Source organism: Pedobacter westerhofensis (assembly GCF_900182595.1).
GTDB classification, from domain to species: Bacteria; Bacteroidota; Bacteroidia; order Sphingobacteriales; family Sphingobacteriaceae; genus Pedobacter; species Pedobacter westerhofensis.
Genome location: NZ_FXTN01000009.1, coordinates 230,686 through 327,357 on the forward strand (window position 1 = coordinate 230,686; position 96,672 = coordinate 327,357).

The following is a 96,672-nucleotide window of genomic DNA, read 5'->3' on the forward strand; positions in this document are numbered from 1 at the left end:
TAAAGGTCCGCGAAGTAACAGCAGACAAATTACCGCAAGTTCAGAAGGAACCAGGGGATAGGCGATGGCAAGATTGTGTTTATATTTAATGGAACGGCTGCTGCCGCCTGTTGCAGTGCTGATGAGGCCTTTGATCTTGAGCGCATTTAGCGTGATTGTAACAATTTCCTCGTCATAATTGACTACCGGATTTCTGGATGTTTTTTGGTTACAGGCATTTGTCAATGCAGAGATCGTCATCGGGTAATAGTCGGGCGTAGTCCTGCTTTTTTCCATCAGTGATCCTAAGACCCGTTGCTCTGCAGCATTCAATATCAATATAGAATCTTGATTTTCCATACCAGTAAATATATAGTTTGATACTTATTTAGCCAAATTGTGGATATTTTCCACAGTAAATCAGGTAATAAACATTTATAATATATTGAAAATCAATGAATTGTTATTTTATTTAACTGTGGCATCATTATGAGACAGTCATATATGAATTGAATAATTAATTAAAACGAGTCGGCTTAGAAACCTATCAAAGGCTTCAAGCTAAAATAAATAAAAACAAGCATTATGAAAAATTTCATTTTAACAGCAACAGTATTAGCATTCGCAGGTATATCAACAGTAAAAGCATCAGAAGTTAAAGCTCCGGCAGAAATAACTGTACAACAGGATAGCACTCAGAAAGTACCTGTTAAACTTGAAGAACTTCCTGCACCTGTGACAACCACCCTGAAAGCTGATGCTTACAAAGACTGGACACCAACGGCTGCATTTTTAGTAACCAATGCCGATAAAACTCAGTTTTACCACATCGATGTTAAGAAAGGTACTGAAGTTGCCTTCATTAAAATCAATAAAGATGGTGTTGTAGTTCAATAAGCGTCATTTCAATCATTTCATACTATACCATAGCCGGATTTATTCGGCTTTTTTGTGTTTAAAATGCTGTTTAGTTGTTAACATTTATTGTTGATAACAATTTCAATATTCTCATTGTCAGTATATTGTGATGTGTATAACTACTTTCGTCCGATTAATTAGCCGATAAAAAAATGATTAGCCCTGATGTGTCCCCTGAGACTGTTTAGAAAGCTGCCATTTTTCCACATATCCTGTTGGTAACTTGTTAACAGTTGGTAATTAAATGTCAAAATACGTTAGGAATTCAGCTGCTTCAACAGTTGGAAAGGAAAAATTCATGCAGCAGAATGGTGTCTCATAATTTTATCAACAAGTATTGTGAATAAGTTGTTAATATTAATACTTTCTGTTGAGGAGGATATCATGTTGATAGGTGTATTTCCGGAAAAACCTGTAAAGCAAAAACGCCGGTCCGGATGGACCAGCGTTTTTTGCCAGTGTGTGGTGTGTTGTTTATTTTAGTGACCGCGACCGCCTTTGTTATCCGGGCGATTGTCGTTTCCCTTACCATTGTTATGGCCGTTGTTTCCATTGTTAACCGGGGCATTGTGGCTTGCAGGATTATTATTTCTGGAAGGGGTGTTGTTTTTTACAGGAGTGTTACCTCTTCCGCCATTGTTCCTTGCGTTTACATATCTGGTGTCTTTGCTGTCCCTGATGTTACCTTGTTTTCCTTTGTAGCCTTTGTATTTGCTGTATTGAGTAACATGTGTCTGATGTGACAGGTAAGGTTTAGGCGTGTTCATCACAACTTTGTACGAATTGTACAAGTCAAATCCGCTGTAACGTGATGGCAGGCTGCTTCTCCAAACCCAGCTTCCATTATTGAGGTAAACATATTGTTTAGCCGGAACATTATAATAGGCATCTACATCTGGCAGGTAGTAGTAGTCTACATGATCGTAACCTGTTGGTCCCCATTGCGGTTGTGAACCGATATTGATATTTAAGCTCACCTGTGCTTTAGTATTGATGCTGCTTAACGAAGCTACTCCGAAGATGACAGCTAAAATTATTCTTTTCATTTTGTGTGTTTGTTAGTTGTATAGCCTATTCCAAACGATATGCCGAAACGTCCTTAAGGTCTGATTTAATCTGCCAATCCCAGGAATGTGCCGACGAACCTTCTGTTCACATCGCCGCAGGATTGATTTGTATCGACAGATAAAAGTGTCAGATAATGTTTTACAGATACATTTTTATAATTTAGAGCGATGATTGACGTAACCTGCGCACTGATTATAGGTCATAATGAGAAAATTTTGGTCGCCCAAAGAAGTTTGACTATGCGCCTGCCTTTAAAATGGGAGTTTCCGGGGGGCAAAGTTGAGCCGGGTGAAAGTCCGGAAGAATGTCTGCTTCGTGAGATTGCGGAAGAACTGGATGTTGTGGTAGAAATTATAAAACCAATGCTGCCCTGTGAACATGATGATGGTAAACAGGCAATACGCCTCATTCCATTTATATGTATTATTAAACGCGGAGAGATCAGGCTGGCGGAACATGCTGCATTTGTCTGGCTTAAGGCTGCGGAACTCCAGAGCCTGGATTGGGCTGCGGCAGATATCCCTGTAGTATGTCAATATCTGGAAGGCCTTTCGCCGCATTAAAATATCTGTTGTCTTAAAACTAATTGATCAAAGTCTTGTTCTTAGTAAAATCTTAATTATGAACTCTTTTTTCAAAACTATTATTGCAGGCTGGGGCGCCAAAAAATTAGGCGGTGGCTGTTTATCTACAATACTGATCTTTGTATTAATTTATGTAGCCCTGGGACAGTGCAGCAGATCACCACAGCGTGCAGCACAATTGTATAAACCAGCAAGCGTTATCGGAAGCAGGCATACAGGTTAAAAACCATTGCAGATTATACTTTCAGAGGATCTTAAATAAGAAACGGGGAACATCCAGGCGGATGATCCCCGTTATCTAAATTAACGCTCTCAGATATAAGACGCTGATATATTCAGTTTATTGTGTGCGGGTAATAAAAAAGTATAATTAGTTAGCGCGGAAAGAAGCAGCAGGTTTAGCCAGTTCATATTTGATCCAAAAATCGGAAGATTTGGTACCGCCGGAGCTTTCGCCGCCCATACCACCATGCATACCTCCGCCGTGTCTTCCGCCACCACCACCGCCGCCGGGAGGCATGCCTCCGCCGCCGCCCATTCCGCCAGCCATACCTCCGGATCTTCCATGTCCTGCTCCTTCTGGAGAACGTTTTGCCCCATCAGGACGTTCTGCTTTGTTGCCGGCGTTGATTTTGATGTTGTAAGCGATGGCTTTAACCTCATTTCCTTTTAATTCCAGGAGCGACAACGGGATTGACAGCTCACAGATATAGTCTCTTTGTTTACTAAAAGCCGCCGCAACCTCAATACCTTCCTTGTTGGGAATGGCAAGGCTGCCATCCGGAATTTTTTTGAATCCCGAAACTTGTATAACTGTGAGTCCCGGGGAATGTTCATGCTCGTCTGCATGGATCATTTAATGCTCCGCATGCTGCAGTGAATCATTCTGCCCTGCATGGGGCGGTGCTGGCTGCTGCATGCCGAGAAATTTAAGTTTTATGCCATCTTTCTTTTTTCCCAACGTGTTTATATTTAAAGTAAGCCCTCCCCTGAGTAATTTTCCTGTTGTTGCCGCGTCCAGGGATTCAATGATCAGATAAAGGTTCTGCTGGTCATTCGCGAGGGCAAATGCCAGTTGGGTAGGGGTGTTATAATTGTTTAAGGGTTCGTGCCATTCCGAAGAGTTTCCGTCTACCACAACGGGTTGTTGCATCCATAGGTTTACATCCTCGTCGGGATCGGTATTTTGCGCAAGCGCCTGTTGGGAAAAAAAAGCGGCAATGCCGACGCACAATAAGCTAAATATGGTTTTCTTGTTCATTTTGATATGGACGGAGACAATTCCGGATAACGCAAAATTATCTGATTAACCGCTGTATTATAATATTTTAACATTATTTAACGCATACTTTCACTGGCCTGTCTGTCTGCATTTTAATAAAAGCTATTTTCAGCTTTATTTGAATATCGCCTTGCATTAAGCTGGCGAAGGGGTTATATTTGATTAAACGATTTATATTCCTGAAATCACCAGAACGTTTTGATATGGAAGCCATAGACCTGCAAAAATTACATCTGTCTTTCTTCAGCGTAATTAATAATCTGGAGATGGAGTACAGCTTTTACTTCTGTCTCAGCTCCGTTCAGAAGGGCCTTGATCATATTGAAAGTATTTACGATCACTTCAAACTGGACCAGGAAACTTTAGAATTTAACTTTAAATTGAATAGCGACCTGCCCGATGCCATCAGGCAAGTCATCCTAAATACACACCAGCAGATCTTCTTTGGTGCTGAGGCCCTTCAAAACAGGTGAATTAACATCTGCATATCCGTTTTATTTTGTTAATAAATTGCGTTTAAATTTATAAATTTAGCCCGTAAAGCTTTTTTTATGAAATTACGCTCCTTCATCATTTCATTCATGCCCACCATCTCTGCGGCCAATTCAAATCCAAAGTTTCCAGCTGGGGCCAAGTGGTATGTCCACAGTGTTCAGGCTATTGTACCAGATAAAAAATGATACAAAAATTAATTTCTTCCTATAAAGAGTCATTTTCCGGATTAAGCCGCGAAACATGGGTGTTAAGCATTGTCATGTTTATCAACAGGTGCAGCAGTATGGCAGTGCCTTTTATGAGTTTGTATATGACCCAGTATCTGCACAGGCCAATGTCTGATGCCGGTCTCATCATTGCCTTATTTGGGGCAGGTTCACTTGTGGGTGCCACTGTTGGAGGAAAACTTACTGATGTTATAGGGTTTGGAGCTGTCCAAATCTATTCTTCAATTATTGGAGGGCTATTTTTTATACTGTACTCTACAATTACCCATTTTGAATTGCTTTGCCTGTGTACCTTGCTGATCAGCTTTTTCTCGGAAGCCTTTAAGCCTGCAAATTATGCGGCAATTACAGTTTATGCAGCTCCCGGAACAACAACACGTTCCTTTTCACTAAACAGGCTGGCCAATAATATGGGCTTTGCTATCGGCAGTGGTATCGGGGGGATCATTGCCTCATTCAGTTATCCTATGCTGTTTATTGTAGATGGGGGCGTAAGTGTGCTCGCTGGTATTGCGATCTTCTTTCTGCTTCCGGCGATGAAGACACTCCCTAAAACGGTTGCGGAAAAGATCAAGCAATCAGCTGTGATTAAGCCCTGGAAAGATGTGCTGTTTGTTAAATTCCTGCTACTTAATGTTTTGCTGACGATCTGTTTTTTTCTCCTGTTCAGGGTAGTCCCGCTTTTTTATAAGGAGGTTTGGCATATCGATGAATTCTGGATTGGCCTGATCCTGGGATCAAACGGATTGATTATTGCCCTTTTTGAAATGGTAATGATCAGCAGGATAGAGAACAAGCGATCGCCAATCCAGTATATTGTAATGGGCGTACTCATGATTGCCTTGTCCTATTGTATTTTATTGTTGCCCGGTATCATCCCGGTGGTGGCAGCAGTACTGGTTACCGTCACCTTTACAATCGGTGAAATGCTGGCTTTGCCTTTCATTAATACATTTGTGATGAGCCGGACTAATGACCATAACAGGGGACAGTACGCTGCGGGTTATACCATGAGCTGGTCAGTTTCTCAGGTTATAGGTCCCTCCGCCGGTTTCTATCTGGCAGAAATGTATGGCTACAACTGGCTATGGATCTGTCTCATTGTCCTGCTCCTGATCTGCGCCTGGGGTTTTAAGCTTCTGGGCCGTAATATGGACTAGATTTTGCTGTAAATTATCAGGTCAACTGAATTTAACAATTGCTCACAACCATAAAAAAAACAATATGAAACGTAATGCAACAGCCGTTTGGAATGGCACCATCAAAGAAGGAAAAGGTACTTTAACTACAGACAGTACTGTTTTAAATCAGACACAATATTCGTTCGCCAGCCGTTTTGCTGAGGGAGTAGGAACTAATCCTGAAGAACTAATGGCTGCTGCCCACGCAGGCTGTTTTACCATGAAACTGAGTCTTGACCTTACTGAAGCCGGATTTAACCCTACTTCACTGGAAACTAAAGCTACAATAACTTTAGATACAAATACCGGAACGATCACTACTTCCAACCTTGTGCTTAAAGCTAGTATTCCTGATATTACTGAAGAGCAGTTTAAGGAAATTACTGCTGGTGCCAAAGCAAACTGTCCGGTAAGTAAAGCTTACAACCTGGATATTACTTTAGATGCTACATTAGTTTAGTTCGAATAAAATAATAGATGCTATACTAGTTTAGTTCGAAAAAAATAAAGTATATCATGTTCCGTCCTGGCGTTCTTTTGCGTAGCAAATTACTGCAGATGAATATGATATACTTTATTTCTTTCCCTTAGAATGATCTCTCTAAATCTTAGCTAAAGATTTAAAAAATTACTGCATGGCAGCAATGTTCCGGATCACCTCATCAAGTTCGTTGGCACTGTTATTAATCATCAGGATGACTTCCTTAAGCTCAGGGGTAATATTCTCCATGGTTTCCAGCAAAATGCTTAATCCCATAATATTTGCCAGGGGCTTCCTTACTACGTGCGACTGTATATAATAGATTTGTGCGAGATTGTCCTGTGTTTTTGTTAAGGACTCTTTTGTATCTTTCAGTTCGCTGCTGTTGAGAATAAGCTCAGTGATATCATGTCCGATACAGAACATACCTGTGGGTACGTTATTGTCATCAAAGATAGCCTTGTATTCCCATTTGGTAGTTATATAACCGCCCTGGCCGTCATGCTTTCTGATAACTGCCGGAAATACCTGATCAGGATTCCCGAATGCCTTTTCAGAAACGGACTCACATATCTTTGTATCATCGGGGTGCATGGTAACAGAATAATGCTGCCCCACAAGATCACCATGAACATTGTGAAAAATCTTTTGATACCTTTTGTTCACATAGGAATAGTTACTGTCCATGCCTACGCTGATCAAATAATACATCGTAGAATCATCGAGTAACTTCTTTGTTTCTTCAAAATCTGGCATAAAATGAATTGAGATATAATTATTTGCTATCTGTAATACATATTTAACAGAAAAATGTTTGATGAGCAAAAATAGCAGGATGATTTAAAGCGTAAGATAATTACTCTTTGGGCTGATAGATGATATTTCTTACTACAAGGAAGACAACAAAGAGTGCCAGCATAATGATCATAATTTCGGGTGTCCCGACATTTACGCCGCCAACCATAAAGAGGAATATATTCATAGGTGTGTATTTAAATCAAAGGCAGATGAAGCCCTCAGGAGGTTAATATATCGATTTACCTGTAAAGCAGCTGGTATATTTTAATCTTTAACCAAACAATACGGGCTTTCATTCCTTTTTATGGTATAGATTTCTAAAAAAGTAAATTATGGACAGATTAGTAATAGAATCAATATTGGCCGATGTTGATGAAATATATTTATCAAACGACAGTGAAAATCAGGAATTAAACCCATCGATCATACTTGGTTTTAAAGCCGGCAATTCTGATCAGATCATCAATGCTTTTGAGGCGCTGAAAAATGTTACGCAGAACAAAAATGTGGAGCTGATTATTTGCAGGACACTTGTTTCAGGTATTTATGATCTTGAGATCAAAACAGAGGCATTGGATGAGCCTGTTCGAATATTGAACAAGGTTATTCCTGCTGAACTTCTGGCCAGGATTGAAGATCAGCTTCATCAGCGTAAAACGATCGTACTGGGCACGAATGTATCTGCGGAAGAGAACTGGATTACTGTAAATGAGGCCCAGGTGAAAGAATGCGCTGTAAAAGAGGGTTAGTGGTACCAGCTGGAATTACCGGTGGAAAATAAGATATAAAGCGGGGTTTGATTTCAGGTCATACCCTGCTGCATTTTAGGCCGGCGCTAATTTTGGGCATAAAAAAAGCCCCAAAGGAGCTTCTAAATGGGTTTTTAATTTCTAAAAAGAAAAATCATCATTCTGGCCTTTACCGCCGCCTTCATGGTTCTCAGAATATTCGTAGCGTTTTTCTACTACATCCTGATGTGTTTTGATATAATCCACCGTTTCATTTAAACCTTCAGCAAATTTTTCGAAATCTTCTTTGTAAAGAAAGATTTTATGCTTTACAAACACACCGTCTTCCAGTCTTTTCTTACTTTCAGTGAGGGTTAAATAATAGTCGCCTGAGCGAGTAGCTTTAACGTCGAAAAAATATGTTCTCTTACCGGCCCTTACTTTTTTAGAAAAAACCTCTTCTCTCTCTTTGTTGTCAAATTCTCCCATGTTTGGTATTACTGTTGGTTTTGGTTCGGGTAAATATAAACTATTAATCAGTAAAGATCAAAATAGAAATTAAAGAGATTTATTTTCTTCTTCCAATAACTGGTTTAAAAACATTTCTTCATAGATACCGTGAAGATTAAGCAATTCATCATGAGTACCTTGTTCAGCAATCCTGCCTTCTTCGAGCACGATGATCTTATCGGCTTTTCTGATTGTCGAAATCCTGTGCGCAATTAGAATACTTGTCTTTCCTTTCATGACATTGCCCAGGTTATTTAAGATCTCTTCCTCTGTCCTGGTATCCACGGCCGAAAGACAGTCATCAAAGATCAGTACCCTGGGCTCCTTTATCAATGCCCTTGCAATTGAAACCCTTTGTTTCTGGCCTCCTGACAGTGTAATTCCCCTTTCTCCCAGCATGGTGTCAAACTTTAGTTCAAAGTCCATAATATTATCATAGACCGCTGCATTTCTGGCTGCGGCTTCTATTTCTGCATCAGTAACTGTATCCAGGCCAAAGGCTATATTGTTCCTGATGTTATCTGAAAAGAGAAAAACTTCCTGCGGTACAAAACCTACCTGGTTCCGGTAAGAATTCAGGTTGATCAGCGGCAGTGGTTCACCATCTATAGAAATTGTGCCTGAGTCTGCATCATACATCCGCATAATCAGGTTGGCGAGCGTAGACTTGCCGGAGCCCGTGCGGCCAATTACTGCTACAAACTGTCCCGACTGAATGCTGAAGGAAATATCTTTCAGTGCTGCAATGCCTGTATCCTGATAAGTAAAACTAACGTTCTCAAAGCTGATATTGCCGCCAAAGTCCGGCAGGGCGATATTTCCGGAGCGGATATCAGGCTGGAGTTCCAGGAATTCATTGATCCTCTTTTGAGAGGCCGCAGCCCGTTGTATCAGGGTGGTTACCCAGCCCAGCATTGTCACGGGGAAAGTGAGCTGGTTTACATAAACGATAAATTCTGCAATATTGCCCGCAGTAATGGAGCCGTCAAGCACCTGTTCACCGCCGATATAAACAGTAAGGATCGTGCTCAGGCCAACAAGCAGCAGCATGGTAGGGTAGAAGAGTGCCTGCACACGGACAAGGCTCATTGCATTGGATTTGTAGCCATCGCTTTCGCGGGCAAAAATCTGTCTGGTATAATCTTCCCTTACATAGGATTTGATTACCCTGATGCCGGAAAAACGCTCCTGCACAAAACTGGACAGGCGCGATAACTGCTCCTGGATCTGCTCGCTTTTATGATTGATCTGGGTATTTACAAAATAGATGATGATAACCAGAACAGGCAGGGGAAGCAGGCAAAATGTGGCAAGCCTTGGATTTACCGAATACATAGAAGTAACGATCAGTACAAATAAGACTGCTGTATTGATGGCGTACATGATTGCTGGCCCTACATACATCCTTACCCTGTTAACATCCTCGGTAGCCCTGTTCATCAGGTCGCCCGTATTGTTCCTGCGATAAAAACCAAGGCTCAGCTCCTGATAGTGGGCATAGATCTCGTTTTTCATGTCGAACTCAATATGCCTGGACATCAGGATCAGCGTCTGCCGCATAAAGAAAAGGAATAAGCCACGCACCAGATAGAGCAGTAGCACCAGCGTGCCGAAGTAGAAAAGGCTGTAGCTAAAGATATCGTAAATGATCTGCTGTCTTTCAAAACCACTGAACAAGCCATAGATCTGGATGTTTTCTGTGATCAGGTTAAAGGCATGGCCGATCACCTGTGCGGGGATAACCCCAAAGATGTTGGAAATGATCACAAAAAACATCCCCGGAACGATCCACCATTTATATTTATAGAAGTATTTATTTAGAAAAATCAGGTGCTTCATGTTTGGGTAAAGTTAGCCAATTGAGGAGGATTTTTGAAAACTGTTTGGTTAAAACAATGTAATTAATCTTTTTTATCCTTAGTTTTGCGAACTGTTTGATAAACGAAATCATATGTCTGCTAAGAGTTCTGTGGTAACCTCAATTTTAGATCAGCTAAGCGCATTAGGGCATAAAAAAGTGGTCTATTGCAGTGATCCTGATACAGGTTTGAAAGCAATTATCGCGATCCACGACACTACACTTGGCCCTGCTCTTGGAGGCACGCGGATGTGGAATTATGCTACCGAAACTGAAGCACTGGAAGATGTGCTTCGCCTGTCCAGAAGTATGACGTATAAAGCAGCAATCACAGGTCTAAACCTGGGGGGAGGCAAAGCGGTGATCATCGGCGATTCAAGAAAAGGAAAGTCGGAGGCAATGATGCGCAGTTTTGGACGTTTTATTAAAAATCTTAACGGTGAGTTTATCACTGCCGAAGATGTAGGTACAACAACCAGGGACATGGAGTATATCAGCATGGAAACCAAATATGTAACAGGAGTTCCTGAATCGATCGGAGGGATGGGAGATCCTTCTCCAACGACTGCGAAAGGTATTTTTCTGGGGATGAAAGCCTGTGTAAAGGAGGTTTTTGGTACCGATACGCTGGCAGGCCGTTCTGTAGTTGTACAGGGTATAGGAAACGCCGGCGAGCATCTGGTAGAACTGCTGAGACAGGAGAATGTAGAAGTGTTTATCAGCGATATCAATGAAGACCGTTTACACCAGGTAGCACGCAAGTACAAGGCAAAACCTGTTGAGGCTGATAAGATTTTTGGTTTGGATGTTGATATTTACGCTCCCTGTGCCCTTGGCGCTACCGTCAATGACAAAACCATACCTAAAATGAAGTTTGCAATCATTGCAGGTTCAGCAAATAATCAGCTTGCAGATGAGCAAAAACATGGTCAGATGCTGCTGGAGAAGAACATCTTATTTGCGCCGGACTACCTGATCAATGCCGGCGGGCTCATCAACTGTTACTCTGAACTGACGGGTTACGGTAAAAAACGCACGATGCAGCTCACAGAAAATATCTATGATGCTACGCGCAATGTGATTAAAATGTCCAAGGCAGATAATATACCCACCATTCTGGCAGCAAACAGGATTGTTGAAAAAAGAATAAGCGATATAAAAAAAATAAAATCATCATTTTAATAACCGGTAAATTACCAACTCGTTCTTACATTCATGTTAAATAGAAGGCACTTAAGAATTAAAGCTCTGCAAAACATTTTTGCTTGGCAAATGACTGAAAAAAAGGATCTCAATTCTGCGAAAAAAGAATTGATGCTCAGTATTGATAATGTTTATGAAATGTATGTCAGAATGCTGGCACTGCTTTCTGAGATTACGGAGTATACTGAGATTGATGCAATTGAAAGAGCCAACAAGCACTTTCCTACAGCAGAAGACCTGAATCCCAACAAGAAGTTACTCACGAACAGGTTTATCGTTCTCCTGCAGCAAAACCCTGAGTTTAAGGCTGCAGTGAACAAATACCAGATCAACTGGCATGCCGATCCTGAGTTTATTAAAACCATCTACAACAAATTAAAATCAACTCCTGAATATACTGCTTATCTGAATGATGCAGATGACAGCCTGGAAGGATCAAAAGAGATTATCAAATTTATTTTCAGGAAAATCATTCTAAAAAGCCAGAATATTATCCAGGCTTTTGAGGATAAATTTATCAACTGGTCTGTAGACAAGGAAGTAATGCAGGGAATGGTGGCTAAAACGCTCAAAAACTTCACCTCAGAAGACGCGTTTAAGAATAAGCTTACCCCGATCAGTGCAGACTGGAAAGAGGATGGCAAGTTTGTGGAAGACCTGTTCGTTTACACACTGAAAAATAACAATGAGTACCAGGCGCTGATCGCAGAACGTACCAAAAACTGGGAATCTGAAAGGATTGCCTTAATGGATACGATCCTGATGAAAATGGCAATTTGTGAACTGATGAATTTCCCTTCTATTCCGGTGAAAGTAACTATAAACGAATACCTTGACCTGTCTAAAGATTACAGTACGCCGAAGAGTAATTCGTTTATTAACGGTATATTAGATAAAATTTTGAGCGACCTTAAACGTACCAACAGTATCAAAAAAGCAGGCCGCGGATTAATAGAAGAATAATATGAAGAAAATTTTTGTACTGGCGCTGGCTGCGGCAACGTTTGCAGCCTGTCAGCAATCAAAATCATCAGTAACTGCTGACAGCGCAGTTACTGCAACCAAAACTGAAGTTGTTGCACCTGAAAATGCGCCTGTAATCAGTTTTGAAAGTGGGATGTACAACTTTGGCAAAATCAGCCAGGGCGAAAAGGTAAATCATGAGTTCAAATTCAAAAACACTGGAAAGAGCCCGCTGATCATTACCAATGCTACAGCAACCTGCGGCTGTACAACTCCCGATATTCCAAAGGCACCTATCAAACCTGGCGATTCAGGAGTGATCAAAGTAGTTTTCAACAGTACCGGTAAAATGGGAATGCAGGATAAAATTGTTACCATCACTTCCAATGCCAACCCGGAAACAACTGAGGTGCACCTGATCGGTGAGGTACAGGAAATTGCTGCAAAATAATTAATACTCATACACACACAAACAAATATGACATCTACAGTAATTTTACAAGCAGCCGGCGGAAGCAGTATGTTAAGTACATTGGTTCCAATGGTGTTGATCATGGTAGTTTTTTACTTCTTTATGATCAGGCCACAGGTTAAAAAAGCAAAAGATCACAAGAAATTGGTTGCCGACCTGAAAAAAGGGGATAAGATCGTTACTACTGCTGGTATCCACGGTAAAATTGTTGACATGAACGAACTTACCTTCCTGATTGAAGTAGAAGGCGGTACAAAAATCCGTTTTGATAAAAGCGCTATTTCTCTGGATGCTACAAAGGCCTCAGGAGAACTGCCTAAAGCCTAATATATTAATTTACACCTGAAGCCGCTCCTTTCTTGGTGCGGCTTTTTTGTTTTATTAAATTTGTTTACTTTACAGCCATGCCTTTTATACGACTTACAAAAATAGAGCGAAAGCGCTTTTTGGTATTGATCACCTGTCTCTTACTGGCGATTGCAGGATGGCTGTTTCTGGCACTGAACAACAAGTACGTTTATACGGCCAAAACTGTGCTGGTATACAAAAACTTCCCCCAAAAAAAAGCTTTTCACCCGCTGCAGTCAGATACAGTAGACCTGCTGGTAGAGGGAACGGGATGGCAGCTGCTTTTTGCACGCCTGCGTGTAAGCCCCCCTTCCATCAACATCAGCCTCGATAAACTCAACAACAGAAATTATATTCTCTTCTCAGAGCAGCTGTACAGTGTGAACAGTCAGCTGGAAACTTCCCAGAAAATCATATCTGTACGTCCCGATACCTTATATTTTGATTTCTCTAAAAGAACGGTGAAAAGGGTTCCGGTCAAGCTGGTCTCGAAGCTCACTTTTGCCAGGCAGTTTGGTATCTCAGACGACATCGAGTTTACGCCCGATTATGTAACGGTATCAGGGCCGCAGGAGGAGCTGGAGAAAATCAGGGAATGGAAAACGGATACACTGAAACTGACTGATATACAACGTCCCTCTGTTTCAAGACTGGCGATGAAACCCAACCTGCAAAAAAATGTGAACATATTCCCTTCCACCATTGAGGTGAAACTGCCGGTAGATGAATTCACGGAAAAAACCCTGGAAATTCCCCTTAAGGTGCTCAATAACAGTGAATACTATAATGTGAAGCTGTATCCTAAGAAAGTAAAAATTACTTTTTTGGTGGCGCTGTCCAGCTATCAGCAGGTAAATGAAGATTTTATAGAAGCATCGGTTGATCTCAATGAATGGAAAATACAAAAACACCATCAGCTGAGTATTAAGCTGACGCGTTTTCCCGACTATTGCAGAAAGGTAAAACTTGTGCCGGAAAAGGTTGACTTTATTATTGAGAAGCAATGATGAAGATTGGCATTACCGGTGGCATAGGAAGTGGTAAAACCACGGTTTGCAGGATATTCGAGAATTTAGGTATCCCCGTGTTTTATGCTGATACCGTAGCCAAAGATATTATGGTTACTGATCCAGTATTAATCAGGGGCGTAAAAGATGCCTTTGGGGACGAGAGCTATGACGCTGCGGGAAAGCTCAATAACAAACATATTGCAGGGATCGTGTTTAATGACCATATCGCGTTGGCAAAACTGAATGCCCTGGTACATCCGGCCGTTTTCAGGGCTTTCGATCTGTGGATGGCGACAGTACCTTCCGCTGCGCCGTACGTCCTTAAAGAAGCAGCCCTATTGTTCGAAAGTGGTTCCAATCAGGCCTGCGATCAAACTGTACTGGTAACGGCACCTGTGCCAACCAGGTTAAAAAGGGTGACAGAACGGGATGGAGCTACCGAAGAACAGGTGCTGGCCAGGATGAACAAACAGCTGAACGACGAAGAGAAAATAAAAATGGCAGATTTCATCATCAGGAATGACGAAAGTCAGTCTGTAATACTCCAGGTGATGGAGTTGCACAATCGATTTACAAAAATAACTGAATAATGATATTAGATGATTTCCTGGTACCAACTAAAATTGGGCTGTTTTGCGCATATGGAGGTTTTTACCTGGATCCCAAAGAAATAGTGAAAGATGCAGTCATCTCACACGCACATGCTGACCACGCAATCACCGGCAATATTAACGTATACTGCACAGAGGCTACTTCTTTGTTCATGAAACAGCGCTATAAAAAATTTGCTGCCGGCGAATTTCATGTGTTTGCTTTTCAGCAGCCATTTACGCTAAATGAGGTAAAGATCAGTTTTGTACCGGCAGGGCATATGCTTGGCTCTGCATTGGTGCTGATGGAGTATAAAGGTATCAGGTATCTGTATACGGGCGACTATAAGCTGCAGCCTGATGCGACCTGCGAGCCTATTGAATTTGTAAAAGCCGATGTGCTCATCACCGAAACTACTTTCGCCAATCCTGATACCAGCCATCCTGATGCAGAAGAAGAAATCAGGAAGCTGAGCACTACACAGAGCAATATTATGCTGGGTGCCTATGCCCTGGGCAAGAGCCAGCGGCTAATTCGTTTAATCAGTGATCATTGTCCAGAAAAAAGGATACTTGTACACCATAGTATACTCCCGTTTGTTAAAGTGTATGAATCGCTGGGTGTGAATATGGGAAAATACGAAGTCTATGACCGCAAGGTAATGAAGGCCAATCCCGCCGGTATGATTTATCTGGTGCCGCCCCTGGTTTACCGCAGTTATATCAGGGCAATTAATGTGGTCAGGGTATTTGCAACGGGCTGGAAACATTTACAAAACAATAATGAGTTACAGTTGTATATATCTGATCATGTTGACTGGAAGGATATTATTTTAACCATCGAACAGGTGCAGCCATTGCAGGTTTGGACTACTCATGGTAGCGGGGTTCAATTGAAGGAACATTTTCAAAACATTTTGGATGTTAAATTGCTTAACTGATGGAAGAATTTACCGATTACTATTTTGATGTGACTGGTTTGATGGTTTTTACCGAAGCATATCACCTTAAAAGGGGATATTGTTGTAAAAATAAATGCAGACATTGTCCCTGGAAATATGGTAAGGTAAAAAATAGCAATAGTCAGAAGAAAAGTAATTGATAACCATTAGATAACTTATGTAATGTTGAAAGAAACCAAAGCTCCCCGTTATGAAAGCGCATATCATGAGGCCATTGTCAACGTATCCTACACACATAACTGGTGTAACGATAAAGTTAAGCAGGCAGTGTCGCCATACGATATTACTTCTCAGCAATTTAATGTATTGAGGATCCTGCGCGGGCAATTCCCTAATCCGTCAACAATTAACTTTGTCAAATCAAGAATGCTTGATAAAATGTGTGATGCTTCCAGGATTGTTGACCGTTTGGTACATAAAGACCTGGTCATTAAAAATGTCAGCAATTATGATAAGCGGGCTGTAGATATCCTGATCAATGATAAGGGGCTCAACCTGCTGAAAAAAATTGATAATGAAGTAAGCTTATCAGCCATTCTGTCGTCGAACATCACGCAGGAAGAAGCTGAACAATTGATTGTACTGCTGGATAAAGCCAGGGGGAAGTTTTAACTTCCCCTCTGCAGAAGGTTTGTAGTATATGTTGTTTAATGTCCTGAGAGATAAAATCCGGCCAGTGCGATGCTGATTCCCAGAAGAACAGCAATCATTTTTCTTTTTGATACTTTGTGGTCTACGCTGGACTCAAACAGGATAGTAGTAGAGATATGGAGGAATATTCCAATTACAATACCCATCATTTTATTGAAGTACAGTTCGATACCGCCAATACTTCCATTACTGATACCGTAACTGAACAGAAAGCCAAGCGGAGCCATCAGCGCAAAAATCAACAGGTAGAATGCGATTCCCTTAAATGTAAATTTGTTTTGCAGCAGGATGCTTGATAAGGCAAAGGCTGCAGGGATGTGGTGCAGTGCGATCCCGAAAATCAGGGCATTATGCTGGTCGGCTGCCAGTGGCATTCCTTCCAGAAATGCATGCAGGCATAAACTGATCATGATCCCATAGGGAAACGAATGTCCTTCGCCGTGCTTATGGATATGGCCATGTTCAACCCCTTCAGAAAACTGCTCTAAAAAAATCTGCAGCAGAAATCCTATCAATATATATATTCCAATTTCTGCGTGATCCGGGCCTCCGTAAGCATCGGGAATGAGGTGCAGGACTGTAATTGCAAATAAATAAGCTCCGCTAAAGGACAGGATCAGCTTAAGGAGCTGTGATTTGTCGCTTTTTACTAAAAATATAGACATGCCTCCTAAAAAAGCACAAAAGAAAAGTATAAGAAGTTTCCAGATTTCCATTATAATCCCGGTTGTAATTTTTTATAGAACACTGATACTACATAGCCTGCCGTAGTTCCCAGGACTGCTCCTGCAATTGTGTCCAGGGGATAATGTACGCCCACGTAGATTTGTGAAAAGGAAACCAGGAATGCCCAGAAAAGGCCGACAGGCAAAATTGGTTTCCATTTGGGATAAAATACCATGATCAGGAATATGGCAATCCCAAAATGATTAGTGGCATGCGCAGAAGGAAAGCTGTAACCACTGCCGCAGGGCACCCTTTGGATAATCTCACTGGCCAGATTAACATCATTGCAAGGGCGCAGCCGGGCAACAAATGGTTTGATCAGTCTGGCAGAGATGGTATCACCCAGGGCAAAAGTGAGCAGGAGGCCACCGATAATATACCAGCCTCTCTTTTTATATTCCTTAAAACAGAAGATGATAATAAAAAGATACAATGGCGACCAGAAAAACTTGTTCCTTACGAGAGGCATCAGCCAGTCAAAAAAGGCATTGGAAAGGCCCCTGTGGATTTTTAGAAAAAGGGCTATATCAAAATTATATAGGCTTTCTATCATAGTTTTGCACAAACAAAAATCAGTCTCTCAGATTTAATGGCATCATAAGGGTCAAGGTTGTAGCTGCCGAACGTTGCGGTGATCGATAAGCCACTTTTTGCGAACATGCGTTCAAAGTCGTCCAGTGTAAAAGCCTGTACTCTTTCCTCAAAGGCGTAGTGCTTGCTTTTATGTTCAAAATTTATATGCTTGATGATTTTTCCCTCAGACACAAACTTATGGATGTCAAAATCAATCCCTTCAACCGTCTTGGTTTCCCTTTGAGTAAGGTTCTTCAGGATCTTTTGTGTATTGAAATAATCGATTACCAGTTTTCCGTCATCTTTGATGCTCTTTCTGAAAGATTTTAAGGCATTCACATGCTCCTTCTCAGTTTCAAAATAACCGAAACTGGTGAAGAGGTTCATCGCGATATCATAATAATTGATATATCCCAGCTTGCGCATATCATGCACAAAAAAGTGCAGGTGTTTTTGCTCAAACTGTTTCGCATATTTGATGCTTTGCTCAGAAAGATCTATTCCGGTAACGTCAAATCCCTTCTTATTGAGGTATACCGCATGGCGGCCACGGCCGCAGGCAATATCAAGAATCCTGGAATGGAGCCGCGGTTTCAGGTATGCCGTTAAGTTATCTATGAGGAATTCGGCTTCTTCGTCGTTTCGCTGACTATATAAAATATGATAGTAGGGAGAATTAAACCAGTACTGAAACCATTTACGCTGCATAGGGGAATATTAATGAACGGCAAATATAGCAAACAGGTCAGATATTCAGTTCAATTCGTTTAATTGGTATTGATTCTTAATTTTCGTATTTTTGGAAAACAAAATTTACAACATTTGACACTCATAAAATCTATCTCCGGAATCAGGGGAACCATAGGTGGAATTGCCGGAAACGGCCTCACACCAATCGATATCGTGAAGTTTACCGCGGCCTATGGCTCGTGGGTAATCCGCAATACGGGTATAAAAAAAATTATCCTTGGACGTGACGCACGGATTTCTGGTGTCATGGTAAATAATCTGGTTACAGGAACTTTACAGGGATTGGGAATTGAGGTGATTGACCTTGGTTTATCCACTACGCCTACCGTAGAAATTGCGGTTCCTATGGAACAGGCAGGCGGTGGGATTATCCTTACCGCCAGTCATAATCCCAAGCAGTGGAATGCGCTTAAACTGCTCAATGAAAAGGGGGAGTTTATCAGCGATGCCAATGGTAAGGAAGTGCTGGATATGGCAGAGAAAGCTGATTTTGAGTTTGCCAGTGTCAATGATCTTGGTAGGGTGAAATATGATGACAGCTACCTTCAGAAACATATTGATGCGATCCTTGCACTGCCCCTGGTAGATGCAGAGCTGATCAGGAAAGCCGGATTTAAGGTAGTGATTGATTGTGTGAACTCCACCGGAGGGATCTTTATTCCGGCACTGCTGAAAGCGCTGGGCGTAACGGAGGTTTTTGAGTTGTACTGTGCGCCGGATGGCGAGTTTCCGCACAATCCGGAACCGTTGCCTGAAAACCTGACAGAGATATCCAAAGTTGTACAGCGTGAAAAGGCAGATTTGGGTATCGTAGTTGATCCCGATGTTGACCGTTTATGTTTTGTAGCTGAAGACGGCTCTATGTTTGGCGAAGAATATACCCTGGTTGCAGTAGCAGATTATGTATTGAAAAATACACCGGGCAATACGGTTTCCAATTTATCATCTACCCGTGCGCTGAAAGATGTAACCCTGAGGGCAGGCATGGAATACCATGCTGCGGCCGTGGGCGAAGTAAACGTAGTAAACCAGATGAAAGCAACTAACGCGATTATTGGAGGCGAAGGAAACGGCGGGATCATCTATCCTGAGCTGCATTACGGAAGAGACGCCCTGGTAGGGATTGCCCTGTTCCTTACACATCTTGCAAAGTTTGGCCAGTCGGTATCCCTGCTGAAAAGCAGTTATCCTAATTACCATATCTCTAAAAATAAGATTACCCTCACACCAGAAATGGATATTGATGCGTTATTAGTTAAGGTACAGGAGAAATATAAAAACCAGCCCAACAGCACCATTGATGGGTTAAAAATTGAATTTGATAATGAATGGGTGCATCTGCGCAGGTCTAATACAGAACCGATCATCCGCATCTACAGTGAAGCGGAGAATGAGACGGTAGCTGAAGGCCTGGCCAATAAAATTATCTCAGACATTAAAGAAATTTTAAAATTGAATTAACACAAATGGACAGAATCTATTTAGACAATGCTGCAACAACACCTCTTGATAAAGCGGTGATCGCTGAAATGGTTCATGTGATGGAAAACTTTTATGGTAATCCCTCCTCAATTCATGCGCAGGGCCGTGAGGTCCGCACATTGCTCGAAAAGGCCAGGAAAACTGTAGCCGGACTGTTAAATGCAGTGCCTGCAGAAATTTTCTTTACCTCTGGTGGTACTGAAGCTGATAACATGGCTATCCGCTGTGGTATCGCTGCATTCGGTATTAAACATGCTATAACGTCTAAGATTGAACACCATGCGGTAGAACATACCCTGCAGCAGTTATTAAAGGATGGGGTGATTGATCAGCTCAGCTTTGTGAATATTGATGAAAAGGGAAATGTAGATTATAATCACCTGGAAGAACTGTTAAAAGATCATTCGCGGTCGATGGTATCACTGATGCACGCCAACAATGAATTGGGCACGCTGAATGATGTGGAAAGGATAGGTGAGATCTGTGAAAAATATGATGCCATCTTCCATAGCGATACGGTGCAGACGATGGGCCATTATGTACACGATGTAAGAAAGCTGAAAGCCCACTTCATTGTTTGTGCCGGTCATAAACTGCACGGTCCAAAAGGGGTAGGGTTTATTTATATCAATCATAATGTAAAGATCAATCCCCTGATCTATGGCGGTGCACAGGAACGCAATATGCGTGGCGGTACAGAAAATATTTATGGAATAGCGGGACTGGCAAAAGCGCTTGAGCTTGCCTATTCCGGTATGCAGGAACACCAGGATTATGTACAGGGACTTAAAACCTATATGAAAGATAAACTGCTGGCAGAAGTTCCGGGAATTAGCTTTAACGGGGAGACTGACCCTGAAAAAAGCCTATACACTGTTTTAAGTGTATGTTTTCCTGAAATGGAAATGTCTGATATGCTATTGTTTAATCTGGATATCAACGGGGTGTCCGCCTCGGGCGGTAGTGCCTGTTCTTCGGGTTCGAATATCGGTTCACATGTGCTGACAGCCATCGGTGCAGATCCGAACAGGCCTTCAGTAAGGTTCTCTTTCAGTAAAAACAATACGAGGGAAGAGATCGACTATGTGGTAGAAAAGGTAAAGCAAATTGTAGAACAGAATGTAACTGTTTAATCACAGATCAAATTAAATGTTATTCTGATCGCCTGTCGGTAATTTATGATCGCCTGCCGGTTTGAATGGAAAGTCCTGAATTGATTGTCCCAAAATCCAGATACTTTTTAAGGGAATTAATTCAGGGCCTTTTTTGTGGCCCAATGATCAGATGCTTTAAAAGGTGTGGCCAAAGCGGGAGTATTTGTCTCCTAAATGCTATTCCATCAATTCTGACAGTTCAAACGCTGTTCAGGTTCCTGCTGAAATCGTTAATATACCCTGATCAGTTTTTTCTATGCAGTACTGATCTTTTCCTGTCACACTGATCTTTCTTCTGACACGCTGCTCTTTCTTCTGTCATGCTGATCTTTTCCTGTCACGCTGATTTCCTTCCCGGTACGATGATCTTTAATTACCTTCGAAGCTTATGAAATATCTTCCAATCAAAAATGACGCTGACCCACTTATATCTTTTGTAAAAGAACTGTATGAGGGTGCATTCCCACAGAAGGAGCGCCGCAAATGGGAATTGCTTGCCCGAATGATTGGTACCGTTCCGGAAATGCGCCTCCAGGTTATCATGGAAGATGAAAAACCGATTGGCTTTATGACTATCTGGAAACTGAAAGACTGGTGTTTCCTCGAACATTTCGCAATTTCCCCTGCTGAAAGGGGCAAAAAGCACGGTGAGCAGGTAATGCTGGATTTTATTAAAGACAGCAGGGTATTGCTGGAAGTAGAACCGCCTGTTTCTGAGGATGCTTCACGCAGGATAAATTTTTACAAACGTGCCGGGCTGGTGTGCCTGTCATTTCCCTACCTTCAGCCTTCTTACAAAAAGACGGGCAAACCATATGAAATGGTTCTGATGAGCAATGTACCTGATGCCGGAGAATCAGCATGTGCAGAAATTGTGAATCTGATTTTTGAAAAGGTATATGGCTCATCCAGGAGGGTATAATGAATTGTGACAAACAATTCTGTTTTTTTGCCTGTTGTTATATCAATCTACTTATTTTTTACTAAAAACCAAAGATTATGATTACTCCTGAAGAACACAACGAAGAAGAAGAAAACAAAAAAACTGTATATAAAGAAACAACTACTGATGAAGATGATGAGCTGAGCAATGGCGAAACTTCCTCAAATTCAGGATCGGGAACAACGGCGTTTTCGCACACACCTGAGAGAAAGAATAAACCACTGGGCTCGGGACATGAGCCGGGAGTTACTCCAGGAAGGGATTTTTAATCCTGGTCCTGAGTGCCCTGAGCATATTAGGTAATAATGCCAGTATCAGACTGGCATAAAACGGATCTCTGTATCAATGTTAACTGTCGCTTATCGCGCCGGAAAGCCTGGATACAGAGATCCGTTTTTTTGTGTCAGCCCTTTAGTGACGCTATAGCACACCAGTGTAGTGGTACGGAAATTTTTTTGTGTAAAAAGTATGGTATTAATTTGTGTGTTAATATATAGTCCGTTACATTAGGGGGCGTAATTCAGATTTTGAATCCAGCATTGCCAGGGTTGGCGTTTGCTAAAACGTTTTTAAACTGAATATGCGATTATCACTAATTAACAAATATATTATGATGAAACACTTCTTGTCAGTGTTACTTATCGCTGCCGCAGTGCCGGCTTTAGCGCAGAAAACAGATAAGATCAGTGATCCTGTAGAATGGATTAACCCTTTAATGGGAACTGCAAGTAAACCTGATCTGTCTAACGGGAATACCTATCCTGCCATTGCTCTTCCCTGGGGAATGAATTTCTGGACCCCACAAACAGGTAAAATGGGCGACGGATGGGCTTATACCTACGATGCTGATAAGATCCGCGGATTTAAACAAACCCATCAGCCTTCTCCATGGATGAACGATTACGGACAGTTTTCCGTGATGCCGGTAACCGGTAAAATGAGGTTTGCACAGGATGACAGGGCAAGCTGGTATTCACACAAGGCGGAAACAGTAAAACCTTATTACTATAGTGTATATCTGGCAGATGCCGACGTGACCACTGAGATCACTCCAACAGAACGCGCTGCCCAGTTTCGTTTTACGTTCCCTAAATCCGACAGTTCCTATGTAGTGGTAGATGCTTTCGATAAAGGATCCTATATCAAGGTAATCCCTAAAGAAAGAAAAATCATTGGCTATAGCACAAAGTATGCACGTGGTCCTTTGCCCAACTTTAAGAACTATTTTGTCATTTACTTTGATAAACCTTTTGTGTCTGCAAACACCTGGCATGGAAATACTATCGCACAGGATACCCTGGAACTGCAAAGCAACCACTCTGGTGCGATCATTGGTTTCAAGACAGCCAAAGGCGAGCAGGTGAACATGAAGGTAGCTTCATCATTCATCAGTGTTGAACAGGCGGACATCAGTCTGAAAAGAGAGCTGGCAAATGACAGCTTCGAAACTACCAAAGAAAAAGCAAAGGCAGTTTGGAACAAAACGCTGAGCAGAATAGCTGTGGAAGGTGGAACGGTTGATCAGACCCGTACATTTTACTCCAGCTTATACCGTACGCTTTTCTTTCCGAACAAGATGTATGAGATCAACGCCAGCAACAAGATTGTTCACTGGAGCCCTTATACAGGCAAAACACTGCCTGGCTATATGTTTGCTGGAACAGGGTTCTGGGATACATTCAGGGCGTTATATCCCTTCCTGAACCTAGTTTATCCTTCGATCAACAAAGAGATGCAGGAAGGCCTGATCAATGATTATAAAGAAGGTGGCTGGCTGCCGGAATGGAGCAGCCCGGGTTACGCCAATATCATGGTGGGCAACAACTCTGCCTCTGTAGTTGCAGATGCCTATATTAAAGGCCTTCGCGGTTATGACATCCAGAAATTATATGAAGCGCTGAAACACGGCGCCAATAATGAAGGCCCTATCGAGGCTGTGGGCAGGGCAGGGGTTAAATACTACAATGAACTGGGTTATGTACCTTTTGATGTAAAGATAAGTGAAAATGCTGCGCGTACTTTGGAGTACTCGTATGACGACTTTACGATCTATCAGCTGGGAAGGGCCTTGCACAAACCTGCCTCAGAAACTGCTGTCTATGCAAAGAGAGCACTGAACTATAAAAACCTTTTTGATCCTTCCACCACCCTGATGCGCGGAAAAAACAAGGATGGGTCGTTCCAGTCGCCCTTCAATCCCTTCAAATGGGGCGGTGCCTTTACAGAAGGTAACAGCTGGCACTATTCATGGTCGGTTTTCCAGGATATCGACGGATTGTCTAAATTGATGGGCGGGAAAGAGAAATTTGCAAGCAAACTGGACTCTGTGTTTTCTTTGCCTCCGGTATTTGACGATACAGAATATGGTGGTGTGATCCATGAGATCCGTGAGATGCAGATTGCCAACATGGGCCAGTATGCCCATGGAAACCAGCCGATACAACACATGATCTACCTGTACAACTATGCCGGACAACCATGGAAAGCGCAGTACTGGGTTAGAGAAGCGATGAACAGGTTGTACAAAGCTACCCCTGATGGATACTGCGGTGACGAAGATAACGGACAAACCTCGGCCTGGTACGTATTTTCGTCATTAGGCTTTTATCCTGTAACACCGGCTGTTGACCAGTATGTGCTTGGAGCACCACTTTTCAAGAAAGTAACTTTAAACCTCGAAAACGGAAAACAGGTGGTTATCAATGCACCGGCTAACAATGCGGATAACCGTTATATCCAGTCGATGAAATTTAACACCAAAGACTACCAGAAGAACTGGATCAGTCACTCAGAACTCTTAAAGGGTGCTACCTTAGACTTTGATATGTCTGCGCAGCCAAATAAAAACAGAGGTACTGCTGAGTCTGCATTCCCGTATTCACTATCTACAGACCCCACTGCAAAGTAATCGTCTTTAGGTTATTCTTAATTGCAAAAAAGATGATATGGTATTCAAGGCTGCCTGCTGCTTAATCGCAGCAGAAGGCCTTGAATACCATATCATCTTTTTTTTTGCAACAGATATTCCCTGGCATCCTCATCCGGGGATGAAGCAAAAGTTGCTCCTTAAGAACCAGAACTGTACCGGATCAAATTGGAATGCAGGGAGTTCAATTCATTCTCGCTGAACTCAAACTGCCTGATGCATGACAAGTAATACAATATTGCTATACATTATGACAATAATGATGAGTATAAAAAATGCATTGATCATGATGCGACATGCCCCGTATGAAAATCTCTGATGGGAGTTAGTACGAAATCGCCATAGCTTTTGTATGGGGATTTGACGATAGGATTTGTATGAGGGATTTAGCGGTAGCTTTTGTATCAGGGATCAGACAATAATTTTTGTATGCAAGATTCTGCGGTACCTTTTGCATGAGGGATCAGACAATAGACTTTGTATGCAAGATTTTGCGGTACCTTTTGTATGAGGGATCAGACAATAATTTTTGTATGCAAGATTTTGCGATACCTTTTGCATGAGGGATCAGACAATAGACTTTGTATGCAATATTTTGCGGTACCTTTTGTATGAGGGATCAGACAATAATTTTTGTATGCAAGATTTTGCGGTAGGTTTTGTATGAGTGATTGGACGATAGGTTTTAAATGATAGATTTTGCAGTAGGTTTGTGCAGGTGATAGTAAACTTTACAGGTTATGCATCATGCCCGGATCTCCCCCCTTGATATTGCGGTGGGTTTTGGCTGAGGGTTAAAGCGCCCTGCACTGGATAAACCTTTACGGAAAAAAAATGGGATACATGATATTCCGGCCTAGTCGTTCATTTGCGTAGCAAATTAATGCAGCCGGAATATCATGTATCCCATTTTTTTCCCCCCTCACAATTCCAGTGCTATCTCCCCAGACAACATCCCCCCGTAATATCTCTAATTTTTTACCATTTTCAGGAACGTAGCCAACTTCGCCTTCATTGCCCTTCTGTCTACGATAAAATCAAGGAAACCATGTTCCTGAACAAACTCAGCCGTCTGGAAACCTTTAGGCAGGTCTTTTTTAATTGTTTCTTTGATTACCCTTGGTCCGGCAAAGCCGATCAGTGCTCCCGGCTCAGCGATATTGATATCACCAAGCATGGCATATGAGGCAGTAACCCCACCTGTAGTAGGATCAGTCAGCAATGAAATGTAAGGGATCTTAGCCTGGCTTAAAAGTGCCAGTTTTGCGGATGTCTTAGCCATTTGCATTAAAGAAAATGCAGCTTCCATCATCCTTGCGCCACCGGATTTAGAGATCATCAGGAAAGGGATCTTATGTTTAATACTGTAATCGATAGACCTTGCGATCTTTTCGCCCACTACCGAACCCATAGAGCCACCAATAAAGTTAAAATCCATACAGGCAATCACCAGGTCTTCTCCATCAATCTTTCCTACACCTGCGCGTATGGCATCCCTTAAACCTGTTTTCGACATTGTATCCACCAGGCGTTCTGTATAAGGTTTGCTGTCAGTAAAGTTCAGCGGATCTCCCGAAGTCAGATTTCCAAACAGCTCTGTAAACTCATTGTTATCAAACAGTACCTGGAAATATTCTTTGGAACCTACTCTTAAATGATAGTCACAATAGTGGCATACATATTTATTTTCTATAAGGTCTGCGCTGTGTAATGCCTTTTTGCAATTAGGACACTTGTTCCATAAGCCATCCGGCGCTTCTTTTTTCTCTTCTGTCAGCGTGCTGATACCTTTTTTTTCTCTCTTAAACCAAGCCATGTTATTCGTTGAAAAATGCGATTACAAAGAAACGAAAAAAAATTAGAACAGTTTAGCCTAGATTAAGGTAAAATAATCGGGTATTGATTTGCCCGGCCTGATATTTTTCCTAACTTCGGCAGATATAAAATCTAATAACAATGAGTTTAAAAGGCTATAAAGGCGTAATTTACGGAGATGCCCTTCAAGAACTATTCGAACAGGCAAAAAAACATCAATTTGCATTACCTGCAGTTAATGTGACCGGTACAAATACGATCAATGCAGTTATGGAAACTGCTAAAGCGGTGAATTCACCAGTGATGATTCAATTATCTAATGGTGGCGCGCAATTTTATGCGGGAAAAACCTTAAATAATGACAACTTAAATGCATGTGTACTTGGTGCGGTATCAGCAGCAAAACATGTTCATTTATTAGCAGAGCATTATGGTGTTGCTGTAGTATTACATACAGACCACGCTGCTAAAAAATTATTGCCATGGATTGATGGTTTGTTAGAACACGGAGAGAAATTCTTTGCTGAAACAGGTAAACCATTATTTTCTTCGCACATGCTTGACCTTTCTGAAGAGTCAATCGAAGAAAACATGGAGATCTCTGCAAAATATTTAGCCCGTATGGCTAAAATGGGCATGACGATCGAAATCGAACTTGGTGTAACAGGTGGTGAAGAAGATGGCGTTGATAACAGCGATGTTGACAGCTCTAAATTATATACTCAACCTTCTGAAGTAGCTTATGCTTACGAAGAATTAAGTAAAGTGAGTGATAAATTTACAATTGCAGCAGCTTTTGGTAATGTTCATGGTGTGTATAAACCAGGCAACGTTAAACTGCAGCCCGTAATTTTGAAAAACTCACAGGACTTCGTTAAAGAAAAATTTGCCCTTACTGCGGAAAAACCTATCAACTTTGTATTCCACGGCGGATCAGGCTCTACTCAGGAAGAGATCAGAGAAGCAATTTCTTACGGTGCCATTAAAATGAACATTGATACAGATATGCAATGGGCATTATGGGAAGGTATCCTTGAGTATTACAAGAAAAACGAAGCCTATCTTCAGGGACAGATTGGAAATCCTGATGGAGAAGACAAGCCTAACAAGAAATTTTATGACCCTCGCGTATGGTTACGTAAAGGTGAAGAAACTTTTGTTGAGCGTTTAACTCAGGCTTTCGAAGATTTGAACTGCAAAAACGCAAGCGACAAATTAGCTTAATATAAGTTTAAGCATAGCTGAAGATGATTTAGCGCTTAAAAAATATTAGCGCTTTTCGGTTGATCCGGGAAGCGCTTTTTTTTTACCTTTATCAAAATGATAAATCGTAAAAGGCAAGGTACACAGCTTAAATTCAAGACAATGTTGTACTGTGTGCTGCTGATCTTAGTTAGCAGCTGTAAGGACCGGTCAACCGCCCATACCGCCTTTTATTTCTGGAAAACAGTATTCCAGTTAAAACCCGGAGAGAAAGAACTGCTTCGAAGTGCTGCAAATAACCGCCTGTATCTGCGTTTTTTTGATATCGTCTGGAACAAACAGGAACTGCAGGCCTTACCAAATGGAGTAATTGCGTTTAAAGAGTCAGTATCAGCTTTGTCCATTACCCCGGTTATTTACATCACCAACCAGTCGCTGCAGCAAACTGCTCCTTCAGGAATAGACAGCCTCGCCTTTAAAGCAAATCGCCTGCTTGTCCGTCTTGCGGCTGAAAATGGTATCGTGTACAAAGATATTCAGATAGACTGCGACTGGTCGGTAAGCACAAAGACAAGGTATTTTGCTTTCCTGCGCGCTTTTAAACGATATAACCGCAAAAAACTCGAAGCAACCATACGTCTGCACCAGGTTAAATATCCCGAACGTACAGGAGTACCACCTGTTGACAAAGGCCTGCTGATGTTTTACAATATGGGAAAGATATCTGCCGCTTTAAACGTAAGGAACTCTATCTATAACCCCGAGGATGCAGCAGCTTATATTGCTGCCCTGCCTCATTACCATTTACCTTTAGATGTGGCATTGCCCGCATTTTCATGGGCTATCCAAATCAGGGCAGATAAGGTAGTGCAATCCTATGCGAAGATCAGCCTCGCAGAACTGTCAAACCCGCAAAACTTTGAACAAATATCCTCCGGCAGCCTGTCTGTCCCAGCCTTTACAGCCCTTAAAAGTTTCTATCTGAAAGGGGTATATGTAAAAACGGGGGATGTGTTCAAGTTTGAAGGAACAGATCACGAAATTCTTGCCGCGGCCGCAAAACAGGTTTCGGCATACCTGGCACCGCTCAACAACCGAACTGTCATTTATTATGAAATCTCATCAGTCAATTTATTACCTCTATATGCAAAAGATATCAAAGAAATTTCTGCTCATTTTTAGCCTGGCAGTGATCAGTGCTGCTGGTGTAGTCTGGGCATGTGGCGGTGGCGACTGGGACGAGTCTGAATATTCTAACTTCAGTCCCGAAGCTTTTGTAGACCACCAGTACTCGCCCTTTTTTTATAACAGCTGGCAAAGCTATTACGGCAGCGATTTCAATGATGACAGCAATACCCGCTATAACCAGCAGGTGGCTGATGAATGGAATGTTTACCTGGACAGTAAGATAAGGCAAAAAGATCTCCATACTTTACTGTTTAAATCATCCTATGCAGAAATAGATTCGTCATACCGCTATTTTAAAGGTGATCTGAAAATTTTACCCGACAGTTTATCCTCTCTCAAATCATCGGGCCTGACCAAAAAACAGAGGAGTACATTTTTCGAATACCTACTGCTGGCGAAGAAATGTGAGCAGTTTGCCGTATCAAACCAGACTTACTACTGGGACGAGAAGGTAACCTTTGTTAGCCCCGAACCTGAAGTTAATGTATCGCTGTTGAAAGCATTTAAGAAAAGCCATGATCCCTTTATCAGGCAGCGGTACTGGTTCCAGCTGATCCGTTATGCTTATTTTGAAGAACTGCCTGCCCTCAATGCCGACAGCAGTGCGGGGCCGGACCAGAGCGGCCTGGTTACGCTGTTTAACAAGTATCAGAAGAGCTTTCCCAAAAACAGTATGTACTACCGCGCATTGGGATATCTGGCAGGGCATTATTACAAACGCCAGGATTTTGCCAGGGCAAACTACCTCTACAGTCTGTGCTATAACTTTTCCTCCGAAATGAAAATCCCAAGTAAGTGGAGCTTCCATCCGCAGGATGAAAAAGACTGGGAAGAAAGTTTAATGCTGGCAAAAAACAAAGAAGAGAAAATCACGCTCTGGCATATGATGGGAATTGTGCAGGATGAAAACAGGGCCATAGAAAATATATATGCGCTTGATCCGAAATCAGAGAAACTGGACCTTTTGCTGAGCAGGCTGATCAACCAGATCGAGGCTCCTAATGCTGAAGTGTACAGGGACAGCACAACACAGATAAAAATAACCAAAGAGGACATTGCCCTGGTTGACCGTATTGCCCTTAAGGGCGACATCAAAAAACCTTATTACTGGAACATGGCCGCCGGATACCTGCATGTATTGACAGGAGATGTGGCCGCTGCAGGCAAATTTTACAGACAGGCAAAACAGCAGCTCCCTGCAAACAACCGCCTGGCCGAAGCCCAGTACAGATTGCTGAACTGGAACCTGTACCTCTCCGGCCTGAAGAAAATAGATTCAGAAACAGAAACCGAAATGGTGCCGGATCTTAACTGGCTTGCTGACCTGCGTGATCAGAAGGATACGCTGGCCAATCTAAGGTACCAGCGCGCCCTCTCAGAAAGTATTAATTTGCTGAGCCGCCTGTATAAAAAGCAGGGACAACTGCTCAAATCTGAATGTTTCCAAACCAGCACCGCATTTTATGTAAAGAATGAAAACATTGACGCGATGAAGTCACTGCTGGGCAAAACTAATCAAACTCCTTTTGAAAAAGCGATGCTGCGGTATTATCCTTATGATCCGGGCGATCTGTACTACCACCAGGGCTTAATGCTGGTGTACCAGGAAAAAACTGATGCAGCTATAGCCCTTTGGGAGAAATCCGGAGAAAATGCCACATTTGACTTACTGGCCAATCCCTTTAACGGCAGGATCAACGACTGTCACGACTGTGATTTTGAGGCGCTGCAAACCAAAAAGTATACGGCACTGGACGTCCTGAAAACGATCAAAGCCATAAAAGCTGAAATCGCTGCCGGGAAAAACCTTTATACCAATAATTTGCTGCTGGGTAATGTGTATTATAACATCACACATTATGGCAATGCCAGGGTATTTTATCAAACCGCAATCACCGGTTCAGATGCCACATCACCAATGGATATCCCGCTCGAATTCAGGTCGCGCTTTACCTCATCGGCCATCGCCGAAAAATATTACCTGCGGGCGCGTTCAGCGGCTAAAACCGCCACACAGCAAGCGCGCTGCACCTTCATGGCTGCTAAATGCGAGCGGAATGATATTTACAATGAAACCTTTAACGACCCGGCCAATGAGAAGAAATACTACTGGGATATCGATTTTACTACTGCCTATGCTACACGTTATTTTGCCGACTTATATACGCGGTACCGCAACACGGCATTTTACCGGGAAGTAATACAGGAGTGCGGCTATTTTAAAAGTTATGTTAACGGACAATAGTTTCACGTATTTAACATTTGTCAGGACTGTTTAATCCATTTTAATGTTCAACTTTACGTGATAACACATAAGTCATGGAAGCAACAGTCGGCAAGAAAAATCTATTTGAAAAATTTTCAAATGCAGCTACAAAATTTACGGGGAGTTCCACAGCATTTGTGATTGCCCTGTTAACGGTGATCATCTGGGCTGTTACCGGTCCGCTCTTTCATTATTCAGAAACCTGGCAGCTGGTGATCAATACAGGAACTACAATCATCACATTCCTGATGGTATTCCTGATCCAGAAAGCACAGAATAAAGATGGTAAGGCCATCCAGCTGAAACTGAATGAATTGATTGCTGCCCATGAACGCGCAAGCAACAGAATGGTGGATATTGAAGACCTTACAGAAAAGGATCTGGACCAGTTGCATAAATTCTACGTTACATTGGCAGAACTTGCCAAACAAGAAACCGATATTCATTGTTCTCATTCCATAGATGCCGCCGAGGAAGTAAATGAGTATAAATCCAGGCATCTGCGTAAGCCTAAACCAAATAAAGAACACAATGGAAATACTGCAGGTAAATAAGATCAGGACCAAAGAAGAGCTTGAAAGCGCTTTTGCTGTCCGCAGAAAAGTCTTTGTAGAAGAGCAGGGAGTTCCCGCAGAACTGGAACTGGAAAATGAAGATGTTTCCGTACACTTTCTGGCTTTACTGGACAACCAGCCCTGTGGTGCCTGCCGTTATCGTAAAACCGATAAGGGCTATAAATTAGAACGTTTTGCCGTATTAAAAGAGTTCCGTAACAAGCGGGTAGGGCTCGCTATGGTTGCTGCTGTCCTGGATGATATCCCGGATGATGATCAGCCCATCTATTTAAACGCACAGAGCGATGCCGTGGGCCTGTATACCAAGTTCGGCTTTGCCATCGAGGGCGAGCAGTTTGAAGAAGCTGGTATTCAGCATTTCAGAATGGTAAAGAAATAATCAGATATTGAATACGGTGGTAGAAAGCGCTAAAGCTTCCTGCAGTTTAGCGAGATTAAGCTCTAGGTTTTCTCCCTGTTGTTGAAGGTAATTAATTACGTCCTCAGTGGCCATATTTCCTGTTAGGTCGTCCTTTGCCATCGGACAGCCGCCAAATCCCCTCAGCGCGCTGTCAAATCGCTTACAGCCGCTTTGATAAGCAGCTTCAATTTTTTCTATCCGGCTTTCCGGCGTACTGTGCAAATGAAGGCCAATCTCAGTTTCAGGGAAGCTGCGCATAAGCAAAGGCAGTAGTTGCTTTATCTGTGGAGGCGTGGATACACCTATGGTATCCGAAAGGGATAGGATTTTAGTGCCTTTCTCTACTAGTCTTCCCGCCCAGTCCTCAACGATTGCGGCATTATATTCATCCCCATAAGGATTTCCAAATCCCATAGAAAGATAAACCACTGCAGTTTTTCCATGCTTTTCACAAAGCTCCAGCATCTGCTCAACGGTTGTTAAAGACTCCAGGATACCGGAATTGGTGTTACGCCGCTGGAAGGTCTCAGACACAGAAAATGGAAAACCTATGTAACTGATCTCCGGGCAGGCCATCGCTTCATCTGCGCCTCTTAGATTGGCCACAATGGCCAGTAGCTTTGTAGCTGAGTAGCCAAGATCAAGCTGTGCAAGCACTTCTTTGGTATCCCTCAGTTGAGGAATCGCTTTTGGTGATACAAAGCTCCCGAAATCAATTGTATCAAAGCCTGTCTGCAAAAGCAGGTTGATATATTGTGCTTTGAGCGCTGTAGGAATGAACTCATGTATTCCCTGCATGGCATCTCTCGGGCATTCAATTAACTTCATAGCGCATCTGGTTAGGCTGCCAATTTAAACCAAAAATATGGGAATAAAAAAGCGCTTTAATAAAAATGCCCCCAGAAAGTGTCTAACTTTTTGGGGGCATTGCATTTTCAGGGAAACCCTGTCAGTATGATAAATATCTTAGCTCAATTTTGGTTTTTTTTGTCCCAGGTCGATTACGATAGGAGTAGAGATACACAGTGACGAGTACGTACCGATGATACGTCCGATCAGCAATGCAAAGATAAATCCGCGGATGCTTTCTCCACCAAAGATGAAGATCACCAGCAACACGAAGAATACAGTTAATGAGGTCAGGATGGTCCTGCTCAGCGTACTGTTCAGTGCGAAATTGATCAGTGTATTGCGTTCTTCACCGTAAAGATCATCTTTACCTGCTTCTGCAAGTTTCTCACGGATACGGTCAAATACTACAACAGTTTCTGTCATCGTGTAAGACATAACCGTTAGGATCGCCGCGATAAAGTCTTGACCGATCTCCAGAGAGAAAGGCAATACGCCATCAAGGATCGTATAGAATGATAATACAAGTAATACGTCATGGAACAATGCGATAACCGCACCTAAACCATAGTTCAGTTTCTTAAACCTTACGATGATATAGATAAACATGACCAGGCATGAGAACAGGATTGCTCCGTAAGCGCTGTACACTAAATCACTTGCGATGATCGGTCCAACTTTCTGGTTACTCTCAATGCTGTATTTTACACCTGTCGTAGCCAAACCACCTCTTAGTGCATCTTCAACCAGTTTATCAGCACCAGCGTCCTGATCAGTGATATGATAAGTAGTAGTGATTTTTAAGTCCTGGTTGTTACCAGCAGTTTTAACCTGCAGCTCTTCATTTTTAAAGCTTGGGGCTAGTTTAGCTTTCACATCTTCAGTATCCATTCCTTTATCGAAATGAACAATGTAAGTACGTCCGCCTTTAAAGTCGATACCCAACCTTAAACCACCGTTTTTGAAGTAGAAAACAATACCTAAAACAATGATGATCGAAGAGATCGTATAATAAAGCTTTCTGCGTCCAACAAAGTTGAAAGCGATATTTTTGAAAGCGTGGATTGTTGCTTTGTTACCAAAAGTAATGTTTGCGTTTTTGTTCAGTAGAGATTCAAACACCAAACGTGAGATCAGAACCGCACAGAAAAGTGATGACAGGATACCGATACAAAGTGTAGTTGCAAAACCTTGAACAGGTCCGCTACCAAAAACGTAAAGAATAATACCCAGGATCAAGATGGTAACGTTTGAGTCGATGATCGAAGGCATTGCATGTTTAAAACCTTCAGAGATCGAAGCAGCTGTGCTCTTACCGTGATTAAGTTCTTCCCTTACACGTTCAAAGATCAGGATGTTTGCATCCACTGATAAACCAATTACCAGAACGATACCGGCGATACCAGGTAAAGTCAGTACAGCTCCCAGTGAAACCAGGATACCCATAATGAAGAACAAGTTAATCACCAATGCAAGGTTAGCTACCCATCCGGCTTTGTTGTAATACAGCGCCATAAAGATCAGGATCACAACAAAGGCAAGTACAAATGAAAGCAAACCGTTGTCGATTGCAGCCTGTCCTAATGAAGGGCCAACTACAAACTCTCCAACAATACGTGCCGGAGCCGGTAATTTACCTGCTTTTAAAATATTCGCTAAATCCTGTGTTTCGTTTACTGTGAAATTACCTGTGATTGAAGAGATACCGTTAGGGATTTCATTCTGCACAGTAGGGGCAGAGTAAACTGCGTTGTCCAGAACAATTGCAATCGCTTTTTTATTGTTTGCATCGGCCGAAGCTTCAGCAGTAATTTTTTTCCATTTCTGAGCACCTTCGCCAGTCATGTACATGGTCACCTCAGGTTTACCTTTCTGATCGTAATCATGACGGGCATCGCTAATGGCTTCGCCACCTAAATCTGGTTTTCCATCAGGGTTGATAGATTTGATCGCATACATTTCGAAAACCTTGGTACCATCCATTGGCCTAACGCTCCACATGAATTTCATGCTTTGCGGAATGATCGCTGCAACTTCAGGTGTGCGGAAGTAAGCATTTACTTTGGCTGTATCTTTTTGTGCTACCCATCCAACAGTTGCACCCGGACGTAAAGCAGGCTGTCCGTTTTCGCCCTGGTAAGTAGGAATATTTAAAACAGCAAACAGCGGGTTGGTTTTTGCAAGTTCTTTAGTTTTCAGATCCAGAGAATCTTTACCGGTAGATTTTTTTGCAAGGTTAGCAAGAGCGCTTCCTTTTTTTGCTGAGGTATCTGCAGCCGCTGCAGTTGCAGTGGTATCTTTTACTACTGTAGCCAGTGTTTTGTTGATATTCTCCATGATAGAGTAAACCTCTTCATTTTGATATACCTGCCAGAACTGTAATTCTGCAGAACCTTGCAATAATTTATGGACCCTTTCTTTGTCCTGCACACCCGGCATCTCAATCAGGATACGGTTGGTACCTTCCTGTTTCTGCATGTTCGGGCTCACTACACCAAATCCGTCGATACGGCTTCTGATGATGATGAACGAACGGTCGATTGCGCTGGCAGCTTCTTTTTGTAAGTATGTTTTTACTTCAGCATTGCTGGCACTGGCCTTCAGCTGTTGCGCGTTATCCTGGTTAGAGAAAAAATCTGCAAGTTTTACATTAGGGCTGTTTTTTTCAAAGTCATTTACAAACAGGGAAATGAAATCTTTGCCACCTGCATTCAGCTGCGTTTGTGCGCTGGAGAGTGCTTTGTTGAAATTGGCATCATCAGTGTTGTTCGCTAAAGATTTTACCAGTTCACCTAACGAGATTTCCATCGTTACGTTCATACCGCCTTTAAGGTCGAGACCCAGGTTGATTTCTTTTCCTTTGCAGAACTGATAGTCAAATCCTAAAACAGGATAAACAGGTACAGCCGACATGGAGTCTAAATAAGCTTTTTCTTTAACCAGGTCACCTTTGGCATACGCTTTAGCGTCTTTTTCTACCTTCGATGTTACGAGATTGAACGAGAGTGAATACACACAGACAATACCTAATAGTATTGCCATAAATTTAATGAAACCTTTACCTTGCATTTTTTGTTTGTAATTATTTGTCTATGCTGTATTATTTTTCAACAAGTCGGCAAATCTAATTAATTTTTTAATTAATAGTCAGCCTTCTATAATATTTATTGAGGATAGTGAACTATTTACGGAGAAGGGTTGAAAATGTATAAGCCCAGGCATTTTTTTCATCCGGTTCAAAACTGATTTTATCAGTTTCTTCCCAGAAACGAGTATCTATAGGAGGAAAAAAGGTGTCTGCCTCAAAATTTCCTTTCACTACTGTCAGGTAAATTTTATCAGTGATGCCCATTGCCATTTTGTAGATTTCGGCACCTCCTACAATAAAGACCTCTTCATTTTCCTCACAGAGGGCGATTGCCGCATCGAGGTCGGTTACTACTTCTGCCCCTGGTATTTCCAGCGAGGCGTTGCGGCTAATGACAATATTCCTGCGGTTGGGCAGCGGCTTTCCTACAGAGTCGAAAGTCTTGCGCCCCATGATCACGGTATGCCCGCTGGTCGTGTCTTTAAAATGTTTGAGGTCTGCCGGCAGTCGCCATAACAACTGATTGTTTTTTCCGATGGCATGGTTTTCTGCGATCGCTACCATGATAGAAATGATCATACGGCAACTGCAGCTTTTATGTGCGGATGAGGTTCGTAACCTTTCAGATTGAAATCTTCGAACTTGAAACTGAAGATATCTTTTACTTCGGGATTGATTTCCATTACGGGCAGCGGTTTGGCATCCCTGCTCAATTGCAGCTTTGCCTGTTCAATATGGTTATTATATAAATGTGCGTCGCCCAGCGTATGAATAAAATCGCCATACTGCAGTCCGCATACCTGCGCAACCATCATAGTGAGCAAAGCATATGATGCGATATTGAAAGGTACGCCCAGGAAAATATCGGCACTGCGCTGATACAGCTGACAGCTTAATTTGCCATCGGCAACATAGAACTGAAAAAATGCATGGCATGGAGGTAAGGCCATGCTGTCAATTTCCGCGACATTCCATGCAGATACAATGATCCTTCGTGAATCGGGATTTTTCTTTATGGTATCGATGATCTTGCTGATCTGATCGATATGTCCGCCGTCAGGTGTCGGCCATGAGCGCCATTGCGAACCATAAACAGGTCCGAGGTTCCCATCTTCATCGGCCCATTCGTCCCAGATCTTTACATTGTTATCTTTTAAGTATTTAATATTTGTCTCACCACTCAGAAACCAGATCAGTTCATGAATGATTGATTTGAGGTGTAGTTTCTTAGTGGTTACCATAGGGAAGCCTTCCTGCAGGTTGAAACGCATCTGATAGCCGAAAACGCTGATGGTCCCTGTTCCTGTCCGGTCGTGTTTCTGTGCACCAGTATCCAGCACGTGCTGCATTAAATCCAGATATTGTTTCATGTATCGATATAACTTATTTGAACCATGTCCAGTGCATGATTCTGTTAGAGACATTGCTTAAGTTACAAAACTACTTATATTTTTTATTACTATAGTAATAATTACAGGCATCATGCGGGATCAAATCTTTAAGTTTGTGTCTTCAATCTTTAAAAATATACAATGCTTGCATTCGCGAATGCCAAGATCAACCTTGGCTTAAATGTAATCGAAAAAAGATCCGACGGTTATCATACGCTGGAAACGGTTTTTTATCCTGTAAAGATTTATGATACCATAGAAATCACCGATGCGGACACAACCTTCTGCGAGATCAGGGGCGTAGCTATACCCGGAGATAGCAAAGACAATCTGTGCCTGCAGGCCTACAATTTGCTGAAAAAAGATTTCGGCCTGCCTCCGCAACAGATTACGCTGTTTAAAAATATTCCGGTAGGCGCCGGACTTGGCGGTGGATCAGCTGATGCGGCCTTTCTGATCAAACTGGTTAACGATAAGTTCAAACTGGAATTGTCTGTAAATGCAATGGAAGACTATGCGCGGCTGCTTGGTGCGGACTGCGCATTTTTCATCGGTAACAAGCCGGTATATGCGACAGACCGCGGCGACCGGTTTGAGCCGCTGGATATTGATTTGTCTTCCTGGAATATGGTACTGGTGAAACCGCCGGTGCATGTATCTACCGCAGATGCTTTCAGAGGATTAAAGCCTGCCAGTCCTGCTGTCAATGTAAGAGAGCTGATGAGCCTGCCGCCTGATCAATGGAAAGAGGTAATGAAGAACGATTTTGAAGAAACAATATTCCGCAAATATCCCGAAATTGCGCAGCTGAAGGCCGATCTTTATCATGCGGGTGCAACATTCGCTTTGATGAGTGGCAGCGGTTCAAGTGTTTTTGCGATATTTGATCATCCGGTAACCCTTCCCGGATTAGAACAAACCAACAGGGTATTTTACGACATTTAAAACCATGGAAATTAACTTAGCAAGAAAAAATAAAAAATTTCATTTTGAGGCAGTAAACACAGAAGGGCAAACCGTAGGGATTGATGCAAATCCATCTATTGGCGGCGAGGGCAAAGGTTTCAGGCCAATGGAAATGTTGCTGGTTGGTTTGGGCGGCTGCAGTGCGATTGACATGATCAATATGTTAACCAAACAGAAAGAACCGCTGGATGATGTGAAAATCAAAATCACTGCTACCCGTAAGGACGATGAGATCCCGGCGATCTTTGATGTGATCAATATCCACTTTGACATGTTTGGCGCGCTGAGTGTTCAGAAAGTTGAAAGAGCACTGGATCTTACTTTTGACAAGTACTGTTCTGTGTCAAATATTATCGGCCGTTCAGCTGAGATTAAGTTCTCTTATGAAATTCATGCCTGAGATACTAACTGATATACTCTCTGTCTTCTTCGCTCAAACCATCTTTGGGTTCTGAGTTAAACTTATCCTGGTCTGCCGGCCTGTCGTCATAAGTACTGATGACAGTTCTCGGTTTGGCTGCCATGTAACCCAGGATGAATCCGATAAAAGTACACACACCTACTACAACCAGTTTTGAAATCTGTCCTTTGGTGACGATAAAGTCAAATTCAACAGCATCTGTATTGATCATTAAAAAAACAGTGATCAAAATAGTGAAAATGATGATAAAGATGGTTTTGGTGCGCATAATTTTAGAATGTGTAGTTTAACATGACTTCAAATATAGGATTCTGATTGTATTCCTGATTCACAAACACAATTCTTGTGCCTACATCCAGTACCGGCGAATAACGCAGGATATTCATATTGCTGTGGAGTTCAAATCCGTAAGTTTTTGGCTGTGACAGTTTAGTGCCCTGGCCGATGTTTTCATAGTGACAGAATACACCGCCCCTGACGTTTGTGATGTAGGCAAGCGGGCCGATCTCTGCATCAGGAAAGGCAATCGGGAAACGGTAGTTTAACAGCAGGGTGTTTCTAAGTTTATCTTTGGCCCGGATATTATTGTATCCATAAACTGTATTGATGGCCGCGTTATAAATCCAGATGCCCGAAGTTTCCTGATAATTGAAATTGGCAAGGAAAGTATGGTTCCTGGCAAATCCTGGGAAATAAGCAAAGCCCTCTGCGGCAAAAAGATTACCGGCAAGTTTGTTGTCAAAAGGCTGGGTCAGGTAAGTGAAACGAAGTACCTGTGCCCACTTCGGCGCGATATCCCTTTCCGCAGTGCGGATGGAGTGCGTAAAGCTAAATCCTGTTTCCAGCGGGAAACTTAGCTTTTTGATAAAGTTGGCCGGCATCGATGCTGCATCGTACCGCTGGGTATAGCTTGTCCCTGCATCTACAGAAAAATCGAAAAAATGGTTTTGTGCAGTCAGGGTCAGCGGAACCTGCACGTTTAGCCGGTAATAGTTTTCCCTGAAGTCGCCCTGTTGTGTGCCGTTATTGGTTTCGTAAAAAAATCTGCGCGGCCTGTTGTTGTAGGTAAGATTGAATATCGGGTATAAGCTTTTAAAGCTGATGCCTGCGTTGTATTCCACTCTGCCCAGGTCGCGATGGTAATCTACGCCCAGCTGGGTATCAAAAGTATTCAGCAGGTTATTCGATTTAAGTCTCAGGCCAAAGAGATATTCATCTTCTACCTGAGGGCTGATACTGTGGAAGTGCAGCAGGTGTCCCAGTCTTTTGTAGCTGGAAGAGTTGAAAGTACTGTCCGGTACCACATCAAACACGTTGCCCGTGTTTTCCTGCTTCGCAGCTGCGGCGCCAAAAAACACGAAGTTATTTTTCCCGGCATCTGCAGGTTCAATCCTGGTTTTCGAGATCTCATAACCGTAGAGGTTAAAATTATTGAAAAGGATACTGTCAGTGCCCGGAATTTTCGTGGGATTAAAGGCTCCGTATTTAGAGGCGCTCAGAGCGCTTATTTTTCCTGAGTTGATATCTACGTTGTAAATGTTGTCAATTCCGCTGTAGTGTGCGTTAAATGCGATATTACGGTCAATAAATACCGGCCTGCTCAGTTGCTGCGGAGTTTCGCTGATGATTTTTCGTGTTTTACCGTTCTGATCAACCGTCCAGATTGCTTTTCCCAGTTCAGAAACGCTCACATAGGTAATCATGGAACCGTCGCTGCTGAATGAAGGTGTCTGGATCAGTAGGTTTTCAGGATTTGGGAAGCTGCGGAGAATCCTTCCGTTTTCAGCATCCAATACGATCATGCTTACTTTATTGCTGAGGTCTATACTTACTGCAACGATCTTTGTGCCGTCAGCCGAGAGGGTGGGGGAGAAGATGCGTGACCTGGACGTCAGCTTCTTAACTTTTCCCGACTTCAGGTCGTAACTGCAGATGACGCTAAAACTCCTTCTCAGGAACCTGCCGTCATATCTCACTTCGTCCCATACGGCCTTGCCATTCGCATAACTGAACCAGGGCTGTTCCTGCTGGCCTATGCGCAGTAGTCGGTGTTCGTTTTTATCCTGATCAATCAGTACCAGCACGGCTGTCTCTGCTTTGCTGTCTTTCAGTGCCAGGATTTTTCCATCCGGCATTTTTGCCGGGAGGTAGTAGTTCGTTGCAAACTTTGCCTCAGAGTTGAGTGAAGGATAGCTGACAGATGGTGTAAGGCCGGCCTGGATCTGCCAATCGTTCCTCAGTTTTACCGTCAGGGAATCATACCATTGCTTTGCAGTTTTTCCGGTATATTTCTTCATGCTTCCTGCCAGCGGGTAAAGCCGCACAGGACGCTTTTTTATGTCGGTAAGCAGACTGTCGATAATGTACTTTCCTGCATGTTCGCGCAGGGTGGAAATCATCAGGTATCCCAGCTGGTAATAGCCAGGAGTTACGTCTTTTTCTGAGCCGAATGCCGACTTGCTGTAGGAGTAATTTTTACCATTCAGGATTGCTGTTCTGTAGGGCATGATCCAGCTTGGCTGGCGGCCCCTGCCTACGTTGGTGAGCGAGGTTTCCGTACTCACAGCATCGCCCTCAAAAAACCAGAGCGGCAGGCTTACGCCCATCCATGCAAAATAGGCTTCTTCAGGAAAAGGATGTTCCTTCCCGCCAGTCAGTTTATCAAATTGTGCAACATGCCGCAGCTCGTGGACGGCGAGGTTATTGAGCCAGTCCTGGCTGTCAAATGACTGCGGCGGAGTAGTAAAGAATTCAGACTTCTTGGGGGCCAGCTGGACAAAGCCATTTGCGATTACCCCCCGGTTCTGAAGGATGATCGGGACCCTTGCTTTTTTGACGCCAAGACTACCGCCAACACGGCCAAAAATGCCGGGTATTGTATTGGCCATTCGCTGGGCCTCAGTCTCCAGCTCAACAGGGTAAATAATCCTGAAGCCGGAAGTGTTGATCTCTCTCCATTTTACACTAAAAGGGTTCTGTTCGCTATCGTAAACCTGAGCTTGTGCTGTATCTGATATTAATATTGAGGTGACTAAAATTAAGATACTGAGTATAAGAATTCTATAGTGTATTTTAAATTGCATTGATTAGGTTTACTAAAATATTTAGTTTTTTATAGTGGTCGGGTTTTGTACCGATGTAGTTTAACTGATTAAATAAATAATGTAAAAATCTCATTATTATCTATTTATGATAAATTATTTTTTTGGCAATGCTGTGTATTATATGAATAAACAATAGTTTTTGTGAATAGTTTTTACTTTACTTTTATCAATCGTAATCCCTTTAGAAAGGATGGGCTGAAGTTACACTATTTCAATTGCATACATGCAACTTTTAATGATGTTTAACATTTCAGATGTAAAGCAAATAAGGCTGGGAGAGGACAGGTTTCAGGCAATAATCAAGCCTTGCTCCTGCGTTTTTTATAGATTGGGTAGAGGAAAACAGCACCCAGGATCAGGGCAGATCCCATGTAAAATCCGGCAGACATCGTTTCTTTGTGGCCAAAGAAAATGAAGGCCAGTATGATGCCGTATACGGGTTCAAGGTTGCTGATCAGGGCTACCCTGAAAGCAGATAATGTACGCATCACAGAAACCCCCGCAATATAAGCAAGAGCAGTACAGATGGTGCCAAGAATGAACAGGTATATCCAGTCGGATACACTCAGGTTGAAGTGTTCCTGCAGCAGGCTTTTGTCCAGTAAACGGTAAACGGTGATCCAGAAAAATGCACCGGAAAGTTCGTAAAATCCAATCACCCTGGCATCACTTTTCTTGGCGAAATTAGAGTTGATAATGGAGAATAAACTGGCTGCTCCCGCTGCCGAAAGTCCCAGGATAATACCCGAAGTATAGTGTGATTCAAATTTGAAAATCAGGTAAATTCCGCAGATGATCACCAGGCCGATAAAGATATCTCCTGCCTGCAATGCGGTCTTCTTGATCAGCGGTTCCAGTACCGCTGTGAACAGCGTAAATGAGGACAGGCAGACCAGCGTAACAGATACCGTGGATGCTTTGATCGCGCCGAAAAATAAGATCCAGTGAAGGGCTACAATAGCGCCTGTGAAGAAGAACTGCAGGAATTGTGCAGTGCTTACTTTAAGGTTTAAGCCGCTTACTTTAAAATAAATGAACAGGGTGATGCTGGCAATCATTACACGGTACCATACCATCTGTACCGCACCGATAGAGATAAGCGCGCCCAGTATCCCTGTAAAGCCCCAGATGAAGACGGTGAAATGCAGGATAAGAAGATTTTTATTGACGTCTGAGAGCGTTTTTGCGGTCATTATTTTGGTGCTTTTTTTAACAGGTAAAGTCCAAGTAACCCAAAAAAGATCGTTGGTATCAGTACCGCCAGCAGGGGCGGGATGCCCCCTTTGAGGGAGAACATTTTGGCAAACTGGTTTAATACAATATAGAGAAAACTGAGGACAATACCAATCCCCAATGGCAGCCCTACTCCCCCTCTTACCTTCCTGGATGAGAGTGCCACCCCGATCAATGTAAGTACAAAGGCAGAAAGCGGCTGGAACCAGCGTTTATATTGTTCAAACAGGAGGTCGTTCCAGATCCCCGAGCCCCTCACCTTTTCTTTTCTGATCTTATCAGAAAGTTCCTGGTTACTGAGGTTTTCATAGACATTTTCGTAGGCGGAGAAGTCATCCGGGCGCATGTCCAGGACGGTATCTTTTTCTTTGGCCAAACCAGCCACCATCGTCTCTTTAAGGCCTTTTACATACCTGATCGAATAATTGGTCAGCTTCCAGCTGTGTTTAAGCGAATCCCATTTGATCTGGTCTGCAATCAATTTTTTCGTGAGCACATCACCGTTGAAATTATCAAGAGAGAATCGGTATCCCGACTTGGTTTTATTGTTGAAATCATCAATATAGATATAGGTGCTTTCATCCAGTTTCATGTGGATATTTGTTTTGCTGGGCGAATCGTTTTTCTTGATATACGTATTCTCAAAGCTGTTTTTGAGCTGATTGGTATATGGAAGAATGTAGAGGTTGGCTCCCAGATTGGCTGCGAAGATGATAAAAGCAGATACAAAATAGGGGAGCAGGAAGCGGTTAAAGCTTACCCCGCCGCTCAGTATCGGAACAATCTCGGTCTGGTCGGCCATCTTTGCCGTAAAAAAGATTACCGCAATAAAGTTGATCAGCGGCGAGAGCATGTTTACATAAAACGGGATCGAGCCCGCGTAATACAGGGTAATCACTTGCCAGAAGGACAGGTTGTTGCCCAGGAAATCATCAAGTTTCTCAGACAGGTCAAAAATAATAATGATGATTACAAAAATGGACAGGGTATAAATAAATGTACCCAGGTATTTGCCAATAATATAGCCGTCAATAATTTTTAATCTGCTTTTGAAGATGCTCATTTATAGTTTATTCCCTAAGATAGTCACCATTTTATTTTTCCAGGCGTAAAACTCGCCCGAAATGATTTTTTCCCTGGCTTCTTTTACCAGCCAAAGGTAAAAATGGAGGTTATGCAATGTTGCTATTTGAGCGCCCAGCATCTCTTTTGAGTGCATCAGATGCCTCAGGTAAGCTTTGGAATATACCTGATCAGCATACAGGTCGCTTTCTTCATCTATTGGCGAGAAATCATCCGCCCATTTTTTATTGCCGATGTTGATAATCCCGTTTCTTGTAAAAAGCATGCCATTCCGCGCATTCCTGGTGGGCATCACACAATCAAACATATCGATACCCAGTGCAATGTTTTCCAGGATATTGATCGGTGTGCCCACGCCCATGAGATAACGTGGTTTTTCAACGGGCAGTATATTGCATACTACTTCAGTCATGGCGTACATTTCTTCGGCTGGCTCCCCTACAGAAAGGCCACCAATGGCGTTTCCTTCGCGGTCCATCGAAGCGATAAATTCGGCAGATTTCATCCGCAGGTCCTTGTAAACCGAGCCCTGTACGATAGGGAACAGGGTCTGGTCAAATCCGTATTTTGGTTCTGTGGTATCAAAGCGTTTGCAGCAGCGTTTCAGCCACCTGTGCGTCATGTTGATGGAGTTGGCCGCGTATTTATAATCGCATGGATAGGGGGTACATTCATCAAACGCCATGATAATATCCGCACCAATCGTACGCTGAATATCCATGGCATATTCCGGACTGAACAGGTGTTTTGATCCGTCGATATGTGAGCGAAAGGTTACCCCTTCTTCCTTGATCTTGTTTACTTTGCTCAGTGAGTATACCTGGTATCCGCCGCTGTCTGTTAAAATAGGACGGTCCCAGCCGATAAACTTGTGCAGCCCACCTGCTCCTTCAATCACACCCAGTCCTGGTCTGAGGTATAAATGATAGGTGTTGCCTAAAATTATTTTTGCATCAATATCCTCTTTCAGCTCGCGCTGGTGTACCGCTTTGACCGTTCCGGCCGTGCCAACCGGCATGAAAATAGGGGTTTGGATGTCGCCATGAGCAGTAGTAACTACTCCTGCCCTGGCTTTAGACTGTGTATCGCTGGCCTGTAAGGTAAATTTCATAAATGTGTGTACGATTCGAAAAATCTCGGCAAAAATAGCAAAAAACACCCGGTTTACCGCTTAAATTTTTTATCAACATACAGCTGCATTACAGATTAAAAATCAGAAATTTGACCTCTTTCAAAAATACATCGTGGAATTAACCTTATCAGAGAGCTGCCTGCTGGGCGCCCTCATTTTTTGTTTTGTCATTCAGCTCTATTTCATTCTGTTCGTTCATTTAAAACTGGCGCTTGTTAAGGTTGAAAATATTCCGGCATCTGCCCCGAAGCCTATCAGTGTGATCATTTGCGCGCGCAATGAGGCCGAAAACCTGAAGCAGTATTTACCTTATGTGCTGCATCAGGAATATCCCGACTTTGAGGTAATCGTAGTAAACGACCGCTCCTGGGATAAGACCAGGGAGGTACTGGAAGGCTTTTCTGCTGAGTACAGGCACCTAAAAGTAGTTACAGTGGCTGAAGGTGAGAAGTTTATTGCCGGTAAGAAATTTGCCGTAACCATGGGCATTAAGGCATCGGCTAATGAATGGCTGGTGTTTACCGATGCAGACTGCCAGCCGGCAACAGAGCATTGGCTCAGGGGTATGCAGCAGCCCGAAAATGAAAACACAGAAATTGTACTGGGCTATTCTCCCTATTTCGGTAAACGCGGATTACTCAACAGCCTCATCCGTTTCGAAACCTTTTTTACCGCTGTAAACTACCTGTCTTTCGCGCTGAAGGGCATGCCTTATATGGGGGTGGGAAGAAATATGGCCTACAAAAAATCTCTTTTTTTTAAGAAGAAAGGTTTTGCCGCACACATGCACATCCCTTCGGGAGATGATGATCTTTTTGTGAATGCACATGCCAACCGCAATAATACAGAGATCCGCATCCATCCGGATACCCATGTATGGTCGGCCCCCAATACTACTTTCGGTGCCTACCTGAAACAGAAAAAAAGGCATTTCGGCGCAGGCAAGTTATATAAACCTGCCCATAAGTTTATCCTTTCCGCGCAGATCATTATCCAGTTCCTGTTTTACACGGTATTTGTTGCTGCTTTGTGCTTTAAACCTGCCAATTACATCGCAGGAGGGATATTTATCCTTAGCCTGATCATCAGGAGCTTTATTTATCCGCGTCTTTTAAAGCGGCTGAATTATCCTGGTTTAAGGTGGTGGTTCCCCATTCTGGATATTCTTCTGTTCATTTTCTTAGTGTTTAATGGCATTCTGTCTATATTTGTTAAAAAAGTAAAGTGGAAATAAGCTCAGCCCTCATTCAAAAGTATTTTAAAGATCTTAGCGAAGATCAGATTGCAAAGTTTGATCAGTTGTATGATCTGTACAGTTTTTGGAATGCCCAGATCAATGTAATCTCGAGAAAAGATATCGAAGAATTGTACGAACGCCATATCCTGCACTCTCTCGGAATCGCAAAATTCTGTTCTTTTAAACCGGGTACAAAAGTACTTGATGTAGGTACAGGTGGTGGTTTTCCTGGTATTCCGCTGGCTATATTGTTTCCTGAGACACAGTTTCACCTGGTAGATTCAATAGGAAAAAAGATCAAAGTAGTTACCGAGGTAGCTGCGGCTTTGGGATTAAGCAATGTAAAGGCTTCACATCTGCGTGCAGAACAGGTTACAGACCAGTATGATTTTGTGGTTTCGCGGGCGGTAACACGTTTGGGCGAGTTCTATCCCTGGATTAAAGGGAAGTTCCTTAAACAATCTAATCACGCCATCGCTAACGGGATTTTGTACCTGAAGGGTGGTGAGCTTACTGAAGAAATCAAAGAGTCTAAGCTAAAAGCGGAGCTTTATCCGTTGTCGGCTTACTTCGAAGAGGATTTTTTTGAAACCAAATATGTAGTTTATATCCCTCAATAGGTTAAATCAGGCTTTCCTAAAAATTTGTAAAAAAGGTTACCAGCAAAAGGGGCTTCCGTATTAAGTTAGCCCATGAGTTTAACCCATCAAATTGCCCTGACATTAGTTCAAAGTGTAGGCCATGTGACTGCTAAAAGTCTGCTGGCCAGATTCGGTACTCCCGAAGCGGTGTTTTCTGCCAGTATGCAGGACCTGCTTCAGGTTGAAGGGATCGGCGCCGTTACTGCCGGTCAGATTTGCCGTACAGACGCGCTTGTACTGGCAGAAAAACAATTAAAGTTTCTGGAGAAACATCAGATCGATCCGCTGTTTTATACGGATGAGCGTTATCCCAAACGGCTGAAGAACTGTTATGATGCCCCGGTGATGTTGTATTACAGGGGCACAGCTAATCTTAATCATCCCCGTATTGTGAGTGTAGTAGGTACGCGCAGGGCTACATCCTATGGACTGATGTTATGTGAACAACTGGCAGAAACGCTGAAAGATTATGGCGTACTTGTAGTAAGCGGACTTGCCTACGGAATAGACGTGGCGGCACACAGGCAAAGCCTGTTGCAAGGCATTCCTACTGTTGGCGTGCTGGGCCACGGACTGGACAGGCTTTATCCCTCGGCACACCGGCAAACGGCTAACGAGATGATCAGGAATGGCGGACTGCTGACCGAATTTCCCTTATATACCAATGCTGATAAGGAAAACTTTCCCAAAAGAAACCGCATCATTGCAGGCATTGCCGATGTAACCGTTGTGGTAGAAGCGGCGCTCAAAGGCGGGGCGCTGATCACGGCGGAACTTGCCAATTCTTACAACAGGGATGTGTTCGCTTTTCCCGGAAGAACTACAAATCAATACTCTGAGGGTTGTAATTTTTTAATCAAGACCAATAGGGCAGGACTAATCAGTCACCCGCGCGACCTGGCTTATTTTATGGGCTGGGAGGCAGAAACTGCATTAACGACTCCGCGCCAGTCATCACTGGCCATCGCGCTGAGCGCAACCGAACAGACGGTCATCACCGTTCTGCAATCCTCGTCTCAGAGGATCGATGAGCTCTCCATTAAAGCCGGGATCCCGCAGAGCAAACTGGCTATACATCTGCTCAATCTGGAGATTAAAGGTCTCATTGTGTCGTTGCCGGGCAGTGTTTATCAGCTGGTATAGCTAAAGGTTAAGATGTTGGCACCATATATTAGAATAGTCGCGGGACATTTCCCTGGTTGTTTCAGAATTATATTTCTTTAGCACAGGTAATTCGAAATTTGATTACGAATGTATTTTTTAAATAAAAATCTAGGAATCAAGTCGTATTTTTGTTTCATGTGGTATAACAATATATTAGAGACGATTGGGAATACTCCCCTGGTAAGGTTGAACACCATTACTAAAGAAATTCCTGCAACTGTGCTGGCTAAAATAGAAACTACCAATCCTGGTAACTCTATAAAAGACCGTATGGCTGTAAAGATGATCGAAGATGCTGAAAAGAGCGGAAAGCTTAAACCAGGCGGAACGATTATCGAAGGTACTTCCGGGAATACGGGTATGGGCCTGGCCATGGCGGCAATTATCAAAGGATACAAATGTATCTTCACAACAACTGATAAGCAAAGTAAAGAGAAAGTAGATGCTTTACGGGCCTTTGGCGCTGAAGTAATTGTCTGCCCTACCAACGTTGAACCTGAGGATCCACGTTCCTATTATTCTGTTTCTTCGCGACTGGAGCGTGAGGTTCCAAACTCATGGAAACCCAATCAATATGATAACCTTTCCAACAGTCAGGCGCATTATGAACAGACCGGACCAGAAATATGGGCACAAACTGAAGGTAAAATCACGCATTTAGTGGTTGGGGTAGGTACAGGAGGCACAATCTCCGGTACCGGGAAATACCTGAAGGAACAGAATCCTGATATCAAAATATGGGGGATCGATACCTATGGATCCGTATTTAAAAAGTATAAGGAAACTGGCATCCTGGATAAGAATGAGATTTACCCCTATATCACTGAGGGCATTGGCGAAGATTTTCTTCCTCAGAATGTGAATTTTGATATCATCGATCTTTTTGAAAAAGTAACAGATAAGGATGCTGCATTGATGACCCGTGATATTGCGCGTAAAGAAGGAATCTTTGTAGGGAACTCTGCAGGTTCTGCAATTGCCGGGCTGCTGCAGCTGAAAGATAAATTAAAGCCCGAAGATGTTGTTGTAGTGATCTTCCATGATCATGGCAGCCGTTATATGGGTAAAATGTATAATGAAGACTGGCTGAGAGAACGTGGTTTCCTGAAGGACGAAAAGCTGACTGCCAAATCTATTATTGCTAAAAAAGAACAGACGGAGATCTTTACCATTGATTGCCAGAAGACGATTGTTGAGGCTATCAACACCATGAATACACTGAATATTTCACAGATCCCGGTAACGCAGCAGGGGATGATTATCGGTAAACTGGCAGAAGGTGATATCCTTAAAGCACTGATGGAGAATCCTTCTCTGAAGTCTGCCTATGTGCAGGAGATCATGTCTGCTTCCTTTCCTTTTGTTGACCTGAATACGTCGATTGATAAGATTTCTGCATTGATCAATAAAGAGAACAGTGCAGTGCTTGTAGAGGATGAAGCCGGTAAGTTCGAGATCATTACGCAGTATGATATCATCAACGCGATCTCTGCATAAAATCAGCCACTCTATTTAAACAAGAAAGCCGGTTAATATTACACTAAACGGCTTTCTTGTTTAAAAAAATTATCTTTAGTGGCTCGGGCCATTACCATCCACACGTTTAATCTGCGCGCCTAAGGCACGTAAACGTGTGTCGATATCCTGGTATCCGCGCTCAATCTGTTCGATGTTATAAATTGTAGAGGTTCCCTCAGCTGACAATGCAGCGATCAGAAGTGATACACCGGCACGGATATCCGGAGATGTCATGCTGATCCCTCTCAATTTGTATTGTTTGTCGATACCATTTACAGTAGCGCGGTGCGGATCACACAAAATGATCTGTGCGCCCATATCTATTAGCTTATCTACAAAGAACAAACGGCTTTCAAACATCTTCTGGTGGATCAGTACTGATCCTTTGGCCTGCGTAGCGATCACCAAAACGATACTGAGCAGGTCGGGAGTGAAGCCCGGCCATGGAGAATCGGCAATCGTGAGGATAGATCCGTCGATAAACGTATCGATGATATAATGCTTTTGTGAAGGGATATAAATATCATCGCCTCTCAGCTCAAAGTTGATACCCAGTTTTCTGAAAACATCAGGAATCATTCCCAGTTCACTGTAACATACGTTTTTGATGGTGATTTCTGATTCAGTCATGGCTGCAAGGCCGATAAATGAGCCGATTTCGATCATGTCAGGAAGCATTCTGTGCTCAGTACCGCCCAGTTTGGTTACGCCTTCAATGGTCAGCAGGTTGGAGCCTATTCCAGAGATTTTTGCGCCCATGCGGTTCAGCATCTTGCACAATTGCTGCAGGTATGGTTCGCAGGCTGCATTATATATCGTGGTAATGCCTTTAGCCAGTACGGCGGTCATAACGATATTTGCAGTACCTGTAACTGAAGCCTCATCCAGCAGGATGTATGTTCCCTGAAGGTTGGTGGCATCCACGTTAAAGAAAGATTCTTTGGCATCGTATACAAATTTAGCGCCCAGTTTTTCAAATCCGAGGAAGTGAGTGTCCAGTCTTCTGCGCCCAATCTTGTCACCGCCCGGTTTAGGGATGGCAGCTTTACCAAAACGGCCCAGCAGGGGGCCAACGATCATGATTGAACCTCTCAGGCTTCCGCCTTTAGATTTAAAGGTATCTGATTTAAAGAATTCAAGATCAATGTATTTAGCTTCGAAAGTGTAAGTGTCTTTGGATAAGCGCTCCACAGCAACGCCAAGATCACCCAGCAGCTCTATCAGTTTGTTGACATCTTTAATATCCGGAATATTGCTGATCGTAATCTTCTCTTCCGTCAGTAGAACGGCAGAAATAATCTGCAGGGCCTCGTTCTTAGCGCCCTGTGGCTGGATTTCACCCTTTAATTTTTTCCCGCCAATAATTTCAAATGCGTTCATGTATGCTTAACGTATATAGTATGTAAAATCTGCCCTTAGTGTCTTTGCTTCGCGTTGTTATTGTTGCTGCGGGGGCGGTTGTTGTTATTATTATTGTTGTTTTGTCTTCCCTTGTTGTTGTTATTGTTGTTGCGGCCGCGGTTGGTATTGGTTGCAGCACGGTTAACAGGTGGCCTGAATTCAACTTTCGCCAGGTTGACATTTTCTTCCAGTTCCAGCTGTCCGCCGGATAGTTCACGAAGGTTTTTGAAGATCGTTTCATCGGCAACGCTGTCCTTGTTCCAGGTTACGTAGGCCATTTTCATGAAGTTGGCGATGCCCTGTACCATGGCAGCCCTGCGTTCAGGTTCGTCAACAGCTTTGGCTCTTTCAATCAGCACCTCTACAGTTTTACCATAGTGCTTGTACTTGATTTTCTGCTGCGGATAGCCAATATGGGCCGGCTTTACCAGGGCAGCTTCAGGCGTAGGTTTAGGATACGGGCTGTCCACTTCGATCTTATATCCGGAGATAATGTGTAAGTGGTCCCATAGTTTGTGCTTAAAATCGGCAACATCTCTGAGATGAGGGTTGAGAAAACCCATCAGATCAATCACCGCCTGAGCATATTTATTGCGCTCTTCCAGATCCGGAAGTTCAATAATGTACTTCACCATGTTCTGTACATTGCGTCCGTATTCTGCAAGAATTAACTCGTTTCTTGTGGTATTATAGTCGAAATTCATTCTATATTATTTCTAATGGCCATCGCTAAAGGGGGATATAAGAGCGTTAAAGGCCTGTTATAGCATATTTGGGTTAAAGATAAACCTTATTTTACAATTCGCAATTTAGCAAATTTTAATAACAATTGTTTGTTTCCTAATCCCTGGAAAAAAACGGTTGCTTTTACGTCAGGTAAATTGCCTTCAAGGTTGATGATTTTGCCGAAACCAAACTTCTCATGCTCTACCTCCATACCATTCTGAAATTCGTTTGCGGCATTGGGTGCAAACCCTGGTGTAGGGATGTGCGCAGTAGGCAGCATCGTGTTTTTTGGTCTTGGAGAAGCAGCCGAAGTTGTGGTTGTTCCGGATGATACAGGCTTAGGCTTGCTGAAAGAATCCCTTTGCTGTGACCAGGACCTGCGTTCTCCGTCAAAACTGTCTTCGCCGATGCTCGTTTTCGGAGCCTTAACGGTTTCCAGTTCCAGGTACCTTGCGTTGATTTCGCTGATAAAGCGGCTTGGTTCACAGTTGGTGAGCGTTCCCCAGCGGTATCGCGAAGTGGCGTAGGTGAGGGTAAGCTTCTTCTCGGCGCGTGTGATGGCTACATAGAAAAGTCTGCGTTCTTCCTCCAGGTCTGTTCTGGAGTTGAGCGACATTTGTGAGGGGAACAGATTTTCTTCCAGTCCTACAACAAATACATTTTTGAATTCCAGTCCTTTGGCAGAGTGGATGGTCATCATTGACACGGTATCCTGCGTTTTGTCATTCTCGCGGTCATCATTTGTCAGCAGGGCAATATCCTGCATAAAAATCGCCAGGCTGCGGTCTTCAATGTCCTCGCGCTCTGCGAATTCCTTGATACCATTCAGTAATTCCTGGATGTTTTCATACCTGCTGCGACCTTCGATACTATCATCCGTATGCAGTTCTTTTAAGATACCAGAATGCTGGGATATATATAAGGCTGTTTCATAGGCATCCAGTTTTTTTGATTCTGCCTGGAAACTTTTGATCAGCATAGCAAAATCATTCAGCTGGTTTGCAATACGGCCAGCAATATATTTCTGAGGTTCCTGGATCACTTCCCACATGGTAATATCATGCTGGTCGGCCGCCACAATGATCTTGTCTACTGTGGTATCGCCAAGGCCCCTGCGGGGATAATTAATCACCCTTTTGATTGCCTCCTCATCACTTGGATTAAAAGTTAAGCGGAAATAGGCGATCAGATCCTTGATCTCTTTTCTTTGGTAGAAGGAGAGGCCTCCATAGATCTTGTACGGAACGTTCAGCTTTCTTAAAGCTTCCTCCATTGCCCTTGACTGTGCGTTTGTACGGTAAAGAATAGCGAAATCATGATAATCCAGGCCATTAGTACTTCTGTCCTGTACAATGGCTTCGGCTACAATTTTACCTTCTTCGTTATCTGTAAAAGCCCGTGAAACCTTGATTCGGTCGCCGGATTCATTCTCCGAAAAGACGTTTTTCTCCAGCTGGTTTTTATTGTTGGCAATAATGCTGTTGGCTACTTCAACGATGTTTTGTGTAGAGCGGTAGTTTTGCTCCAGCTTATATACTTTCAGGTCTGGATAATCCTTCTCAAAGTTGAGGATATTCTGGATGTTGGCGCCCCTGAACCCATAGATACTTTGTGCATCATCACCCACCACACAAATGTTCTGATAGGCAGCTGCCAGTTTCTTTACGATAGTGTACTGGGAGAAGTTGGTATCCTGGTACTCATCCACCATCAGGTATTTAAATTTGTGCTGGTATTTGTTGAGCACATCGGGATGGTTCTTTAACAGTACATTGGTCTTAAACAGCAGATCGTCAAAGTCCATTGCGCCTGCTTTAAAGCAGCGTTTGGTATAGGTTTCATAGATTACACCAAGCATCGGACGTTTATTGCTCACGTCCTCTGCCTGTATCTCTGCACTTTGCATATACTCCACATGGCTCACCAGATTATTCTTTGCCGAAGAGATGCGGTTATAGACAAAGTTGGCATTATATAACTTATCATCCAGCTGCATTTCGCGCAGGATGGCCCTGATCAGGCTTTTGCTGTCGTCTGTATCGTAGATGGTAAAGTTTGAAGGGTAACCGATCTTCTCCGCTTCCACGCGCAATATTTTTGCAAATACCGAGTGAAATGTGCCCATCCAAAGGTTTTTAGCTTCTGCACCAACCACTTTAGAGATACGTTCGCGCATATCCTTAGAGGCTTTATTGGTAAATGTGAGTACCAGTATATTAAATGCGTCTACACCTTTTTCGATCAAATGTGCCACCCGGTATGTAATTACACGGGTTTTACCAGATCCTGCACCTGCAACAATCATTGCTGGTCCCTGGGTATTTTCTACTGCTGCACGTTGCTGAGGGTTTAATCCTGCTAAGTAATCCAAATTGAATCTGAGTTTGCTTTATGAAAGCTACAAAAATAATAAAACTCCAGGTCTTCTCGCAACATGTTGGTAAATTGAATGAAGAACCGGGGCAGGCTAATTCAACTGTGTGCTCCCTGCTGAAGGAAGCCGGGAAGTTGCAGCATATTCCTCAACCGAGACTTTAATAAAATCCTGGATCAGCAGGATCATCATCTGGACAGTTTCGATGCTGAAGATCTCCTGCAGATAGCTGATGTTGCCTTCAAATCTCTGTTTAAAGCCTGCTGTTAGCTCCTTGATGACCGCCTGCGTATTCTCATTACTGATGTCCAGGCGCGCTTTCAAATCGTCATTACTGCAGGCCCAGCCCAGGGTACGCATCATATGTTTTTTCATGTAAGATTCAAAACTTTCGTCATAAGGGTCAATCCATACATATATCGCTGAAAATGCCGGCTCCCTTACCTTTCTTGTTTTGAGCATGTGATCCTCCATAAATTTTGTTTTTACCTGTGCTGATAACAATGCATAATGGTTCTACTATTTATGTTAATCCTTCCCCTGATAGAGTTGGTTTCGTTAAAGAATAGCTGCTGCATTTTTATTTGTAATAAATTACTGTATTTAAGTTCTTAATATGCAGTAGTTTATTGTAGTAAATATGGTAAAAAAAATCCTATTCATGAATTAAATATGGAATGAATTGAGATATTGTAAAATATTTTCCAATTTCTAAGATCCATTATTGCCCGGGCTGCCTGATACAAAACGAATTTGCAATTTTATATATTTGTCCAAATTCAATTGTTATGCAAGAGATTAAAAAATATGTAGAAGAAAACAAACAGCGTTTTCTGGATGAGTTATTCGAACTGTTGCGTTTTCCATCGGTGAGTGCCGATCCCAAATATAAAACGGATGTGTTCAAAGCTGCTGATTTTGTGGCCGAAAAGTTGAAAGAAGCTGGTGCAGACCAGGTAGAGGTTTGCCAGACTGCCGGGTATCCTATTGTTTATGGTGAGAAGATTATTGATGCGTCGCTCCCTACCATTTTAGTGTACGGGCATTACGATGTACAGCCGGCTGATCCGCTGGAGTTGTGGCATACACCTCCTTTTGAACCTACCATACGTGAGGGCAAGATTTATGCACGTGGTTCTGCTGATGATAAAGGCCAGTTCTATATGCATGTAAAGGCTTTTGAACTAATGGTTAAAACCAATACACTGGCCTGCAATGTGAAATTTATGATCGAAGGCGAAGAAGAAGTAGGCTCTGCCAACCTGAGCACTTTCGTCAACGTGAATGCTGAACGCTTAACTGCTGATGTGGTACTGATTTCTGATACTTCGATGATCAGTATGGAAGATCCATCTATAGAAACGGGGTTGCGCGGCCTTTCTTATCTCGAGGTCGAAGTGACAGGGCCAAACAGGGACCTTCACTCAGGTATTTACGGAGGTGCAGTAGCCAATCCGATCACGGTCCTGTGCCAGATGATCGCCTCGCTGCATGACGGGAATAACCATATTACTATTCCTGAATTTTATAGTAAAGTAGCAGAACTGACAGAAGAGGAAAAAACAGCATTGAATTCTGCTCCCTTTGACCTTGAGGAATATAAAGCCGATCTTGATATCGCAGAGGAGTGGGGCGAAAAAGGATATTCTACGCTTGAACGTACAGGAACCAGGCCTACACTGGAGGTTAATGGCATCTGGGGAGGGTATATCGGAGAGGGTGCAAAAACGGTATTGCCATCAAAAGCCAATGCAAAGATCTCCCTGCGCCTTGTTCCCAATCAGAGCTCTGCCGAGATTGCTGAGATCTTCCAGAAACATATGGAATCCATCGCACCTGCCTCCGTTAAGGTAAAGGTAATCAATCACCATGGTGGCGAGCCTGTGGTTACACCAACCGACAGTGTGGCTTACCGTGCTGCTGAAAAAGCAATTGAGGAGAGCTTCGGGAAAAAACCAATTCCTACACGCGGCGGGGGAAGTATCCCTATTGTTGCCTTGTTTGAAGATGTGCTGGGCATTAAATCTGTACTAATGGGCTTTGGGCTGGACAGTGATGCCCTGCATTCACCAAATGAAAAATATGATATCTTTAATTACTATAAAGGGATTGAAACCCTGCCGCTGTTCCACAAGTATTTTGCAGAACTGAGTAAATAAATCTGATTTAATTTTTTGATAAAGGGCGGCTCTTATGCTGCCCTTTTGTATTTTTACACCGTGCCTCCACCGATAAAGAAGAAACCTACCGAGCTGCTGAAAAGAGCAATGTCTCCGGATACAACAAGTACACCAAAGAAAACAGGTACTACCAGACAGTCAACCGCGGCGAAGCCTGCAGCAAGAAGAAAAAAAGCCCTTGTAAAGAAAAAAAAGGCAATACCGCTCCAGGTAAAGTTCCTGATTGCTGCCTTGCTCCTGATCCTGTTTTCTCCTTTGTATTATGGATATGTGCTCAGGCTGTTCAGTTCTTCGATCAGCTGGATCAAGGATATCGGTGAAGATCCCAACTACCGTACTTACAAAAGCTATGCGATCCGTATCCCCAGGAACTTCAGTATTCACGGGATAGATGTATCATCGTACCAGGGGAAAATCGACTGGAAAAAAGTAAAGGCGATGAAAGAGGACAGTGTACATGTTACGTTTGCCTTTATCAAAGCTACGGAAGGTATCTCCAGTGTAGATCCGTACTTTCAGCGAAACTGGAGGGAAGCACCCAAGGCAGGAATTGTCTGCGGGGCTTACCATTACTTTATACCCCGGAAATCAGGATTATGGCAGGCCAGGTTCTTCCTGCAAACCGTTAAGTTTGAAGAAGGTGACCTGCCGCCGGTGATAGATGTGGAAGACCTGAGCGGTCAGTCGCCGGAAAAGATGCGCGCTGAGCTGAGTGATTTTATCCGTCATGTGGAAAAGAAAACAGGAGTAAAGCCTATCATCTATTCCGGACTGGTATTTTACAAGGATTATCTGAAAGGTCATTTTGATGGTTATCCCTTATGGATTGCGCACTATTATCAGGCAGAGCTCAAAGCAGGGAAAACTACGAAATGGCAGTTCTGGCAGCATTCTGACCGGGCCAGGATCACCGGTATCAGCCATGTAGTAGATTTCAATGCCTTTAAGGGTGATAGCCTTACTTTCCAGCAAATGCTAATTAAATAATCAGTTCGCTGTACAGTCCTGCATTTGGTAAATTTGCATTAACAGGAACAAATTGTAATCTTCCTTTGTTAGGATAGGCAAAGCAATGAAACAAAACATCTATATTTGCCGAAATAAATCAAATCAGCGGTCTGTAATAGCAGCTGAGCAAGCAATAAATTATTTAACTAAATAAGATTCCAATGAGTATTAAACCCAATACAGTGGTTTCATTAACGTACGAACTGCATACGACTAATGAAGAAGGACAACAAGTTTTCGTAGAAAAAGCTGATGAGCAAAATGCTTTGGTTTTCTTATACGGTACCGGCATGATGTTGCCGAAATTTGAAGAGCATTTAGCTGGACTGAATGTTGGTGATGAGTATAAATTTGAGTTAAGCGCAGCTGATGGCTATGGAGAACAAGATCCGGGTGCTTTTGCTGATCTTCCAAAAGATATGTTCAAGGATGTTGACCTCCCTAATGTAGGTGATGTTATTCCTTTGCAGGACAATGAAGGAAACCACTTCAGAGCTGGTGTTACAGGCATTCATGATGATACGATCTCTGTAGATTTAAACCACCCTATGGCTGGTAAAAACCTGATCTTTGGCGGAACAATCCTTGCTGTTCGCGAAGCTACTGAAGAAGAATTAAGTCATGGTCATGCACACGGTGCTGACGGACATTCGGGACACTAGTTCCAATAGATAAATCCAATAAAAAAGGTGCAGATTTAATTTTCTGCACCTTTTTTATTCCCCCGGAATTAATTTTCCTTGACCTGCAGACTGCATTTCTCGCAAATCCCGTAAGCGGTGGTATTAATCGTAGCGGCTTTAAAGCCCTCCGGCATCGTCATCTTTGGTACCTTAACATCTAGACAGTAAATCCTGCTGCAGTTGGTACAATTAAAATGTACATGTTCATCATGGTGATGATCTGCGGTGCATGCAGTTGAACAGATCGCATAATTGGCCGTTCCGTTCATGTCCATAATGCGGTGCAGAATACCCTTATCTTCATAGATATTCAAAATGCGGTACAACGTTACCCGGTCTATTTCTTTACCCAGTTTTTTTTCCAGTTCCGGCTGTGATATGGCTACAGTATCCAATGCAATTTCCTCTAAAACACGAACTCTCTGTTTGGTATGCTTTAACGAATGTTCTTTCAATACATCAACCGGATTGATCTTCATGGTATAACTGCTGTTTATGCGCTGGCCTGCTAGGTGAATGATAAAGCAAATATACCAATAGCCTAAGCCGGGAGCAAATAAATGACAGTATATTTAAATGCAATTATGTTGCTTTAGTTGTGGGGTAAACTATATTTGCAACATCATTGCATTAGTAAAGTATTTGAATCAGATGAAGAAGAAATTATTGCCCGTAACCGTCTTGAGCGGATTCCTTGGAAGTGGTAAAACAACCCTGTTGAACCATATTCTTCACAACAAACAAAATCTGAAAGTAGCCCTCATCGTAAATGATATGAGCGAAATCAATATTGATGCCCGTACTGTTCAGAACGGGCATATGCTATCCCGAACGGAAGAGAAACTTGTAGAAATGAGCAATGGCTGTATCTGCTGTACATTACGTGAAGATCTGATTGCAGAGGTAGAAAAACTGGCAAAGGAGGACAGGTTCGATTACCTGATCATCGAAAGTACCGGTATCTCTGAGCCTATACCCGTGGCACAGACCTTCAGTTATGTGGATGAGACGATGAACATTGACCTGAGTAAATTCAGCAAGCTGGATACGATGGTTACCGTGGTAGACTGCTTTAATTTCAGAAACGATTTTGGCACAAAAGAGTTACTGCTGGACAGGGATTGGGTGAATGATCCGGCAGACAGGCGTACGATTGTGAACCTGCTGACAGACCAGATAGAATTTGCCAACGTGATCATTCTGAATAAAACGGACCTGATTTCTGCCGAAGACCTGAAGTTGCTGAAGGCTGTGGTCAGAAAATTAAACCCTTCTGCCCGGCAGATTGAATCTTCTTTTAGTAAAGTTGATCCGAAAGAGATCCTCAATACAGGTTTGTTCAATTTCGAAGAGGCCGCACAGGGAGCCGGTTGGATACAGGAACTGAATGCGGAACACTCGCCCGAAACTGAAGAATACGGGATCAGCAGTACCGTTTTCAGATCGCCGGTCCCTTTTCACCCGCAAAGGTTCTGGGACTTTCTGAATAAGGAATTCCCTCCAAATGTAATCCGTACCAAAGGATTGTTCTGGCTGGCAGCAATGCCTGACCATGCCTTGAATTTCTCTCAGGCTGGCGGCTCACTAAGAATAGAGAATGCCGGGGTATGGTGGGCAAGTATGGAACTGTCTGAAAGGCTTGCTTATCAGGATTACGCTGAAAACAGATCCCAGATTGAGTCCAGATGGAACAGCGGCTTTGGCGACCGCCTCAATGAAATGGTGTTTATCGCGCAGGATATGGAAAAAGAAACACTGCACTGGGAGCTCAGCAACTGCCTCCTTACAGCTGAAGAACTTGTCCTGTATAAAAACAAACAAACCTTTGTAAACCCTTTTGCCAGTGTAATTATCTGATATAATTAGCGCAATGCAGTTACTACTGTATTGCGCCAATACTATATTTGATGTTAAATTAGTTGTTTTCCAGGTAATCCATGCCTTTTTGAGTAATAGTAACCGAAGGGTGTGCTTCATCCGGATGATAAGCGATAAAGCCCATTCTTTCCAGTTCATCATAAGTTTCTTCCATACCTCCAAGAATAGATGAACTTACCTGTTTTTCGATCGACGCCAGCAGCGTTTTAATTTCTTCTCTTTCCATGATTTTTGCTTATAGCATATAAACAAAATGGGCATGATAAAGTTTACCATGCCCATTCTTATTTTATGTTTAAATCAGTTATTTATACATTTGTGCCCTTAACTCTGCCACATCCCCACTATTGATATATTCATCATAGCTCATCATTTTATCAATTGTTCCTTTAGGAGTGATTTCAATCACGCGCGTTGCAACAGATTCTGTAAGTGCATGGTCACGTGATGTAAACAGGATCGTTCCTTTAAAATCCTTCATACCGTTGTTCAGTGCGGTAATTGATTCCAGGTCAAGGTGATTCGTTGGCTCATCAAACAGGAGCAGGTTGGCATGTTTCAGCATCATTTGCGAGAACATACAACGCATTTTTTCACCTCCTGAGAGCACTTTAACATTCTTTAGTACTTCCTCTCCGGAGAAGAGCATCCTGCCCAGGAAACTCCTTACAAACTGCTCGTCCTTATCGGTATCAGAATATTCTCTCAGCCAGTCTACCAGGTTTTCGTCTTTACCTTCAAAATATGTAGAGTTATCATTTGGAATGTCAGCAATGTTGATGGTTACACCATATTTAAAGTCGCCGGTATAATCCTTGTCACGGCCTGTCAGCACTTCATAAAATGCGGCAGTAGCCAAACTGTTTTGTGAAACGATGGCAATTTTGTCGCCTTTATTCACCATAAAGTTGATGTCCTTGAACATCACTTCGCCGTTGACAGTTTTGCTCAGTTTCTCTACCTGCAGGATCTGGTCACCAGCTTCCCTGCCCAGGTTATTAAACATAATAGCCGGGTACTTACGGCTTGAAGGTTTAATCTCTGTAAGGTCGATCTTGTCCAGGGCCTTCTTACGCGAAGTTGCCTGTTTGGATTTTGATGCGTTGGCGCTGAAGCGCTGGATAAATTCCTGCAGTTCCTTAACTTTTTCTTCCAGTTTCTTGTTCTGGTCGCCACGCTGTTTTAATGCCAGCTGGCTAGACTCATACCAGAAAGTATAGTTACCGGAGTAAATACTCATTTTACTGAAATCGATATCTACGATATGTGTACATACGGCATCTAAAAAGTGCCTGTCGTGACTTACCACCAATACGATACTTTGATAATCAGCCAGGAAATTCTCCAGCCAGGCGATGGTCTCGATGTCCAAATCGTTGGTAGGCTCATCCAGCAGAAGGATATCAGGGTTTCCAAATAATGCCTGTGCAAGCAATACGCGTACTTTTTGCTTTCCGTCCAGTTCCTTCAGTTGTTTAAAATGAAGTTCTTCCTTGATCCCTAAGTTGCTGAGCATGGTTGCTGCATTGCTCTCCATGTTCCAGCCATCCATTTCAGCAAATCTGTTTTCCAGTTCACCGGCGCGTTCGCCATCTTTATCCGAGAAATCTTCTTTCAGGTAGATCGCATCTTTCTCCTTCATGATGTCATACAGTTCCTTATGACCGATCATCACGGTCTCCAGCACAGAAAACTCATCAAACTCATAGTGGTTTTGTTTTAAAACTGCCATGCGCTCGCCCGGGGTAAAGGCTACGCTGCCCGAAGTTTGATTAACCTCACCGGAAAGGATTTTTAAAAAGGTTGATTTACCTGCGCCATTAGCTCCAATCACCCCATAGCAGTTGCCATGGTTAAATTTAAGGTTGACATCTTCAAATAAGGTACGTTTTCCGTAACGCAGGGATAAATTAGATACTGAAATCATATTGCACACAAAATAAGCCGCAAAGGTAACGATTATTTAATAAAATGCCCGGAACAGATCTGATTCATTAGTTCAGCTTTAAATGTTATTTTTGTGTTTTCAGACATTATGGCAAACGAAATAGAGATACTCAGTTCAATCATACAGCGCCGGAGAAGTATTTTTCCGCCAAGCTACACCGGAGAGGAAATTCCTGATGAATTGATCCTGAAAGTTTTGGAAAGTGCAAACTATGCACCTACACATAAATTAACGGAACCCTGGCGTTTCATCGTGCTGCGGAAAGAGGGAAAACATAAATTCGGGCTGGAGCTTGCACGTTTATACCAGGAGCAGACACCGCCACATCAGTTCCTGCAAAAGAAATTTGAGGCAATGGTAGAGAAAGCTGATCAGTCGAGCTGCGTCATTGTACTCAATGCCCAGCTGCATCCCGGACAGATCCCGGAATGGGAGGAGATTGCTGCTTTTGCCTGTGCGGTGCAGAATATGGCTTTAACCGCCGAAGCGCTGAATATTGGCGCTTACTGGAGTTCTCCGGGCACGATAGATCAGTTGCCGGCATACTTTAATATGGCCGAAAACGAAAAGTGCTTCGGCTTGTTCTTCATGGGTTTCCACAATGAGGCACCACGGGCTGCCAGACGTGGTCCGATAGAGGACAAAGTGAGGTGGATTGAAGAATAAGGTATATTGCAAAATAGAGGCTGACCGAATATTAGCGGCAGGTATAAGAACAAGTGTGATCCGGATAGAAAATTAAAATGGAAGATTTCAAAATCAAGTTATACCAGCGCTGCATGGATTTTGTGCTGCAGCGTATTGATACTGCCGAAACTGCGTTGAAACAGGCGCAGGAAGCCAGCAATGATGATACTAAAAGCAGTGCGGGAGACAAGTTTGAAACCACGCGGGAAATGATGCAGCAGGACATTGCAAGAAATAAAAACCTGCTGTTTGACGGGCAGCAGAATTTACAATTATTGTCTTCTCTGGAAAGTGTTCCTGCTGCGGGGGATACTGTCCGCAACGGAAGTGTGGTATATACTTCGAAAGGAATATTTTATATCAGCATCAGTGCAGGGCAGCTGAATGTGGATGATCAGGTCGTATTTGCAATTTCAGCAGCTTCGCCAATCGGGCAGCTGCTCACGGGAAAGAGGGCAGGTGATTCGTTCAGCTTTAACCAGAACGAATACACCATTAAGGATATTCACTAGTATATACCTGTCTAATCAATCTACTGCTGAAAAAGATGCTTTCACCTTTGTATAATAAAGTGTGGTTGTGCCCTCGTACCCGGAGTCTGTCCCAACATAAACCCAGGCTTCACCATTGCTGTCTGCTTTTCCGGTAAATTCTGCCGAACGGCTGATCAGGGCATAATCCGTTTTATTGGTGCCATTATCGATATCACCCATTTTTACCGCATCAACGCCCTCTCTCTCCTGGTTCCCTTTATCGATATTCATCACGTATAATGTACCTGTTGGATTCATCACCTTTTTAGGTTCCTCCAGTGTCATCCCGGCCTTTAAAATGACAGATCCACCCGGGCTGCCGCCCACACCGAGGTTGGACCTGAGCGCATTTGAAGCCAGCTCTACATCAACCTTCATTTTATACGTCTTGTTAGGGGACAATCCGGATACTTTTTTCTTGATGTACATAAACAAATCGTCACTGTGATTGATCCCCGACACCAATATGCCTTTGGACGTATTGTCTAAGGGGGCCGGTAATATTTCATGAGAGGATTTTAGTTCCCAGGGCACTTCCTTATCTTTTGGATAGTCTGAGAAACCTGCTGTCCAGGACTGGACGGAATGGTTAAAGCTGTCATCAATATCTCCCGTAGCGGGGTTAAAGGTGTCATGATCTTTACTGCATGAGAAAAGGAGTGGAGCGAACAAGATTGCGAGTGTTACGACTTTCAATTTCATTTCTTTAATCTTTAAATGATGAGTATTTTAATTATAGTTTAACATGCTGCTGTATATGTGCGCGGTGTGTTAAGCTATAAGTAAAACGGCTGCTTTTCAAAAAATGCTACAGTAATCTGCTCTTCCCCATTTATCCCGATCTTTTCCGGATGAGCCAGATGATTTCATGAATCTGATACTTAACAGAAAAAGCCCCCGGAGAGCGTCTAACGTTTGGGCTAGTCCATTCTCCGGAGGCTGTTCAGGGTATGTTTTTTGTCTCTGTGGAATCTTACAGGACTCGTTTTTTAAAAGCTGTTTTTGATGCTGTTGCTTAAAGTTTTTGGCGTCCAGTATCCGCTGGCGATAATCCTTCTGATCGTAAACAGTGGATTGTTTTCATCACGTTTGGTACCCAGGATAAATGCGCTTTTAAAGCCCCTTTTTTTCAACTCCGGAATCGCTTCAGGATTCCATAGTCCGAAAGGATAGGCAAAGTGGTGAATATTCTTTCCTGTAATTTCCTGCAGGGTTTTTGTCGGCTTGTCAATCTGGATCTCCCAGTCTTTGCCCTGGTATTTTTTCACATTGTGATGGTCCCAGGTATGTGAGCCAATGTCATTTCCTTTGTCAGACAGGTCTTTCACCTGAGCTTTGCTCATATAATGCGGCCTGCCTAAAGAAACAGTCATCACAAAATAAATTCCTTTATAACCATATTTTGTGAGTGTAGGCTCTGCAATAGTGTACTGGTCTACATCGGTGTCATCAAAGGTAAGAACGATAGGTTTACTTGGCAGGGCAGTGCCATTATTCAGGTAATCATAAAGCTGATCGGCCAGGATGGTGTGGTATCCGCTGTCGGCAAGCATTTTCATTTGTGCTTTAAATACAGCGATAGGTACAATATAATCTTTAGAAGTTTTGGAATCCGTAGGTTTCCAGTCGCGGATCTGGTGATAGCACAGTACTGGTACCTGTTTGCGCGCCAAAATGGTTTTTGCATCTGCAACTTTGACACCGGAAATGTCTACAGCTTTGGCTGTTGATGCCGGAGCAGATGTGCCGGAAGATTTAACAGTGGTATCTGCGCCTGCTTCTGCAACGCCTGTTTTAGATTTTGACTGACAGCCGGCACTCATTAACAGGGCCGCTGCCGTAATAGATAGGATATAGTGTTTCATTCAGGTATTGATATTTTTATGTGGCTGCAAAACTATGAAATCAGGAGTCAATATGCGATATAAAATACAAGCAATTATATTCATGCTCTAACTAGCCAATTTATTACAGTCATTATCCCGCTTTATCTGATATTATTAAATAATTTAGAAGCTTTTTATTAAATTATATACATGAAACTATGTTGATCCGTCAATTATAGTATAATTGATCAGCATGTCCGCACCGTCATTACTGTCAAAATTAATCTCTAAATGAAAAAACTCTACGTCTCTTTTCTGTTTGTCGCGCTTTGTTCCGGGGTATACGCCCAGTCGCGAACTTTTACCTTAACTGAAGCTGTCAGCGAGGCGCCAAAGGCGAATTATCAGCTGGCATCCAGGTTCTCGCCCAATAAAATAAAAAAGATGGTGTATTCCATCGCGGTAGATCCGCACTGGCTCAAGCTCAGTAATCGCTTCTGGTATGAATACGAGAACCCGGGCGGTAAACAGTGGTATGTTGTTGATCCTTCACAGCGAAGTAAAAAAGCGCTCTTCAATACCGCCAGTCTCGCTGCCGAAATCACGACCATCATCCGCGATCCCTTTGATGCGCAGCATTTGCCTATTGAGAACCTGAAGTTTTCAAAGGATGAGAAAAGTATCAGTTTTGAAATGAAAAGCTCTATTGATGAGCTAAAGAAAGACAGGAAAGATAAGAAGTCGGCCGACTCCATGCAGAAGAAGATCTTTTATTTTAATTACGATCTTGCGGCTGCAAAACTCAAAGAGGTCAAAAACTATGAAAAACCAAAGGCCAAGCCCGAATGGGGTTCTGTGGCCCCGGATTCGTCAGCAGTAATCTTTACCAGGAACTTCAACTTGTACTGGATGGATAAAGTGAACTATCTGAAGGCCGTAAAAAATGAGGACGACAGCACTATAGTGGAACATCAGCTAACCAAAGACGGTGTTAAATTTTATGCCTATGGCGATGATGGGGATGGCGAGGATAATGTTGAAAATGAGAAAAAAAATAAAAAGAGAAGGCCGGCACGTGTGTACTGGTCGCCCGATGCCAAACATTTTGTGCTCAACCGTGAAGACTCCAGGCTGGTGAAAGACCTTTGGGTGATTAATAATACTGCATCACCAAGACCGACGCTTGAAACCTACAAGTACGAAATGCCCGGTGAAAAAGAAACTCCAAAAAATGAAGTCCTGTTATTTGACTTTGCAGCGAAGTCGTTTAAAAAACTGAACGTTGCTGCATTTAAGGATCAAAGTGTTTCGCTCTGGCCTGCACCATCGCTCAATAAAGACAGGGATAATGAATTCCGGCCGTCTTTATGGCTCGGGGATAATAGCAAGCTGTACTTCTCCAGGACCAGCCGCGACCTGAAAAGGGTGGATATCTGTGCTGCGGAGATCAATACGGGTGTGGTAACTCCTGTGATTGAGGAGCGCTTTAATACCTATGTAGAGATCAACCGCCCCGGACTAGTGAAGAATACCGGTGAAATCATCCACTGGTCGGAACGCGATGGATGGGCGCATTTCTACCTTTTTGATGCAAAAGGTACACTGAAAAATCAGATTACAAAAGGTTCGTTCCACTGTGAAAGTATCGTGAATGTGGATGAGAAGAACCGTGTGCTGTACTTTACTGCTAATGGCAGAGAGGCAAAAGAAGATCCTTATTATCTTCATTTGTACCGGATCAATTTTGATGGCTCCGGGATGAAGTTGCTGAACACCGGGGATTTCGATCACCTGTCGAATATGAATGATGAAGCCAGTTATGTAGTAGATAATTACTCCAGAGTGAACACCATTCCGCAGTCGGTTGTGCTGGACAGGAACGGGATGAAGGTCATGACGCTGGAAACGGCCGACCTGTCTTTGCTGATGGCGGCAGGGTATAAGTTTCCTGAACCTTTAAAAGTAAAGGCAGATGATGGCGTGACTGATCTTTATGGTGTAATGTATAAACCATTTGACTTCGACCCGAAGAAAAAATATCCGATTATCGAATATGTATACCCTGGTCCGCAAACGGAAGCAGTCAATAAATCTTTTAACAAGAGTATGGACAGGACGGACCGTCTGGCACAGTTTGGCTATGTAGTGATTACTGTAGGAAACCGGGGCGGTAATCCGGCACGTTCCAAATGGTATCATACCTATGGCTACGGAAACCTTCGTGATTATGGACTGGCCGATAAAAAAGTGGCTGTAGAACAACTGGCGGACCGCTACAGTTACATCGATGCGGGCAGGGTAGGGATCACCGGCCACTCTGGTGGCGGTTTTATGTCGACCGCGGCCATGCTGGTATATCCGGATTTCTTCAAGGCGGCGGTATCCAATGCCGGTAACCACGACAATAGTATATACAATAGATGGTGGAGCGAGAAACATAATGGAGTGAAAGAGATTGTTTCTGCCAAAGGTGATACGACGTTTAAATATGCAATCGATAAGAACCCGGACCTGGCTAAGAATCTAAAAGGTCACCTGATGGTGATGGCGGGGGATATGGACAACAATGTGCATCCTGCCAATACAATCAAACTGGCGAGTGAGCTGATGAAGGCAGGTAAGAGATTTGAATTTGTGATCGTTCCGGGTGCGCGTCATGCCTTTGGTGCAATGACAGAATATGCGTTCTGGAAACTTGCAGATCATTTCAATAAATACCTGATCGGCGATTTCAGCCATTCGGAGGATGTGGATATCCTGGAGATGGACCGGGAGGTGGAGATGAGCGGGAAGTAAATATCACAAAGAAGTAGAATTAACCGGTAAGTAGAATTGGCCCGGGATTACAATCAGCCAGAAAGCAAACTGGAAGAGAATAATCAATGATTTTTAAGTACTAAAAAAGCCCCGGCGACATACCGGGGCTCTTCTCAAAAACTAAATCTGTAAAGTGCCTAAGTACTATAAGTAGAACTGAACACCAATTTTTGGAGCAAAGAAGTTCGCACCGATGTTGAAGTTTTTGCTTCCGCCATTATCGTTACCGTTAGCGTCTTTTGCATTGTAGTCATTGTAGCTGATACCATTAACAGAGAACTCGATACCGAATTTTTTGCTTGGGAAGAATGCGAAGCCTGGAGATAACGCAACACCAACATTATTGTCTTTGCTCACCTTAGTGAAGTTATCACCATTAACGTCTCCACGTTTAGTGTTACCAAATGACATTGGAACTGATAATTGTCCGAAGAATTTGAACTGGTCATTGATACCTTTATAACCACGTACAAATGGGTTTACTACAAATGCAGTTGTTTTTGTAGAGAAGCCTGTGTTTGGGTTAATCGTCAAATAGTTATAATATTTGTTGAACTGGTAACCAATACCTGTACCTACTGCAACGTCTTTTGCAATAAAATAACCTACACTTGGAACTACGGAGAAACTAATGTTTGATTTAGGGTTGCCATCAGTTTTACCTGAGTTTAACTCTACATCACCACCAACCATAAAATTTCCTTTTTCTGTTTGTGCCTGAGTTGTAAATGCTAATGCTGAAACAGCTAACAGGGATAGTAATAATTTTTTCATTTTATTTTGCTTTTTAATTTATAAATGAGCCAGGCGTCCTTGGTTTTAATGCCTGACTATGTTTGGCATATAGTCAACACTGATGCCAAAGAATATCCTGCAATGCAATCTGGAAATGCGGTTTTTTATAAATCGCTATCCGATAGTAAGATAAATTGTTTTAGTTTCGGCCTTATTATTTTACGATGACAATTAATGAAATCTTAACATGAAATTAACTTTGTCGGGTTTTCGGACAGTTTGACTTTCTTTGTTAATCTGTCAGGTTTTGTATGGGTTACGTGTCAGATTTTTTAATGTTATTTTAATTTCACTACTGGAAAAAAATAAATTTGAAGTGTTTCAAATAAAAAAATCTAAATTCATCAAACCTTTATGGCCCAGAAAAACGTTACTATATTATGAGACTATTAATTGAACGAAAACCAATAAAAGTATATCCTGACCCTAAGCGCGTTATCGCCAGATTCTTTTTTAATGGAGATGAACGGGCCAGAGAGGTAATCAGGAGAGTTGTAGCCCTACCTGACAATGAAGTATTTGGTCTCATTTCCCCAATACTGCAGGAGTATTCCAAGCGGCACAGGAATATTACCAAAATACTGGCCCGAAACTGCAAGAAGATAAAATATGCACTGGATGACCTGGATATTGACTATGAAAGCCTGAGCAAATATCAGCGTCTGCTGCTGGGATCATATTTCACACATGAGTATTCGATTGAGTCGGCCGCATTTTTTAATCCTTCAGTGGTAGAAGATCCGGACCAGTCTGAACTGGTAGAGGGAGAAAAAAGACTGATCATCAGCTTCAGGGCAGTTGGAGAAGGACACATCTCTTCTGTAGTATTCAGAAGGGCATTGGTAGACAGCAAAGGTAATATTACGGTACAGCCTGCCGGTAACTATATCGATGAAGCGGAGATTGTCCGAAATGCGGTCTACAATAAAAAGCTGTTCCTCAAAAAAGCTGCAGATTCCAGGATCGACCTGAATATCCTCGATGAACTGGGCGCAAAGCTGGAGGACAAATTTGATTATACTATTCTCAGGCGGATCATCCTGGATTCAAAGAATCTGCAGGAAGACGACCTAAAAAAACTGGAATATGATAAAGTGCTCTGGCTCTCGGATACCTATCATGAGATCAGCTTCTCCAGGGATACTGATATTTCAGACCGTGTCATCTTTCCGATATCAGAATTTGAACGCAAAGGAATTGAAGATGCCCGTTTTGTCCGCTTTGTGAAAGAGGATGGCAGCGTAATTTATTATGCCACCTATACTGCATTTGATGGCGCGATGATCATGCCTAAATTACTGCAGACAACAGATTTTTATGATTTTAAAATTAGTCCGCTGCATGGTGCCGGGGCTGCAAATAAAAACCTGGCTTTATTCCCGCGCAAGATCAACGGCAAATATGCAATGATCTCCAGGATTGATGGCTGGAACAATTACCTGATGTATTCAGATAAGCTTACTGTCTGGGATCATCCTGTAAAACTGCAACATCCTCAGTTTCCCTGGGAGTTTATCCAGATCGGTAACTGCGGATCTCCGATAGAGACTGAAGCAGGCTGGCTGATCATCACTCACGGTGTAGGTCCAATGCGCAGATATTGCCTGGGTGCCAGTCTCCTGGATCTGGAAGACCCTTCCAAAGAGATCGGGCGTTTAACGGAGCCCCTGGTTATTCCTAATAATGATGAAAGGGAGGGATACGTACCAAATGTGCTTTATTCCTGCGGTTCTATTATCCACAATGGCGAACTGATTATTCCATATGGATTATCTGATTATTGCTCTTCATTTGCAACGGTAAAAATTGATCTGTTGCTGGAGAAACTGCTGAGTGCCGGTGGTACAATACAGGAAACTATTCCAGTGCCGGAACCGAAAGATGCAAAAGTAAAGGGTGAATCAGCTGTGAAGGAACCTTCTTTTATTGAAGAAGCTGTGAAGGATAAGAAATAATCGCATAAAAGAGAAAAGCTTAGATTCATCTAAGCTTTTCTTATTTTCTATAATATCTGATGGTAGAGGGCAAGATAGTCTTCTACCATTTTTTCTTTGGAAAACTTTTGTGATGCCCATTCCGCGCAATATTTGCGGTCAATATTAGCAGTTGGTCTGAGGGCTTCAACTGCCTCATCAATATTAGCTACCAAAAAACCTGTCTTTTCATGCTGTATCAGTTCAGGCATGGACCCTCTGCTGAAAGCAATAACGGGGGTGCCACATAACATTGCTTCTGCGACACTTAATCCGAAGGGTTCATCAAAATTAATAGGATGTAAGAGCGCATAAGCGCCACCCAGTAGCTCGTTTCTTTTTTCAGGGCCTGCTGAACCAATGAACTCGATATCATCGCTGAGGAAAGGCTTAACCTTCTCATTAAAATAATTCTCATCCTGAACGATTCCTGCGATAATCAGTTTTTTCTTACTTTTCAGTGCGATCTGTATCGCTTCCCAGGTACCCTTGTCGGGATGGATCCTTCCAAAGAACAATAGATAGTCGCCTGCAACAGGATTAACCGTGAAATTAGCGGTATCCAGTCCGTTATAAACTGTAGCGAGGTAATCCAGGTCGGCATGGCGGTTGGCATCGCTGATGGACACATAGTGGCCTTTACTGTTATATTTTTGGTATACTGGTATAATCCTGTCAGAGGAAAAACCATGGATCGTAGTAATCACAGGTGTTTTCACCAGACCCGAGTAAGTCAGGGGCAGAAAATCGAAATGGTTGTGGATCAGATCAAAATCATCTGCTTGTTCCATCAGGTTGCTGATATGTAGACATTCAAGCACCTTTGCATCCTGTCCGCGTTGGTCCTCATATCCGATTTCTACCACACTGTTAAGGGTAGCATTGGTAACAGAATCACCTGTTGCAAACAGCGTCACATCCAGACCGGCAGCAACCAGGCCCTCGGTAAGGTTAGATGCCATTTGTTCCCAGGGACCGTAGTGGCGTGGAGGTGTTCTCCATGCCACGGGCGATAAAACGGCTATCTTCATTAAACAGCCTGTTCTTTCACTGGTTCATTTTCTTTTTTAGCACTGAATTCATATTCAAATTCAAGTGATTTCAACACGGTAAGGTGCGAGATCCAGTAAGCAAGTGTGCTTTCTGCACCCTGGTTCCTGTTGATGCCATGGGGCTGTATTCCGTCTCCGCAACCTTTGGTCTCGTAATCATATAAAGGCAGTCTCAGACTGTTTTCTCCAATGAACCACTGATAACTCAGGTACATCTGACTGATATATTTCAGGTCATGCGTAATCTCATAAGCTTTAAAGTACATCAGTACCATAGCCATTGTTTCAATGGCCTGCTGATCATAGATAGCCATATCCTTGTCGCGGTGCAGCCATCCGTCATTTCCAACCGGATTCAGGTAACCCTTGTCAAGTGTTTTTGCTGTCAGGTATTCCATGCTTTCAAGACCTATTGCCAAAGATTCCTGATCCTGTGTAGTCTCATAGTGAGATAACAGGGCCAGTGGTAATATGGCATTGTCATATGTTAGCTTTTCTTCAAACCAGTGCCAGTTTTCACCCTTATGGGCATTATATGCTGCTTTAAGTGGCGTAGCCAGTTTATTCAGTTCATTGATGAAATATTCATCAAAAGGCTGTGACTTGAGATAGCTGCTCAGACCGATCATTGTATTTGCCAGTCCCCTAAGATGCCTTAGCTTGTCAAAATGCGGTACAGACTTAATAAACAATTCTTTTGCAAATTCCCTGTAAGAATTATTTGGTGCATTATTGATCAGGTATCCTAACGACCAGATGGTTCTTCCAAAAGAATCTTCAGTACCTACTTCATCCAGATATTCTCTTCTGAAACTAAGGAAGTTTCTGAAGTTACCGTCATCCAGCTGCATATATTGAATATAACTGAGGTATACCGGCAACAGCTCAAGAGCTACCTTACTTTTATTTTGCTGCCAGGCCATAGTTACCATCAGCAAGGCCCTGGAGTTATCATCTACACAATATCCTTCTTTTAGATTTGGGATACCATATTTTGCATGCTGAACAATACCGGTATCATCTGTTAAACGCTGGATGTGTGCCATACTAAATGCAGGCATCATTTCAGGATCAACGATCGGCTTGTTTTCATCCGGTATCACCTGTGCATCAATGATCGCTTCCTGAAGGGTATTGATAAATACACTTCCGGTATTTGGCCAGCGCAGGTGCAAACCATAATTATAGGCGTTCTGCTTTAGCTCATGCAGCTGATCTTTATTCTCGAATAAATCGTTTACGATATCTGACAGTGCATCGGCATCTTTGAAATCGAAGAGCTTGCCCCGGTTTTCATCCAGCAGCTCCTGGGCATGCCAGTAAGGAGTAGAAATTACTGCTGCTCCGGCACCAACTGCATAAGATAAGGTTCCGCTGGTGATTTGCGCTTCGTTCAGATACGGAGTGATATACATATCTGCTGCCGTCAGGTAGTCGTAGAGTTCTTCCTCAGAAACAAACTTGTTGATGAAAATCAGGTTTTTATCTACATTTAGTTTCTTTGCCAGTCTTTTCAGGCTGTCCCTGTATTCCTCACCGGAATTTTTGATTACTCCCGGGTGTGTAGTACCAAGAATTACGTATAATACGTCAGGATTTTTTGCTACAATTTTCGGCAATGCCTCAATCACTGTTTCCAGTCCTTTATTACGGCTGATCAGTCCGAAAGTGAACAATACCTTTTTGTCTTTAAAGGTAAGAGAGTTGCGGACATCATTATGAATTTTTGGCTCAAGATCCGGAACACCATGTTCGATCAGTTTAATTTTATCTTCAGGAATACCATAGATGCTAGTTAGAAATGTAACTGCGCGATGGCTCATCACTACCAGTTTAGAAGAGTACTTTGCAATTTCCCTGATGATGGTTAACTGCATATACGATGGATCCTTCAGTATGGTGTGAAGAATTGTAATCAGCGGTTTTTGTAAACGCGCAATCAGCGGAAGGATGTAAACACCACTCTCACCGCCGTAAATTCCAAACTCGTGTTCTAAAATGCAGACATCTGTTAAACTTGTATTGATATAATCTGCAGCACGGATATAGTCTTTTTGGTTTTCCTGTCTGATGGTATATTGAACTTCGCTCGGGTACTCGTAAGTACTGAGATCTTCCGAATCCGTCATTGCAACTACAAAGCTATCAGCCGAAACCGATTTAGTATCGTGGGCGATCGCTTTTAAAAGGTTGTTATTAAATGTTGCAATTCCGCATTCACGGGGAGGGTACGTGGATATATAAGCTATTTTCATTGGGATACAATAAATTGAATTCTACTATCTAATCAATTATTCAGCCATATTGTTTGTAACTTGTCTATTAGAAAATATTTTTGGCTAAAATGACCCTTCCTGCACAAATATTATTACACTGGAATTTAAAAGGCATAAAAAAGCCGGCTATTATTTTGAAATATCCGGCTTTTGATTTGTTTACTTAGTTTTCAGCCTTTTCAGTAGCTGTATTGAGGAATACAAAGTGGTTGTCGAACATGTCCAGCCTGATCTTGCTGTCCTTAGCTACCTTTCCGGCAAGTATCTCTTTAGACAATTCATTCAAAATCCGTTTCTGTATCACTCTTTTCAGCGGTCTCGCACCAAACTGAGGATCGTAGCCTAATTCCGCAAGCCAGTCCAATGCCTCCACAGATGCCTCAATTTGTACACCCATTTCTGCAAGCGTTTCCTGTACATGCCTGAACTGCAGTTCTGCGATGTTTCTCACTTCGCTGCGGTTTAGAGGTGTGAACATGATCAGTTCATCTATCCTGTTCAGGAATTCTGGTCTGATCGTTTGTTTGAGCAATTCGAACAGCTCATTTTTGGTTTTGGCAATTACTTCATCCCTGTTGTTGTCATCCAGTTCCTTAAAATTATCCTGGATCAGGTGCGAACCTATATTTGAGGTCATGATGATGATTGAATTTTTAAAGTTCACGGTACGGCCTTTATTGTCCGTCAGGCGCCCATCGTCAAGTACCTGCAGCAGAATGTTAAAAACATCAGGGTGGGCTTTTTCAATCTCGTCAAGCAGCACTACGGAATATGGTTTACGGCGTACAGCTTCTGTGAGCTGACCACCTTCATCGTATCCTACGTATCCCGGAGGCGCACCGATCAGTCTTGATACGGCATGTCTTTCCTGGTATTCACTCATATCAATACGGGTGAGTGCATTCTCATCGTTAAAAAGAAATTCTGCCAAAGCTTTGGCAAGCTCTGTCTTTCCTACACCGGTTGTTCCGAGGAAGATAAAGGATCCAATAGGTTTGCGTTTATCCTGTAATCCTGCCCTTGAACGGCGGATCGCATCAGAGATCGCCTCAATAGCCTCATCCTGTCCCGCTACGCGTTTGTGCAGTTCATCTTCAAGGTGCAGTAGTTTTTCACGTTCACTGGACACCAGCTTGGTTACAGGGATTCCTGTCCAGCGCGCAACTACACCTGCAATATCATCAGCGGTTACCTCTTCCTTCAGCATACGGCCTTCGCCCTGCTGGCTTTCCAGGGTTACTTTTAGCTCTTCTGCCTTATCCTGTGCCTCCTTGATCTTACCATAACGGATCTCTGCCACCTTGCCATAATCTCCCGCACGTTCTGCCTGGTCGGCTTCGAGTTTGTAGTTTTCGATCAGTTCAAGTTGTGTGTTGATGCCATCTACCACATCCTTTTCGCCCTGCCATTTGGCTTTCAGCTGGTCACGTTCTGCAGAGAGGTTTGCAATTTCTTCTCCCAGGGATTTTACCTTTTTATCGTCGTTCTCGCGCTTGATCGCTTCTCTTTCAATTTCCAGCTGCATGATCTTACGATCGAGTTCATCCACATTTTCAGGGACACTGTCCATTTCCAGGCGAAGTTTAGAAGCTGCCTCATCCATCAGGTCGATTGCTTTATCCGGCAGGAACCTGTCGTTAATATAACGCTGCGACATTTCCACCGCGGCAATAATCGCTTCGTCGCGTATCGTTACTTTATGGTGGGTTTCATATCTTTCTTTCAGTCCGCGTAAAATTGAAATTGCATCCTGTGTATCAGGTTCATCTACCACCACTTTTTGAAAACGGCGTTCCAAAGCTTTATCTTTTTCCAGGTATTTCTGGTACTCGTCCAACGTTGTGGCTCCGATAGCGCGCAGTTCCCCGCGTGCCAAAGCAGGTTTAAGGATATTTGCCGCGTCCATTGCGCCCTCGCCGCCACCGGCACCTACCAGCGTGTGGATCTCGTCAATAAACAGGATGATATCGCCATCGCTTTGTGTCACTTCTTTTACCACTGCTTTCAGGCGTTCTTCAAATTCTCCCTTATATTTTGCTCCCGCGATCAGTGCGCCCATATCCAGGGAATACACGGTCTTGGTTTTTAAATTTTGTGGTACATCGCCTTTGATAATCCTGAATGCGATACCCTCGGCAATCGCAGTTTTACCTACGCCAGGTTCACCGATCAGGATCGGATTGTTTTTAGTCCTGCGCGAAAGAATCTGGATTACCCGGCGGATTTCTTCATCACGGCCGATCACAGGGTCAAGCTTGCCTGATTCTGCATATTCATTCAGGTTTCGCGCGTATTTATTTAAAGCATTGTAAGTTGCTTCAGCATTCTGGTCTGTAACGCGGTTATCTCCCCGTAAAGCTGCAATTGCTTTCTTGAGGTCTTTCTCTGTTACGCCCTGATCCTTTAATAATTTCGCAGTATTGTCATTTACCGCAAGCAGGCCCAGTAATACATGCTCAACAGAAACAAACTCATCTTTGAATTCTTTCAGGTAAGACTGTGCTTTTTGAAGGGCAGAATTTGACCCTGAAGAGAGGTATCCATTGCTTCCGCTTACCTTAGGGAATTTAGCAATCTGTTCATCCAGTTGCAGGTTTAAGTTATTGAGGTTAACGTTGAGTTTTTTGAGTACATAAGAAACTACATTTTCATCAACAGTGAGCAGGCCTTTAAGCAGGTGAGCTGTCTCAATAGCCTGTTGCTGGTTGCCTTGGGCTATTTCAGAAGCCTGTTGAATCGCTTCCTGTGCTTTGATAGTAAAGTTGTTGAAGTTCATGTCCAATGGCGATCAAAACAGATGCCATCTTACTCAGACAGCAGGTATCGGAAATTCTGTCTGTAAATTATATTTTTAACTGAATAAATGACTGCTGTTAAGTGTATTGTGCTGAATTTTTGTCTGAGTATAATGATCGGCCGGATCTTAATCGAGGGCGATAAAAAGCAAAACCCCAGTGTGAATAAACTTTGCCTGAGAGCTGGGTATATTCATACTGGGGTTTTTTATGGTAATTGAAAATCCTTCTATTTCAGAATTTCGGTCAGACGCGCGGTCTGGTGGTCAACCAGTTTCTGCAAAGGCCCTGAGGCCAGCATTTTCATCATCATATTCAGATCTGCTAAGAGGATGTGTCTGGCGGTAGTTGTACCGTCACCGTTATCTTCTACAGTCCATTTCATTTCAATATCAAAAGGTGCTTCTTCAGAAGGAACAGCAGTAACTTCCTTGTTTTCAATGCGGCTTGCTACCTTAATAGACAGCTTGGCCATATTCTGAATGGTAAACGTTGCTTCGTCTGCGGTCGATGTCCAGTTGTAGATATTATCCGGCATCAGTTGCTGATGGTTGTTCAGGTCGGCTAAATAAGTATAAACTTGTTCTATGGGCTTGTTTACCACAGTTGCACTTTCAATAACGGTCATACTATGCTGGATTTTTATCTAAATTTTGTCCCCATTCTGATGGGTTCCTGCGCCATTGGTTCAATACGTCTACATCACTTTGTGCAATAAAGCTATTTTCTGCTGCGTATTCTATTAACGTATTATAATTAGATAATGTTGCAAAGCGGCATTTCGCTTCTTTAAAGTTTTCTTCGGCGATGTCAAATCCATAGGTAAAGATAGAGACCAGGCCGGCAACGGATAAGCCTGCATCTTTCAAAGCATTTACAGCCTGTAAGCTGCTCTTACCAGTAGAGATCAGGTCCTCTACAACTACTACACGCTGGCCTTCAACGATTTCTCCTTCTATCAGACTGCCTGTACCATGTTCTTTGGCTTTGGCCCTTACGTAGGCAAAAGGTAATCCTAATTCCTGTGCTACCAGCACGCCCTGTGGTATACCGGCAGTGGCTACACCTGCAATCAGGTCAACAGAACCAAATTCTTCCTGTATGAGCTGTGTAAGTTTTTGTCTGATGTATGTTCTTATTGAGGGATGGGAGAGCGTTACCCGATTATCGCAATAAATAGGAGATTTCCAACCTGAAGCCCATGTGAAGGGGTTATTGGGCTGTAATTTTATTGCTTTAATTTGAAGTAAAAATTCAGCTACCTTTAATTCAATATCACTTTTATTATACATGCTACAAAATTACTCAAAATAATACCTTTCTCGTATAGGCCAATTGTCCTTTTTTTGCCAGCAATTGATACTCAATGTGATAAATAGAAAGTAGTGGATTTAAAACTAAATAATACACTAATCCTCTTTGTAAAGCTTAGATTTTTTATACATTTATTTCCTGAAATATCCGATAAGGCCTGCCGGAAAGGGCATTTTTAATAACGATCATACTGATGAAAATATACAGGATTTACATTAACGACAATACACTCATTATAGCGGATAAATTACCGGAACAAACGGAAATAATCCAGACGATAGAAGAGAAGGGGTTTAACTTCAAAGCTTTTTATGAGAAACTGGGCAAACTTTCTGCAACCCCGCACGCAATTATCAGTGAAGATCCTAAAACACTTTTTCAGAAGATAAAAAAGAGCCTTACCATCATTAAAGCTTCGGGCGGATTGGTAAAGAATGCCAAAGGAGAATACCTGTTTATCTTCAGGAATAAGAAGTGGGACCTTCCAAAAGGTAAGGTAGAAAAGGGAGAGGGCATGAAAGAGGCAGGCCTGCGCGAGGTGGAAGAAGAGTGTGGTGTAAAGATCAGCAGTAACAACGAGCGTCTGTGCAAAACCTATCATGTGTATGAGATGAGCGGAAAGCTGGTGCTAAAAAGGACCAACTGGTATAGCATGACTGTTAAGGGAGTGCCTAAGCTTGTTCCCCAGAAAGAGGAGGGGATTACTAAAGCAGAATGGCTTAGTGCGTCAGATCTGAAACCGGTGCTTAAAAATACTTATCCCTCTATTGTTGATGTCCTAAAAGCAGGCAAGCTCATCAAAGAAATGTTTTAAGGCATCGTGCCCTATATGCTATAGGTTGACTTATCTACAGCCTGAGTTATTTTTTTATGTATAAGCAGCACCCTTGTCGATGGCGACCGATTAATGCCATAGGATGGAGGCTATAAGAACGGAAGTGCTTCCGTTGGCATGAATGGCGTAACGTCTCCGTGATTACGAAGGATGTCCCTCACAATTGTAGAACTGATCGCCGAGTATTCAGGCTTGCTCAGGATAAATATCGTTTCCATTTGAGGCATCATCGTCTGGTTGATCTGCGCGATGGCCTTCTCATATTCATAATCCCCGACAGAACGAATTCCGCGGATCATATAGGAAGCATCAATCTTTTTGCAGAAATCCACTGTTAAACCTTCGTACAACTGTACGTCGATGTTGTTATAGTTGGCGAATACAGATTTTACCATTTCCTGCCGTACTTCTCCAGATAGAAAACTATGTTTAGAACTGTTTATGCCAATTCCAATCACCACTTTATCAAACAGCGGCAATGCGCGTTTAAGAATATCTGCATGTGCAATAGTGAGAGGGTCAAAGGATCCGGGGAAAAGTGCAATCTTCATCATCTAAGGTGTGTAATCAAAAAAACTGAATGAGGAATTTCCATATCTGCGGGTTTCTGTAAAACCCGGCTGATCATTTAATTTGAGTAGCGATGGATGTTCTACCACCAGGAGGCCGTTTTCTGTGAGTAGCTTATTTTTGGCCACCAGCTGTGGGATCAGGGGAATAGTTGGCAGGTCGTACGGCGGATCAGCAAAAATGATCTGGTACGTTTTGTTATGCTGTTCCAGGAATTTGAATACATCAGCTTTTTTCAGTTCGATCTCTGTCAGTTTGTACTTGTCTATCACTGACTGTACCCAGTAAATGCATCCGGAATGTTTATCTACTGCTGTTACATGTTTGATCCCGCGTGAGGCAAATTCAATGCTGATGTTCCCTGTACCGCAGAAGAGGTCGAGCACTTCACAGCTGTCAAACTCATAGGTATTGTAAAGAATATTGAATAATGCCTCTTTGGCCATATCCGTTGTGGGCCTTACAGGAAGGCTGGCAGGCGCATTCATGCGGATACCTTTAAGTTTACCGCCAATTATACGCATAAGTCGAGAGCTAGTAGGCTGCTATAGTAGTGAGCAGGCATATCATCAAGTATAGCATGATCAAACTGATCAGCCGGGGGAAGATTAAAATGGAGTTCGCCGAAGTACTTGCTGAGGCAGCTGTAATAGCCGTCATCCTGGTGAATGATGCCGCTCAGCAATACCGTTGAGCAGGAGGGGTCCAGTTTAAGTTCCTGGATCAACAGTAAAAGGTAATAATTGAACTCTTCGGGAGTGTCGATCTGGAAGGTATTCTGAAAGATCATTTTACGGTTTTCCAGCAGCAGTACATTGAAAGAGCCAACTGTAAAATCAAGCAGCAGTGAAGTTCCTTTAGCGGCAGAGCCCAATGCCAGCAGTGGGGTATGGTGTTCATACCGGGCAGCACTGGCCAGTGATTTATCCAGCGTCTCTTCTATAAATTGTTCGAAATTGAAAACCGATGTAAATCCGAATTTTGCAAAGGGACGTGTATACAAATTTGCTGATGATGCTTCTGCAAAGAAATTCGCATAGCTATTCAGCTCATTCCTGTTGAAAAGACTGTTTGGGATAGCAATGGTATTGGGTGTATATACTGACACCTTGATCTCTCTGAAGGATAAGCTCAGATAGCTGTCTCTCTTTAAGGCAGTGGCCAGTTCAGCAGTCGTATCTTCACATTCCTGCTGGTCAAAAACAGCCTTCAGCTGCCTGCTGTGTTTGTCAATTATCGCATATGAAAAGCTGTCTGCGGTAATTTTCAATAACAAATTACAGTCTGAGGCAGTATTGGGATCAAACTCAGGATCCACTAATAAAATGCTGTTTTTACTATTGTTCATCTTAGCAAAATTAATTCTTTTTTCTATAACCACACCATTGCATATTTGTAAAATGGATAAAGCCGGAATAATTGTACAGTCATACCAGTTTCAGCCGACTGCCGAGCAGCTTGTTTTCTGTCGGCAAATGGCAGAATTTTTATCGGGAGAGCTTGACCGCCGGTGTTTTATCTTACGCGGATATGCGGGTACGGGTAAAACAACATCGGTAGCAGCACTGGTAAAAGCGTTGCCGGCATTTCAGTTCCGTGCTGCTTTACTTGCACCAACAGGACGCGCGGCTAAAGTGATGACCACCTATTCGGGTCGGACAGCCCTCACGATCCATAAAAAGATCTACCGGAAAAAGTCGGCCGTTTCTACAGATATGGCTTTCCAGCTGGCGCCAAACCTGGCCGAACGTACCCTTTTTATTATTGATGAGGCTTCCATGATCGCAGATGAGTGGAATACCCAGAGCGGTTCATCGTTTTTAAAAGATGTGATGGAATTTATTTATAACGGCAAAAACTGCGGGGTGCTGTTTGTGGGCGATACCGCGCAGCTGCCACCCGTAGGCAGCCTGGATTCTCCCGCCTTAAATAAAGCTTACATTGAGCAGGGCTTTGGTTTAAAGGTAATGGAAACAGAACTCAAAGAAGTAGTGCGGCAGGGACAGAAATCCGGTATTTTAGCTAATGCTTCAATGCTGCGCAATCTGATCAATGCACATATTGAGAAAGCCAGAGAGGGTAGTACCGAAGGAATTAACCTGCCGAAGTTTATTACCAAAGGTTATAAAGATATTTTCCGCATGACGGGACTTAAACTTGTAGAGGGCCTTGAATATGCCTATCGTAAATTTGATATCGAAAACTCCCTTGTGGTATGCCGCTCCAACAAATCGGCCAATGTATATAACCAGCAGATCAGAGTGCGCTTGTTGTATCGCGAGGAGGAGTTAACAGGGGGCGATCAGATTATGGTAGTGCGCAATAATTATTTCTGGCTGCCTGATAATGAGGCTACGTCCTTTATCGCCAATGGCGATATGGCGAGGATTGTAAGGGTGAGAAATGAAGAAGAACGCTATGGATTCCGCTTTTCTGAAGTACAACTGGAATTTCTGGATTATCCCGAGGCGGGACATGTCACCTGTAAAGTAATGCTGGACACCCTGCAGGGCGAAACACCCAATCTCTCGTATGAAGACAGTAAAAAACTTTTTGAAGGCCTCAACGAAGACTATATCCATATAGCCAACAAGCGGGAGCGGATGCTGGCCATCAAGCAGGATCCTTTTTACAATGCGCTGCAGATTAAATTTGCCTATGCGGTAACCTGCCATAAAGCGCAGGGCGGGCAATGGGATGCCGTATTTGTTGATCAGGGATACCTCACCGATGAAATGGTTGATGTAGAGTTTCTTAGGTGGCTGTATACTGCGGTAACAAGATCCAAAAAAGAACTGTTCCTCGTGAATTTTTCCTCTAACCTGTTTACAGAACCCGCGGAAGAGAGCTACTAGCCTTCTTCTTATGAAAATTGGGTAAACAGTATCCTGCACCTTTGAAATTTCCCGGTTCAGGAAGTTTCAAAGGGCCTGGTTTACTAATATTTTGTATGATCCTTAGTGCTTGTCTTCAGTGCTTTTCTTGCCTACTAAAAAAGTAAGGGAGTAAGCAGCAACGGCAATAATGATACACAGAATAAGGATGATGGTAGTTACTTCGGTATTAGACATGGTGTGTGATTTTTCTGGTAATTAGCAGGTAAATTTATTTCTGATCAAAAGTAAGAAAATATGGGAAAATTAAGAACAATTCGGGTAACAAAATCAACGGGCCAACACCTGTGCCGAATTAGTTTACTACTCCTAAATTCTCTTCTATTGCCTTGCCAATAGAGCCCAGAGGAAAATCTGTAGCATAGTCACTCTGTAGCAATACTTTCCACTTTCCACTGTATCTGTTCCTCGTAATCTCGCACAGGCCCTTTGGGTGGATAATTTTATAAATATTAATAGTTGCTACTGGCTGTTCAACTTTATAGGTTTCCTGGTCTACATTAATGTTTATACTTTTCATAATTCTTATTTTAAATATCTGGTTACACCTATATAGAGACAGTAACCCTGCCATTACAACTAAAAGCTTTATCAGCAGAAACAGTTAATTTTATGCTTATCAGTGATAATAATTCATACTATAACGATGCAAGTCCCATGCTGCCTGATAAAGAAATAGCTGTATTGTTTAATTATCTGAAATGTGGCTAAACACGGTATGATGTGTTTTAGAGTCTGATAAAAAAAGATATATTTGTTAGTAAACAGCTTTCATGTACGCTGTAGTCCAGTTTATGGTAAAAAATAGCGGCATTCTCCTTTTTTGTTTCTTCATATTTTGTCTTGCCGGTGTGCAGGCACAGTCGCCAAACGGGCATTCATTCAAAGTAGTGCCGCTGGGTGTGAAAGGGGGGCTCGATGAGAGTAACCTTTCATCTTATATGATCGCCCCTACGGGCAGTGACGATTTTATTTGTGCAGATGCAGGAACAGTACGCCATGGTATTGATGTGGCTGTTGCATCAAAAGTTTTTAAAGGCAGTGCCGATGCAGTGCTCAAAGAGAATATCAAAGGATATTTGATTTCGCACGGCCACCTGGACCATGTTGCCGGCCTGATCATGAACTCGCCCGAAGACTCAAAAAAAAATATCTATGCGCTGCCTTCTGTAGCCGCCGTTCTGAAGGACAAATATTTTACGTGGCAGGCCTGGGCCAACTTTACCAATGAGGGCGATCTTCCGCATCTTGATAAGTATAGCTATGTTTATCTCAAAGAAAAGGAGAAAGTTGCCCTGGCAGGAACGCAGATGCAGGTTCTGGCATTTCCGCTGAGCCATGGCCCATCCTATGAAAGTACTGCTTTTCTCATCAGTCATGAAAGCGATTGCCTGCTGTACCTGGGTGATACCGGTGCTGACCAGATTGAAAAGTCGGATCGCCTGCAGCAGCTTTGGACAGCTATTGCACCATTCATCAAAGATCATCAGCTGAAAGCTATTTTTATAGAAACGTCTTTTTTTGATAAACAACCTGAGAAATTACTTTTCGGTCATCTTACACCGCATTTACTAATGCAGGAACTGCAGAAGCTTGCTGAACTGTCAGGCCTGGATAACCTTAAACAAGTACCCATTGTAATCACCCATATGAAAGCGTTTGGTGCTGCAGAACAGGAACTGGTATCGGAATTGAAGAAGGATAACCAGCAGGGCTTTAAACTGGTATATCCGGTGCAGGGCAAAATCCTGTTATTTTAATACATCCCTATGGCTGAAAATATACCTGAAAATCATCTTCAGTTTATGAAAGGAGGCGGCGAAGCCGGTGCGCAGCTCCGTGCCCGTAACTGGAATGAATCCCCGCTGGGCAATCCTGCGGAATGGCCGGCATCTATCCGGATGAGCCTGAGCATGTGCCTCAATTCCAGCTTTCCTATTTCGCTGTATTGGGGACCGGATTATTATGTGTTCTACAATGATGCCTACAGGGCCATTGCCGGTGACAGGCATCCCGGCATTATCGGTAAACCAAGAAGAGAAGCATGGCCGGAAGCCTGGCAGGAAATCAAGCCCCAGTTTGATGCGGTCATGTCCAGCGGCGAGTCGGTACGATTTAAAGACAAACCTTTCCTGATCCATCGTTTTGGATTTATAGAAGAGTGTTATTTTGATTATACATTGTCTCCGATTGCAGATGAGGAGGGAAAGATCTGCGGCATCTTCAACGCTGTGATGGAAACTACCTATCAGGTGATTAATGAGCGGCGGAACCACCTGCTGCAGCATCTAAGTCTGCAGCTGCATAATTTTCAGTCCCGCAGGGAGGGCTTTGGCAAGTCGATCGACTTATTGCAGCATTTTACACACGATATCCCGTTTTCATTACTTTATGAATATGATGCGGTGTCGGAAACGTTTACATTAACACAGAGCAATGTACTCAGCACATTGCAGGCAGGTCAGGCCTTATGGCCCCTGAAAGAAACAATTACTTCAGGAGCCCCGGTAATGATTGATGGATTGCAGAACAGGATCGTGGATTTTGACTTTGCAGGGATGCCTGTGGCAGATCTGAAAGCGATTGCTGTTCCTGTTAAACAGGGCGAAGACAATATTACCGGGGTCTTCATCGCTGGCTTAAATACATCGGTGAGGCTGGATGACAGTTACAGGCAATTCCTTGAGTCGGTGGCTGCACAGATAGCTGCGGCGATCAGCAACGGCATCAACTTTGAAAAAGAAAGGTTAAGAAGCGACCAGATCAAATACAGTGAAGACCAGCTGCAGTTTGCGATCGATGCCGCAGGTTTGGGCACCTGGGACCTGGATCCTTTTACCAATCGTTTCACTGGTAATAACCGGTTAAAATCCTGGTTTGGCCTGCTGCCCGATGATGAAATTGATTTATCGCTGGCTTTGAACGTAATTACGGATGCAGACCGTCCACTGGTAGTTTCAGCAATTCAGGAAGCAATGACTTCTGGCTCTGGCGGCAATTACAATATTGAGTATACGATCATTAACCCGCTTGACCCTGTTCCGCGGATTGTATGTGCCAAAGGCAAAGCATTGTTTGATAACGAACACAACGTGACGCGTTTTAGCGGTACGCTGCAGGATATTACTGCCGAACGGAAAACTCTTGATGCTCTGGAACGGTCATTTGAGCAGGCGCGTTTATCCAAGGAAGCTGCACAGCTTGGAACGTTTGATATGGACCTTGTAAAGGGGACTATGGAATGGGACGAACGCTGCCGTCTGCTCTTCGGCATTTCGCATAATAGAAAAGTTTCTTACGAAGATGATTTCTTACCTGGTCTGCACCCGATGGACCAGGAGCGGATCGGCGCGGTCATTATCAAGGCATTCAACAAATCGGAGAGCAATGGAGATTATGATGTGGAATACCGTACGGTGGGAGCTGAAGACCAGCAATTACGATGGGTAAGGGCAAAGGGCAAGGTGTTTTTTAATGATCAGGATGAGCCTATTCGTTTTATAGGTTCTGTGCTGGAAACCACCAATGAGAAGCTGAACGAAATCCGTAAGAACGATTTCATTGGTATGGTGAGCCACGAATTGAAAACCCCACTGACTTCTTTAAAAGCATATGTGCAGGTTTTAAATGCACGGTCAAGAAAGGAGGAGAACAGCTTTGCAATTAGTTCACTGAATAAGGTGGAGCTGCAGATCAATAAAATGAGTGCGCTGATCAATGGGTTCCTGAACCTGTCGCGACTGGAATCCGGCAAGATCCAGCTGAACAGGATCGATTTTAAAATCGATGACCTCATCAGGGAAATCATTGAGGAAAGTTCACTGGTGGTATCTACGCACAGGATTGTACTGCTTCCCTGTGATTCTGTTGTGATCAATGCTGACCGCGATAAGATTGGCCAGGTAATCACTAACCTGATCAGCAATGCTGTGAAATACTCGCCGAGAGGCGAGATCGTGGAACTGGTTTGTAAACAGATAGATGATACTGTGCAGGTAAGTATCAGGGATGATGGGATGGGTATCCGCGCGCAGGATAAGGATAAGCTTTTTGAGCGTTTTTACCGGGTAGAGACCGTTCATACAGAGAATATCTCCGGGTTTGGCATTGGCTTGTACCTGTCATCAGAAATCGTGAAACGCCACGGGGGCACGATATGGGTTGAAAGTGAAAAAGGTGTAGGCTCAACTTTCTTTTTCAGCCTTCCTGTTTATGAAACTAAACAGCCGGAATAATTTGCATCGTATATAAAGTCCTGATCTGCTGTTTGCTAGCTCTTCTTTAAAATTGGCAGAAATTTGTGGCATAATTTTCGTATTTTTGTAGCGTAATGGTTGGAAAGGATTAGTTAACCACACACCATTATATATGTACTGGGGCCGTTTTGGATTTGACAGGGTGGAGGTACGTATGTTAGCATGCAGTGCGTTGTACGGAGAGCACTTTAAAGAGAACGTTCACACTTTGATTGGCGAAAATAACTACGCCTTAGCTGCTTAATTTAGAATTAAATAGCTTTTGTCCTTCTGGTTGCTGCGTTTTTAGGCCAGAATCAAGGGCATCGAAATAAATGACGCTGGCAATTGTAAGGTACGGTACAGTTGTGAGATAAAGTATCTAAGGAGAAAGGCAAGGTAGGTTTCCGGCCCGTCTGATCCCGAAAATAAAGTGGAAAATAAGCATGTAGAAGGCATAATTTGCTACACAACTGGACAAGGGTTCGAACCCCTTCGGCTCCACCAAGAGGGGTTTCATCTGATGAAACCCCTTTTTCTTTGATAAAAATTATATGTTTTTGGTTGGTTGTCAATTGATTATGATTGAAGATTTTCATCAGGTAAGGTGTTCGATAGCACTGGTCTTTATAGTAGAGGGTCGAGCCGAACACCAGCCTTAATAGTTCCCGTTTCTTCACCGTAGTAGCCATATGATAGATTTGGCTTAAGTCTGTAAGCTGATTGATCTCGTTGTTAAACAGCTGATAGATGTCGTCAGATTTGCCACTAAATACTTCCAGTCTTGCAGCCAGTGCCCGCCTGTTTTTGGTTAAATCACTAAACCATCTTTGATAGGTTTCATAATTCATCTGGTTGTTGATGTATTTCTCTTCTATGCTCTTTAACTTCGCATCCACTTCATCATATTCCTTTTTGTTCTTGGTATAGAGTTCCTGATTGTTTTCAAGCCTTTCCCTGACTAGGTTACGACCGATGGACTCAATGTTCATGATTGTTTCTTTAGGCAGGCTCAGCTCTTTAAAAACGGCTTCCAACTGTTCATGTGCTTTGTTAGCCGGAATGGTATTGTGTCCTTTGATCTTACAATTGTAATAAGGGAACTTTCTGCCAGATTTGCCTGTAGATTTAGCGCCTGTTAATGGTAACCCGCAATGGCACTTTACTACGCCCCGTAAAGGAAACTCATCGTGGATGACTCTGGTGTGAACGATAGGTTTTGCAAATCTTTGCTGTACCTGATAGAAAGTTACTTTATCGATCAGGTGCTCATGAATACCTTCCACCCATTGATCAGGATGATCCTGATAAGCTCTGACGTGGATTAACCCAATATATACCGGATTCTTCAGAATTTTTTGAATAGCCATTTTGCCCGTGTGGTGTAGTCCCATTTGTTTGGCAACCCTGCTGATTTCAACTATTGGTGTTTGCTGTATGTACTGGCTAAAGATATATTGCACTATAGGTTTTGTTTTATCGTCAGGAACGATTAATGGCTTTTTGTTCTCATCCCTGACATTCTTGTATCCATATGGTGCAGAGCCCAAATATCTTCCCTGTACTACTTTGGCCGTATATATACCCATGTTAATTCGCACACGGTTCCTGATGATCTCATCTTCAGCTTTGAGCAGCATAAGACCAGCGTAAAAGAAACTTGCCGGATCATCAGCATCAAAAGTAATTCCTTCAGCTACGCTGGTAATTTTGATGGCATATTTACGCTGAAGTTTTTTGATCAATACTAAGCCGTCACCAGAATCTCTACTGAAACGATCAAAAGCGAATACCACCAGGTAATCCACTGTCTTGTAATTTTTATCAATGAATTGTTCCAGCCGTTTAAAGTCCGGCCGGTCAAACGTTCTGGCGCTAAAGCCGTCATCCACAAATTCATCGGTAATCTCAATATTTTGTCTGTCGCAATGCCTTAAAATAGCTTCACGCTGACCGTCAATGCTCCAATTGCTTTGTCTGTCGGTCGATTTCCTGATGTAGATTATTGCTCTTTTCATAATCATCAAAAATTTTGTCTACGATAATGTTAACTACTAAATTTATAAATATTTCCTCCTTTGTGGCCGCCTGTGGCAGTTCAGTTATACATTGCTTTTTTATTGGAGGAATCTTCACTCTCACTTTTCTCTTCATCCCAACCTCCTTTTAAAAATCTATAAGCATATCGCATGCTTATTCTAAAATCCTTTATTGCTCTTCGTTTGCTTTGGTTCTTCCTCCTTTCGTTTGGGTAACTAAAATTAGAGATCTGCTGTCAAATGATCCTTATAGAAATTTAGCGGGGATAGGTTAGGATGGCGGTTTGCATTCGTGGTTAAATCCAGTGAACGCTTCTTAATTAATTCAAGCCATATTCATTTCTTATTTGATCAGCTTCTTTTGGTGTAAGCTTTCTGATCGTTCTAGTTTCCGTTTGGGAGCCTACAACAAATATTTCGTGGATGATCATACTTCCATCTGGAAATTCGAGATAAGACTGTCCTTCCGGGAGATTCTCTGAAAGCATTAGAAAGGGGAGGTTGTTACTGAAGTTTTTTAAGCGCAGGGTCTTGATAGTGATCAAATACTTCTCTTCTTTCACTGCTAAGTTTGCTTCTAAATCTTTTGTCATATGTAGGATTTATTATTTTGTGAATGCTGTTTCTGTCAGTGTATAATTTCCCTTGGTTTTGTTGTTCTTGACATTTAGCTGAGTTATAAAGGTTCTAGAATGCGACACCCTGCATTCGGCCAGATGTCCCGTTGTCAGACAAACGGATCTGGTCACCGCAATCACTCCGAAGTCGTGGGCGGAATAATTAGCCTATCGGCGATTTCTTTTCAAGTGAAGGCCGAACCTTCACTTGAAAAGAAATGATATTTTAGGTGTGTCATTTCATGTTGCTTTAGAGGGTAAGAATTGACTAAACGAGCGCCTGTTTTATGGTAGGCACTCGCAGTCGTCGCTGGTCTACCAGAACCTCTGTTTAGTATCTTGTGATTGCTTTGGCTTATTCCTCTTCATCAAACTTATTTATCGCGGTCGGATAGGGAACCAACTGTAATAGGCATCCAGCAATTCCACGAAGATGATATTGTTGTCTGTTACCACTAGGTCAAGCCATTTTAGAAACTCGTTGAAAAAGAACTCCGATATAAAGAACTCCTTCATTTCTGACATTGGATACATTTTCCTTTGTTGATCAGCTGGTAAACTATTTAGCCAGTCGAGCATTTGATCTGATAGAATTTCTGAGCGATTTGCAACATCAAAGGAATCGATTAATGGGGTGTCAGGTTTCATTTGCGCACAGTCACTGTTTCTATATTTCTGAAGTAATGCGGTCATTTCAGTGGAATCGATAAAATTGATCATCGTCTTAATGATCCAACCAACGTTATTTAAGTCTTTAGACGCTAATGCTGAATTGCAGTGCTTTTGAATCAAATCAGGAATCAATTCTACAAAAAACTTAACCTGATCATAGCAGTAGAGTGAATTGATCACATTGATTGCTATCGGTTCCTTTAGTTTAAAGGTCTTGGGATATGTTATTTGGTTCTTTTCCATTTCCTAGTCAAATTGGGTTCTCAATTCCATGATAGCCATCCTGATTCTGGTTTTGACTGTACCAAGTGGCAAATTCAGTTCTTCAGAAGTTTCTAAATGAGTGTATCCCTTGAAGTAAACCATTTCTAATAGGATATTGAATTCCGGCTTCAATTGATTAACCAATTCCTTAATCAAAATAGCTTCAGGATTATAGTAGACATTTCTTTGCTTATCAATTGCGGGATGACAATCGTCAATGTTAACAGTCTTCCTACCGTTCCTATATCTCTTGGTTCTTAATATATCCAAAGTGTAGTTCCTTGTGAGATTAAGCATCCACGTGAACAGTCGCCCTCTGCGTGGGTTATAATGGTTTCCTGAAGTCCAGATCTTCAGGATAACTTCCTGCAACACATCTTCACTTAACTCGGTATGATTAAGTATTCGGAATATCACTCCGCCCAGACTGTAGGAATACATGTCATAAAGGGCTCGCATTGCAATTGGCTCCTGATTCTTTAAGGCCAGTATCAGATTCTCTTCGGTAAGAAATAGCTTTTTTGATTTCATGTCAAATCTCATTTAGGTAGTTAAATGAGCCTTTGATAAAGAGGTGACCAAATTACAGTAATAGGGCTGGTAACTCACTCAGTCTATTGCAGCTTGGTTCTGGTAAACCACCATACCTTGCGGTATGGCTCTCAACAATAAAACATAAGCGAGCACCAGCCCTATTAAGATATAGGGTGGTGGATGCTACACTTACGCTCGCTGAGATTAAATTTACCAGATTTAGCTGCGAGGCTCGTATGCAATCCTAATATTTTTGACTAGAACTGCAAATTTATAACATTTAAACAAATAACAATTTTTATAAAATTACATATTTATAATGTAAAACACAAATATAATAATTTATTACATTATCTAATTGACATATTACATTACTAGTACTTAAAAAGCAATAAATTCCTGTATATTATATTTGTTTTACATCAATTCTCATGAGTAAAACAACATACAATCGGATTAAATCGGTACTAGCTGAAAAGAAGAAAACAAACAAAGAATTAGCTGATGCACTTAAGATTGCTCCTGAAACTGTTTCCAGTTGGTGTACTAATTCTGTGCAACCTTCAATAAAGCGGCTTTTCGATATTGCGTTATATTTAGAAGTTGAGGCAACTGATTTACTTGTGTCTGTAAAGATTAGCAAAGGCTAGATTGCATCGACTTTTGTTTTTGAATACGTCGGGAGATTGAGCCTTTACTCTTATGAATGTTGTAATAAGAGTAATTTATGTTCTCAGAATGCGACATCTTGCATTCGGCCAGATGTCCCGTTGTGGCCACAAAGGATCTGCATCGCAATTCACTCCGGTGTCGTGGGCGGAATAATTATCCTAAGTCTAGTATGCGATAATTGGATAGGACTTATTTAAAGAGATCTTATTCTGTAAAATCCCATTCTTTATGATAAGGGGTTTCATTTGCTCTTGCCCTAAGCTCTTCAATTTCCCCTTTAATTGCTTTAATTTTGAAATTACATTCTGACTCTTCAATATTTTCAATACAATAATCACTTAAAGCAACTCTAGTACCATCATCAAAAATACCGCAGTCTAATGAGGAATGAGCTCTATTATTTGGTTTGCCATTTGGGGATGGTGAACCATAATAATTGGGTGTATGATCTAAGGACACTAATTTGGGCAATGTCTTTAAAAAGTTAACGGGATACTTAAATATCTTATATCCAGTATACTCAAGATATTGATTGTTTATGTTAAAAGTTAGTCCGAGTAAAATGTAGTTCTTTGCCACATCAACGTGCTTATCCCAATTAAATGATAAACTTTCTTCACCATCTCTAAGTTCAAAATGTCCTTCACCTGGAAATTTTCTTCCACGGCTTGTTACTCTTGTGTGTACTGGTATTTGTCGATATAAAAAAGATTCATCCTCTATTTGTTCTACAGGCCAAGGACATGCCGGCATTTTTATTTCAACTGTTTCATCCATACGGCCATGCTTTCGTCCACTTTTAATATGTCAATAAAACCTTCATGAGGGAGCATATTGCTTTTATGATAGCCATAAAATGTTGCTAGAAATTCGTTATCCTTATACTTTAAATTAACAAGCATTCTTGCACCTTGAGTTCTCCAAGATAGATCAATGCTTCCGCTAGGGATTAAGTTTATTTCTGGTGCGTCAATAACTATGTTGTAGATTTTATGGATATAGTTAGTATACATTAATAAGAAATCTATACATTTAAAATATAGTTCAGGTCGTACAGCTTTACCTGTGCTATGATCCCACCCATCTTTTAAATCCAAAATGTTTCTTGAATCTCTTATCTCATCAGCAATATCATACAAGTCGCTATGAATAGTAAATTGTCTATCTAAAATTTTGAAGGTGATCGGAGGTTTTTCATTATTATCTTTAGCCTCGGACAGCTCAGCAATTTCGTAGCCAATATATTTTCTGTCATACCAAGCCCGTGCGCTAACTTTTGACTGAGTGTCGCTATCTTGTGTGTCAGTGTGCTTTGTTGTTTTTAAAAAACTTTTCGGGTCAAATGTTAAATGTTTCATATCAATTTGCTATTTCAATGAAATTTATTAAATCTTTGTATGTATTTCTGATCTGCTCATTTTCATCTAATGCGAGTTCTATCTGAGCTTTCAATTTACCTAGATCTTCTCGATCTAAGGCAACAATAATTCCATCAGAATCATCACTTAATACTAGTCGCAATTTGTGCATTAAAACACCGTATTGAATATTGTTATTAGAATCCTTATCATAAATCATATTAATATCTGTGTTAATCTCGGAATTAATATAAACTTTGTTAGAATCGAAAATTATTCTGTGAGCTTCAAATGTTGATTTCAAAATCTTACTACGTTTTAAAACCTCAGAAATTCTACCCCGTAATTTATTGGCCTGCTTCAAATTTAAATCTGTTCCCTTCAATTGAGTAAAAGCTTCTGTAATTTCAGCAGAGAGCTCCTCAATATTATATTGTTTATCAGTCAAAAGTCCAGAAAAACTAAAGATAGCCTCTGCTACAGATATATTATTATCGAACTTAGTGTTGTCGTCAAATAACTTTATATACTGTCGATGACCTATGCCAATGGGAAGAGATTCAAGTACTTTATAAACAAGTTTAATATCTTTTTCATCCAATAAACTTATATGCTCAATCCCGGATAGATGTCTTTCAGGAATCTTTATGTTTGCCATATTACGATGTTGTAAGTTCGTTATTTGCGTTTTTTTTGGCGGGCGGCAAAAGTAGGAATTTTTATTAGTATAAAAAATATCTAATAAAAAAATACACCATCCGATGTATTTTCCCTCTGCTCCGTCTTTAGTCGTTGCTATATTTTTTAAATATATGGAATCATTTGGCTTTACAAATAATTTTTACATTATTTAACAATAGTTATACACACTGTGTTTCAATAAAAGTACCAATTGCCATTAATCTATAAAAGGGACAGATAACCCCATGTTTTGCAATCTGAAAAATAACAACCTCAAGTTATGAAAAGCAGTCGTTAAAATAAAATTTTAAATATTTATTTTAACGATAAATGCATACTACTAAAAATTATTCGCAGCTGCTTTCTTTACTTGTTCGCTCTTTTTTGATTCACTATCTTTGAAAGCCTGCATCATGGTGTCATTATAGATGTAACATACGGCTCTATATTCCGACCCACCTTCTTCCTCGCATAGGCCTATGGTGATCATCTTGCTGCCAAGCTCCCAGTCATATTGATATTGAACCATACCTGGTTTAAAATTGAAGAATTCAGGTTTACCATGATCTATAGTAGGATCTTCGTACTTTGCTTTGATCACATCCCTGAGATTATTGAGTTCATCCGTAAGCTTGTTATCAATGTAGTTAGCTGTTTCCTTATAACTTTGAATAAATATACCCATCAACTTACCCTGTTTATCATATTGAGGCAAGAACATATAGTCATATGCTCCAATTTTGTTTGACATTTCAGGCATTAACTTGTCATAGGCTTTCTTAGTGATCCCGAACTTCACCTTCCCGTAAGCAATCTCGGAAGTGCTTTGGAACTTTGCGGCTCTTTTTATACTATCAGTATTTACAGTGGTAATCACCGTGTCTAAAATATTATTAGGGTTACTTTGAGAACAGGAGGCGAATAATGCCCCGATTGAGAGTGTTATTATTATTTTCATTATGATAATCTTTTATTTACAATATGAACCACATTAGATATTCACTAATTCTCATCTACATAAGAGTCTTATTCTTTATCAGAGTTAGGTAAGCATAATCACATTTGAAATAATAATCTTAAGTCATTATTGTATGGATAGATGTCTTTATGTTGAGACCTATTGTCTGTTCTGCAAATGAAATTTCAATATGGAATTAATTTCTCAATAATTTGTTTGCGGCTTCGCTAATAATTTCAATCTCTTTGCAATAACTCTTCTTTTGTTTTATTCTTCAAGTATTCTACGTCCTTCAAGATGGTCATCAATGGACGAAATACCTACAAGAATATCCGTTAAGAGTTTCTTTTCTTCTGTGGTCATAAAACAGCAATCTTTTGCTCGTTTATTTTTTGAAGTAGATGGGGGGATAGTTTCTTCTGCTACTAGATCTACATTTTTTTTAAGAAGGCTTTGAAGGGCATACATCAGTTGAAAATAATTATCACCATACTCTGTGTAATTAAGATCAAGTTTAAAACTTACCATGAAGTTAATGTCACTATCATCTGTCATGATTCCGTTTGCAGCACTGCCAAATAAATGAGCTCTGATGACACCATGTTTCGCCATTAAAATCTTTATTTGCGATAAATTTGATTTAACTAAGCTATTCACATTTATTTTTGCACACAGGTGATATTCAAATTTACAATTAATAGTGTTAAAACTATAGATCTTAACGCTGAATCATTAATTCATTCAAGATTAATAATATCGTCAAACTTATCCAAGATTAAAATGAATGGGAGTTCGATAGAAGCCCTCTTGCTCTCAAACCCCTTCAAAATGCAATCCCTCTTTCACAAGAACATTTTCCTCATTAACTGTCTTTACCAGCATTAAAAGCCGTATAAAGGGTTCGTTTAAATCATCCTCAGCTCCAAAATTGGTCAAACTCAAGATTCCACCGCAGATACTTGTGATAAGAATATTTTCTTCATTTATTCCTCTGAATAGCATTAGCTTACGATTAAAGTAGTAAGTTGTTGTGATTTAACCAGGTATGTAACACAAGTCAAAGACTGGTATATGCCTTTTACGGAATCCCGTATTGTGGAAAAATGAGGTTAGAAAAAATATATTATGGTTTAATTTCTGATTAATTTAGTCACTTAACCTTAAAGTAATCATATGTCAGAACAAAATGTTGAACAGCCCAGTAAAAATAATGAACCTGTCCATATTCACATTCAATCATTAATATCAGAATCGATGAAGCTTAGCGCAAGAATTATAGCTAAATTAGAAGGTGGAGATGCAAATGAAATTTATGTCAAAGCGCTCAATGACGCATTACAAAATACAACAGAATTATTAGGAGCTGAATTCATTCCAGACCGAGGATAATAATAATCAAATATAAATTATGGATGATATAAAAAAACTTGCTGATCAGTTCTTAGAGGCAAGAGAGAAGCTCACAGAGCAAAGACGTTATATTGACTATGATATGGCTAGTCATCTCGATTATCTTGAAAAGTCTAAAGATGGAACTGTGGATTTCAATTTAAGAGTGATTCATTATAAATCCCAGATTGAGGCTGGTGAAGAACTTTATTCACAGTACCAACGCGAACTGTTGGATATCTCGACTGATCTAAAGCCATTGTTAATTCAAGTGAATGCCACGAGAGAAAATCCTCTTAAGACACTTTTGGAGGATAATCGGTACCATGATACTTATTTGGATGAGAATGGTGATATTCAAGACAGAGGGATTTATACCGATATGTCTAAATAGATAACGTTTACTGCAAAACAAGCAGATACAAACAAATTACCTCAGCAACAAGCTGGGGTATTTGAGACTGTAAATCAAACTGTGTCAACTCTTGATAATCAAGAGTAAGAATAAGTAAATTAGTATAAACTTATGGACACAATGAACAGTAAAAAACC

Annotated in this window: 96 protein-coding genes, 1 other RNA gene and 1 pseudogene (1 of these 98 only partly in view); 48 read left to right on the forward strand and 50 right to left on the reverse strand. The window is 42.2% G+C overall.

The window, feature by feature from the left end; all coding sequences use genetic code 11:
• Window positions 1-339: the 5' portion of a YceH family protein gene (locus FN831_RS18250; protein WP_142529626.1), read on the reverse strand. It extends 306 nt beyond the left edge of the window; 339 of the gene's 645 nt are visible here — the first part of the coding sequence; it begins with the start codon at window positions 337-339; the stop codon falls past the left edge of the window.
• Between the two features lie 225 nt (window positions 340-564).
• On the opposite strand from FN831_RS18250, the gene FN831_RS18255 reads away from it, so the two are divergent.
• Window positions 565-876 (forward strand): hypothetical protein, encoded by a 312-nt coding sequence (locus tag FN831_RS18255; protein ID WP_142529627.1) that lies wholly within the window; start codon window positions 565-567, stop codon window positions 874-876.
• Between the two features lie 500 nt (window positions 877-1,376).
• Here the strand turns inward: FN831_RS18255 and FN831_RS18260 are convergent, their stop codons facing one another.
• Window positions 1,377-1,943: a hypothetical protein gene (locus FN831_RS18260; protein WP_142529628.1), complete on the reverse strand. Its 567-nt coding sequence runs from the start codon at window positions 1,941-1,943 to the stop codon at window positions 1,377-1,379.
• 189 nt (window positions 1,944-2,132) lie between these two features.
• On the opposite strand from FN831_RS18260, the gene FN831_RS18265 reads away from it, so the two are divergent.
• Both FN831_RS18265 and FN831_RS18270 read left to right on the forward strand, forming a co-directional pair.
• Window positions 2,133-2,528, forward strand: coding sequence for a (deoxy)nucleoside triphosphate pyrophosphohydrolase (locus tag FN831_RS18265; RefSeq protein WP_142529629.1), 396 nt, complete (start codon window positions 2,133-2,135; stop codon window positions 2,526-2,528).
• Window positions 2,529-2,586: 58 nt separating this feature from the next.
• On the forward strand, window positions 2,587-2,772 hold the full coding sequence (locus FN831_RS18270) for a hypothetical protein (protein ID WP_142529630.1): 186 nt from the start codon (window positions 2,587-2,589) through the stop codon (window positions 2,770-2,772).
• Between the two features lie 147 nt (window positions 2,773-2,919).
• On the opposite strand, the gene FN831_RS27760 is transcribed toward FN831_RS18270, so the two are convergent.
• Together FN831_RS27760 and FN831_RS18280 are read right to left on the reverse strand one after the other, a co-directional pair.
• Window positions 2,920-3,405, reverse strand: a complete 486-nt coding sequence (locus tag FN831_RS27760; protein WP_185960532.1) for a hypothetical protein — start codon at window positions 3,403-3,405, stop codon at window positions 2,920-2,922.
• On the reverse strand, window positions 3,406-3,810 hold the full coding sequence (locus FN831_RS18280) for a hypothetical protein (protein WP_142529631.1): 405 nt from the start codon (window positions 3,808-3,810) through the stop codon (window positions 3,406-3,408).
• 224 nt (window positions 3,811-4,034) lie between these two features.
• Between FN831_RS18280 and FN831_RS18285 the strand changes: the two genes are divergently transcribed.
• The 3 genes from FN831_RS18285 (at window position 4,035) to FN831_RS18295 (ending at window position 6,194) form a co-directional block, all read left to right on the forward strand.
• Entirely contained in the window at window positions 4,035-4,304 is a 270-nt protein-coding gene (locus FN831_RS18285) for a hypothetical protein (RefSeq protein ID WP_142529632.1), read from the forward strand.
• Between the two features lie 203 nt (window positions 4,305-4,507).
• A complete protein-coding gene (locus FN831_RS18290; RefSeq protein WP_142529633.1) occupies window positions 4,508-5,713 on the forward strand; it encodes an MFS transporter in 1,206 nt (401 codons plus the stop codon).
• Between the two features lie 64 nt (window positions 5,714-5,777).
• Entirely contained in the window at window positions 5,778-6,194 is a 417-nt protein-coding gene (locus FN831_RS18295; RefSeq protein ID WP_142529634.1) for an OsmC family protein, read from the forward strand.
• A 168-nt stretch (window positions 6,195-6,362) separates the two neighbouring features.
• On the opposite strand, the gene FN831_RS18300 is transcribed toward FN831_RS18295, so the two are convergent.
• Together FN831_RS18300 and FN831_RS28280 are read right to left on the reverse strand one after the other, a co-directional pair.
• Window positions 6,363-6,971, reverse strand: a complete 609-nt coding sequence (locus FN831_RS18300) for a PAS domain-containing protein (RefSeq protein ID WP_142529635.1) — start codon at window positions 6,969-6,971, stop codon at window positions 6,363-6,365.
• A gap of 100 nt (window positions 6,972-7,071) precedes the next feature.
• Window positions 7,072-7,197: a hypothetical protein gene (locus FN831_RS28280; RefSeq protein ID WP_262711889.1), complete on the reverse strand. Its 126-nt coding sequence runs from the start codon at window positions 7,195-7,197 to the stop codon at window positions 7,072-7,074.
• Between the two features lie 148 nt (window positions 7,198-7,345).
• On the opposite strand from FN831_RS28280, the gene FN831_RS18305 reads away from it, so the two are divergent.
• Window positions 7,346-7,762, forward strand: a complete 417-nt coding sequence (locus FN831_RS18305; RefSeq protein WP_142529636.1) for a hypothetical protein — start codon at window positions 7,346-7,348, stop codon at window positions 7,760-7,762.
• Between the two features lie 141 nt (window positions 7,763-7,903).
• Here FN831_RS18305 and FN831_RS18310 read toward each other — a convergent pair whose 3' ends face one another.
• Both FN831_RS18310 and FN831_RS18315 read right to left on the reverse strand, forming a co-directional pair.
• Window positions 7,904-8,230, reverse strand: coding sequence for a DUF3276 family protein (locus FN831_RS18310; RefSeq protein ID WP_142529637.1), 327 nt, complete (start codon window positions 8,228-8,230; stop codon window positions 7,904-7,906).
• Between the two features lie 69 nt (window positions 8,231-8,299).
• The gene (locus FN831_RS18315) at window positions 8,300-10,090 is read right to left on the reverse strand and encodes an ABC transporter ATP-binding protein (protein ID WP_142529638.1); all 1,791 of its coding nucleotides are present in this window, start codon (window positions 10,088-10,090) and stop codon (window positions 8,300-8,302) included.
• 112 nt (window positions 10,091-10,202) lie between these two features.
• Between FN831_RS18315 and FN831_RS18320 the strand changes: the two genes are divergently transcribed.
• From FN831_RS18320 to FN831_RS18355, 9 genes are all read left to right on the forward strand, one after another.
• Window positions 10,203-11,291, forward strand: coding sequence for a Glu/Leu/Phe/Val family dehydrogenase (locus tag FN831_RS18320; RefSeq protein WP_142529639.1), 1,089 nt, complete (start codon window positions 10,203-10,205; stop codon window positions 11,289-11,291).
• Between the two features lie 90 nt (window positions 11,292-11,381).
• Complete coding sequence (gene nusB, locus FN831_RS18325; RefSeq protein ID WP_246101613.1) at window positions 11,382-12,275, forward strand: transcription antitermination factor NusB; 894 nt, start codon at window positions 11,382-11,384, stop codon at window positions 12,273-12,275.
• Window position 12,276: 1 nt separating this feature from the next.
• On the forward strand, window positions 12,277-12,726 hold the full coding sequence (locus FN831_RS18330; RefSeq protein ID WP_142529641.1) for a DUF1573 domain-containing protein: 450 nt from the start codon (window positions 12,277-12,279) through the stop codon (window positions 12,724-12,726).
• Between the two features lie 27 nt (window positions 12,727-12,753).
• Window positions 12,754-13,074, forward strand: coding sequence for a preprotein translocase subunit YajC (gene yajC / locus FN831_RS18335; protein WP_142529642.1), 321 nt, complete (start codon window positions 12,754-12,756; stop codon window positions 13,072-13,074).
• 77 nt (window positions 13,075-13,151) lie between these two features.
• The gene (locus FN831_RS18340) at window positions 13,152-14,102 is read left to right on the forward strand and encodes a CdaR family protein (RefSeq protein ID WP_142529643.1); all 951 of its coding nucleotides are present in this window, start codon (window positions 13,152-13,154) and stop codon (window positions 14,100-14,102) included.
• Window positions 14,099-14,695, forward strand: coding sequence for a dephospho-CoA kinase (coaE, locus tag FN831_RS18345; protein WP_142529644.1), 597 nt, complete (start codon window positions 14,099-14,101; stop codon window positions 14,693-14,695). The genes FN831_RS18340 and coaE overlap by 4 nt, the downstream gene beginning before the upstream one ends.
• The gene (locus FN831_RS18350) at window positions 14,695-15,636 is read left to right on the forward strand and encodes an MBL fold metallo-hydrolase (protein ID WP_142529645.1); all 942 of its coding nucleotides are present in this window, start codon (window positions 14,695-14,697) and stop codon (window positions 15,634-15,636) included. The genes coaE and FN831_RS18350 overlap by 1 nt, the downstream gene beginning before the upstream one ends.
• On the forward strand, window positions 15,636-15,797 hold the full coding sequence (locus tag FN831_RS27765) for a DUF5522 domain-containing protein (protein WP_185960533.1): 162 nt from the start codon (window positions 15,636-15,638) through the stop codon (window positions 15,795-15,797). The genes FN831_RS18350 and FN831_RS27765 overlap by 1 nt, the downstream gene beginning before the upstream one ends.
• 22 nt (window positions 15,798-15,819) lie before the next feature.
• Complete coding sequence (locus tag FN831_RS18355) at window positions 15,820-16,269, forward strand: MarR family winged helix-turn-helix transcriptional regulator (RefSeq protein ID WP_142529646.1); 450 nt, start codon at window positions 15,820-15,822, stop codon at window positions 16,267-16,269.
• 35 nt (window positions 16,270-16,304) lie between these two features.
• Here the strand turns inward: FN831_RS18355 and FN831_RS18360 are convergent, their stop codons facing one another.
• From FN831_RS18360 to FN831_RS18370, 3 genes are read right to left on the reverse strand one after another with little or no spacing between them, the layout of a single operon-like run.
• Complete coding sequence (locus tag FN831_RS18360) at window positions 16,305-17,024, reverse strand: ZIP family metal transporter (RefSeq protein ID WP_142529647.1); 720 nt, start codon at window positions 17,022-17,024, stop codon at window positions 16,305-16,307.
• A complete protein-coding gene (locus FN831_RS18365; protein ID WP_142529648.1) occupies window positions 17,024-17,587 on the reverse strand; it encodes a phosphatase PAP2 family protein in 564 nt (187 codons plus the stop codon). The genes FN831_RS18360 and FN831_RS18365 overlap by 1 nt, the downstream gene beginning before the upstream one ends.
• A complete protein-coding gene (locus FN831_RS18370; RefSeq protein ID WP_142529649.1) occupies window positions 17,584-18,315 on the reverse strand; it encodes a class I SAM-dependent methyltransferase in 732 nt (243 codons plus the stop codon). Before FN831_RS18370 ends, FN831_RS18365 begins: the two co-directional genes overlap by 4 nt.
• 114 nt (window positions 18,316-18,429) lie before the next feature.
• Between FN831_RS18370 and glmM the strand changes: the two genes are divergently transcribed.
• The 5 genes from glmM (at window position 18,430) to FN831_RS18395 (ending at window position 24,844) form a co-directional block, all read left to right on the forward strand.
• Window positions 18,430-19,818: a phosphoglucosamine mutase gene (gene glmM, locus FN831_RS18375; RefSeq protein ID WP_142529650.1), complete on the forward strand. Its 1,389-nt coding sequence runs from the start codon at window positions 18,430-18,432 to the stop codon at window positions 19,816-19,818.
• A gap of 5 nt (window positions 19,819-19,823) precedes the next feature.
• Window positions 19,824-20,972, forward strand: a complete 1,149-nt coding sequence (locus tag FN831_RS18380) for a cysteine desulfurase family protein (RefSeq protein WP_142529651.1) — start codon at window positions 19,824-19,826, stop codon at window positions 20,970-20,972.
• A gap of 409 nt (window positions 20,973-21,381) precedes the next feature.
• Window positions 21,382-21,915, forward strand: coding sequence for a GNAT family N-acetyltransferase (locus FN831_RS18385; protein WP_142529652.1), 534 nt, complete (start codon window positions 21,382-21,384; stop codon window positions 21,913-21,915).
• A gap of 77 nt (window positions 21,916-21,992) precedes the next feature.
• Window positions 21,993-22,205 carry a hypothetical protein gene (locus tag FN831_RS18390; protein WP_142529653.1) on the forward strand — a complete coding sequence of 71 codons (213 nt, stop codon included), beginning with the start codon at window positions 21,993-21,995 and terminating at the stop codon, window positions 22,203-22,205.
• A gap of 344 nt (window positions 22,206-22,549) precedes the next feature.
• Window positions 22,550-24,844: a GH92 family glycosyl hydrolase gene (locus FN831_RS18395; RefSeq protein WP_394348329.1), complete on the forward strand. Its 2,295-nt coding sequence runs from the start codon at window positions 22,550-22,552 to the stop codon at window positions 24,842-24,844.
• A gap of 988 nt (window positions 24,845-25,832) precedes the next feature.
• Here the strand turns inward: FN831_RS18395 and accD are convergent.
• Complete coding sequence (accD, locus tag FN831_RS18400) at window positions 25,833-26,678, reverse strand: acetyl-CoA carboxylase, carboxyltransferase subunit beta (protein WP_142529655.1); 846 nt, start codon at window positions 26,676-26,678, stop codon at window positions 25,833-25,835.
• A gap of 140 nt (window positions 26,679-26,818) precedes the next feature.
• Between accD and fbaA the strand changes: the two genes are divergently transcribed.
• The 5 genes from fbaA to FN831_RS18425 all read left to right on the forward strand — a co-directional run bounded on the left by fbaA (window position 26,819) and on the right by FN831_RS18425 (window position 32,288).
• Window positions 26,819-27,901 carry a class II fructose-bisphosphate aldolase gene (gene fbaA / locus FN831_RS18405; protein WP_142529656.1) on the forward strand — a complete coding sequence of 361 codons (1,083 nt, stop codon included), beginning with the start codon at window positions 26,819-26,821 and terminating at the stop codon, window positions 27,899-27,901.
• A 96-nt stretch (window positions 27,902-27,997) separates the two neighbouring features.
• On the forward strand, window positions 27,998-29,062 hold the full coding sequence (locus tag FN831_RS18410) for a hypothetical protein (protein WP_246101615.1): 1,065 nt from the start codon (window positions 27,998-28,000) through the stop codon (window positions 29,060-29,062).
• Window positions 29,025-31,313, forward strand: coding sequence for a hypothetical protein (locus tag FN831_RS18415; protein WP_246101617.1), 2,289 nt, complete (start codon window positions 29,025-29,027; stop codon window positions 31,311-31,313). The genes FN831_RS18410 and FN831_RS18415 overlap by 38 nt, the downstream gene beginning before the upstream one ends.
• 74 nt (window positions 31,314-31,387) lie before the next feature.
• Window positions 31,388-31,888, forward strand: a complete 501-nt coding sequence (locus tag FN831_RS18420) for a low affinity iron permease family protein (protein ID WP_142529658.1) — start codon at window positions 31,388-31,390, stop codon at window positions 31,886-31,888.
• Window positions 31,866-32,288 (forward strand): GNAT family N-acetyltransferase, encoded by a 423-nt coding sequence (locus FN831_RS18425; RefSeq protein WP_142529659.1) that lies wholly within the window; start codon window positions 31,866-31,868, stop codon window positions 32,286-32,288. Before FN831_RS18420 ends, FN831_RS18425 begins: the two co-directional genes overlap by 23 nt.
• Here FN831_RS18425 and FN831_RS18430 read toward each other — a convergent pair whose 3' ends face one another.
• From FN831_RS18430 to FN831_RS18445, 4 genes are all read right to left on the reverse strand, one after another.
• Window positions 32,289-33,137, reverse strand: coding sequence for a hydroxymethylglutaryl-CoA lyase (locus tag FN831_RS18430; protein ID WP_142529660.1), 849 nt, complete (start codon window positions 33,135-33,137; stop codon window positions 32,289-32,291). It abuts the gene before it with no gap.
• Window positions 33,138-33,275: 138 nt separating this feature from the next.
• Window positions 33,276-36,227, reverse strand: a complete 2,952-nt coding sequence (gene secDF, locus FN831_RS18435; RefSeq protein WP_142529661.1) for a protein translocase subunit SecDF — start codon at window positions 36,225-36,227, stop codon at window positions 33,276-33,278.
• Window positions 36,228-36,339: 112 nt separating this feature from the next.
• Window positions 36,340-36,825, reverse strand: coding sequence for a dihydrofolate reductase (locus FN831_RS18440; RefSeq protein ID WP_142529662.1), 486 nt, complete (start codon window positions 36,823-36,825; stop codon window positions 36,340-36,342).
• On the reverse strand, window positions 36,822-37,616 hold the full coding sequence (locus FN831_RS18445; RefSeq protein WP_142529663.1) for a thymidylate synthase: 795 nt from the start codon (window positions 37,614-37,616) through the stop codon (window positions 36,822-36,824). Before FN831_RS18445 ends, FN831_RS18440 begins: the two co-directional genes overlap by 4 nt.
• A gap of 162 nt (window positions 37,617-37,778) precedes the next feature.
• Here FN831_RS18445 and ispE point away from each other — a divergent pair, with 162 nt between their 5' ends.
• Both ispE and FN831_RS18455 read left to right on the forward strand, forming a co-directional pair.
• Complete coding sequence (ispE, locus tag FN831_RS18450) at window positions 37,779-38,582, forward strand: 4-(cytidine 5'-diphospho)-2-C-methyl-D-erythritol kinase (protein ID WP_142529664.1); 804 nt, start codon at window positions 37,779-37,781, stop codon at window positions 38,580-38,582.
• 4 nt (window positions 38,583-38,586) lie between these two features.
• Window positions 38,587-39,003 (forward strand): OsmC family protein, encoded by a 417-nt coding sequence (locus FN831_RS18455; RefSeq protein ID WP_142529665.1) that lies wholly within the window; start codon window positions 38,587-38,589, stop codon window positions 39,001-39,003.
• Between the two features lie 4 nt (window positions 39,004-39,007).
• On the opposite strand, the gene FN831_RS18460 is transcribed toward FN831_RS18455, so the two are convergent.
• The 5 genes from FN831_RS18460 to tgt form a co-directional block, all read right to left on the reverse strand.
• Window positions 39,008-39,292, reverse strand: coding sequence for a LapA family protein (locus FN831_RS18460; RefSeq protein WP_142529666.1), 285 nt, complete (start codon window positions 39,290-39,292; stop codon window positions 39,008-39,010).
• A gap of 4 nt (window positions 39,293-39,296) precedes the next feature.
• Complete coding sequence (locus FN831_RS18465; protein WP_142529667.1) at window positions 39,297-42,107, reverse strand: TolB family protein; 2,811 nt, start codon at window positions 42,105-42,107, stop codon at window positions 39,297-39,299.
• 320 nt (window positions 42,108-42,427) lie between these two features.
• On the reverse strand, window positions 42,428-43,321 hold the full coding sequence (locus FN831_RS18470) for a DMT family transporter (protein ID WP_142529668.1): 894 nt from the start codon (window positions 43,319-43,321) through the stop codon (window positions 42,428-42,430).
• Window positions 43,321-44,424 carry an LptF/LptG family permease gene (locus tag FN831_RS18475; protein ID WP_142529669.1) on the reverse strand — a complete coding sequence of 368 codons (1,104 nt, stop codon included), beginning with the start codon at window positions 44,422-44,424 and terminating at the stop codon, window positions 43,321-43,323. Before FN831_RS18475 ends, FN831_RS18470 begins: the two co-directional genes overlap by 1 nt.
• Complete coding sequence (gene tgt, locus FN831_RS18480; protein ID WP_142529670.1) at window positions 44,425-45,555, reverse strand: tRNA guanosine(34) transglycosylase Tgt; 1,131 nt, start codon at window positions 45,553-45,555, stop codon at window positions 44,425-44,427. It abuts the gene before it with no gap.
• A gap of 133 nt (window positions 45,556-45,688) precedes the next feature.
• On the opposite strand from tgt, the gene FN831_RS18485 reads away from it, so the two are divergent.
• From FN831_RS18485 to FN831_RS18500, 4 genes are all read left to right on the forward strand, one after another.
• Window positions 45,689-46,810 (forward strand): glycosyltransferase, encoded by a 1,122-nt coding sequence (locus FN831_RS18485; RefSeq protein ID WP_142529671.1) that lies wholly within the window; start codon window positions 45,689-45,691, stop codon window positions 46,808-46,810.
• On the forward strand, window positions 46,801-47,433 hold the full coding sequence (gene rsmG, locus FN831_RS18490; protein WP_142529672.1) for a 16S rRNA (guanine(527)-N(7))-methyltransferase RsmG: 633 nt from the start codon (window positions 46,801-46,803) through the stop codon (window positions 47,431-47,433). Before FN831_RS18485 ends, rsmG begins: the two co-directional genes overlap by 10 nt.
• Window positions 47,434-47,505: 72 nt before the next feature.
• Entirely contained in the window at window positions 47,506-48,597 is a 1,092-nt protein-coding gene (dprA, locus tag FN831_RS18495; RefSeq protein ID WP_142529673.1) for a DNA-processing protein DprA, read from the forward strand.
• A 156-nt stretch (window positions 48,598-48,753) separates the two neighbouring features.
• A complete protein-coding gene (locus FN831_RS18500; protein ID WP_142529674.1) occupies window positions 48,754-50,115 on the forward strand; it encodes a pyridoxal-phosphate dependent enzyme in 1,362 nt (453 codons plus the stop codon).
• A gap of 75 nt (window positions 50,116-50,190) precedes the next feature.
• Here FN831_RS18500 and murA read toward each other — a convergent pair whose 3' ends face one another.
• From murA to FN831_RS18520, 4 genes are all read right to left on the reverse strand, one after another.
• A complete protein-coding gene (gene murA / locus FN831_RS18505) occupies window positions 50,191-51,516 on the reverse strand; it encodes a UDP-N-acetylglucosamine 1-carboxyvinyltransferase (RefSeq protein ID WP_142529675.1) in 1,326 nt (441 codons plus the stop codon).
• 35 nt (window positions 51,517-51,551) lie between these two features.
• Entirely contained in the window at window positions 51,552-52,241 is a 690-nt protein-coding gene (locus FN831_RS18510; protein WP_142529676.1) for a DUF4290 domain-containing protein, read from the reverse strand.
• Window positions 52,242-52,327: 86 nt separating this feature from the next.
• Window positions 52,328-54,634, reverse strand: a complete 2,307-nt coding sequence (locus tag FN831_RS18515) for an ATP-dependent helicase (protein WP_142529677.1) — start codon at window positions 54,632-54,634, stop codon at window positions 52,328-52,330.
• Between the two features lie 96 nt (window positions 54,635-54,730).
• Window positions 54,731-55,111 (reverse strand): hypothetical protein, encoded by a 381-nt coding sequence (locus tag FN831_RS18520; RefSeq protein WP_142529678.1) that lies wholly within the window; start codon window positions 55,109-55,111, stop codon window positions 54,731-54,733.
• 314 nt (window positions 55,112-55,425) lie between these two features.
• On the opposite strand from FN831_RS18520, the gene FN831_RS18525 reads away from it, so the two are divergent.
• The 3 genes from FN831_RS18525 (at window position 55,426) to FN831_RS18535 (ending at window position 58,487) form a co-directional block, all read left to right on the forward strand.
• Window positions 55,426-56,796, forward strand: coding sequence for a dipeptidase (locus FN831_RS18525; RefSeq protein WP_142529679.1), 1,371 nt, complete (start codon window positions 55,426-55,428; stop codon window positions 56,794-56,796).
• A gap of 15 nt (window positions 56,797-56,811) precedes the next feature.
• Window positions 56,812-57,804, forward strand: coding sequence for a glycoside hydrolase family 25 protein (locus FN831_RS18530; protein ID WP_246101619.1), 993 nt, complete (start codon window positions 56,812-56,814; stop codon window positions 57,802-57,804).
• A gap of 182 nt (window positions 57,805-57,986) precedes the next feature.
• Window positions 57,987-58,487: an FKBP-type peptidyl-prolyl cis-trans isomerase gene (locus tag FN831_RS18535; RefSeq protein WP_142529680.1), complete on the forward strand. Its 501-nt coding sequence runs from the start codon at window positions 57,987-57,989 to the stop codon at window positions 58,485-58,487.
• A 68-nt stretch (window positions 58,488-58,555) separates the two neighbouring features.
• Here FN831_RS18535 and FN831_RS18540 read toward each other — a convergent pair whose 3' ends face one another.
• Window positions 58,556-58,987: a Fur family transcriptional regulator gene (locus FN831_RS18540; protein WP_142529681.1), complete on the reverse strand. Its 432-nt coding sequence runs from the start codon at window positions 58,985-58,987 to the stop codon at window positions 58,556-58,558.
• A 172-nt stretch (window positions 58,988-59,159) separates the two neighbouring features.
• Between FN831_RS18540 and FN831_RS18545 the strand changes: the two genes are divergently transcribed.
• A complete protein-coding gene (locus FN831_RS18545) occupies window positions 59,160-60,365 on the forward strand; it encodes a GTP-binding protein (RefSeq protein WP_142529682.1) in 1,206 nt (401 codons plus the stop codon).
• Window positions 60,366-60,423: 58 nt separating this feature from the next.
• On the opposite strand, the gene FN831_RS18550 is transcribed toward FN831_RS18545, so the two are convergent.
• Together FN831_RS18550 and FN831_RS18555 are read right to left on the reverse strand one after the other, a co-directional pair.
• Complete coding sequence (locus FN831_RS18550) at window positions 60,424-60,612, reverse strand: hypothetical protein (RefSeq protein ID WP_142529683.1); 189 nt, start codon at window positions 60,610-60,612, stop codon at window positions 60,424-60,426.
• Window positions 60,613-60,690: 78 nt separating this feature from the next.
• Window positions 60,691-62,313 (reverse strand): ABC-F family ATP-binding cassette domain-containing protein, encoded by a 1,623-nt coding sequence (locus tag FN831_RS18555; protein ID WP_142529684.1) that lies wholly within the window; start codon window positions 62,311-62,313, stop codon window positions 60,691-60,693.
• A 108-nt stretch (window positions 62,314-62,421) separates the two neighbouring features.
• Between FN831_RS18555 and FN831_RS18560 the strand changes: the two genes are divergently transcribed.
• Window positions 62,422-63,000, forward strand: a complete 579-nt coding sequence (locus tag FN831_RS18560; RefSeq protein WP_142529685.1) for a nitroreductase family protein — start codon at window positions 62,422-62,424, stop codon at window positions 62,998-63,000.
• 77 nt (window positions 63,001-63,077) lie between these two features.
• Window positions 63,078-63,533: a GreA/GreB family elongation factor gene (locus FN831_RS18565; RefSeq protein WP_142529686.1), complete on the forward strand. Its 456-nt coding sequence runs from the start codon at window positions 63,078-63,080 to the stop codon at window positions 63,531-63,533.
• A gap of 15 nt (window positions 63,534-63,548) precedes the next feature.
• Here the strand turns inward: FN831_RS18565 and FN831_RS18570 are convergent, their stop codons facing one another.
• Both FN831_RS18570 and FN831_RS18575 read right to left on the reverse strand, forming a co-directional pair.
• Window positions 63,549-64,256, reverse strand: a complete 708-nt coding sequence (locus FN831_RS18570; protein ID WP_142529687.1) for a hypothetical protein — start codon at window positions 64,254-64,256, stop codon at window positions 63,549-63,551.
• A 287-nt stretch (window positions 64,257-64,543) separates the two neighbouring features.
• The gene (locus tag FN831_RS18575; protein WP_142529688.1) at window positions 64,544-65,419 is read right to left on the reverse strand and encodes a polysaccharide deacetylase family protein; all 876 of its coding nucleotides are present in this window, start codon (window positions 65,417-65,419) and stop codon (window positions 64,544-64,546) included.
• A 252-nt stretch (window positions 65,420-65,671) separates the two neighbouring features.
• Here FN831_RS18575 and FN831_RS18580 point away from each other — a divergent pair, with 252 nt between their 5' ends.
• Window positions 65,672-68,176, forward strand: coding sequence for a S9 family peptidase (locus FN831_RS18580; RefSeq protein WP_142529689.1), 2,505 nt, complete (start codon window positions 65,672-65,674; stop codon window positions 68,174-68,176).
• A 165-nt stretch (window positions 68,177-68,341) separates the two neighbouring features.
• On the opposite strand, the gene FN831_RS18585 is transcribed toward FN831_RS18580, so the two are convergent.
• A complete protein-coding gene (locus tag FN831_RS18585; RefSeq protein ID WP_142529690.1) occupies window positions 68,342-68,971 on the reverse strand; it encodes an outer membrane beta-barrel protein in 630 nt (209 codons plus the stop codon).
• 401 nt (window positions 68,972-69,372) lie between these two features.
• Here FN831_RS18585 and FN831_RS18590 point away from each other — a divergent pair, with 401 nt between their 5' ends.
• Window positions 69,373-70,947: a glycoside hydrolase family 130 protein gene (locus tag FN831_RS18590; protein WP_142529691.1), complete on the forward strand. Its 1,575-nt coding sequence runs from the start codon at window positions 69,373-69,375 to the stop codon at window positions 70,945-70,947.
• A gap of 47 nt (window positions 70,948-70,994) precedes the next feature.
• On the opposite strand, the gene FN831_RS18595 is transcribed toward FN831_RS18590, so the two are convergent.
• The 5 genes from FN831_RS18595 to pyrE all read right to left on the reverse strand — a co-directional run bounded on the left by FN831_RS18595 (window position 70,995) and on the right by pyrE (window position 78,380).
• Complete coding sequence (locus tag FN831_RS18595; RefSeq protein WP_142529692.1) at window positions 70,995-71,996, reverse strand: glycosyltransferase family 4 protein; 1,002 nt, start codon at window positions 71,994-71,996, stop codon at window positions 70,995-70,997.
• Window positions 71,996-74,272 (reverse strand): glycosyltransferase family 4 protein, encoded by a 2,277-nt coding sequence (locus FN831_RS18600; protein WP_142529693.1) that lies wholly within the window; start codon window positions 74,270-74,272, stop codon window positions 71,996-71,998. Before FN831_RS18600 ends, FN831_RS18595 begins: the two co-directional genes overlap by 1 nt.
• 184 nt (window positions 74,273-74,456) lie before the next feature.
• Window positions 74,457-77,069, reverse strand: coding sequence for an ATP-dependent chaperone ClpB (gene clpB, locus FN831_RS18605; protein ID WP_142529694.1), 2,613 nt, complete (start codon window positions 77,067-77,069; stop codon window positions 74,457-74,459).
• 248 nt (window positions 77,070-77,317) lie between these two features.
• The gene (locus FN831_RS18610) at window positions 77,318-77,716 is read right to left on the reverse strand and encodes an SRPBCC family protein (RefSeq protein ID WP_142529695.1); all 399 of its coding nucleotides are present in this window, start codon (window positions 77,714-77,716) and stop codon (window positions 77,318-77,320) included.
• A 1-nt stretch (window position 77,717) separates the two neighbouring features.
• Entirely contained in the window at window positions 77,718-78,380 is a 663-nt protein-coding gene (gene pyrE / locus FN831_RS18615) for an orotate phosphoribosyltransferase (RefSeq protein WP_142529696.1), read from the reverse strand.
• Window positions 78,381-78,595: 215 nt separating this feature from the next.
• Between pyrE and FN831_RS18620 the strand changes: the two genes are divergently transcribed.
• Window positions 78,596-79,216 (forward strand): NUDIX hydrolase, encoded by a 621-nt coding sequence (locus FN831_RS18620; protein ID WP_185960534.1) that lies wholly within the window; start codon window positions 78,596-78,598, stop codon window positions 79,214-79,216.
• Window positions 79,217-79,326: 110 nt separating this feature from the next.
• Here FN831_RS18620 and coaD read toward each other — a convergent pair whose 3' ends face one another.
• The 3 genes from coaD to FN831_RS18635 are packed head-to-tail and all read right to left on the reverse strand — an operon-like array spanning window position 79,327 to window position 81,155.
• Window positions 79,327-79,788: a pantetheine-phosphate adenylyltransferase gene (coaD, locus tag FN831_RS18625; protein ID WP_142529727.1), complete on the reverse strand. Its 462-nt coding sequence runs from the start codon at window positions 79,786-79,788 to the stop codon at window positions 79,327-79,329.
• 3 nt (window positions 79,789-79,791) lie between these two features.
• The gene (locus FN831_RS18630) at window positions 79,792-80,331 is read right to left on the reverse strand and encodes an RsmD family RNA methyltransferase (RefSeq protein ID WP_142529698.1); all 540 of its coding nucleotides are present in this window, start codon (window positions 80,329-80,331) and stop codon (window positions 79,792-79,794) included.
• The gene (locus FN831_RS18635; protein ID WP_142529699.1) at window positions 80,322-81,155 is read right to left on the reverse strand and encodes a DUF3822 family protein; all 834 of its coding nucleotides are present in this window, start codon (window positions 81,153-81,155) and stop codon (window positions 80,322-80,324) included. The genes FN831_RS18630 and FN831_RS18635 overlap by 10 nt, the downstream gene beginning before the upstream one ends.
• A 52-nt stretch (window positions 81,156-81,207) precedes the next feature.
• Here FN831_RS18635 and FN831_RS18640 point away from each other — a divergent pair, with 52 nt between their 5' ends.
• Entirely contained in the window at window positions 81,208-82,662 is a 1,455-nt protein-coding gene (locus FN831_RS18640) for an ATP-dependent DNA helicase (RefSeq protein ID WP_142529700.1), read from the forward strand.
• Between the two features lie 334 nt (window positions 82,663-82,996).
• Here FN831_RS18640 and FN831_RS18645 read toward each other — a convergent pair whose 3' ends face one another.
• A complete protein-coding gene (locus FN831_RS18645) occupies window positions 82,997-83,221 on the reverse strand; it encodes a hypothetical protein (protein WP_142529701.1) in 225 nt (74 codons plus the stop codon).
• A gap of 253 nt (window positions 83,222-83,474) precedes the next feature.
• Between FN831_RS18645 and FN831_RS18650 the strand changes: the two genes are divergently transcribed.
• From FN831_RS18650 to ssrA, 3 genes are all read left to right on the forward strand, one after another.
• Window positions 83,475-84,461: an MBL fold metallo-hydrolase gene (locus FN831_RS18650; RefSeq protein WP_221931354.1), complete on the forward strand. Its 987-nt coding sequence runs from the start codon at window positions 83,475-83,477 to the stop codon at window positions 84,459-84,461.
• Window positions 84,462-84,470: 9 nt separating this feature from the next.
• Window positions 84,471-86,936: an ATP-binding protein gene (locus FN831_RS18655; RefSeq protein WP_142529702.1), complete on the forward strand. Its 2,466-nt coding sequence runs from the start codon at window positions 84,471-84,473 to the stop codon at window positions 86,934-86,936.
• 140 nt (window positions 86,937-87,076) lie between these two features.
• Window positions 87,077-87,443: a transfer-messenger RNA gene (gene ssrA, locus FN831_RS18660) on the forward strand.
• Window positions 87,444-88,168: 725 nt separating this feature from the next.
• Here the strand turns inward: ssrA and FN831_RS28455 are convergent.
• The 4 genes and pseudogenes from FN831_RS28455 to FN831_RS18680 form a co-directional block, all read right to left on the reverse strand.
• Window positions 88,169-88,960, reverse strand: a pseudogene (locus tag FN831_RS28455) (recombinase family protein); the annotation flags it as partial.
• Between the two features lie 335 nt (window positions 88,961-89,295).
• The gene (locus FN831_RS18670) at window positions 89,296-89,568 is read right to left on the reverse strand and encodes a hypothetical protein (RefSeq protein ID WP_142529703.1); all 273 of its coding nucleotides are present in this window, start codon (window positions 89,566-89,568) and stop codon (window positions 89,296-89,298) included.
• Window positions 89,569-89,970: 402 nt separating this feature from the next.
• A complete protein-coding gene (locus FN831_RS18675) occupies window positions 89,971-90,507 on the reverse strand; it encodes a hypothetical protein (RefSeq protein ID WP_142529704.1) in 537 nt (178 codons plus the stop codon).
• A 3-nt stretch (window positions 90,508-90,510) separates the two neighbouring features.
• Entirely contained in the window at window positions 90,511-91,059 is a 549-nt protein-coding gene (locus tag FN831_RS18680) for an RNA polymerase sigma factor (RefSeq protein ID WP_142529705.1), read from the reverse strand.
• A 434-nt stretch (window positions 91,060-91,493) separates the two neighbouring features.
• Between FN831_RS18680 and FN831_RS18685 the strand changes: the two genes are divergently transcribed.
• Window positions 91,494-91,712 carry a helix-turn-helix transcriptional regulator gene (locus FN831_RS18685; RefSeq protein WP_142529706.1) on the forward strand — a complete coding sequence of 73 codons (219 nt, stop codon included), beginning with the start codon at window positions 91,494-91,496 and terminating at the stop codon, window positions 91,710-91,712.
• 226 nt (window positions 91,713-91,938) lie between these two features.
• Here the strand turns inward: FN831_RS18685 and FN831_RS18690 are convergent, their stop codons facing one another.
• The 6 genes from FN831_RS18690 to FN831_RS18715 all read right to left on the reverse strand — a co-directional run bounded on the left by FN831_RS18690 (window position 91,939) and on the right by FN831_RS18715 (window position 95,733).
• Window positions 91,939-92,511: a hypothetical protein gene (locus FN831_RS18690; protein WP_142529707.1), complete on the reverse strand. Its 573-nt coding sequence runs from the start codon at window positions 92,509-92,511 to the stop codon at window positions 91,939-91,941.
• A complete protein-coding gene (locus FN831_RS18695) occupies window positions 92,490-93,092 on the reverse strand; it encodes a hypothetical protein (protein WP_142529708.1) in 603 nt (200 codons plus the stop codon). Before FN831_RS18695 ends, FN831_RS18690 begins: the two co-directional genes overlap by 22 nt.
• Before the next feature lies 1 nt (window position 93,093).
• Window positions 93,094-93,750, reverse strand: a complete 657-nt coding sequence (locus tag FN831_RS18700; protein ID WP_142529709.1) for a hypothetical protein — start codon at window positions 93,748-93,750, stop codon at window positions 93,094-93,096.
• Window positions 93,751-94,113: 363 nt separating this feature from the next.
• A complete protein-coding gene (locus FN831_RS18705) occupies window positions 94,114-94,731 on the reverse strand; it encodes a hypothetical protein (RefSeq protein ID WP_142529710.1) in 618 nt (205 codons plus the stop codon).
• 267 nt (window positions 94,732-94,998) lie between these two features.
• On the reverse strand, window positions 94,999-95,388 hold the full coding sequence (locus FN831_RS18710; RefSeq protein ID WP_185960535.1) for a nucleotidyltransferase family protein: 390 nt from the start codon (window positions 95,386-95,388) through the stop codon (window positions 94,999-95,001).
• 156 nt (window positions 95,389-95,544) lie between these two features.
• Window positions 95,545-95,733, reverse strand: a complete 189-nt coding sequence (locus FN831_RS18715; protein ID WP_142529712.1) for a hypothetical protein — start codon at window positions 95,731-95,733, stop codon at window positions 95,545-95,547.
• A gap of 171 nt (window positions 95,734-95,904) precedes the next feature.
• Between FN831_RS18715 and FN831_RS18720 the strand changes: the two genes are divergently transcribed.
• Entirely contained in the window at window positions 95,905-96,120 is a 216-nt protein-coding gene (locus FN831_RS18720; RefSeq protein WP_142529713.1) for a hypothetical protein, read from the forward strand.
• 19 nt (window positions 96,121-96,139) lie between these two features.
• Window positions 96,140-96,514 (forward strand): hypothetical protein, encoded by a 375-nt coding sequence (locus FN831_RS18725; protein WP_142529714.1) that lies wholly within the window; start codon window positions 96,140-96,142, stop codon window positions 96,512-96,514.
• Window positions 96,515-96,672: the final 158 nt, after the last annotated feature.

What these genes read in the sequence shown, in the direction of transcription:
- FN831_RS18475 (WP_142529669.1), bottom strand. Translation starts at nt 44,424, where the DNA reads ATGAGCATCTTCAAAAGCAGATTAAAAATTATTGACGGCTATATTATT.
- FN831_RS18330 (WP_142529641.1), top strand. Translation starts at nt 12,277, where the DNA reads ATGAAGAAAATTTTTGTACTGGCGCTGGCTGCGGCAACGTTTGCAGCC.
- FN831_RS18695 (WP_142529708.1), bottom strand. Translation starts at nt 93,092, where the DNA reads ATGAAACATTTAACATTTGACCCGAAAAGTTTTTTAAAAACAACAAAG.
- FN831_RS18650 (WP_221931354.1), top strand. Translation starts at nt 83,475, where the DNA reads ATGTACGCTGTAGTCCAGTTTATGGTAAAAAATAGCGGCATTCTCCTT.
- FN831_RS18255 (WP_142529627.1), top strand. Translation starts at nt 565, where the DNA reads ATGAAAAATTTCATTTTAACAGCAACAGTATTAGCATTCGCAGGTATA.
- nusB (WP_246101613.1), top strand. Translation starts at nt 11,382, where the DNA reads ATGACTGAAAAAAAGGATCTCAATTCTGCGAAAAAAGAATTGATGCTC.
- FN831_RS18545 (WP_142529682.1), top strand. Translation starts at nt 59,160, where the DNA reads ATGAAGAAGAAATTATTGCCCGTAACCGTCTTGAGCGGATTCCTTGGA.
- FN831_RS18720 (WP_142529713.1), top strand. Translation starts at nt 95,905, where the DNA reads ATGTCAGAACAAAATGTTGAACAGCCCAGTAAAAATAATGAACCTGTC.
- FN831_RS18395 (WP_394348329.1), top strand. Translation starts at nt 22,550, where the DNA reads ATGAAACACTTCTTGTCAGTGTTACTTATCGCTGCCGCAGTGCCGGCT.
- FN831_RS18430 (WP_142529660.1), bottom strand. Translation starts at nt 33,137, where the DNA reads ATGAAGTTAATTGAATGCCCGAGAGATGCCATGCAGGGAATACATGAG.
- FN831_RS18340 (WP_142529643.1), top strand. Translation starts at nt 13,152, where the DNA reads ATGCCTTTTATACGACTTACAAAAATAGAGCGAAAGCGCTTTTTGGTA.
- FN831_RS18460 (WP_142529666.1), bottom strand. Translation starts at nt 39,292, where the DNA reads ATGCGCACCAAAACCATCTTTATCATCATTTTCACTATTTTGATCACT.
- tgt (WP_142529670.1), bottom strand. Translation starts at nt 45,555, where the DNA reads ATGAAATTTACCTTACAGGCCAGCGATACACAGTCTAAAGCCAGGGCA.
- FN831_RS18320 (WP_142529639.1), top strand. Translation starts at nt 10,203, where the DNA reads ATGTCTGCTAAGAGTTCTGTGGTAACCTCAATTTTAGATCAGCTAAGC.
- FN831_RS18670 (WP_142529703.1), bottom strand. Translation starts at nt 89,568, where the DNA reads ATGACAAAAGATTTAGAAGCAAACTTAGCAGTGAAAGAAGAGAAGTAT.
- yajC (WP_142529642.1), top strand. Translation starts at nt 12,754, where the DNA reads ATGACATCTACAGTAATTTTACAAGCAGCCGGCGGAAGCAGTATGTTA.
- fbaA (WP_142529656.1), top strand. Translation starts at nt 26,819, where the DNA reads ATGAGTTTAAAAGGCTATAAAGGCGTAATTTACGGAGATGCCCTTCAA.
- FN831_RS18620 (WP_185960534.1), top strand. Translation starts at nt 78,596, where the DNA reads ATGAAAATATACAGGATTTACATTAACGACAATACACTCATTATAGCG.
- FN831_RS18390 (WP_142529653.1), top strand. Translation starts at nt 21,993, where the DNA reads ATGATTACTCCTGAAGAACACAACGAAGAAGAAGAAAACAAAAAAACT.
- FN831_RS18295 (WP_142529634.1), top strand. Translation starts at nt 5,778, where the DNA reads ATGAAACGTAATGCAACAGCCGTTTGGAATGGCACCATCAAAGAAGGA.
- FN831_RS18680 (WP_142529705.1), bottom strand. Translation starts at nt 91,059, where the DNA reads ATGAAATCAAAAAAGCTATTTCTTACCGAAGAGAATCTGATACTGGCC.
- FN831_RS18565 (WP_142529686.1), top strand. Translation starts at nt 63,078, where the DNA reads ATGGAAGATTTCAAAATCAAGTTATACCAGCGCTGCATGGATTTTGTG.
- FN831_RS18675 (WP_142529704.1), bottom strand. Translation starts at nt 90,507, where the DNA reads ATGGAAAAGAACCAAATAACATATCCCAAGACCTTTAAACTAAAGGAA.
- pyrE (WP_142529696.1), bottom strand. Translation starts at nt 78,380, where the DNA reads ATGTATAATAAAAGTGATATTGAATTAAAGGTAGCTGAATTTTTACTT.
- FN831_RS27765 (WP_185960533.1), top strand. Translation starts at nt 15,636, where the DNA reads ATGGAAGAATTTACCGATTACTATTTTGATGTGACTGGTTTGATGGTT.
- secDF (WP_142529661.1), bottom strand. Translation starts at nt 36,227, where the DNA reads ATGCAAGGTAAAGGTTTCATTAAATTTATGGCAATACTATTAGGTATT.
- FN831_RS18640 (WP_142529700.1), top strand. Translation starts at nt 81,208, where the DNA reads ATGGATAAAGCCGGAATAATTGTACAGTCATACCAGTTTCAGCCGACT.
- FN831_RS18700 (WP_142529709.1), bottom strand. Translation starts at nt 93,750, where the DNA reads ATGGCAAACATAAAGATTCCTGAAAGACATCTATCCGGGATTGAGCAT.
- FN831_RS18590 (WP_142529691.1), top strand. Translation starts at nt 69,373, where the DNA reads ATGAGACTATTAATTGAACGAAAACCAATAAAAGTATATCCTGACCCT.
- FN831_RS18445 (WP_142529663.1), bottom strand. Translation starts at nt 37,616, where the DNA reads ATGAAACAATATCTGGATTTAATGCAGCACGTGCTGGATACTGGTGCA.
- FN831_RS18510 (WP_142529676.1), bottom strand. Translation starts at nt 52,241, where the DNA reads ATGAATTTCGACTATAATACCACAAGAAACGAGTTAATTCTTGCAGAA.
- FN831_RS28280 (WP_262711889.1), bottom strand. Translation starts at nt 7,197, where the DNA reads ATGAATATATTCCTCTTTATGGTTGGCGGCGTAAATGTCGGGACACCC.
- FN831_RS18655 (WP_142529702.1), top strand. Translation starts at nt 84,471, where the DNA reads ATGGCTGAAAATATACCTGAAAATCATCTTCAGTTTATGAAAGGAGGC.
- FN831_RS18415 (WP_246101617.1), top strand. Translation starts at nt 29,025, where the DNA reads ATGCAAAAGATATCAAAGAAATTTCTGCTCATTTTTAGCCTGGCAGTG.
- clpB (WP_142529694.1), bottom strand. Translation starts at nt 77,069, where the DNA reads ATGAACTTCAACAACTTTACTATCAAAGCACAGGAAGCGATTCAACAG.
- FN831_RS18315 (WP_142529638.1), bottom strand. Translation starts at nt 10,090, where the DNA reads ATGAAGCACCTGATTTTTCTAAATAAATACTTCTATAAATATAAATGG.
- dprA (WP_142529673.1), top strand. Translation starts at nt 47,506, where the DNA reads ATGAGTTTAACCCATCAAATTGCCCTGACATTAGTTCAAAGTGTAGGC.
- FN831_RS18300 (WP_142529635.1), bottom strand. Translation starts at nt 6,971, where the DNA reads ATGCCAGATTTTGAAGAAACAAAGAAGTTACTCGATGATTCTACGATG.
- FN831_RS18685 (WP_142529706.1), top strand. Translation starts at nt 91,494, where the DNA reads ATGAGTAAAACAACATACAATCGGATTAAATCGGTACTAGCTGAAAAG.
- FN831_RS18595 (WP_142529692.1), bottom strand. Translation starts at nt 71,996, where the DNA reads ATGAAGATAGCCGTTTTATCGCCCGTGGCATGGAGAACACCTCCACGC.
- FN831_RS18305 (WP_142529636.1), top strand. Translation starts at nt 7,346, where the DNA reads ATGGACAGATTAGTAATAGAATCAATATTGGCCGATGTTGATGAAATA.
- FN831_RS18705 (WP_142529710.1), bottom strand. Translation starts at nt 94,731, where the DNA reads ATGAAAATAATAATAACACTCTCAATCGGGGCATTATTCGCCTCCTGT.
- FN831_RS18465 (WP_142529667.1), bottom strand. Translation starts at nt 42,107, where the DNA reads ATGCAATTTAAAATACACTATAGAATTCTTATACTCAGTATCTTAATT.
- FN831_RS18555 (WP_142529684.1), bottom strand. Translation starts at nt 62,313, where the DNA reads ATGATTTCAGTATCTAATTTATCCCTGCGTTACGGAAAACGTACCTTA.
- FN831_RS18360 (WP_142529647.1), bottom strand. Translation starts at nt 17,024, where the DNA reads ATGGAAATCTGGAAACTTCTTATACTTTTCTTTTGTGCTTTTTTAGGA.
- FN831_RS18410 (WP_246101615.1), top strand. Translation starts at nt 27,998, where the DNA reads ATGATAAATCGTAAAAGGCAAGGTACACAGCTTAAATTCAAGACAATG.
- FN831_RS18570 (WP_142529687.1), bottom strand. Translation starts at nt 64,256, where the DNA reads ATGAAATTGAAAGTCGTAACACTCGCAATCTTGTTCGCTCCACTCCTT.
- FN831_RS18260 (WP_142529628.1), bottom strand. Translation starts at nt 1,943, where the DNA reads ATGAAAAGAATAATTTTAGCTGTCATCTTCGGAGTAGCTTCGTTAAGC.
- FN831_RS18610 (WP_142529695.1), bottom strand. Translation starts at nt 77,716, where the DNA reads ATGACCGTTATTGAAAGTGCAACTGTGGTAAACAAGCCCATAGAACAA.
- FN831_RS18580 (WP_142529689.1), top strand. Translation starts at nt 65,672, where the DNA reads ATGAAAAAACTCTACGTCTCTTTTCTGTTTGTCGCGCTTTGTTCCGGG.
- FN831_RS18455 (WP_142529665.1), top strand. Translation starts at nt 38,587, where the DNA reads ATGGAAATTAACTTAGCAAGAAAAAATAAAAAATTTCATTTTGAGGCA.
- FN831_RS18645 (WP_142529701.1), bottom strand. Translation starts at nt 83,221, where the DNA reads ATGAAAAGTATAAACATTAATGTAGACCAGGAAACCTATAAAGTTGAA.
- FN831_RS18280 (WP_142529631.1), bottom strand. Translation starts at nt 3,810, where the DNA reads ATGAACAAGAAAACCATATTTAGCTTATTGTGCGTCGGCATTGCCGCT.
- FN831_RS18310 (WP_142529637.1), bottom strand. Translation starts at nt 8,230, where the DNA reads ATGGGAGAATTTGACAACAAAGAGAGAGAAGAGGTTTTTTCTAAAAAA.
- murA (WP_142529675.1), bottom strand. Translation starts at nt 51,516, where the DNA reads ATGAACGCATTTGAAATTATTGGCGGGAAAAAATTAAAGGGTGAAATC.
- FN831_RS18425 (WP_142529659.1), top strand. Translation starts at nt 31,866, where the DNA reads ATGGAAATACTGCAGGTAAATAAGATCAGGACCAAAGAAGAGCTTGAA.
- FN831_RS18630 (WP_142529698.1), bottom strand. Translation starts at nt 80,331, where the DNA reads ATGCGTATAATTGGCGGTAAACTTAAAGGTATCCGCATGAATGCGCCT.
- FN831_RS18715 (WP_142529712.1), bottom strand. Translation starts at nt 95,733, where the DNA reads ATGCTATTCAGAGGAATAAATGAAGAAAATATTCTTATCACAAGTATC.
- FN831_RS18525 (WP_142529679.1), top strand. Translation starts at nt 55,426, where the DNA reads ATGCAAGAGATTAAAAAATATGTAGAAGAAAACAAACAGCGTTTTCTG.
- FN831_RS18265 (WP_142529629.1), top strand. Translation starts at nt 2,133, where the DNA reads ATGATTGACGTAACCTGCGCACTGATTATAGGTCATAATGAGAAAATT.
- FN831_RS18385 (WP_142529652.1), top strand. Translation starts at nt 21,382, where the DNA reads ATGAAATATCTTCCAATCAAAAATGACGCTGACCCACTTATATCTTTT.
- FN831_RS18575 (WP_142529688.1), bottom strand. Translation starts at nt 65,419, where the DNA reads ATGAAACACTATATCCTATCTATTACGGCAGCGGCCCTGTTAATGAGT.
- FN831_RS18470 (WP_142529668.1), bottom strand. Translation starts at nt 43,321, where the DNA reads ATGACCGCAAAAACGCTCTCAGACGTCAATAAAAATCTTCTTATCCTG.
- FN831_RS18635 (WP_142529699.1), bottom strand. Translation starts at nt 81,155, where the DNA reads ATGAACAATAGTAAAAACAGCATTTTATTAGTGGATCCTGAGTTTGAT.
- FN831_RS18370 (WP_142529649.1), bottom strand. Translation starts at nt 18,315, where the DNA reads ATGCAGCGTAAATGGTTTCAGTACTGGTTTAATTCTCCCTACTATCAT.
- FN831_RS18535 (WP_142529680.1), top strand. Translation starts at nt 57,987, where the DNA reads ATGAGTATTAAACCCAATACAGTGGTTTCATTAACGTACGAACTGCAT.
- FN831_RS18355 (WP_142529646.1), top strand. Translation starts at nt 15,820, where the DNA reads ATGTTGAAAGAAACCAAAGCTCCCCGTTATGAAAGCGCATATCATGAG.
- FN831_RS18380 (WP_142529651.1), top strand. Translation starts at nt 19,824, where the DNA reads ATGGACAGAATCTATTTAGACAATGCTGCAACAACACCTCTTGATAAA.
- coaE (WP_142529644.1), top strand. Translation starts at nt 14,099, where the DNA reads ATGATGAAGATTGGCATTACCGGTGGCATAGGAAGTGGTAAAACCACG.
- coaD (WP_142529727.1), bottom strand. Translation starts at nt 79,788, where the DNA reads ATGAAGATTGCACTTTTCCCCGGATCCTTTGACCCTCTCACTATTGCA.
- FN831_RS18520 (WP_142529678.1), bottom strand. Translation starts at nt 55,111, where the DNA reads ATGGAGGATCACATGCTCAAAACAAGAAAGGTAAGGGAGCCGGCATTT.
- FN831_RS18600 (WP_142529693.1), bottom strand. Translation starts at nt 74,272, where the DNA reads ATGAAAATAGCTTATATATCCACGTACCCTCCCCGTGAATGCGGAATT.
- accD (WP_142529655.1), bottom strand. Translation starts at nt 26,678, where the DNA reads ATGGCTTGGTTTAAGAGAGAAAAAAAAGGTATCAGCACGCTGACAGAA.
- FN831_RS18690 (WP_142529707.1), bottom strand. Translation starts at nt 92,511, where the DNA reads ATGGATGAAACAGTTGAAATAAAAATGCCGGCATGTCCTTGGCCTGTA.
- ispE (WP_142529664.1), top strand. Translation starts at nt 37,779, where the DNA reads ATGCTTGCATTCGCGAATGCCAAGATCAACCTTGGCTTAAATGTAATC.
- FN831_RS18585 (WP_142529690.1), bottom strand. Translation starts at nt 68,971, where the DNA reads ATGAAAAAATTATTACTATCCCTGTTAGCTGTTTCAGCATTAGCATTT.
- FN831_RS18560 (WP_142529685.1), top strand. Translation starts at nt 62,422, where the DNA reads ATGGCAAACGAAATAGAGATACTCAGTTCAATCATACAGCGCCGGAGA.
- FN831_RS27760 (WP_185960532.1), bottom strand. Translation starts at nt 3,405, where the DNA reads ATGATCCATGCAGACGAGCATGAACATTCCCCGGGACTCACAGTTATA.
- FN831_RS18290 (WP_142529633.1), top strand. Translation starts at nt 4,508, where the DNA reads ATGATACAAAAATTAATTTCTTCCTATAAAGAGTCATTTTCCGGATTA.
- FN831_RS18270 (WP_142529630.1), top strand. Translation starts at nt 2,587, where the DNA reads ATGAACTCTTTTTTCAAAACTATTATTGCAGGCTGGGGCGCCAAAAAA.
- FN831_RS18350 (WP_142529645.1), top strand. Translation starts at nt 14,695, where the DNA reads ATGATATTAGATGATTTCCTGGTACCAACTAAAATTGGGCTGTTTTGC.
- FN831_RS18500 (WP_142529674.1), top strand. Translation starts at nt 48,754, where the DNA reads ATGTGGTATAACAATATATTAGAGACGATTGGGAATACTCCCCTGGTA.
- FN831_RS18420 (WP_142529658.1), top strand. Translation starts at nt 31,388, where the DNA reads ATGGAAGCAACAGTCGGCAAGAAAAATCTATTTGAAAAATTTTCAAAT.
- FN831_RS18725 (WP_142529714.1), top strand. Translation starts at nt 96,140, where the DNA reads ATGGATGATATAAAAAAACTTGCTGATCAGTTCTTAGAGGCAAGAGAG.
- FN831_RS18285 (WP_142529632.1), top strand. Translation starts at nt 4,035, where the DNA reads ATGGAAGCCATAGACCTGCAAAAATTACATCTGTCTTTCTTCAGCGTA.
- FN831_RS18440 (WP_142529662.1), bottom strand. Translation starts at nt 36,825, where the DNA reads ATGATCATTTCTATCATGGTAGCGATCGCAGAAAACCATGCCATCGGA.
- FN831_RS18540 (WP_142529681.1), bottom strand. Translation starts at nt 58,987, where the DNA reads ATGAAGATCAATCCGGTTGATGTATTGAAAGAACATTCGTTAAAGCAT.
- FN831_RS18365 (WP_142529648.1), bottom strand. Translation starts at nt 17,587, where the DNA reads ATGATAGAAAGCCTATATAATTTTGATATAGCCCTTTTTCTAAAAATC.
- FN831_RS18550 (WP_142529683.1), bottom strand. Translation starts at nt 60,612, where the DNA reads ATGGAAAGAGAAGAAATTAAAACGCTGCTGGCGTCGATCGAAAAACAG.